Annotated in this window: 126 protein-coding genes, 3 tRNA genes and 1 pseudogene; 99 read left to right on the top strand and 31 right to left on the bottom strand. The window is 71.4% G+C overall.

The features are described 5' to 3' along the window. The first annotated feature begins 48 nt into the window (after nucleotides 1–48). From ABD345_RS02320 to ABD345_RS02310, 3 genes are all read left to right on the top strand, one after another. Nucleotides 49–1,329: a deoxyguanosinetriphosphate triphosphohydrolase gene (locus ABD345_RS02320; protein WP_344549968.1), complete on the top strand. Its 1,281-nt coding sequence runs from the start codon at nucleotides 49–51 to the stop codon at nucleotides 1,327–1,329. Nucleotides 1,330–1,410: 81 nt separating this feature from the next. Further along, the gene (dnaG, locus tag ABD345_RS02315) at nucleotides 1,411–3,318 is read left to right on the top strand and encodes a DNA primase (protein WP_344549967.1); all 1,908 of its coding nucleotides are present in this window, start codon (nucleotides 1,411–1,413) and stop codon (nucleotides 3,316–3,318) included. A gap of 145 nt (nucleotides 3,319–3,463) precedes the next feature. Continuing rightward, entirely contained in the window at nucleotides 3,464–4,630 is a 1,167-nt protein-coding gene (locus tag ABD345_RS02310; RefSeq protein WP_344549966.1) for an RNA polymerase sigma factor, read from the top strand. 46 nt (nucleotides 4,631–4,676) lie between these two features. Here ABD345_RS02310 and gad read toward each other — a convergent pair whose 3' ends face one another. From gad to ABD345_RS02295, 3 genes are all read right to left on the bottom strand, one after another. After that, on the bottom strand, nucleotides 4,677–6,083 hold the full coding sequence (gad, locus tag ABD345_RS02305) for a glutamate decarboxylase (protein ID WP_344549965.1): 1,407 nt from the start codon (nucleotides 6,081–6,083) through the stop codon (nucleotides 4,677–4,679). A 116-nt stretch (nucleotides 6,084–6,199) separates the two neighbouring features. After that, the gene (locus tag ABD345_RS02300; protein ID WP_344549964.1) at nucleotides 6,200–7,630 is read right to left on the bottom strand and encodes an FGGY family carbohydrate kinase; all 1,431 of its coding nucleotides are present in this window, start codon (nucleotides 7,628–7,630) and stop codon (nucleotides 6,200–6,202) included. A 121-nt stretch (nucleotides 7,631–7,751) separates the two neighbouring features. Beyond that, a complete protein-coding gene (locus ABD345_RS02295) occupies nucleotides 7,752–8,045 on the bottom strand; it encodes a hypothetical protein (RefSeq protein ID WP_425556748.1) in 294 nt (97 codons plus the stop codon). A gap of 309 nt (nucleotides 8,046–8,354) precedes the next feature. Here ABD345_RS02295 and ABD345_RS02290 point away from each other — a divergent pair. Next, nucleotides 8,355–8,427, top strand: a tRNA-Asn gene (locus ABD345_RS02290). Nucleotides 8,428–8,432: 5 nt separating this feature from the next. After that, a tRNA-Asn gene (locus tag ABD345_RS02285) sits at nucleotides 8,433–8,505 on the top strand. Between the two features lie 115 nt (nucleotides 8,506–8,620). On the opposite strand, the gene ABD345_RS02280 is transcribed toward ABD345_RS02285, so the two are convergent. Together ABD345_RS02280 and ABD345_RS02275 are read right to left on the bottom strand one after the other, a co-directional pair. Continuing rightward, nucleotides 8,621–9,400, bottom strand: coding sequence for a trypsin-like serine peptidase (locus ABD345_RS02280; RefSeq protein ID WP_344549962.1), 780 nt, complete (start codon nucleotides 9,398–9,400; stop codon nucleotides 8,621–8,623). A 161-nt stretch (nucleotides 9,401–9,561) separates the two neighbouring features. Beyond that, entirely contained in the window at nucleotides 9,562–10,344 is a 783-nt protein-coding gene (locus tag ABD345_RS02275; protein ID WP_344549961.1) for a trypsin-like serine peptidase, read from the bottom strand. A gap of 261 nt (nucleotides 10,345–10,605) precedes the next feature. On the opposite strand from ABD345_RS02275, the gene ABD345_RS02270 reads away from it, so the two are divergent. Next, nucleotides 10,606–10,679: transfer RNA gene (locus ABD345_RS02270), tRNA-Ile, on the top strand. A 287-nt stretch (nucleotides 10,680–10,966) separates the two neighbouring features. Further along, a complete protein-coding gene (locus ABD345_RS02265; protein ID WP_344549960.1) occupies nucleotides 10,967–11,332 on the top strand; it encodes a hypothetical protein in 366 nt (121 codons plus the stop codon). A gap of 62 nt (nucleotides 11,333–11,394) precedes the next feature. Here ABD345_RS02265 and ABD345_RS02260 read toward each other — a convergent pair whose 3' ends face one another. Beyond that, complete coding sequence (locus ABD345_RS02260) at nucleotides 11,395–13,071, bottom strand: tyrosine-type recombinase/integrase (RefSeq protein ID WP_344549959.1); 1,677 nt, start codon at nucleotides 13,069–13,071, stop codon at nucleotides 11,395–11,397. Between the two features lie 310 nt (nucleotides 13,072–13,381). On the opposite strand from ABD345_RS02260, the gene ABD345_RS02255 reads away from it, so the two are divergent. Both ABD345_RS02255 and ABD345_RS02250 read left to right on the top strand, forming a co-directional pair. Then, a complete protein-coding gene (locus ABD345_RS02255) occupies nucleotides 13,382–13,645 on the top strand; it encodes a DNA-binding protein (protein ID WP_344549958.1) in 264 nt (87 codons plus the stop codon). A 66-nt stretch (nucleotides 13,646–13,711) separates the two neighbouring features. After that, nucleotides 13,712–14,716: a recombinase zinc beta ribbon domain-containing protein gene (locus tag ABD345_RS02250; RefSeq protein ID WP_344549957.1), complete on the top strand. Its 1,005-nt coding sequence runs from the start codon at nucleotides 13,712–13,714 to the stop codon at nucleotides 14,714–14,716. 1 nt (nucleotide 14,717) lies between these two features. Here the strand turns inward: ABD345_RS02250 and ABD345_RS02245 are convergent, their stop codons facing one another. Beyond that, nucleotides 14,718–15,476 (bottom strand): hypothetical protein, encoded by a 759-nt coding sequence (locus ABD345_RS02245; RefSeq protein WP_344549956.1) that lies wholly within the window; start codon nucleotides 15,474–15,476, stop codon nucleotides 14,718–14,720. Between the two features lie 48 nt (nucleotides 15,477–15,524). Then, nucleotides 15,525–16,055 carry a hypothetical protein gene (locus tag ABD345_RS02240; RefSeq protein ID WP_344549955.1) on the bottom strand — a complete coding sequence of 177 codons (531 nt, stop codon included), beginning with the start codon at nucleotides 16,053–16,055 and terminating at the stop codon, nucleotides 15,525–15,527. A 622-nt stretch (nucleotides 16,056–16,677) separates the two neighbouring features. On the opposite strand from ABD345_RS02240, the gene ABD345_RS02235 reads away from it, so the two are divergent. The 5 genes from ABD345_RS02235 to ABD345_RS02215 all read left to right on the top strand — a co-directional run bounded on the left by ABD345_RS02235 (nucleotide 16,678) and on the right by ABD345_RS02215 (nucleotide 19,279). Next, nucleotides 16,678–17,937 carry a ParB/RepB/Spo0J family partition protein gene (locus tag ABD345_RS02235; RefSeq protein WP_344549954.1) on the top strand — a complete coding sequence of 420 codons (1,260 nt, stop codon included), beginning with the start codon at nucleotides 16,678–16,680 and terminating at the stop codon, nucleotides 17,935–17,937. 59 nt (nucleotides 17,938–17,996) lie between these two features. Next, a complete protein-coding gene (locus ABD345_RS02230) occupies nucleotides 17,997–18,182 on the top strand; it encodes a hypothetical protein (protein WP_344549953.1) in 186 nt (61 codons plus the stop codon). A gap of 259 nt (nucleotides 18,183–18,441) precedes the next feature. Next, complete coding sequence (locus tag ABD345_RS02225) at nucleotides 18,442–18,789, top strand: hypothetical protein (RefSeq protein WP_344549952.1); 348 nt, start codon at nucleotides 18,442–18,444, stop codon at nucleotides 18,787–18,789. Beyond that, nucleotides 18,786–19,046: a hypothetical protein gene (locus tag ABD345_RS02220; RefSeq protein ID WP_344549951.1), complete on the top strand. Its 261-nt coding sequence runs from the start codon at nucleotides 18,786–18,788 to the stop codon at nucleotides 19,044–19,046. Before ABD345_RS02225 ends, ABD345_RS02220 begins: the two co-directional genes overlap by 4 nt. Continuing rightward, complete coding sequence (locus ABD345_RS02215; RefSeq protein ID WP_344549950.1) at nucleotides 19,043–19,279, top strand: hypothetical protein; 237 nt, start codon at nucleotides 19,043–19,045, stop codon at nucleotides 19,277–19,279. Before ABD345_RS02220 ends, ABD345_RS02215 begins: the two co-directional genes overlap by 4 nt. Nucleotides 19,280–19,362: 83 nt before the next feature. On the opposite strand, the gene ABD345_RS02210 is transcribed toward ABD345_RS02215, so the two are convergent. After that, complete coding sequence (locus ABD345_RS02210; protein WP_344549949.1) at nucleotides 19,363–19,638, bottom strand: hypothetical protein; 276 nt, start codon at nucleotides 19,636–19,638, stop codon at nucleotides 19,363–19,365. Nucleotides 19,639–19,993: 355 nt separating this feature from the next. Beyond that, nucleotides 19,994–20,254, bottom strand: a complete 261-nt coding sequence (locus ABD345_RS02205; RefSeq protein WP_344549948.1) for a hypothetical protein — start codon at nucleotides 20,252–20,254, stop codon at nucleotides 19,994–19,996. Between the two features lie 431 nt (nucleotides 20,255–20,685). Between ABD345_RS02205 and ABD345_RS02200 the strand changes: the two genes are divergently transcribed. The 4 genes from ABD345_RS02200 to ABD345_RS02185 all read left to right on the top strand — a co-directional run bounded on the left by ABD345_RS02200 (nucleotide 20,686) and on the right by ABD345_RS02185 (nucleotide 24,106). Next, nucleotides 20,686–21,345 (top strand): ParB/RepB/Spo0J family partition protein, encoded by a 660-nt coding sequence (locus ABD345_RS02200; RefSeq protein ID WP_344549947.1) that lies wholly within the window; start codon nucleotides 20,686–20,688, stop codon nucleotides 21,343–21,345. Beyond that, complete coding sequence (locus ABD345_RS02195) at nucleotides 21,338–22,750, top strand: ParB N-terminal domain-containing protein (RefSeq protein ID WP_344549946.1); 1,413 nt, start codon at nucleotides 21,338–21,340, stop codon at nucleotides 22,748–22,750. Before ABD345_RS02200 ends, ABD345_RS02195 begins: the two co-directional genes overlap by 8 nt. 67 nt (nucleotides 22,751–22,817) lie before the next feature. Continuing rightward, nucleotides 22,818–23,480, top strand: a complete 663-nt coding sequence (locus ABD345_RS02190; protein ID WP_344549945.1) for a hypothetical protein — start codon at nucleotides 22,818–22,820, stop codon at nucleotides 23,478–23,480. After that, entirely contained in the window at nucleotides 23,477–24,106 is a 630-nt protein-coding gene (locus ABD345_RS02185) for a hypothetical protein (RefSeq protein ID WP_344549944.1), read from the top strand. Before ABD345_RS02190 ends, ABD345_RS02185 begins: the two co-directional genes overlap by 4 nt. Nucleotides 24,107–24,175: 69 nt before the next feature. On the opposite strand, the gene ABD345_RS02180 is transcribed toward ABD345_RS02185, so the two are convergent. Together ABD345_RS02180 and ABD345_RS02175 are read right to left on the bottom strand one after the other, a co-directional pair. Further along, nucleotides 24,176–24,781 carry a hypothetical protein gene (locus ABD345_RS02180; RefSeq protein ID WP_344549943.1) on the bottom strand — a complete coding sequence of 202 codons (606 nt, stop codon included), beginning with the start codon at nucleotides 24,779–24,781 and terminating at the stop codon, nucleotides 24,176–24,178. Nucleotides 24,782–24,874: 93 nt separating this feature from the next. After that, a complete protein-coding gene (locus ABD345_RS02175) occupies nucleotides 24,875–25,468 on the bottom strand; it encodes a hypothetical protein (protein ID WP_344549942.1) in 594 nt (197 codons plus the stop codon). A gap of 89 nt (nucleotides 25,469–25,557) precedes the next feature. On the opposite strand from ABD345_RS02175, the gene ABD345_RS02170 reads away from it, so the two are divergent. After that, the gene (locus tag ABD345_RS02170) at nucleotides 25,558–25,920 is read left to right on the top strand and encodes a hypothetical protein (protein WP_344549941.1); all 363 of its coding nucleotides are present in this window, start codon (nucleotides 25,558–25,560) and stop codon (nucleotides 25,918–25,920) included. A gap of 873 nt (nucleotides 25,921–26,793) precedes the next feature. Here the strand turns inward: ABD345_RS02170 and ABD345_RS02165 are convergent. From ABD345_RS02165 to ABD345_RS02150, 4 genes are all read right to left on the bottom strand, one after another. Further along, nucleotides 26,794–27,243, bottom strand: coding sequence for an RICIN domain-containing protein (locus ABD345_RS02165; RefSeq protein ID WP_344549940.1), 450 nt, complete (start codon nucleotides 27,241–27,243; stop codon nucleotides 26,794–26,796). Between the two features lie 297 nt (nucleotides 27,244–27,540). Continuing rightward, nucleotides 27,541–28,191 (bottom strand): hypothetical protein, encoded by a 651-nt coding sequence (locus ABD345_RS02160; RefSeq protein ID WP_344549939.1) that lies wholly within the window; start codon nucleotides 28,189–28,191, stop codon nucleotides 27,541–27,543. A gap of 259 nt (nucleotides 28,192–28,450) precedes the next feature. Next, nucleotides 28,451–28,828: a hypothetical protein gene (locus ABD345_RS02155; RefSeq protein ID WP_344549938.1), complete on the bottom strand. Its 378-nt coding sequence runs from the start codon at nucleotides 28,826–28,828 to the stop codon at nucleotides 28,451–28,453. An 83-nt stretch (nucleotides 28,829–28,911) separates the two neighbouring features. Next, nucleotides 28,912–29,814: a hypothetical protein gene (locus tag ABD345_RS02150; RefSeq protein ID WP_344549937.1), complete on the bottom strand. Its 903-nt coding sequence runs from the start codon at nucleotides 29,812–29,814 to the stop codon at nucleotides 28,912–28,914. Nucleotides 29,815–29,943: 129 nt separating this feature from the next. On the opposite strand from ABD345_RS02150, the gene ABD345_RS02145 reads away from it, so the two are divergent. After that, nucleotides 29,944–30,492: a hypothetical protein gene (locus ABD345_RS02145; protein WP_344549936.1), complete on the top strand. Its 549-nt coding sequence runs from the start codon at nucleotides 29,944–29,946 to the stop codon at nucleotides 30,490–30,492. Then, nucleotides 30,489–32,024, top strand: coding sequence for a terminase large subunit domain-containing protein (locus ABD345_RS02140; protein ID WP_344549935.1), 1,536 nt, complete (start codon nucleotides 30,489–30,491; stop codon nucleotides 32,022–32,024). The genes ABD345_RS02145 and ABD345_RS02140 overlap by 4 nt, the downstream gene beginning before the upstream one ends. A 3-nt stretch (nucleotides 32,025–32,027) precedes the next feature. Here ABD345_RS02140 and ABD345_RS02135 read toward each other — a convergent pair whose 3' ends face one another. The 3 genes from ABD345_RS02135 to ABD345_RS02125 form a co-directional block, all read right to left on the bottom strand. Next, nucleotides 32,028–32,702 carry a hypothetical protein gene (locus ABD345_RS02135; protein ID WP_344549934.1) on the bottom strand — a complete coding sequence of 225 codons (675 nt, stop codon included), beginning with the start codon at nucleotides 32,700–32,702 and terminating at the stop codon, nucleotides 32,028–32,030. A 144-nt stretch (nucleotides 32,703–32,846) separates the two neighbouring features. Further along, entirely contained in the window at nucleotides 32,847–33,497 is a 651-nt protein-coding gene (locus tag ABD345_RS02130) for a hypothetical protein (RefSeq protein ID WP_344549933.1), read from the bottom strand. A 255-nt stretch (nucleotides 33,498–33,752) separates the two neighbouring features. Next, nucleotides 33,753–35,006 (bottom strand): IS110 family RNA-guided transposase, encoded by a 1,254-nt coding sequence (locus tag ABD345_RS02125; RefSeq protein ID WP_344549932.1) that lies wholly within the window; start codon nucleotides 35,004–35,006, stop codon nucleotides 33,753–33,755. A 266-nt stretch (nucleotides 35,007–35,272) separates the two neighbouring features. Here ABD345_RS02125 and ABD345_RS02120 point away from each other — a divergent pair, with 266 nt between their 5' ends. Beyond that, nucleotides 35,273–35,611 (top strand): helix-turn-helix domain-containing protein, encoded by a 339-nt coding sequence (locus tag ABD345_RS02120; protein WP_344549931.1) that lies wholly within the window; start codon nucleotides 35,273–35,275, stop codon nucleotides 35,609–35,611. A 176-nt stretch (nucleotides 35,612–35,787) separates the two neighbouring features. After that, entirely contained in the window at nucleotides 35,788–36,036 is a 249-nt protein-coding gene (locus ABD345_RS02115) for a hypothetical protein (protein ID WP_344549930.1), read from the top strand. A 5-nt stretch (nucleotides 36,037–36,041) separates the two neighbouring features. Here the strand turns inward: ABD345_RS02115 and ABD345_RS02110 are convergent, their stop codons facing one another. Continuing rightward, nucleotides 36,042–36,863, bottom strand: a complete 822-nt coding sequence (locus ABD345_RS02110; RefSeq protein WP_344549929.1) for a hypothetical protein — start codon at nucleotides 36,861–36,863, stop codon at nucleotides 36,042–36,044. Nucleotides 36,864–36,984: 121 nt separating this feature from the next. On the opposite strand from ABD345_RS02110, the gene ABD345_RS02105 reads away from it, so the two are divergent. From ABD345_RS02105 to ABD345_RS02065, 9 genes are all read left to right on the top strand, one after another. Beyond that, nucleotides 36,985–38,787, top strand: coding sequence for a phage portal protein (locus ABD345_RS02105; protein WP_344549928.1), 1,803 nt, complete (start codon nucleotides 36,985–36,987; stop codon nucleotides 38,785–38,787). A 369-nt stretch (nucleotides 38,788–39,156) separates the two neighbouring features. Then, nucleotides 39,157–39,777 (top strand): hypothetical protein, encoded by a 621-nt coding sequence (locus ABD345_RS02100; protein ID WP_344549927.1) that lies wholly within the window; start codon nucleotides 39,157–39,159, stop codon nucleotides 39,775–39,777. Between the two features lie 119 nt (nucleotides 39,778–39,896). Further along, nucleotides 39,897–40,313: a head decoration protein gene (locus tag ABD345_RS02095; RefSeq protein WP_344549926.1), complete on the top strand. Its 417-nt coding sequence runs from the start codon at nucleotides 39,897–39,899 to the stop codon at nucleotides 40,311–40,313. 10 nt (nucleotides 40,314–40,323) lie between these two features. Next, on the top strand, nucleotides 40,324–41,373 hold the full coding sequence (locus tag ABD345_RS02090; protein WP_344549925.1) for a major capsid protein: 1,050 nt from the start codon (nucleotides 40,324–40,326) through the stop codon (nucleotides 41,371–41,373). After that, nucleotides 41,373–41,654, top strand: coding sequence for a hypothetical protein (locus ABD345_RS02085; protein ID WP_344549924.1), 282 nt, complete (start codon nucleotides 41,373–41,375; stop codon nucleotides 41,652–41,654). Before ABD345_RS02090 ends, ABD345_RS02085 begins: the two co-directional genes overlap by 1 nt. A 68-nt stretch (nucleotides 41,655–41,722) precedes the next feature. Then, a complete protein-coding gene (locus ABD345_RS02080) occupies nucleotides 41,723–42,058 on the top strand; it encodes a hypothetical protein (RefSeq protein ID WP_344549922.1) in 336 nt (111 codons plus the stop codon). Beyond that, nucleotides 42,055–42,840, top strand: a complete 786-nt coding sequence (locus tag ABD345_RS02075) for a hypothetical protein (protein ID WP_344549921.1) — start codon at nucleotides 42,055–42,057, stop codon at nucleotides 42,838–42,840. Before ABD345_RS02080 ends, ABD345_RS02075 begins: the two co-directional genes overlap by 4 nt. 1,039 nt (nucleotides 42,841–43,879) lie before the next feature. Next, nucleotides 43,880–44,179, top strand: a complete 300-nt coding sequence (locus ABD345_RS02070; RefSeq protein ID WP_344549920.1) for a hypothetical protein — start codon at nucleotides 43,880–43,882, stop codon at nucleotides 44,177–44,179. Nucleotides 44,180–44,410: 231 nt separating this feature from the next. Then, nucleotides 44,411–44,596 carry a hypothetical protein gene (locus ABD345_RS02065; RefSeq protein WP_344549919.1) on the top strand — a complete coding sequence of 62 codons (186 nt, stop codon included), beginning with the start codon at nucleotides 44,411–44,413 and terminating at the stop codon, nucleotides 44,594–44,596. Between the two features lie 94 nt (nucleotides 44,597–44,690). On the opposite strand, the gene ABD345_RS02060 is transcribed toward ABD345_RS02065, so the two are convergent. The 5 genes from ABD345_RS02060 to ABD345_RS02035 form a co-directional block, all read right to left on the bottom strand. Beyond that, nucleotides 44,691–45,383: a class I SAM-dependent methyltransferase gene (locus ABD345_RS02060; protein WP_344549918.1), complete on the bottom strand. Its 693-nt coding sequence runs from the start codon at nucleotides 45,381–45,383 to the stop codon at nucleotides 44,691–44,693. A 656-nt stretch (nucleotides 45,384–46,039) separates the two neighbouring features. After that, on the bottom strand, nucleotides 46,040–48,733 hold the full coding sequence (locus tag ABD345_RS02050; protein ID WP_344549917.1) for a glycosyl hydrolase family 8: 2,694 nt from the start codon (nucleotides 48,731–48,733) through the stop codon (nucleotides 46,040–46,042). Between the two features lie 736 nt (nucleotides 48,734–49,469). Next, on the bottom strand, nucleotides 49,470–50,201 hold the full coding sequence (locus tag ABD345_RS02045; protein WP_344549916.1) for a pentapeptide repeat-containing protein: 732 nt from the start codon (nucleotides 50,199–50,201) through the stop codon (nucleotides 49,470–49,472). 67 nt (nucleotides 50,202–50,268) lie between these two features. Next, nucleotides 50,269–50,988: a WbqC family protein gene (locus tag ABD345_RS02040; protein ID WP_344549915.1), complete on the bottom strand. Its 720-nt coding sequence runs from the start codon at nucleotides 50,986–50,988 to the stop codon at nucleotides 50,269–50,271. A gap of 28 nt (nucleotides 50,989–51,016) precedes the next feature. Further along, nucleotides 51,017–51,682: a YdcF family protein gene (locus ABD345_RS02035; protein ID WP_344549914.1), complete on the bottom strand. Its 666-nt coding sequence runs from the start codon at nucleotides 51,680–51,682 to the stop codon at nucleotides 51,017–51,019. Between the two features lie 404 nt (nucleotides 51,683–52,086). Here ABD345_RS02035 and ABD345_RS02030 point away from each other — a divergent pair, with 404 nt between their 5' ends. From ABD345_RS02030 to ABD345_RS01995, 8 genes are all read left to right on the top strand, one after another. Further along, a complete protein-coding gene (locus ABD345_RS02030; RefSeq protein WP_344549913.1) occupies nucleotides 52,087–52,329 on the top strand; it encodes a hypothetical protein in 243 nt (80 codons plus the stop codon). After that, a complete protein-coding gene (locus ABD345_RS02025; RefSeq protein ID WP_344549912.1) occupies nucleotides 52,301–52,822 on the top strand; it encodes a DUF6879 family protein in 522 nt (173 codons plus the stop codon). The genes ABD345_RS02030 and ABD345_RS02025 overlap by 29 nt, the downstream gene beginning before the upstream one ends. A gap of 36 nt (nucleotides 52,823–52,858) precedes the next feature. Then, on the top strand, nucleotides 52,859–53,710 hold the full coding sequence (locus ABD345_RS02020) for a helix-turn-helix domain-containing protein (RefSeq protein WP_344549911.1): 852 nt from the start codon (nucleotides 52,859–52,861) through the stop codon (nucleotides 53,708–53,710). Between the two features lie 85 nt (nucleotides 53,711–53,795). Continuing rightward, nucleotides 53,796–54,980 (top strand): cyclophane-forming radical SAM peptide maturase AmcB, encoded by a 1,185-nt coding sequence (amcB, locus tag ABD345_RS02015; protein ID WP_344549910.1) that lies wholly within the window; start codon nucleotides 53,796–53,798, stop codon nucleotides 54,978–54,980. Further along, a complete protein-coding gene (locus ABD345_RS02010; RefSeq protein WP_344549909.1) occupies nucleotides 54,977–55,204 on the top strand; it encodes a hypothetical protein in 228 nt (75 codons plus the stop codon). Before amcB ends, ABD345_RS02010 begins: the two co-directional genes overlap by 4 nt. An 86-nt stretch (nucleotides 55,205–55,290) precedes the next feature. Then, nucleotides 55,291–55,968, top strand: coding sequence for a pentapeptide repeat-containing protein (locus ABD345_RS02005; protein WP_344549908.1), 678 nt, complete (start codon nucleotides 55,291–55,293; stop codon nucleotides 55,966–55,968). A gap of 15 nt (nucleotides 55,969–55,983) precedes the next feature. Next, nucleotides 55,984–56,721 (top strand): hypothetical protein, encoded by a 738-nt coding sequence (locus ABD345_RS02000; protein ID WP_344549907.1) that lies wholly within the window; start codon nucleotides 55,984–55,986, stop codon nucleotides 56,719–56,721. A 208-nt stretch (nucleotides 56,722–56,929) separates the two neighbouring features. Then, nucleotides 56,930–57,166 (top strand): DUF397 domain-containing protein, encoded by a 237-nt coding sequence (locus tag ABD345_RS01995; protein WP_344549906.1) that lies wholly within the window; start codon nucleotides 56,930–56,932, stop codon nucleotides 57,164–57,166. A 101-nt stretch (nucleotides 57,167–57,267) separates the two neighbouring features. On the opposite strand, the gene ABD345_RS01990 is transcribed toward ABD345_RS01995, so the two are convergent. From ABD345_RS01990 to ABD345_RS01980, 3 genes are all read right to left on the bottom strand, one after another. Further along, nucleotides 57,268–57,486: a DUF397 domain-containing protein gene (locus ABD345_RS01990; protein WP_344549905.1), complete on the bottom strand. Its 219-nt coding sequence runs from the start codon at nucleotides 57,484–57,486 to the stop codon at nucleotides 57,268–57,270. 151 nt (nucleotides 57,487–57,637) lie between these two features. Further along, nucleotides 57,638–57,856 (bottom strand): DUF397 domain-containing protein, encoded by a 219-nt coding sequence (locus ABD345_RS01985; protein ID WP_344549904.1) that lies wholly within the window; start codon nucleotides 57,854–57,856, stop codon nucleotides 57,638–57,640. Beyond that, complete coding sequence (locus ABD345_RS01980; RefSeq protein ID WP_344549903.1) at nucleotides 57,853–58,710, bottom strand: helix-turn-helix domain-containing protein; 858 nt, start codon at nucleotides 58,708–58,710, stop codon at nucleotides 57,853–57,855. The genes ABD345_RS01985 and ABD345_RS01980 overlap by 4 nt, the downstream gene beginning before the upstream one ends. 362 nt (nucleotides 58,711–59,072) lie before the next feature. Between ABD345_RS01980 and ABD345_RS01975 the strand changes: the two genes are divergently transcribed. From ABD345_RS01975 to ABD345_RS01840, 28 genes are all read left to right on the top strand, one after another. Continuing rightward, a complete protein-coding gene (locus ABD345_RS01975) occupies nucleotides 59,073–59,687 on the top strand; it encodes an ATP-binding protein (protein WP_344549902.1) in 615 nt (204 codons plus the stop codon). 467 nt (nucleotides 59,688–60,154) lie between these two features. After that, complete coding sequence (locus ABD345_RS01970) at nucleotides 60,155–60,727, top strand: DUF5753 domain-containing protein (protein ID WP_344549901.1); 573 nt, start codon at nucleotides 60,155–60,157, stop codon at nucleotides 60,725–60,727. A gap of 85 nt (nucleotides 60,728–60,812) precedes the next feature. Then, nucleotides 60,813–61,364: a hypothetical protein gene (locus ABD345_RS01965; protein WP_344549900.1), complete on the top strand. Its 552-nt coding sequence runs from the start codon at nucleotides 60,813–60,815 to the stop codon at nucleotides 61,362–61,364. After that, the gene (locus ABD345_RS01960) at nucleotides 61,361–61,891 is read left to right on the top strand and encodes a dCTP deaminase (protein WP_344549899.1); all 531 of its coding nucleotides are present in this window, start codon (nucleotides 61,361–61,363) and stop codon (nucleotides 61,889–61,891) included. Before ABD345_RS01965 ends, ABD345_RS01960 begins: the two co-directional genes overlap by 4 nt. 22 nt (nucleotides 61,892–61,913) lie before the next feature. Then, nucleotides 61,914–62,450, top strand: a complete 537-nt coding sequence (locus ABD345_RS01955; RefSeq protein ID WP_344549898.1) for a dCTP deaminase — start codon at nucleotides 61,914–61,916, stop codon at nucleotides 62,448–62,450. Next, complete coding sequence (locus ABD345_RS01950) at nucleotides 62,447–62,944, top strand: cytidine/deoxycytidylate deaminase family protein (protein ID WP_344549897.1); 498 nt, start codon at nucleotides 62,447–62,449, stop codon at nucleotides 62,942–62,944. Before ABD345_RS01955 ends, ABD345_RS01950 begins: the two co-directional genes overlap by 4 nt. 78 nt (nucleotides 62,945–63,022) lie before the next feature. Then, nucleotides 63,023–63,922: a UTP--glucose-1-phosphate uridylyltransferase gene (locus ABD345_RS01945; RefSeq protein ID WP_344549896.1), complete on the top strand. Its 900-nt coding sequence runs from the start codon at nucleotides 63,023–63,025 to the stop codon at nucleotides 63,920–63,922. A gap of 184 nt (nucleotides 63,923–64,106) precedes the next feature. Continuing rightward, nucleotides 64,107–65,243: a radical SAM family protein gene (locus ABD345_RS01940; protein ID WP_344549895.1), complete on the top strand. Its 1,137-nt coding sequence runs from the start codon at nucleotides 64,107–64,109 to the stop codon at nucleotides 65,241–65,243. Further along, nucleotides 65,231–66,820, top strand: coding sequence for a glycosyltransferase family 4 protein (locus tag ABD345_RS01935; protein ID WP_344549894.1), 1,590 nt, complete (start codon nucleotides 65,231–65,233; stop codon nucleotides 66,818–66,820). The genes ABD345_RS01940 and ABD345_RS01935 overlap by 13 nt, the downstream gene beginning before the upstream one ends. A 64-nt stretch (nucleotides 66,821–66,884) precedes the next feature. Then, nucleotides 66,885–67,511 (top strand): HAD family hydrolase, encoded by a 627-nt coding sequence (locus ABD345_RS01930; protein ID WP_344549893.1) that lies wholly within the window; start codon nucleotides 66,885–66,887, stop codon nucleotides 67,509–67,511. 139 nt (nucleotides 67,512–67,650) lie between these two features. Continuing rightward, the gene (locus ABD345_RS01925; protein WP_344549892.1) at nucleotides 67,651–68,031 is read left to right on the top strand and encodes a hypothetical protein; all 381 of its coding nucleotides are present in this window, start codon (nucleotides 67,651–67,653) and stop codon (nucleotides 68,029–68,031) included. A gap of 88 nt (nucleotides 68,032–68,119) precedes the next feature. Beyond that, nucleotides 68,120–68,620 carry a hypothetical protein gene (locus tag ABD345_RS01920; RefSeq protein WP_344549891.1) on the top strand — a complete coding sequence of 167 codons (501 nt, stop codon included), beginning with the start codon at nucleotides 68,120–68,122 and terminating at the stop codon, nucleotides 68,618–68,620. Continuing rightward, nucleotides 68,617–69,027: a hypothetical protein gene (locus ABD345_RS01915; RefSeq protein ID WP_344549890.1), complete on the top strand. Its 411-nt coding sequence runs from the start codon at nucleotides 68,617–68,619 to the stop codon at nucleotides 69,025–69,027. Before ABD345_RS01920 ends, ABD345_RS01915 begins: the two co-directional genes overlap by 4 nt. Before the next feature lie 140 nt (nucleotides 69,028–69,167). After that, nucleotides 69,168–69,782, top strand: coding sequence for an HAD family hydrolase (locus tag ABD345_RS01910; protein WP_344549889.1), 615 nt, complete (start codon nucleotides 69,168–69,170; stop codon nucleotides 69,780–69,782). A 75-nt stretch (nucleotides 69,783–69,857) separates the two neighbouring features. Continuing rightward, nucleotides 69,858–72,905 carry a lantibiotic dehydratase gene (locus ABD345_RS01905; protein WP_344549888.1) on the top strand — a complete coding sequence of 1,016 codons (3,048 nt, stop codon included), beginning with the start codon at nucleotides 69,858–69,860 and terminating at the stop codon, nucleotides 72,903–72,905. After that, nucleotides 72,902–73,852, top strand: coding sequence for a MalT transcriptional regulator family protein (locus ABD345_RS01900; RefSeq protein WP_344549887.1), 951 nt, complete (start codon nucleotides 72,902–72,904; stop codon nucleotides 73,850–73,852). Before ABD345_RS01905 ends, ABD345_RS01900 begins: the two co-directional genes overlap by 4 nt. A gap of 46 nt (nucleotides 73,853–73,898) precedes the next feature. Next, nucleotides 73,899–74,711 carry a lantibiotic dehydratase C-terminal domain-containing protein gene (locus ABD345_RS01895; RefSeq protein WP_344549886.1) on the top strand — a complete coding sequence of 271 codons (813 nt, stop codon included), beginning with the start codon at nucleotides 73,899–73,901 and terminating at the stop codon, nucleotides 74,709–74,711. Next, nucleotides 74,708–75,853, top strand: coding sequence for a hypothetical protein (locus ABD345_RS01890; RefSeq protein WP_344549885.1), 1,146 nt, complete (start codon nucleotides 74,708–74,710; stop codon nucleotides 75,851–75,853). Before ABD345_RS01895 ends, ABD345_RS01890 begins: the two co-directional genes overlap by 4 nt. Before the next feature lie 105 nt (nucleotides 75,854–75,958). Then, nucleotides 75,959–76,891, top strand: a complete 933-nt coding sequence (locus ABD345_RS01885) for a hypothetical protein (protein WP_344549884.1) — start codon at nucleotides 75,959–75,961, stop codon at nucleotides 76,889–76,891. Between the two features lie 349 nt (nucleotides 76,892–77,240). Further along, nucleotides 77,241–79,196, top strand: coding sequence for an ATP-binding cassette domain-containing protein (locus ABD345_RS01880; protein WP_344549883.1), 1,956 nt, complete (start codon nucleotides 77,241–77,243; stop codon nucleotides 79,194–79,196). A gap of 88 nt (nucleotides 79,197–79,284) precedes the next feature. Continuing rightward, nucleotides 79,285–80,247 (top strand): aminoglycoside phosphotransferase/kinase family protein, encoded by a 963-nt coding sequence (locus ABD345_RS01875; RefSeq protein WP_344549882.1) that lies wholly within the window; start codon nucleotides 79,285–79,287, stop codon nucleotides 80,245–80,247. Nucleotides 80,248–80,454: 207 nt separating this feature from the next. Next, nucleotides 80,455–80,967: a hypothetical protein gene (locus tag ABD345_RS01870; RefSeq protein WP_344549881.1), complete on the top strand. Its 513-nt coding sequence runs from the start codon at nucleotides 80,455–80,457 to the stop codon at nucleotides 80,965–80,967. Between the two features lie 72 nt (nucleotides 80,968–81,039). Further along, on the top strand, nucleotides 81,040–81,483 hold the full coding sequence (locus tag ABD345_RS01865) for a DUF6093 family protein (protein ID WP_344549880.1): 444 nt from the start codon (nucleotides 81,040–81,042) through the stop codon (nucleotides 81,481–81,483). Further along, nucleotides 81,480–81,911 (top strand): DUF6093 family protein, encoded by a 432-nt coding sequence (locus ABD345_RS01860; RefSeq protein WP_344549879.1) that lies wholly within the window; start codon nucleotides 81,480–81,482, stop codon nucleotides 81,909–81,911. Before ABD345_RS01865 ends, ABD345_RS01860 begins: the two co-directional genes overlap by 4 nt. Nucleotides 81,912–82,141: 230 nt before the next feature. Further along, complete coding sequence (locus ABD345_RS01855) at nucleotides 82,142–82,813, top strand: WXG100-like domain-containing protein (protein WP_344549878.1); 672 nt, start codon at nucleotides 82,142–82,144, stop codon at nucleotides 82,811–82,813. Between the two features lies 1 nt (nucleotide 82,814). Beyond that, entirely contained in the window at nucleotides 82,815–83,609 is a 795-nt protein-coding gene (locus ABD345_RS01850) for a hypothetical protein (RefSeq protein ID WP_344549877.1), read from the top strand. Nucleotides 83,610–83,620: 11 nt separating this feature from the next. Then, entirely contained in the window at nucleotides 83,621–84,154 is a 534-nt protein-coding gene (locus tag ABD345_RS01845) for a hypothetical protein (protein ID WP_344549876.1), read from the top strand. 37 nt (nucleotides 84,155–84,191) lie between these two features. Beyond that, the gene (locus ABD345_RS01840) at nucleotides 84,192–84,731 is read left to right on the top strand and encodes an SUKH-4 family immunity protein (RefSeq protein ID WP_344549875.1); all 540 of its coding nucleotides are present in this window, start codon (nucleotides 84,192–84,194) and stop codon (nucleotides 84,729–84,731) included. A gap of 68 nt (nucleotides 84,732–84,799) precedes the next feature. Here ABD345_RS01840 and ABD345_RS01835 read toward each other — a convergent pair whose 3' ends face one another. The 3 genes from ABD345_RS01835 to ABD345_RS01825 form a co-directional block, all read right to left on the bottom strand. Beyond that, a complete protein-coding gene (locus tag ABD345_RS01835; protein WP_425556746.1) occupies nucleotides 84,800–86,083 on the bottom strand; it encodes an IS701 family transposase in 1,284 nt (427 codons plus the stop codon). Nucleotides 86,084–86,181: 98 nt separating this feature from the next. Next, on the bottom strand, nucleotides 86,182–86,511 hold the full coding sequence (locus tag ABD345_RS01830; RefSeq protein WP_344549874.1) for a hypothetical protein: 330 nt from the start codon (nucleotides 86,509–86,511) through the stop codon (nucleotides 86,182–86,184). A 467-nt stretch (nucleotides 86,512–86,978) separates the two neighbouring features. After that, on the bottom strand, nucleotides 86,979–87,479 hold the full coding sequence (locus tag ABD345_RS01825) for a GIY-YIG nuclease family protein (RefSeq protein WP_344549872.1): 501 nt from the start codon (nucleotides 87,477–87,479) through the stop codon (nucleotides 86,979–86,981). A 96-nt stretch (nucleotides 87,480–87,575) separates the two neighbouring features. On the opposite strand from ABD345_RS01825, the gene ABD345_RS01820 reads away from it, so the two are divergent. From ABD345_RS01820 to ABD345_RS01670, 31 genes and pseudogenes are all read left to right on the top strand, one after another. Then, nucleotides 87,576–87,986, top strand: a complete 411-nt coding sequence (locus ABD345_RS01820; protein WP_344549871.1) for a hypothetical protein — start codon at nucleotides 87,576–87,578, stop codon at nucleotides 87,984–87,986. 8 nt (nucleotides 87,987–87,994) lie between these two features. Continuing rightward, nucleotides 87,995–88,390: a hypothetical protein gene (locus ABD345_RS01815; protein WP_344549870.1), complete on the top strand. Its 396-nt coding sequence runs from the start codon at nucleotides 87,995–87,997 to the stop codon at nucleotides 88,388–88,390. Then, nucleotides 88,387–88,659 carry a hypothetical protein gene (locus ABD345_RS01810; protein ID WP_344549869.1) on the top strand — a complete coding sequence of 91 codons (273 nt, stop codon included), beginning with the start codon at nucleotides 88,387–88,389 and terminating at the stop codon, nucleotides 88,657–88,659. The genes ABD345_RS01815 and ABD345_RS01810 overlap by 4 nt, the downstream gene beginning before the upstream one ends. Next, a complete protein-coding gene (locus ABD345_RS01805) occupies nucleotides 88,660–89,097 on the top strand; it encodes a hypothetical protein (RefSeq protein ID WP_344549868.1) in 438 nt (145 codons plus the stop codon). It abuts the gene before it with no gap. A 177-nt stretch (nucleotides 89,098–89,274) separates the two neighbouring features. Further along, complete coding sequence (locus tag ABD345_RS01800; protein WP_344549866.1) at nucleotides 89,275–89,766, top strand: phage tail tube protein; 492 nt, start codon at nucleotides 89,275–89,277, stop codon at nucleotides 89,764–89,766. Nucleotides 89,767–89,777: 11 nt separating this feature from the next. Next, on the top strand, nucleotides 89,778–90,383 hold the full coding sequence (locus ABD345_RS01795) for a hypothetical protein (RefSeq protein WP_344549865.1): 606 nt from the start codon (nucleotides 89,778–89,780) through the stop codon (nucleotides 90,381–90,383). A 26-nt stretch (nucleotides 90,384–90,409) separates the two neighbouring features. Next, nucleotides 90,410–90,712, top strand: a complete 303-nt coding sequence (locus ABD345_RS01790) for a hypothetical protein (RefSeq protein WP_344549864.1) — start codon at nucleotides 90,410–90,412, stop codon at nucleotides 90,710–90,712. A 391-nt stretch (nucleotides 90,713–91,103) separates the two neighbouring features. Continuing rightward, nucleotides 91,104–92,480, top strand: a pseudogene (locus ABD345_RS40220) (phage tail tape measure protein); the annotation flags it as partial. A gap of 2,411 nt (nucleotides 92,481–94,891) precedes the next feature. Next, nucleotides 94,892–95,794 carry a phage tail family protein gene (locus tag ABD345_RS01780; RefSeq protein ID WP_344549861.1) on the top strand — a complete coding sequence of 301 codons (903 nt, stop codon included), beginning with the start codon at nucleotides 94,892–94,894 and terminating at the stop codon, nucleotides 95,792–95,794. Between the two features lie 105 nt (nucleotides 95,795–95,899). Beyond that, nucleotides 95,900–96,829: a hypothetical protein gene (locus ABD345_RS01775; RefSeq protein WP_344549860.1), complete on the top strand. Its 930-nt coding sequence runs from the start codon at nucleotides 95,900–95,902 to the stop codon at nucleotides 96,827–96,829. Next, nucleotides 96,829–97,920 carry a hypothetical protein gene (locus tag ABD345_RS01770; RefSeq protein ID WP_344549859.1) on the top strand — a complete coding sequence of 364 codons (1,092 nt, stop codon included), beginning with the start codon at nucleotides 96,829–96,831 and terminating at the stop codon, nucleotides 97,918–97,920. The genes ABD345_RS01775 and ABD345_RS01770 overlap by 1 nt, the downstream gene beginning before the upstream one ends. A gap of 2 nt (nucleotides 97,921–97,922) precedes the next feature. Next, a complete protein-coding gene (locus tag ABD345_RS01765) occupies nucleotides 97,923–99,926 on the top strand; it encodes a hypothetical protein (protein ID WP_344549858.1) in 2,004 nt (667 codons plus the stop codon). Between the two features lie 72 nt (nucleotides 99,927–99,998). Beyond that, nucleotides 99,999–100,358 (top strand): hypothetical protein, encoded by a 360-nt coding sequence (locus tag ABD345_RS01760; RefSeq protein ID WP_344549857.1) that lies wholly within the window; start codon nucleotides 99,999–100,001, stop codon nucleotides 100,356–100,358. Between the two features lie 55 nt (nucleotides 100,359–100,413). Continuing rightward, a complete protein-coding gene (locus tag ABD345_RS01755) occupies nucleotides 100,414–101,211 on the top strand; it encodes a peptidoglycan recognition protein family protein (RefSeq protein ID WP_344549856.1) in 798 nt (265 codons plus the stop codon). 61 nt (nucleotides 101,212–101,272) lie between these two features. Beyond that, the gene (locus tag ABD345_RS01750) at nucleotides 101,273–101,584 is read left to right on the top strand and encodes a hypothetical protein (RefSeq protein ID WP_344549855.1); all 312 of its coding nucleotides are present in this window, start codon (nucleotides 101,273–101,275) and stop codon (nucleotides 101,582–101,584) included. A gap of 190 nt (nucleotides 101,585–101,774) precedes the next feature. Next, the gene (locus ABD345_RS01745) at nucleotides 101,775–102,362 is read left to right on the top strand and encodes a hypothetical protein (RefSeq protein ID WP_344549853.1); all 588 of its coding nucleotides are present in this window, start codon (nucleotides 101,775–101,777) and stop codon (nucleotides 102,360–102,362) included. Nucleotides 102,363–102,580: 218 nt separating this feature from the next. After that, on the top strand, nucleotides 102,581–102,943 hold the full coding sequence (locus tag ABD345_RS01740) for a hypothetical protein (RefSeq protein WP_344549852.1): 363 nt from the start codon (nucleotides 102,581–102,583) through the stop codon (nucleotides 102,941–102,943). 31 nt (nucleotides 102,944–102,974) lie between these two features. After that, nucleotides 102,975–104,063, top strand: coding sequence for an AAA family ATPase (locus tag ABD345_RS01735; RefSeq protein ID WP_344549851.1), 1,089 nt, complete (start codon nucleotides 102,975–102,977; stop codon nucleotides 104,061–104,063). A gap of 143 nt (nucleotides 104,064–104,206) precedes the next feature. Beyond that, nucleotides 104,207–105,346 (top strand): PD-(D/E)XK nuclease family protein, encoded by a 1,140-nt coding sequence (locus ABD345_RS01730; RefSeq protein ID WP_344549850.1) that lies wholly within the window; start codon nucleotides 104,207–104,209, stop codon nucleotides 105,344–105,346. Nucleotides 105,347–105,389: 43 nt separating this feature from the next. Then, nucleotides 105,390–106,331, top strand: a complete 942-nt coding sequence (locus ABD345_RS01725) for a helix-turn-helix domain-containing protein (RefSeq protein WP_344549849.1) — start codon at nucleotides 105,390–105,392, stop codon at nucleotides 106,329–106,331. 60 nt (nucleotides 106,332–106,391) lie between these two features. After that, complete coding sequence (locus tag ABD345_RS01720; protein ID WP_344549848.1) at nucleotides 106,392–106,784, top strand: hypothetical protein; 393 nt, start codon at nucleotides 106,392–106,394, stop codon at nucleotides 106,782–106,784. An 89-nt stretch (nucleotides 106,785–106,873) separates the two neighbouring features. Beyond that, a complete protein-coding gene (locus ABD345_RS01715; RefSeq protein ID WP_344549847.1) occupies nucleotides 106,874–107,272 on the top strand; it encodes a hypothetical protein in 399 nt (132 codons plus the stop codon). A 45-nt stretch (nucleotides 107,273–107,317) separates the two neighbouring features. Then, complete coding sequence (locus tag ABD345_RS01710) at nucleotides 107,318–108,157, top strand: hypothetical protein (RefSeq protein ID WP_344549846.1); 840 nt, start codon at nucleotides 107,318–107,320, stop codon at nucleotides 108,155–108,157. Then, complete coding sequence (locus ABD345_RS01705) at nucleotides 108,150–108,389, top strand: hypothetical protein (RefSeq protein WP_344549845.1); 240 nt, start codon at nucleotides 108,150–108,152, stop codon at nucleotides 108,387–108,389. Before ABD345_RS01710 ends, ABD345_RS01705 begins: the two co-directional genes overlap by 8 nt. Beyond that, nucleotides 108,386–108,511: a hypothetical protein gene (locus tag ABD345_RS01700; RefSeq protein WP_344549844.1), complete on the top strand. Its 126-nt coding sequence runs from the start codon at nucleotides 108,386–108,388 to the stop codon at nucleotides 108,509–108,511. The genes ABD345_RS01705 and ABD345_RS01700 overlap by 4 nt, the downstream gene beginning before the upstream one ends. Nucleotides 108,512–108,570: 59 nt before the next feature. Further along, entirely contained in the window at nucleotides 108,571–108,966 is a 396-nt protein-coding gene (locus ABD345_RS01695) for a hypothetical protein (RefSeq protein ID WP_344549843.1), read from the top strand. Nucleotides 108,967–109,018: 52 nt separating this feature from the next. After that, nucleotides 109,019–109,495, top strand: a complete 477-nt coding sequence (locus tag ABD345_RS01690; protein WP_344549842.1) for a hypothetical protein — start codon at nucleotides 109,019–109,021, stop codon at nucleotides 109,493–109,495. A 125-nt stretch (nucleotides 109,496–109,620) separates the two neighbouring features. Next, nucleotides 109,621–109,968, top strand: coding sequence for a hypothetical protein (locus ABD345_RS01685; RefSeq protein ID WP_344549841.1), 348 nt, complete (start codon nucleotides 109,621–109,623; stop codon nucleotides 109,966–109,968). 73 nt (nucleotides 109,969–110,041) lie between these two features. Continuing rightward, nucleotides 110,042–110,455, top strand: coding sequence for a hypothetical protein (locus ABD345_RS01680; protein ID WP_344549840.1), 414 nt, complete (start codon nucleotides 110,042–110,044; stop codon nucleotides 110,453–110,455). A gap of 55 nt (nucleotides 110,456–110,510) precedes the next feature. After that, entirely contained in the window at nucleotides 110,511–110,693 is a 183-nt protein-coding gene (locus ABD345_RS01675) for a hypothetical protein (protein WP_344549839.1), read from the top strand. Further along, the coding region (locus ABD345_RS01670) for a DNA cytosine methyltransferase (protein WP_344549838.1) at nucleotides 110,693–111,339 on the top strand (647 nt) is incomplete at its 3' end. The genes ABD345_RS01675 and ABD345_RS01670, both read left to right, overlap by 1 nt.

The raw sequence follows: 111,339 nt of genomic DNA, 5'->3' as shown, positions 1-111,339 counted from the left end.
CGCGGCGCAGGACCGAATGTCCGTCATCCGGCGTACCGTGGCTGGCATATGGAGAACACGGCACCGTACGATCCGCAGTCCGAAGCACGCTGGGTGCCCGAGCCCGACAAGCGGCCCGGCCGCACCGCCTTCCAGCGCGACCGCGCCCGGGTGCTGCACTCCGCGGCGCTGCGCCGCCTGGCGGGGACGACCCAGGTGGTGGCGCCGATGCGCAGCGACTTCCCGCGCACCCGGCTGACGCACTCGCTGGAGTGCGCCCAGGTCGGCCGCGAGCTGGGCGCGGCGCTCGGCTGCGATCCGGACCTGGTGGAGACCGCCTGCCTGGCGCACGACATCGGCCACCCGCCGTTCGGCCACACCGGCGAGGAGGCGCTGGACCAGGCCGCCGAGGGGTGCGGCGGCTTCGAGGGCAACGCCCAGTCGCTGCGCATCCTGACCAGGCTGGAGCCCAAGCGCTTCGCTCCGCCGGGCGAGCCCGTGGCCCGGCTCGCCCCGTGGCCCGGCCGCAGCGTCGGCCTGAACCTGACCCGCGCCGCGCTGGACGCCGCGACCAAGTACCCGTGGGCGCGCGGCCGGCACCCCGGCGACCCGGGCTCCGCGAAGTACGGCGTGTACGGGGACGACCTGCCGGTGTTCCGCTGGATGCGCACCGGCGCGCCGGACGGCCGCAAGTGCTTCGAGGCCACCGTGATGGACTGGTCGGACGACGTCGCGTACTCCACCCACGACGTGGAGGACGGCCTGCAGGCCGGCCACATCGACCCGGCGGCGCTGCGTTCCGCCGAGGAGCGGGCCGAGCTGTTCAAGATCGCCGAGCGGTTCGCCGAGGCCGAGCCGGCCGAGTTCGACGAGGCGCTGGACCGGCTGCGGGCCGAGGACTGGTGGCCGTCCGGCTACGACGGCACCGCCCGCGCCCGGGCCGGCCTGAAGGACCTCACCAGCCAGCTGATCGGCCGCTTCTGCCTGGCCGCCGAGCAGGCCACCCGGGCCCGCTACGGCCCCGGCCCGCTCACCCGGTACGCCGCCGAACTGGTCGTCCCGCGCGGCGTCCGGCTGGAGTGCGCGGTGCTCAAGGCGGTCGCCGTCCGGTACGTGATGCAGCGCGACGAGCAGGCCCAACTGCGCTCCCGCCAGCGGGTGGTGATCGCCGAGCTGGCCGAAGCGCTGCTGAGCGAGGCCCCGCACCGGCTGGACCCGGTGTTCGCCGCCCAGTACGCGGAGGCGGAGGACGACCGGGCCGCGCTGCGCACCGTGATCGACCAGATCGCCACCCTCACCGACGCCTCCGCGCTCGCCCTGCACGCCAAGCTGGTCGGACAGCGCGGCTAGGCCCCGGCGCCAGCGGGCCCGGGCTCCCGCCCCGGCGCCGGCGGGCCCGGAGTGTCACCCCCGCTCCCGTAGACTTTCCCGGTGGCCGGTCGGATCAGGGACGAGGATGTGCAGGCGGTGCGTGCCGCCCTGCCGATCGACGCCGTGGTCGGCGACTACGTGCAGCTGGCGGCGGGCGGCGGCGCGCAGCTGAAGGGCGTCTGCCCGTTCCACGACGAGAAGTCCGCCTCCTTCTACGTGCACCCGGGCAAGGGCGTCTTCCACTGCTTCGGCTGCGGTGAGTCCGGCGACACGATCACCTTCCTGATGAAGATCGAGCACTGCTCGTTCGCGGAGGCGGTCGAGCGGATGGCCGCCCAGGCGGGCATCACCCTGCGCTACGAGGAGGGCGGCTACAGCCCGCGCCACCAGCAGGGCGAGCGGACCAGGCTGGTCGAGGCGCACAAGGTGGCCGCGGCCTGGTTCCAGGAGCAGCTGGCCACGCCGGAGGCGGAGATCGGTCGCCGCTTCCTGGCCGAGCGGGGCTTCGACGAGGCCGCCGCCAAGCACTTCGGGGTGGGCTACGCCCCGGTCGGCTGGGAGCACCTGGTGCGCTTCCTGCGCGGCCGCGGCTTCACCGACAAGGAGATCTCGGTCGGCGGCCTGGCCTCGCAGGGCCAGCGCGGCGGCCTGATCGACCGCTTCCGGGGCCGGCTGGTCTGGCCGATCCGGGACAGTGCGGGCGACGTGGTGGGCTTCGGCGCGCGCCGGCTGCGCGAGGACGACAACGGCCCGAAGTACCTGAACACCCCCGAGACGCCGATCTACAAGAAGTCGAACGTCCTGTACGGCATCGACCTGGCCCGCAAGGAGATCGCCAAGTCCGGCCGGGCGGTGGTGGTCGAGGGCTACACCGACGTGATGGCCTGCCACCTGGCGGGCGTCACCACGGCGGTGGCCACCTGCGGCACCGCCTTCGGCGAGGACCACATCAAGATCATCCGCCGGCTGCTGATGGACACCTCCACCTACCGCGGCGAGACGGTCTTCACCTTCGACGGCGACGCCGCGGGCCAGAAGGCCGCCCTGCGCGCCTTCGAGGACGACCAGAAGTTCGCCGCCCGCACCTCCATCGCCATCACCCCGGGCGGCATGGACCCGTGCGAACTGCGCCTGGCCCAGGGCGACGAGGCGGTCCGCACCCTGGTGGACAACCCCGTCCCGCTGTTCGAGTTCGCGCTCCGCTCGGCCGTCGCCCGGCACCGGGTGGACACCGCGGAGGGCCGCGCGGCCGCGCTGGAGGAGGCCGCCGGGATCATCGTCAAGATCAAGGACCGCTCGATCCAGCACGAGTACGCCGTCCAGCTGGCCGGCATGGTCGGCATCCTGGACGAGCGCTTCGTGGTCAACCGGATCGCCCAACTGGCCCGCTGGCAGCGCGAGAACCAGCAGAACGGCCCGCAGCGCACGCTGCGCCGCCCCGACGCCGCCCAGCCGCCGGCTCAACCCGCGCGGCCGGTCTTCCGGCTCAACCCGCGCGACCCGGCCCAGTTCGTGGAGCGCGAACTGCTCAAGCTCGCCCTCCAGCACCCCGACCTGGTCAGCCCGGCCTTCGACCAGTACGGCGAGGACGAGTTCCCCACCCCGCCGTACCGGGCGGTCCGCCGCGCCATCGGCCAGGTCGGCGGCACCGCGTACGGCGCGGCGCTGCCCGACTTCACCGCCGCCGTCCGCGAGGCCAGCCCGGACGACCAGGTCCGCGGCCTGGTCACCGAGCTGACCGTCGAGCCGATCCGCTCCCGCCGCAAGGCCGACGAGGTGTACGCGGGGGAGTTCCTGGTCAAGCTGCGCCTGCAGGCCGTGGACCGCCGGATCGACGAGGTCCGCGCCCACCTGCGCCGGCTCGGCGACCGGGCCACCGCCGAGGAGCAGCACCCGGTGCAGAGCGAGCTGTGGGCCCTGCAGCAGTACGGCCAGCAGCTCCGTTCCCGCGGCGCCGCCGCGCTCTGACCCGCCGTCAGGGCCGGTCGCCCGCACGTCCGCCGGGTGACGTCCGGCCACCTCGCGGCCGCTGGCAGGTGCCCGGGCCCGCCGGGATGGGTATCCCTCGGGTGTGGCGCGGCAACCCCCCAGGCCGCGCGCGGCCCCTGGAGGGATGCCCGTGGAGCTTTCCGTCGCCCGCCCGCCCCAGACCGCCCCCGTCCGGGGCGCCGCGATCCCGACCCAGCCCGGCCCGTCCGACGCCGGGCGCACTCCGCCCCCCGGCCCGGCCGCCGCCCCGCCCCCCGGAGCCGGCGCCGGGCGACCCACCGCGGAGGACCAGCCCGCCGCTGAACAGCCCGCCGCTGAACAGCCCGCCCCCGAGGAGTTCGTCGACGAGCCGCCGGAACCCGCCCTGGACGAGGGCACCGGCCCGGCCGCCGACCTGCTGCGCCAGTACCTGCGCGAGATCGGCCGGATCCGGCTGCTGACCGCGGTCGAGGAGGTGGAGCTGGCCCGGGCCATCGAGGCCGGGCTGTTCGCGGAGGAGGCGCTGGACCGCGTCCCGGACGCCGACCGGCGCCTGCTCGGCGACCTGGACCGGCTGGTCGTGCTCGGCCGGATCGCCAAGCGCCGCCTGATCGAGGCCAACCTGCGGCTGGTCGTCTCGGTCGCCAAGCGCTACGTCGGGCGCGGCCTGACCCTGCTCGACCTGGTCCAGGAGGGCAACCTGGGCCTGATCCGGGCGGTGGAGAAGTTCGACTACGCGCGCGGCTACAAGTTCTCCACCTACGCGACCTGGTGGATACGCCAGGCGATGAGCCGCGCCCTCGCCGACCAGGCCCGCACCATCCGGGTGCCGGTGCACGTGGTGGAGCTGATCAACCGGGTGCTGCGGGTGCAGCGTTCGATGCTGCAGGAGCGCGGCGTCGAGCCGACGCCCGCCGAGGTCGGCGCGGCGCTGCAGCTGTCGCCGGAGCGGGTCCGGGAGATCCTCAAGCTGGCCCAGGAGCCGGTCTCGCTGCACACCCCGGTCGGCGAGGAGGACGACGTGGCCCTCGGCGACCTGATCGAGGACGCCGACGCCGCCTCGCCGGCCGAGAGCGCCTCCTTCCTGCTGCTGCGCGAGCACCTGGAGGCGGTGCTGGCCACCCTGGGCGAGCGCGAGCGGCAGGTGGTCCAGCTCCGCTACGGCCTCGACGACGGCCGGCCGCGGACCCTGGAGGAGATCGGCCACCTGTTCGGGGTGACCAGGGAGCGGATCCGGCAGATCGAGGCGAAGACGCTCGGCAAGCTCCGCGACCACGCCTTCGCCGACCAGCTCCGCGGCTACCTGGACTGAGCCGCGGAGCCCCGCCCGGAGCCCCCGCCGGAGCCCGGGCCGGTCCTCAGTGGTGGAACCCGCTGCGCTGGGGCATCCCCAGCTCGCTGAGCGGCGCGGGCTGGCGCTGCAGCTCGGGCAGCAGCCGCCGCAGGTCGGCCAGCAGCAGGTCCGCGAGGTCCCGGGTGAATCCGTTGCGGCACACCACCCGCAGCACCGCCAGGTCGGCCCGGTTCTCCGGGAAGGTGTAGGCGGGCACCTGCCAGCCGCGTTCGCGCAGCCGCCGGGAGACGTCGAACACGTCGAACGGGCAGTCGTCGACGGTGGTGAACGCGAACACCGGCAGCTGGTCGCCCCTGGTGATCAGCCGGAACGGGCCGAGCTTCTCGACCTCCGCCGCCAGGTACCCGGCGACGTCCCGGCAGGCCTGCTGGATCGCGTGGAAACCGGCGAACCCGAGCCGCAGGAACGCGTAGTACTGGGCGACGACCTCCGACCCCGGCCGGGAGAAGTTGAGCGCGAAGGTCGGCATCTCGCCGCCCAGGTAGTTGACCCGGAACACCAGTTCCTCGGGCAGCGCCGCGCCGTCCCGCCACAGTGCCCAGCCGACGCCGGGGTACACCAGGCCGTACTTGTGGCCGCTGGTGTTGATCGAGGCCACCCGGGGCAGCCGGAAGTCCCACTGCAGGTCCGGGTCGAGGAACGGCGCGACCATGCCGCCGGACGCCCCGTCCACGTGCACCGGCACGTCCAGCCCGGTGCGCTGCTGGAACTCGTCCAGGGCGGCGCAGATCTCGGCGATCGGCTCGTACGAGCCGTCGAAGGTGGAGCCGAGGATGCCGACCACGCCGATGGTGTTCTCGTCGCAGTGCGCCACGGCCTGCTCGGCGCTCAGGTGGAAGCGCTCGCCCTCCATCGGGACCAGCCGGGCCTCGACCTCCCAGAAGTTGCAGAACTTCTCCCAGCAGACCTGCACGTTGACGCCCATCACCAGGTTCGGCCGTGCCCCGGCCGCGTACCGGTCGGCGTTGCGGGCCATCCAGCGCCGCTTGAGCGCCATCCCGGCGAGCATGCACGCCTCGCTGGAGCCGGTGGTCGAGCAGCCCACCGCCGCGGCCGGGTCGGGCGCGTGCCACAGGTCGGCGAGGATCGCCACGCAGCGCCGCTCCAGTTCGGCGGTCTGCGGGTACTCGTCCTTGTCGATCATGTTCTTGTCGCGGCACTCGGACATCAGCCGGTCCGCGTACTCGTCCATCTGGGTGGTGACGAAGGTCGCCAGGTTGAGCTTGGCGTTGCCGTCCAGCATCAGCTCGTCGTGGATCAGCTGGTAGGCGACGGACGGCGGGATCGGCACCGCGGGCAGCTGGTGCAGCGGCGGGGCCTGCTGCATCGCCCCCAGCGGATCGGTCAGTACGTGCAGCGGACTGAACGGCAGCCGCTTCTCCTCGTCCTTCTTCCCCTGGTGCAACGCCATGGCGGATCGTCCCTCCACTCGTGGAACCTCCACGGTGGCACCGGGCCGGGGCGCCCGCACGTCATCGGGCCGCGTCCGCGGGCCGGGCCGCGGACGCGCGGCGGACGCGCGGCGGGTCAGGCGGTCTCCGGGTGGCACTGCTCGCGCATCGCCGCGAACTGCTGGCGCACCGCGCTGCCGACCGCCAGGTCGTGCTCCTGCTCGGGGGCGAGCACGGTCAGGTCGGGCAGCTCCCAGTGCGGGGGCTCCGGCGTCCCGGCGAGGGCCCAGGCGGCCTGCCGGGCCGCGCCGCGCGCCGCGTGGTCGCCCGGCGGGGGCACCACCACGGGCAGTCCGAACAGCTGCGGCGCGATCTCCCGCACCGCGGGCAGCCGCCCGGCCGTCCCCAGCAGGAAGACCCGGTTCACCGCGACCCCGTGCCCGCGCAGCACCTCCAGCGCCTCCGCCAGGTTGCACAGCATGCCCTCGACGGCGGCCCGCGCCACGTGCTGCGGCGCCATCGACTCGGCCCGCAGCCCGGTCAGGGTGCCCGCGGCGTGCGGCAGCTTCGGCGTCCGCTCGCCGTCCAGGTACGGCAGGAAGACCATCCCGTACGCGCCGGGCGAGGACTGCAGGGCCAGCTCGGACAGGCCCGCCAGGTCGGTGCCGAGCATCGCGGCGGTGGAGCGCAGCACCTGCGCCGCGTTCAGGGTGGCCACCATCGGCAGGTGCCGGCCGGTGGCGTCGGCGAACGAGGAGACCAGGCCGGACGGGTCGACCACGGCCCGGTCGTGCACCGCGAAGATCGTCCCGTTGCCGCCCAGCGACACCACCGCGTCGCCCAGGCCCAGTCCGAGACCCAGCGAGGCCGCCATGTTCTCCCCGGTGCCGGCCGAGATCAGCAGCCCCTCGGGGGTGTGCCCGGCAGGCTCGGCCGGGCCCAGCACGTGCGGGACGGTCAGCTCGTGGCCAAGCGCCAGCTTGATCAGGTCCTGCCGGTACTCGCCGGTGACCGGCGACCAGTAGCCGGTGCCGGAGGCGTCGCCGCGGTCGGTGGTGCGCCGCTTCGGACCGCCCAGCAGTTGGGAGACCAGCCAGTCGTGCGGCAGCAGCACCTCGGCGATCCGCTGCGCCGAGGCCGGTTCGAACTCGGCCAGCCAGCGCAGCTTGGCGACGGTGTAGGTAGGGCCGGGCACCGCGCCGATCGCCTCCACCCAGGGCTGCGGCCCGCCCAGCGCGTCCAGCAGCGCGGCCGCCGAACCCGCCGAGCGGGGGTCGTTCCACAGCAGGGCGGGCCGCACCAGCACGCCGCCGGCGTCCAGCCCGATCAGCCCGTGCTGCTGCGCGGAGACGCCGATCGCCCGGACGCCCTCCAGCAGGCCCCCGGCGGCGGCGTCGCCCAGCGAGTGCAGCCAGGTCTGCGGGTCGACCTCGGTGGTCCGGGCGTCCTCGCCCTCGGGCAGCGGGTGCGGGGCCCGGCCCTGTCGCAGGACGGCGCCGGTGTCGGCGTCGCACGCGACGATCCGGGTGCGAGTGGTGGAGCTGTCGATGCCCGCGACGATGGCCATGCCGAGATCATGCCGCAGACGGTGGCCGGGGCGGGCCCGACTGCCGCAAGTGTTGCCCAGTCGGTACCGGAACCACCCCGTCCGAAGAGCGTCCGCCCCGGCCCGGCGGGGGTGCGCCCGCTCAGGGGCGGACGGTGCCCCAGCCGTCGTCCTCGCCGTGCTGCTTGGCGAAGTACGGGACGCGCTCGGTCAGCGCGTGGGGCAGCTTCTCGCCGACCTTGTCGGCGACCGCCCCGGCGGCCTTCCCGGCGACCGCGCCGGCCTGCTGCTTGGCCTTGCCGGCCGCGTCCTGCACCCGCGGGTTCTCCCGCACCTGCCGGGCCGCGCCGGCCAGCTGCTCGTAGCGCTCGCGCCCGGCCCGGGTACCGAGGACGTACCCGATCCCGAGGCCCACGATCAACGACACCTTCCACATGCCTGGTTACCACCCTTCGTCGCCGCGCGATTGTGTGCCGCGTCTACCCGTCCGGCCGGGTCGCGAACCACCCGACCGGTGGCGGGTCCGGGCCAGCCGGCCGCCGTGCACCAGCATCCCCGCCAGCCGCCCGGGGCGCGCGCGGGGCGCGCCGGACCGGCCTGCCGCGGGACGGGGCCGAGGTGGGGGAGCGGGTCCGGGCAAAGCGATTGGCGGAACACCCCCCTGAGTGCGCTAATGTATGACCCGCAGCGAGCACCGCAGGGCTGGAGCGATCCGGCGGGCGGGGTGCTGGCGGCGGAAGTACGATCCTCCATAGCTCAATTGGCAGAGCAGCCGACTGTTAATCGGCAGGTTATTGGTTCGAGTCCAATTGGAGGAGCGCGGTCCCCCATAGCTCAATTGGCAGAGCAGCCGACTGTTAATCGGCAGGTTATTGGTTCGAGTCCAATTGGGGGAGCTTCACCGGAAGTCGCGGTGATCGGTACAGAGCGAGGGCCCCCGGTGCTGCCGGGGGCCCTCGTGTTTTCCGGTCCCGTTCCCCGGACCCGCCCCCGGCACCCCGGCGACCGCCCTCAGCCGGCGGCCCGCCGGTACAGTCCGTCGACCTGCGCGCCGAAGACCACGCTGTACGAGGTGTCGGCGGTGTCGCCGCCCTCCTGGTAGCCCCCTATCACCCCGGTCACCCGGCCGTCGTCGGTGACCCACGGGCTGCCGCTGGTGCCGTTGGTGAACCCGGCGCAGTCGAAGCGCTGTTGGGCGCTGCCGTGCGCGGTGCCGGGGGCCCGGCAGGTGATCGGGGCGTCGTCCTCGTTGGGGTAGCCGGTGACGGTGACCTCCTGCCCGGGGGCGAGACCGGCGGCGAACGCGTCGGCGCCCACCGCGTCCTCGACCTGCCGGCCGTCGAGCGGGCCGACGGTGAGGAAGGCGACGTCCTCGTCCTCGTCCTGCCCGGCCTCCCAGCCCGGGGCGACGGTGACCCCGGTGACCTGCCACGTCCCGTGCGGGGTCCGGCCGTCCCGGTAGCCGGGGACGAACACCAGGCCGTCCAGCGGGACGCCGCCGGGCGCCGCGCAGTGCGCGGCGGTGATCAGCAGGTTCCGGCCCGGGCTGTGCACCACGCCCGCGGTGCAGACCCGGGCGCCGTCCGGGCCGTCGAGGAACAGCGCGCCGATCCGGTCGGCCGCCGGGCCGGCCGGGGCGGGGACGGCGGACCGCTCCGGGGCGACGGCGGACCGCACCGCGGAGCCGCAGCCGGTGGCGGCCAGCAGCAGCGCCAGCGCACCGGCCGCGAACGGGACCGCTCCGGACGGTCCCGCTCCGGACGGCCGCGGGCTGGGGGAGGTGCGCGGCACCGGCGCTCGCTTCCGTTCGGCGGCCCGCCCGGGGCGCCGGGCGGCGGTCGCAGCAAGATCTACCAGGGTCCGCGCCGGCCGGGCAACCGCCCTCCCCGGGCCGTCCCCGGGCGTCCGCGGGGCGGTCCGGGGCCGGGCCCGGCCGGGGAGCCGACGGGACGTCACGAGCCGCCGGACGCCTGCTCGTACAGCTCCCGGAGCCGGGAGCCGAAGCAACCGCTGTACGAGGTGTCGGTGGTGTGGCCGGGGCAGTGGATCCGCAGTTGGGTGGGGCTCTGCTCGCCGGTGGCGTCGCCGCAGGTGATCGGCCGGTCGGTGCTGCTCGGGTGGCCGGTGACCTCCACCTCCAGGGCGCACCCCTGGTCGGTGCCGAGCAGGTTGCCGCCCAGCACCTCCCGCACCTGCCGCCCGTCCCGCGGCCGCACGGTCGCGAAGGCCACGCCCGCGTCCGGGGCGCCGCTGCGGCGCCGGGCCGGGTCGACGGTCACCGCGTCGAGCGGCCGGACGTCCGACGGGGTGTCACCGCCGCGGTGGCCGGGGGCGAACGCCAGGTCGGTGCGGGTCCGGCCGGTCCGCGGCTCGACCAGGCAGTGCACGGCGGTGATCAGCGGGTTCCGGCCCGGGCCGTCCACCACGCTGGCGGTGCAGAAGTGGTCGCCGTCGGCGCCGTGCGCGAACACCGCGCCGACCCGGCTGTTCAACGGGCTCGGCGCGGCGGTCCGGGTGGTGCCCCGGTGCTTGTCGAGCCTCGCGCGCAGCCGCTCCCGGCTCCAGCCCCGCGCGGCCGCGGCGGGGCCGCCGGAGGACAGCGTGGCCGGGACCGGCGAGGGCGGCGAGACCGGGCCGCCGGACGGGCCCGGCCCGCCGTCCCCGGAGGAGCCGCAGTCGGCCGCCGCCAGCGCCGGCAGGGCGGCCGACACCGCCGCACCCACGGACCGCTCCATCCCGGCCACCCGCTCCCGCTCGTGCCGACCCGAGGGTCCAGCCTCCCCCGCCGACGGGCGGCCCGCCACCGCCGTTGGGCCGCACCGGGAAGGGGCCGGAAGGGGGCGCGGCGGTGGCTCGGACGGGTGCCGGACCGTGCGTACCCGGATGCGCCCCCGGCGCGCACCACGGGTGATCGACCGGCTATGCTGCCGGGGACGGCCCGAGTGGCCGTCTGCTGCTGCCAGGACCGCGTCGTCGGCCCCGGCGGGTCGAGTCGGGGGGCGGTAGCTCAGCCGGTTAGAGCAGGGGACTCATAATCCCTTGGTCGTGGGTTCGAGTCCCACCCGCCCTACCTCGGCCGCTGACCATCTGTCAGCTGAGTAGGCCCCCTGACCAGCGAGAATCCTCGGCCCCCGCGCAGATCATAGGGGAAGACCGGGCCCAGGGCGCAGCCCCTGCCACCGAATTCCCCCTCCTGGGGGAACAGTGGGGGAACGATTGCCGGAGCGGCCTCTCCCATGGCCCGCTACCGAGCGGTGCTCGGTCGGCGACGGCTGATCCGGATGAACCCGCGTCAGGAACCCGGCGCGACCGGCATGCTTGAGCAGCAGAGCACCCGCGAGCGGACGGAGAGAAGCCATGCGACGTGGCGACGAGGAGTACGAAGCCGCGCTGAGCGCGATGGAGCAGATCCTCCTCGACTGGGTGGCCCAGCCCTTCCGCCCGCTGTACTACTCGCACCTCAGCGAGCTGCTGGCCAAGCAGCGCCACAATGTCCCTGCCCACGACGGGCCGATGCCCTACCTGCTGGAAGACTGCACCCGCCTCCACAGCGACGGGGCCAAGCCGATGCTCTCCGCGGTGGTCGTGTTGAAGGGCCGTGACCGGCCGTCCAGCGGCTTCTTCACGCTGGCCCGGCAGCAGCCCTTCCTCCGCGAGGGCGACGACGAGAAGCTGTGGATCGCGGAGCTAGAGCACCTGGAACGCGAGTACGTGCGGCGCTGACGGCAGCAACGGCAGCGGGGCGACGGCTACTCGGCCGTCGCCCCGCTGTGTATCCGCCCGGGTCAGACCCCGACGAGAACCTGCTCCGTTCGCTTCGCCCGGACCCGCCGGAGAGTGGCGAGCCGTCCGCCTCCCGCCGGACGGAGTTCCGGGGCCGCCGGGTTGAACGCCGGCACCTGATCGGGCGCAGGTGCGGGCACTGCCGGAACCGGCGGTGCGGCAGGAGTGGCCGGGACAGAGACGGCAGCGGGGTCCGGAGCGGCGGGTACCTGGCCGGCGCGGGGGACGACCGCCAAGGCGGCCTCGGCACGCGCCTTCTGCGCCTCGGGGAGGATGTTGGTGTAGGTGTCCATCGTGATCTGAATGGCGGAGTGGCCGAGCTGGTCGGAGATCTCCTTCATGTCCGAGCCGCCGAGGTGGGCGATGCACGCCGCGCCGTGGCGGAGCCCGTGAAGGGTGATCGGCGGCAGCCCGGAAGCCGCGACGAGGTCCTTGAAGCGGTGAGTCAGGTAGTCGGGGTGGTACCCGGTGCCGTCCTCGTGGGTGAAGACCCTCCCGGTGTCGTGCCATGCCTTGCCCGCGGTGGCGCGCTGTTGCACCTGGAGGACGCGGCGGCTCTCGAACAGGCGCCCCGACTCGGAGTCGATGCTGAGGATCCGCTCCGAGTCCGCCTTGGGGGTGGCATCGCACAACTCGCCGTTGACCGAGACGACCTGGGAGTTGATGGTCACCGTCAGGCTGTCGAGGTCGACTTCCGACCACGACAGGCCGCACGCTTCACCGCGGCGCGGGCCGCGCAGAGCCATGAAGTGCCACAGGTCGAAGAGGTTGTCGTCGGCGACGAAGTCGAGGAACGCGCCGGTGAGTTCGGGCGTCCACACCATCACCCGGCCGGGGATCTTGCCGGTCTCGCGCCACCGGGCGACACGGGCTGGAGTCCACAGCATTGGCTTGGGCGGGCTCGACTTGGGGAGCTTGACCAAGTCGGCCCAGTTCCGCCGGAACTCTTCCGCGCGGACGCCATCGGCTATGGCCGAGGACAGGGTGGCCAGGATGCGCTTCTGGGTTTCAAGGCCGGTGACGCGGCGCTTCCGCTTGCGTTCGGAGGCCAGAAGCTCCCGAGCCTCGTGCCAGGAGGCGCGCAGCACCTGACGGTTGGACGGGATGCCTTCCCGCCACGCCTTTCGCTTTCGCTCGCATTCGACGGTGAGGTGCGCAACGTACTCGTGGTGCGCCAGAATCGTGGTGTTCCGGTCCTTGATCGCTGCGAACACCTGGAGAAGGTGTGACTTGCGGATCGCCCGCCGTTCGACGCGGCCGATCGCCGGGGCGATGTGGTATCGAATGTGTTCCAGGTACTTGGAGATCGTAGTGCGGGCGACGTCCTCTTTCTCGCCGGCCCACCGCAACAGATAGTCACCGAACGTCTCCTCCACGGTGACGTCCAGTCCGGCGTCGTGGTCGTCCCAGACGCTCTTGGCCTCCTCCTTGGCCTTGGCCTGGGTGGGGAAGCCGCCCTTGCGGAGCCGGATCGGTTCCTCGCCGTTCTCCTGCACGAGACGGAGGGAGTAGTACCAGGTCCCGTGGCCGTTCTTGGAGAGTTCAGTGCAGGCCGTGTCGAGCCTGCCGACCTGGGGGTTCCCATCTTTGTCCAAGATGGGCTGTCCGGCTTGTTCGCCTCGCCGCCGGATGAGCGGGCCCACGCAGCCGCATCGCTTGTAGGTGTGCACCGTGGACACTTGTCCGCGCCTTGCCCCCATGCGTTCCAGCCTTGCCCCTTCGTGACGCTTCCTTGCTGCCGTGGGCTGCCACGGACAGTCACTCGAATCTGTGTTCTATTCTGCCTTATTTTTCACTTCTTGTACACGTAACACCATTGCGTCGCATGGCTTTTGGCGATGTTCGCCTAGGACGCGATGCGGTTTCGGGGTTGTGAATCCTTCACTGTTTCGCGTTATCGTTAACTGCCCGTCGTCACCTTCCTCGGCCTTGCCGTCGCAGGTACGCTGGGCACCACGGTTGGCGCGGGGGAGAACGCGACTGACTGGGATGAAGATCGACAACAAGGCCAATGGCGGCGCTCGGACGGAACGCGGCATGACGCTGCAGGAAGTCCTGGGCTTGCCGGTGACCATCAACGTGGTGACCGCAGCCCGTGCGCTCGGGACTGGGCCGAACACGGCGTACGAGGCGATCCGGAATGGGAACTTCCCGCTGGACGTGATCACCGTGGGCGGCTCGCGTCGCGTGCTCACGGCGTCGCTCTGGAAGCTCTTGGGCGTCGAAGGGCATGTCTCATCAGGCGATGTGTGATGCCCTCGACGTGATGGAGACTCTTCCAAGAGTCTCCATCACGTCGAGGGCTTGATGGAGGATACGGTGGCACCGAGAATCTTCGGGTTCAGCGACGTGGCGAAGAGCGGCCTGCTGGGCGAGGAAGCGGACGCCTTGCTGGAAGCGGCACTGCTGCGGATCAACGGCGGCCCCTTCTCCGCCTCAGCGGCGTACCTGCACGGCAGGGGCCTGGTCGGCTCCCTGGGTGCCGAGTTCACCGGGCAGACCGTCGCCCGGCTGTTCCGCAATCCGGCGATCGCCGGACTCAAGCGTGAGCCCGATGGAAGCCTGGTCGACGCCGGCCACCCCCGCATCCTCACTCCGGAGCAGTTCGCCCAGTTGGAAGAACGGGACGCCGAGGACGCGAAGAAGAAGAGCAGCGATTCCGGCGGAGAGGCCACCGACGCCTACGAGTACGTGTACGGGTCGAGCGACCTCGTCGTGTGCGGGCTGTGCGGCGCCTACTTCCACGGCCTGCGAACGAACTCCGGCCATCCGGGCTACTGCTGTTCCGCGGCGCCAAGGGCCGACCGGCCCGGCACGTGCGGACGAGTCCGGATCTCGGCCCAGCTCCTCGAAGACCACCTCGGCGAACAGCTCGTCGCGCGACTCAGCCTGCCCGCCACCCAGCGGGACCTGGAGGACGCCCGGGAGGACGCCCGGACCCTGGCCGCCGAACTCCGCAAGGAACTGGACGACCTCAACGCAGGAGTCGACTCGCTCGCCGGCATGGTGCTGCGCCACGAGATCACCGCCAGCTCCGCCAAGTCGGCCAAGACGGATGCGAAACGGCAGCAGAAGGAACTCGCCCGCCGCATCCGGGTCCTGGAGCGCGCGGCCGCCACTCCGGTCACAGGCAGCGTGCCCGAGCTGGTCGCCTGGTGGAACTCCGCTTCCGTGGAGGCGAAGGCGGGGTTGGCACAGCTGATGCTCTACCGCGTCGACGTGTTCCCCGGAGGCCAGGGGGTGCGCACCCTCAAGCCCGGCAGGGTGAAGCTCTGGTGGCGCAACCAGCCGCCCCCGCCCCCCGCGGGCGAGCCGCAGGAATAGATCAGCTGCGCCTGCGGGCGAGCGGCACGGAGCACGCCGTGATCCCCGAGAACAAGAACACGGCGAAGGCCGCGATGAAGACAGAGCCGACGCTGCTCTGAACGCCAGCGGCCCACGCCCGCCCGGCCGTCTGGGTGAGAACGACGAACAGGCTTTCCGTCACGCCCCATAGGGCGCAGCATGCTGCCCCGGCGGCGATCAGACCCTGGCCGGCGGCGATGGAGCGGTAGCCCGCCTGTCCGTTGTCGACGGCGAGCAGCGCGCAGTCCCGGGCGACGGCTGTACCGGCCAGCGCCCAGTAGCTGGCGACAGCGAAACGGAAGGCGCCTACGCCGTCGTCCATGGCGTAGGCGTCGGTGAAGCCCTGCCCGCTGTCGTTGGCGAAGGAGAACAACACGACGGCGCCTACCGCCACCGCCGCGGCGATCCCGAGACGGACCCGGAGAGCCGAGCGGTAGGCGCCGGGCCGGTACGTCCACGGGATCAGTAGCAGTTGTACGCCGCTGAGTGAGACCAGGGCCGCCAGGTGCGCCAGGAGCACCGGCAGGTTCTCCACGCCGAGCACGGTTTCGAGGCGGTTGTAGACGCCGGGCACCGACAGGACTAGGGCGACCAAGCCGCCGACGGCGGTGATGGCGCGCGACCAGCGGTGCAACTGGCAGCGGCACCCACGCCAGCGCATTGCCCACCAGAAGGCGACGAGGGCCGCCACGAAGGTGACGGCCAGTGCTGGGCGGAGCTGGGCGGTGGTGATGTCCACGGCGGGTTCGATCTCGATTCGTGCAGGTCGCCACAGGCTATGAGGGTTCTATCTGAACGGGCCGTTGATCTCTCGTCGGCTCGCTTCTGCGGATGCGGCGCGTGAGAGCCGTCGACCGGGGCGGGGCTTCGAGTCCGCAACCGCAGGGGGGGTGTCAGCGTCGGGGAGGTTGAGACCGCGTGCGGCGCGCAGGGCGTGCGCGGCTTGGAGGAGTCCTTCGGCTCCTGCCTGGCCAAGGGGGGCGATCAGGCGCAGGGCCTCACGGACTTGTTCGTAGTCGTCGTAAACCTCCAGCGATACCAGATCGTCCGACCCTGGCAGTAGAAATGCGGGCGGGCAGTCGAATGCATCGGCCAGCCCGAGGATCGTACGCGAGGGGGGGTTCGTCTTGGACCCGGAGAGGGTGGCATGAATCACCGTGTGGTCGAGCGTGGGCTTGCCGTGCTCGTCTGCGGTCCGGGAAGCGAGGTCTCTGGTGGTGGGGGGTTTCTCGCCTTCCCTGGTGAGGCGTGCACGCAGGTAAGCGAGCTTCGCCGCCAAGCTCCACGGCCGGTGGGCGGCGGTAGCTGGAGTGCTCATCCTAGGCTCCTGGTGTTCACTTCCACAGGGTTTTCTGTTGGCGATCGGCAACAGGTACGATATCCGCTTCGCGGATCGCTGGGCAGGGCTTTACGCATTGACACCCAGGTTGATACGCATGCAAGCTATGGTCAGCCGCTGACAGCCGTCTGAGCAGCTCGGTGGTGGGGATCGGCGCTGAACGGCGGCGCCGGCCGGGTTCGCGCGACCCGGGCCCGTCTCTCGCGCGCACGGTACAGGGGGGCTTTTCCGGTGGCGATCGACAGCGCAAGCGTGTTGCGCGTGCTCGCAGAACTTCACCACTCCGGCGTGGAATCGGAGCCCGGGGCCGGAAGTCCTCTGGCCGGTGGGGGAGCCCTGGTCGCCCTTCTCCTTATCGACAGCCAGCAAACGGGCGAGATCTCTCGGCGCTGCGATCCTTCCCCAGGTGGCGAATCCTAATCACGGTGCGCCGCTGAATTCACACACCGTCAGTTTTGACCGACGGCCGACAATTCGCTTGGCATTCCGTCTACGCCTCTTGGCTTTTTGTCTCCAGATGTTGCATCCCCGCCCTGTTTGAGTATAAAATAAAGACACAAGGAGGGGGAAGCACCCTCCACACCGAGATGGGAGCAACACCATGACCGCCAAGACCACCGTCAAGGCCCCCGCCAAGACCGCCGCCAAGGCCCCCGCCAAGACCACCGTCAAGGCCCCCGCCAAGACCGCCGCCAAGACCGCCGCCAAGACCGCCGCCAAGGCCCCCGCCAAGACCACCACCAAGATCCTGCGGCTGAACCAGATCCTCCCGAACCCCAAGCAGCCCCGCGAGTACTTCGACGAGGAGAAGATGAACGAGCTGATCGCCTCCGTGGAGGAGTTCGGCGTCATCACCCCCGTCGAGGCCCGGCCCATCGGTTCGGGCAAGTACAAGCTGATCCTCGGCGAGCGCCGCTACCGGGCCGCCACCGCGGCCGGCCTCACCACGATCAAGGCCCAGATCATCGACATCGACTCCGAGATCAAGGCGTTCCGGCGCGCCGTCGCCGAGAACGTCAACCGCGCCGACATGACCCCGATCGAGGAGGGCGCGGCCTTCCACCGCATCATCACCGAGGACCGCAACGACGACGGCACCAAGCTCACCATCAAGGACGTGGCCGCCATGTTCGGCAAGACCGCGACCTTCGTGAAGATGCGCATCCAGCTCCTCGACCTGATCCCCGAGGTGCAGCACCACCTCACCAAGGGCCACATCGGCCTGGCCGCCGCCCACCGCATCTCCCAGCTCAAGGTGGAGAACCAGCAGGCCGTCCTCAAGAAGTGGATCCAGGGCAAGAACAGCAAGGAGGCCATGAGCGAGAACGACCTCCTGCACTTCGCCCACCAGGTCCGCGAGCAGGAGCTCCAGCCCTCGATGTTCGAGGTCGAGGAGCTGACCGAGGAGCAGCGCGAGGAGCGCACCGTCGCCCGGAGGGCGACCCGCAACCTGCTGGACCGCATCGAGCAGATCCGCGGCGAGCTGGAGCAGATCGCCAAGATGACCCCGGAGGAGCTGGACGACCTGCTGGGCGGCCAGCTCGGGGCCCGCATCGGCCAGCTCGACCGCGTCAGCAAGGCCGTCCAGGATGCCCGGTTCGCCATGCGCCAGGCCAAGGTCCGCGCCGATGCCCGCGAGATCATCGTCTCCACCGCCGGCGCCGCGCCCAACCTCGCCGAGGAGGACTCCGGCGCCGACCAGGCCGAGGCCCCCACCGGCGAGCCCGAGGGCACCGCCGACCTGAACGCCGCGTTCGACAGCATTATGGTCGAGATCATCGCCGAGCAGGCCCAGGCCGCCGAGGGCGAGGCCGTGCACACTGAGATCGTCGACGAGGCCCCGGAGCTCGTCGTCGCCTGACCTGCCGACAGCTCGCGGCCCCCGCAGGGGGGCCAGCGCCAACCCCCTGAGGAGATCCCGTGTCCGACCGGCCCGACTGGCTCCAGATGGAACCCTCCGCCTGGTACTCCGCCGGCAAGCAGGACGCCCTGTTCGACGAGTCCGGCCACGACCTGGACGCCGACGAATACGGGACCACCCCGTTCGACGGCTGCACCGTCGAAGAGCTGAGGGCGGCGACCGACGGGCCCTCCGCAAACCCCTAACTTGTATGGGGACAGATTGATGATACGGTCAGCATGTCGCCGAGGGGGTGAGCCCGCCCCATCCGGACCCACCCCCACGGCGACGTGCACCGTGACACCCCTCTCACGATCCCGGCAGGCGGCACTCCCCCGCGCCCCACCTGCCGGAACCGGGCAGCTCCCATGAGCACGCCGCGAGAGGGCCAGCCAGCCAGCTCGTCACGACAGGCCCGCCCCTCCGTTCCGCGTCGGGCGGGCCTGCGCGCACCCAAGGACCAACATGAGCACCTACACCGCCGTCGGCGCGGCCGACCCCGAGGCGTACGACCGCCTGATGCGAGAGAGGTACGGCCCCCTGGCCGCCCTCGAAGGGGAGAGAGCCAGCCCACCGCCGCTCTCGCCCGCCGCACCCGGGCACCGCAGGTACAGCCAGCGGTGGCCCGACCCCAAGGCCGCCCAGCACCGCGAACTGCTCGACCTCGCACTCCGCATCCGCCACCAGAAGCTGAAGGCCCCCGTGACCACCGAACCCGACCGCACCCCGCCCGTCCCCGGCGCCATCTGGTGCAAGTCCTGCGACTCCTGGTGCGACCCCACCTCCGGCCTGTGCAGGTGCAACAACCGATGAGCGAACACCAGGTCACCAGGAACCAGGTCTACGAGGCGTGCCACCCCGGCGACGGGCAGCGCCGGATCCGGATCATCTCCGTCCACGGCGACCGAGCCGAGATCGAGACCATCGGCCGCCGCTCGGCCCTCCGCCGCTTCATCCTCCTCAACACCCTCCACGCCTCCGCGACCACGAGCACCGGCCGCCCCCGGCGTACCGGGTATCGTCTCGTCGGCCTCCTCCCCGAACCTCCGGAACGGAGCCCGACAGCGTGACCGACACCCAGCCCCAGGCCGAACAGCATCGGCCCACGGCCAGCACCATCACCGACCCCGAACTCGACGCTCTCTTCCGGCGAGCCGAGACTGCCGAAGCCCGACTTGCCGCCGCCGCCCGGCTCCTCGCCTCCGGCAACAGCAGCCCCTACGACCGCGCGCAGATCGCCCGCCGCCTCTGCGCCGGCGAGATCACGCCCCAGGAAGCCCGGGACGAAGACCGCGGCGAGTAGACCGCCCCCCCCGAACCCGCCCGGCCGGACCTCTTCTCGTCCGGCCGGGCGCACCAGTTCCGTGCGACAGCCCGCAGCGAGTCCTACCCGCGGCGGCCACCACCCGCCCGGTCGGAGAGTCCAGCGACGATGTCCCCTTGCCGCAGGTCATCAGGGCCGCCACCGGCAGCTTCGTCGCCTGCGCCACGCAGGGCGCGCCAGGCCCGGCGGGCTGACTGGACTTCCCCGGCGAGCACGGCCGCCTTCCGGCACACCAACGCCAAGAAGTCGAACAGCGCGCCCACCACCAACACGGCGCCGCCGATCGCGGCGACGGCCACCACCGCCCAACCGGCCGGGGCAAGATCGGCCTGTACCACTGGAGTCCCCTCCCAGGTAGGGGAGAGGGGCCGACAGCGCGCGAAGCGGGTCCGGCCGACCCCCTCCCGCGTCGCGGAACGAAGCTGGCCTGACCCGCCGGCGCGGCTCAGAAGTGCGGCCGGGCTCCAACTGGGCACCGGCGGCGCGGTCTTGCTCGTACTCGGCCCCGTCGAGCGGGGTAAGGGCATAAGTTCTCCGCCCCGCGCGTCCGGCGCGGGCGAGAATCACCCAACGAGCACGGCCCCCACGCTGATGGGAGAGGGCCACCCCGGCACTGTGGCGTTCCGGCGCGCCACCGAGTATCAAGCCGACTGCGTTACCCCGTCAAAGCGCCTGGTGAACAGGCGCGTTGGGTCAACGCTCGGAGGGTGTTTCGGCTGCTGCCGTCCCGCCGGTCCCCACGGAGACCGTCGTCTCCAGCCCAGCCGAGGACTCCCGAGGAGTGCGCCAGCCAGCGGCAATTCTCCGCGCCGACTCGATAGCTTTCCTCGCCGAGGGTTCCAAGGCGGAGAACTCCTCCAGCAGCTCGCGGAGTTCGCGGAGAATGGTCTTGGCGATCTTGCTGATGCTGTAAACGATGATCAGTGCGGCCGCGGCCCAGCCGAGCGGTTCCACCGGCGTGACTTCCTTCCCGGGGAAGGGGCCGTCCAGCGCGGGCAGGCTCGGCCCCACCCCCGTGCGAGTGCTGGAGGTTCGGGCCGAGACGCCTACCGACGTGCGATCTCGGGTCGTTCGCGGCGGGCACACCTTCGAAGGTGCCCCGCCCGGATCGTGCACCGGACTTGTTCGCTCTCCCAAGGGAAGATACTTCTCCCATGAGGTCCCTGGCGGCGGTTCCGCGTCGGCGGACAACCGGTAGGGCGCGAGCGGCCTTTGTACCTGGGTGTTCCCCCAGAGCGCCGTATCGCCCCCGAGTGTGCGCCACCGTACGCAGCGGCGTCAACACGCCTGGTGAGAGGGCTGTATGTGTCCTGCGCACTCTCGGCAGCACCGTCTAGGCTGTTCGACGTAGGGCGCGGGGAATCGGCCTACGAAGGACCAGCTCCGTGCGTGAACCGATCGACCGGATCGTTGACTCCCTGCTCCCCCTCGCCGTCCCGATCGGCGACCTGACCCGCTACCACCGCAACCCGCGGCGCGGCGACGTCGCAGCCGTCGCAGAATCCCTGCTCTGGCACGGCCAGTTCAAGCCCATCGTCGTCAACCGCGGCACCCGCACCGGCCGCCCGAACGAGATCCTGGCCGGCAACCACACCTGGGATGCCGCCGTCGAACGCGGCTGGGACCAGATCGCCGTGACCTGGGTCGACGTCGACGACGAGGACGCCGCGAAGATCGTCATCGTCGACAACCGCACCTCGGACCTGGCCGGGTACGACACCGAGCTGCTGGCCGACATCCTCTCCGGCCTCGCCACGCTCGACGGCACCGGCTACGACCAGGACGCGGTCGACGAACTCCTCGACGGCATCGAACTGCCCTCCCAGCTCGCCGCCGAGACCACCGACCGGGAAGGCGAGAAGACCGCCGACGAGCACCTCGCGTGGGGGCACATCGCCTGGGGTACCACCCGCGTGCAGATCACCCGGGAGGAAGTCGAGCGGCTCGACAGCGTCCACGCCGCGTTCTACGAGGCCCGCGGCACCGACACGGGCTTCGCGCACTACCTCCTAGACCAGCACGAGCGGGAGTCGGCCGGTGCCTAAGTTCATCGAGTCGTACCCGATCGCCGACCTCAAGCCCGCGCCCTACAACCCGCGGCGCCTGTCCGAGGAGGCGTTCGAACGGCTCCAGCAGTCGCTGACGCTCTACGGGTGCATCAAGCCGGTCATCGTCAACGGCAACAGCATCCTCGTTGCGGGCCACCAGCGCACCAAGTCGCTGAAGGCGATCGGCCAGACCCACGCGCCCGCGATCCTCCTCGACGGCCACGTCTCCACCCAGGACGAAGTCCAGTTCAACCTGCTCCACAACTCGGTCGAGACGGACGGCTCCAAGGTGCGGGTTCCGCCGTCCGAGCCGGACGCGCACGGCTGGGAGTGGATCAAGCCGGAGGACGTCACCGCGGTCTCCCGCTCCAACGCGGCGATCCAGGCCGAGATCCGACGCCTCGTCACCCGCTACGGCACCTGGGGCTCCATCGTCGCCGACTCCGCCGGCAGGGTCATCCTCAACAACGACTACGCCGTGGTCGTCTCCGACCTGAAGCTGCCGCTGCTGTGCTACCGCATGTCCGTGCAGGAAGCCGACGAGCTGGCCGTGTGGCTCGACGGCGACTACGGCGTCTACGACTACACTCAGCTCGGCATCCGCGCCTACAACCAACACTGGTGCCAGATGCACAGGTTGGGCGGCGACGAGGGCGACTCCAACAAGTCCACGACGTACGAGCAGCACGTCCTGCCGGCGCTGCGCCGCGGTCAGCGGGTCGTCGACTTCGGCGCCGGTGAACTCGCCTACATCAAGCGCGTCAAGGCCCAGGGCTGGGACGCCCACTGGTACGAGCCGCACGTCAAGGCGAAGGGCAAGGAGAACGCCCTCGACGTCGCCGCGACCGTCAGCCACATTCGCGACCTCCAGCGGGACGTGCGCGCGAACGGCCTGTACGACGTCGTCGTGCTCGACTCCGTCATCAACTCGGTCACCTCCCTGGAGTTCGAGAACGCGGTGGTGACGGCCTGCAACTCGCTGCTGGCCGCCGACGGAACGTTCTTCACCGGGACCAGGTCCCTCGGTTCGGTCGAGCGCCGTATGAGCGGCAAGAAGGCCCGCAACAACGGCCGCTACCGCCGGGCGATCGAGTTCCTGGACGAGAACGGCTTCACCGCGACGTTCCGCAAGGGCGTGTGGACCATGCAGCGATTCCACTCCCCGGAGACACTGCGGGAGCTGATGGGCCGGTACTTCGAGAAGGTCGAGATCCGCGGCAACCCGAGCGGGGGCAACATCTACGCGGTGTGCCAGAAGCCCCGGGCGTTGCCGGTGGAGCAGCGCCGGGCCGCGCTGGAGCTGGAGTTCAACATGGAGTACCCGGGCAACTACCGGCACAACCGGCACAAGCCGCTGGTGGAGGCCCTGATGGCGGCCTGCGCGGAGCGGGACGGCAGTTAGGGCGAACAGCAAAAGGAGTATAAAATATAGACAAATGGTTCAATAACTACCAGATGGGACAGAGGAGTTGGCCCCAAGCATCACCATCCGGCTCGGCGAACGCCGCTACCGGCACCTGTGGCTCAAGTACGTCTCGGGCGCGGACTTGAGTCGACACTGCGCCGTCGCCCTGCACGGCCGCTACAGTCGAGCCGTCGACGAGAACATCACCAACGTCACCGTCGAACTCAACGAGTTCCCCCACGCCATCGCCTGGTACCTCTGCGGCGTCACCACCCCCTACCGCTGGAAGGACAACCCCCACCTCGCCCTGGAAGCCGCCCCCGGCCACACCCAGGACCTCCAGGTCCAGGACCTCACCGTCCACCTCGACGGCGTCCGACCCATCCCCATCACCGACGAGCACATACCCGGCGACGACCCCCGCGCAGCCAACCCCGCGTTCAGGACCTGCCGCAACTGGTGGTTCGCCCACTACCTCGTGCACGTCCGCAGCGTGCCCGACGTCCACGGCGACCGGCCCCGCGTCACCACGACCAGGCCCGGCACCGGGCAGGGCGAACTCATCCCCGCCCCACAGCGACGGCCCCGCCCGGCCGCCCCGCCGCCGGCCCCGACCGGCGAGCCGCGGCAGGCCGTGCACCAGCCGCCCATCGACGCCATCGAACGGCAGGTCGCCACCGACGCGACCACCCCGCAGGCCAGCCGAACCGGGAGGATCCGCCCGTGAACGCGACCACACCCGAAGGCCGCGGCGCACAGTCCGGCGACCTCCCGTCGAACAGCCGTCCAGAGACGGCGCTGCTACCCGTCATCCGGCCGCTCACCATCCAGGAGGCCGGTAAGTTCCTGCGCGCCACCACCGGGGTGTTCGCCAGGTACGCCGCAGTCGAACGGCTGGCCCTGCTCGCCGGACTCCGGCCCAGCGAGATCGCGGACCTCGCCCACCGGGGGCATGTAGAGCGCCGCGGTCTTCGCTGGCACGTCACCGTGGTCGGCGGGAAGTGCCCTCGGACCATCGCGGTGGCGCATCTGGTCGGCGACGCCCTCCAGGACTTGGCCGACGGACGGCTCCACCAGCACGGCCCGCTCTACGCGCCCCTTCCCCAGTACGCCACCCTGGGTCGGGTGGTCGATCACCTTGGCGCGGCCCTCGAAGACTCTGGTCTCGGAGACGCCTCGGTGCACGCCATCCGGGGCTTCCTCGTGAAGCAACTCCCCAAGGCCGTCGACCCCGGCCGCGCGTACGCCTACCTCGGTGAGGCCGGCACCAGCGCCAGCGAGCTCCCCGCGGGCTGGGACATCGAGGTCGCCGAACTGATCGATCAGTACTTCAGCCTGCTGGCCAACAGCTGAGCCCTCCGTTGCCCGGCGGCACCACGAACCGCCGGGCAACGGAGTGAGAACCTGGTGCCGCGGCCCCAGCTATGGGTAGCCGTCCAGATCCTCCAAAGCGGAGAGGACCTTCTGGGTCTCTGTCACGAACCATCCGCTCTTCTCACCGATCTTCTCCAGGACCTGCCGGTACTTCTCCTTGTCGTCATCGGTGAGAACTCCTTGCTGAACGCAACTGCTGAGGAGCGCAGTTGCCGCAGCGACCTGGGCCCGGACCGCCGTTGCAGCCTTGTCCACTTCGGCCGGCCCCTCGATGCGGACCGCCGCCAACACAGCACTCAGGTTGCTGAGCGCAGAGCCCAAGGTGGTTGACATCTCGACCTTCACAGACGGCGAAGCCGCTGCGGCGGCGTGGGCGAAGACGTAGCTGTCCCCGATCGCCCGGCGCGCGACTTCGAGGGCCTGGGCGAACTCCAGGTAGATGGTCTGCCGCCGGTTGCGCAGCCACCGAAGGTGCTCGACGCGGACTTCCAGCAAGCGCGCTTCCTTCTCCGTCTTGGCCTGCTCGGTCGCCTGCTGTCGCAGGGTGGCCTGCTTCTTATCTTCGATCTTGAAGGTGCCCCAGGCGGTCAGCACGCCTCCCGTGATCGCGCTTCCGGCTGAGATCAGGGCGGTCCATACGGCTTGATCCACCATGGCTAAAAGTCTCCGTCAGCCGGGCCCATCGGCAACTCGGGTGACCCTCCTCGGGGGCAGGGGTTTCTGCCGGGGAGATGCCGGGCCGTCTGGTCAGTCCGCATCCATGAGCTCGGCGAGCGCCTTCTCCGCCTCTTCCAGGAACTCCGTCTCCTTCTCCTTCACCTGGCTGGTGAGGTGGACGTGCTCCCGTGCGTGGGTGCTGGCTGGCCGATCGTCGGTGAGGCGGTTGCGTACCCACTGGCCTACGAAGGAGACGTGCTCGTGGAAGGCGAGCGCGGCGTCTGCCAGCGGGCGGGGGCCTTCCAGTCGGACGGTCGCGAGTTTGGTGTTCCCGTCTTTGAGCGCCGCGGTGATGGCGTTCCGCGTGACCTCCGCGCGGTCGCGGTCCGGGATGCCCTGGGCGTGGAGGATCATGCCTTCGCTGCTGAGCTGGCTGATCTCCCCGAGGGAGAGCAGGAAAGCGGCGTAGGCAGCCTGCCGACGGTCGCGCCGCCACCGCAGGTGTTCGACGCGGCGCTCGCTGCTCCGCGTGAGGTCGGCCGATGCTTGCTGCCTCTCGGCTTGGCGTTCCGCCGCCTCGGTCTTGCGGCGTTCGGTTCGGGCGGCGAGGAAGCCGGTCAGGGCGCTGCCGGCGAGCGTACCGGCCACGCCCACCCCCGCGACCCAGATGGTGGGATCAGGCATGCGCAGCAGTTTGCACGAGTGATCACGGGCGTCAAGGCCCGGCGGGGCGCTCTGCCTGGACGTCTCGGCCGGACGTACGATTCGGACCCGTGAGCACCAGCAAGACCACGAAGTACTTCCCGTTCCCCGCCGCTCTGGTTGAGGCGCAGCGCGAGCTGGAAGCGGCCGTAGCTCGGCGGGCCGAGTTCCTGGCGGCCGTGCCGCGGTGGGTCGAGCCGCAGTCGGACATCAAGACGAAGGACGGCAGCGTGATGCCGGGCGGCCCGGGGTGGAGTGAGGAGCAGCGCGAGGAGGGGCGCCGACTCCTGGAGGCGGAGCAGGCCGCTGCCCACGCAGTGTGGGGGCACCCGTTCTGGGCGGAACTGCAAGGCGCTGACCGCGTCGCCGCCCGTACCCAGCTCAAGCACCTGCCCGCCGACTGGCCGCCGGCGGACGAGGGCTCCGGGGAGTAGCCGGGCCGGGAGACCCGGCCTCCGGGGTGCACGCGACAGGGGAGGACGTGACACCCCGGAGCCGGGGATGGCCGGTTGCTGCTCCACCGGCCGTACCGCCCTGGGGGAGTGTGGGTCACCCCAGGGCGGAGATCATCAGCGAACCGTCATCGGCCCGCACCCGGCGATGCCGCCCCAGTGCGTATCCGACGCCACCGCTATTCGGCGCCAGCACGCCGATCGGATTGGCGTCGAACCGCTGGCCGGGGCGTTGCGGCTGTGGTTCATCGCCTTCCCTCCTGGTGGTGCTGGTGGGCCGTGTGCAGACCGTAGACCTCCCTGCTGACGGTGTCACCCAGTTTGATCAGAAATGACATGAACAGACCGCGGGGTGGCAGGTCGTCTGTTCGTGACCGCCGAACCGAACGCGGGTCGGCCATCCGGGGGAGGAAGTGCTCAACCCCCCGAGTTATCCACAGGCGGTGGACAACTTCCCCCGCTCCGTCTGCCGATCCGTCACAGTCCTGCCCAACGGTCGCCGCCGGCGGCCCTAAGGGAGACGGACGGCCATGAACGGCACAGCAGGAGCACGCCTAGCGCGACGGACCGGCCGCACCCGGGTCCGGCGAACAGCGCCCCCTCGGCGACCGTCGGCCGGCGTGCGGAGCGGGCGGCTGGAGACGGCCGCCCGCCTCGCCGCCCGGCTCCTCGGGGAACTGCTCGGCGGGATGCTGGGCTCGTGAACGCGATCGGACGGTACTGTCTGACCGATCGTCGGCCAGCAGCGGTGGGTGGGAAGGTCAAGTAGACACAGCGGAGGGCAGTGTCCACCAACCCTGATGAGAATCTCTGAAAACGGCTAAGCCCTTGGAAAGGCTCAGCGCCGTAGCCCTATCAGAAAGTCCACTGCTGGAAGGATCCACCGTCGCAGGTGACCAGGCGCACGCCTTGGGAGACGCTGCCGTCTAGGCACTTCCCGGACTGCACATGCTTGATCGCGTATGCAACCTTCGGGTTCCACTGCTGGAAGGACCCGCTGTCGCAGGTGACCAGGCGCACGCCTTGGGAGACGCTGCCGTCTAGGCACTTCCCGGACTGCACATGCTTGATCGCTCCGGCGCCGGAGAAATCGACGACCCACTCCTGGTAGAGGCTGCCGTCGCAGGTGACCAGACGGACGCCTTGGGAGACGCTGCCGTCCAGACACTTCCCCGACTGCACATGCACGATCGAGCCTTCGTAAGTGGTTGCCGCAGCTGGGGTGGCCTGAGAAATTCCCAGCAACGCTACCGCCGCCAACAGTGCGGCGGCCTGACGCAAAATCCGTATCCGTGCCTGATCCATCTCGAACTCCTCCGACGGGCCGCCTACGTGGCGGCACCCTGTGATCACCGGAGAACGAACCTAATGACTAGTTCCTGGAGCAGACAGAGCGTATGGAATTGGCAGGAGGGTTCGTCAACGCAACGTTGGAAGAGAATGCGCCCCCCTACCGCCCCCAGCGGCCTGTCTGGCCCTTACCTTGCTGACCAGGCCCTCCACGCGGCCGCTCTGCTGGGCTCAGCGGTCATGTTCGTCCGGCTGTAGCCCAGGGCCGAGGCCGGTGAGGGCCGGAGCGGAGAACGGGTCGGCCCGCACCGGTCAGTCGTACTCCAGGAAGCGGCGCGTCGCGGCGGTCCGGTCCGCGTCCAGCGCCGCCTTGATCTGCGGGTGCTGGGCGTCGAAGCGGTCCAGCACCGCTATCGCCACCCTGTGGGCGGCCTCGTTCGCGGGCATCTGCACCCGGTAGTACTGCCCAGGGGCGGTGCCGTCGTCGTCCTCGTCGGCCCGTTGCCGCTGGGCGGCGTCGGCGTCGAGGATCCCGGCCGCGGCCGCCACCAGGCGGGCCCGCTCGGCGGCCAGCGCCTTGCCCTCGGGGGTGCGCAGCACCGCGGTCTTCGCCGACTCCTTGGCCGCCAGGTCCTGCTGGTCCTGGCGCCACTTGGCGAGGATGCGTCCCTGCTCCGACTCGCCGAAGGCAGCCAGCGCCGTGTTGCCCAGCGCGGTCACGGCCTCGACCTCGCTCGGGGTCAACCAGACCGGCACCGTCCCGGCGATCAGGTGCGTGCACCCGGGCGGCACCCGGTCCGCCGGCACACCCCGCTCGGCCGCCTCCTCCAGCCAGCCGTGCACCACCGTGCCACCGGTGCTATCCGTCACGGTGTAGGTGACCGCGCCGAACGCGGTGATGAACGGGATGACGGACACGGCCCGGCCGCCCGGCAGGGTCTTGGTGAAGGCGGTGGTGTCCACGGGCACTCCAGGGTTGCTGGTCGGGCGAGGGCATCAACGAGCAGGCCCTCGTGAAGGGCCGTACCGATCTCGCGATCCTCACCCCGGCAGCCGTGCCGGGCACCAGGCCCACCGTGGCCGTGAGCGTGCCGGTCCCGCCCAGCGGGCGGGAGCGCGGCGTGCTGGTCGCCGCACACGGGATCGTACCCGCCCCGCCGGTGCTGCCGGGGGTGGAAACGGGCTGGGCCCCCGCCGAGGTGGCGGGGGCCCAGCAAGGTGTTCAGCGGCGGGCCGGAGGCCGGCGCCGCTCCCCTCGGGGCTGCCGCTGCCGGGCCCGCCGACGGCGGCTCAGCCGGGGGCGGCTGCGACGCCGGCGACGCATCGGCAGCTGGGGCCGGGAGTCCGCCGGGGCAGGCCCGTCGGGGCCGTCGGATTCCACCGGGGTGGGGCCGTCGGGGGTGTCGGGCTCCACCGGGGTGGGGCCGTCCGAGCTGCCGGTGCCCGGCGGGATCTCGTTGTTCCGGCGGCGCTTCACGACGGTGACGATGATCCGGGCGACCACCGGCCCGATGACGGCCAGGCCCGCGATCACGTACCCGGCAGGGGTGTCGGGGACGGTGAGCTCCGCCGGTCCGACCTTGATGGTGATGCCACTCATGGTGAGCGGTCAGCCTCTCTAGCTGATCTTGTATAGACGGGGCTAAGAGAGAATCAAGGGGTCAGCTGGGGCGGACGGAACCGTCAAGCCGCCAGGCTGAATCGGTGCCCGAGGGGACTCCACGCGGCTCTCTCCCAGGCCGCGCGGCCGGGGGCACCAGCCCCGGAAGCAACGACTGAGGGCGGGCGCGGGACCAGGGGCACGCTGAGGCGGGTAAGGCCGCAAGCCGTCGCCAGCTGGTCGATCTCGCTGCTGCTCCCGAAGCCGCCTGGACTCGCCGCGATGTTGCCGGGGGGAAGTCGACGCGCTGACTCGGCGCGGCGGCTGCGCAGCAGCAGGTACGCCGATTCCAGTTGACGCTGCCAGAGGGCGGTCTTGCTGTCGAAGAGGGAGACGCCGGCGCTTCGACTGCGCAGCAGCAGGTAGCCCGATTCCACCTGGCGCTGCCAACGCTGGTGGTCAGCGCGGGGGGCGGCGTTGCTGGGAGGCTTGCTATTCAGCGGAGACAGGTCGACATGCTGGCGGTTTTGGTCGTCACGACGGCGTAGTGCGTTGCCGCTGATGAAAGCCCGCAAGCCCCTGCCAACCAACTGCTCCCGGGAGCGCGTTGATGTCGGCTTCGACAAGGCCATGGCGAGCACGCCGGTCAGGTCACAGCCGACTTCGAGTGTGCTGCTGGCGAGAACGATTGAGGCACTGAGGCCGTCCTGCAGGTTGGCGCCCTTCTCCGCCTGTCGGGATGCTTCTGCGAGGAAATGCTCTGTGAACCGTGTTACTTCGGCTTGGCTGCCCCGTGCCGCCACGATCGACTTGGCCTGAATGACGACCAGGTCCATGCCGCTGACGGCCACGAAGTCAGGTTCGCAGTCGGAGTTGCTGGTGCTGGCTCCCTGGCCGGGGAGCAGCAGCTTCCCTCGGCCACGCGGGCCGTGAGGCAGCGACAGCACTGTGCGCTGCACCACGTCGCGGAGGGAGTCGAAGTCCATGGGGCCGACGCTACCGAGCGGCCTTTCGTAGCGGGGTGATCTTCGGGAACCGCCTGAAATGTGAGGCCCGCCCGTGGTAGGGGATCATGGGTGGTGGCGCGGGGGCGCACTCCTGGAGGACCAGCGCCCATGCCCCGCCCCACCCGGGCTCAGCGCGCCGCCATCGCTCAGCGGCGGGCGGACGCCGTCGAACTGCGCCTGGCCGGCGCCGACCCGCTGACCGTCGGCCGCAAGCTCGCCGCCGATCCTGCCCTGAACTCCGACCGGATCGCCTACCCGCTGGGGTACGGGCACGAGCTGTACGCCAAGGGCCGCCCCGCACCGGACGAGGAGACCCTGATCCGGTCCGTGAACCGGGACATCACCGAGGCCCTGGAGCAGCGGATCGCCTCGTCGCAGGCCGACGTGGAGGCGCTGCGGGCCCTGGAGGACGCCCGGTTGGACCGGCTGTTCCTCGTCGCGTACCGGCGGGCGGTGCGCGACGGCGAGCTGCCCGCGATCGACCGGGCGCTGCGGATCATGGAGCGCCGGGCCCGGCTGCGCGGCCTGGACCGGCCGCTGCGCACGGAGATCAGCGGGCAGGACGGAGGCCCGATCGAGGTCACCGACGCGACCGCCGACGAGCTGGCGGCGCTGATCGCGCTGACCGACCCGGATGCCGAGCGGGGCGGGCAGTGAGCAGCGTCGACGCCCTGGTCGAGCAGTACCGGGTGCTGCCGGCGGAGCGGCGCCGGGAGATCGCCGCCCGGGCGTCGCCGGCGCTGCGCACCCGGCTGGCCGCGGTGGAGCGGGAGTTGGCGATGCGGCACTCTCCCGGGTCGCTGGCCGCGGTCCTCACCGACGGCAAGGAGATGCAGGCCCCGCACCTGGACCTGATCGACCAGGCGTTCCAGCGGATCGCCGCGGGAGAGTCGATCCGGCTGCTGCTGACGATGCCGCCCCGGCACGGCAAGTCGCGGCGCGCGGCCCGGTGGGCGCCGCTGTGGTATCTGGCGCAGCGGCCGGACCACCGGATCATGATCGCCTCGTACTCCTCCGACCTGGCTGACGATCACGGCCGGTGGATTCGGGACGCGATCACTGAGTGGGGCGACCAGCTCGGGCTGAACCTGCACCCCGGGTCGAAGGCGGCGAACCGGTTCGACATCCTCTCGAAGGAGGGCGGGCTGTTCGCGGCCGGTGTCGGCGGCGGCCTGACCGGCAAGGGTGCGAACCTGGCCGTCGTGGACGACCCGATCAAGGACGACGCCGACGCCCAGTCGCCCACGATGCGGCGCCGGTTGTGGGAGTGGTGGCAGGCCGTCCTCCTCACCCGCGTCGAGCCGGGCGGGTCCGTGATCGTCATCCAGACTCGCTGGCATGAAGATGATCTTGCCGGGCGGATCCTCGTCGGCGAGACCGCCTCCGACTGGACGATTATCGACCTGCCCGCGATCGCGGACAGCGAGGACGACGCGCTCGGCCGGAAGATCGGCGAACCGCTGTGGCCCGCCCGCTACGGGCGCAAGGCCCTGGCGGCGATCCGGCGCGCCGTCGGCGAGCGGGTGTGGTGGAGCCTGTTCCAGCAGAAGCCCCGCCCCGTCGAGGGCGGCGTGTGGCAGCGGGCCTGGATCGACAAGCACCGGCTCACCCCGGTCGAGTTCGCCGCCATCGAGCTGGCCCGGGTCGTCGTCGCCGTCGACCCGTCCGGCGGCGACTCCACCGTCAACGACGAGACCGGCATCGTCGGCCTCGGCGCCGACTACGACGACCACCTGTACGTCCTGGCCGACAAGTCCGGCACCCTCGGCGCGAACGACTGGGGCTTGACCGCGTGCCGACTGGCCTTGTCGTTGCGGGCGGACGCCATCGTGGTGGAGGCCAACTACGGCGGCAACATGGCCAAGTCCGTCGTCTCCCAGGCGTGGGACCAGCTCGCCCGCGACGGCCAGACCCGCGGCGAGCTGATGCCGATGATCGTCGAGGTCAACGCCAAGGTCGGCAAGAGGCTCAGGGCCGAGCCGGTGGCACAGCTCTACGACCAGGGCCGCGTCCACCACGTCGGCCACTTCGCGGAGCTGGAGGGGCAGATGGTCACCTGGGTGGCCGGCATGAACAGCCCCGACCGGATGGACGCCGCGGTCCACGGCCTCACCGAACTGGCGGGCGGCGGCCAGGCCGACGCCCTCGGGCAGGGCATGGACGACGGCCGCCTGCGGGGCCGCCGGTAGGCGTTACGGGACGCGCCACTTCGGGGGAAGGTCGGGTAGCTGTCCGGCCTTCCCCCGAAGTGACCGCCAGCCCATCCACGCGCGGAACTGGCTGTCGCTGCTGGGGTCTTCGGCCCACTTGCGTAGCTGGTCGATCTGCTTGGGCAAGATCTTGGCCCTCCATCGCAGCCAGTTCGCGTCGGGGAGCGTGCCGTTGGCCCACATCGTGTCGATCGTGGCGTTCACGGACGCCTCGAACTCCGTCAACTCCTTCCCGTCCAGGAGCCAGCCGTTGGCGGGGCCCTGGAGCGGGACGGCCGGTTCGCCGGACCACAGCAGTTCCCCAGTGTCGACGCGGTGCGCGCTGCTCCAGTGCGTGGACGGGATCGGCAGGGGGGTCACCAGCGCGGCGTCGGCGTCGAAGCCCACCGTGTCCAAGTTGCTTCCCCGACCGGGCACTTCCTCCCGGTAGAGCTGCCACGGGTGGACGGCCCGTACCGGGAGGACGGCGATCCGCACCTCTGCACACTCGGCGGCGACACCGGTAGCGGCCTGCCCGTTCGGGGTGTCGGTCAGCCAGATCACCGGCCGGTGGTCAAGATCGCTTACTGCCTGCTCGCTCCTGGGTTCCAGCAGTTCGTTGTCCCGGATGTTCTCCCAGTTGCTGACGCTGGTGAAGTGGTAGAGGGCCTGTGGCATGAGGCCAGTGTGCATCGGGAGGAGCGGGCTGTGGCGGGCGGGGCGCACAAGAGGATCCGGGCAGCACGCCGCCGTGATGGTCGAGTTCCCCAGGGCCGAAGTTGTCCCGGCCGGACGAAGCGCGCCGTGTCCGGCCGGGAGGGCCTACCGGCCGGCTGCGGTGAAGTCGCGGATCACCTCGGTGGCGGGCTCCCACACCCGCGGCTCCGCGTGGAGGGCGTTGGGCCAGTGCCCGGTGGGGTTGGTGGCCAGGCGCTGGAGGCGGTGGCTTCCTGCGACGGCGAAGGCGAGCGCGGCGGCGGTGCGCAGGTCGACGCGGGAGCCGCGGGCCCGGCCGGCGTCGTGGACGACCCGGGACATGGCGGGCCGTCCGCTGCGGGCGATCTCCCGGATCGTGGCGCGGGCGGTGACGGCGTGGGTGGGGCCGCGCTTGGTCAGGGAGCCGATGATCGTGCCGATGCTGGGGCCGCCCGCGAGGTGGGCTTCGCCGCCGGGAGCGGTGGGCATCAGCGCGGCGTACACGGCGAGGGTGGTGGCCAGCATGTTGTCCTGGGCGACGAGTTGCAGCGGGTGGGTGTCGCCGGTGCTCGGCGGCAGTGGCATCTCGGCGTCGGCCGCGACCTCGTAGAGGACGTGCGGCGAGGTGGCGATCCTCAGCCAGGCCCCCTGGCGGCGGTCGCTCGGCGGGGACGACCAGCCGCGCGCCCGCTCCAGCCACGCGCCGCGTGCCGGTGGGCGTTCGGCGAGGTGCTCGCAGAGGGTGTTCAGGTACGTCTCGTCGAGGAGGCCGCGCATCAAGGTCCTTCCCTGGGTTCGTAGTTGAAGTGGTCGGGTGGCGGCCGGGCGGCGCCGTACCCTCCTCGGGGCTCGGGACCCGGTTGGTGGAGTGGGGCGTTTCGCTCCGGCCGCCCGCCCACCGCGGGCGAAGGGCTGCTTCGGGTGGGCGGAGAGGCGGCCGGACGCGGCACCGCTCCCGCGTCGGGACTCGAAGTCCGGGGTGACTCATCAGGTGTTGCTCCGGCCCGGCCGCCCGTCCGCCGACCCGCGGGGTCAGCCGGGCGCAGGTTCGGGGGCCCGCGGCCAGGCCGCGGGGTCGAACTCCTGGCCGTGGCGCAGGCAGTGGTGCAGCGAGGACAGCAGCCGGGCCAGCAGGTTGCGCAGCGCCGCGGTGTGCCGATCGCCCGCCGCGCGCCGCCGGTCGTAGTGGGCCCGGCACTCCGGGGAGCGGGTCAGGGAGGAGAACGCCCAGTGGTGCCCGTACGCGGCCAGGCGCTTGTTCGCGGCGATCCGGCGGTGCATCACCTTGCGGGAGCTGCCGCTCGCCCAGGTGAAGGGCCGGGCGCCGGCGTAGGCGGCCAGGCCCTTCGCGGTGGCGAACCTGTCCGGGTCGTCGCCGAGTTCGGCCAGCAGCCGGGACCCGGTGAGCAGCCCGATGCCGGGGAACGACAGGTAGATCAGGTGCTGCGGATGCTGGGTGAACAACTCGGCTGCGGCATCGGCGAATTCGTCCGCCGTGGCGCACGCTTCGGACAGGAGCCGCACAGTGGCTCGGACCTCGCGGCCGAGCGCGTCTTCGACCATCGGCGCGTTGCGGATGGTCCCGGCCCGGAACAGGGCGTGCAGCCGCTCCGCCTCGGCGTCCAGGAGCCGGATCCGGCCTGCCCGTTCGAGGGCGTCGCGGATCTGGCGGCGCGTGAGCCGGGCGGCGCTGCCGCTGGTCGGCGCGAGCGCGATGACCTCCCGGGCCTCGGGCCGGAACAGGCGGCCGTCCAGGTGGGCCCAGGCCGTGACCGCGGCGGGGTGAACGGCTCGCAGCTGGGCGCGGAGTTGCAGGTAGTGGTGCTGCCTGGTGCGGACGGCGCGCAGCTGTGCGCGGGTCAGCGCGCCGAGGGCGTCGACGGGTTCGCTGTTGTGGGGCAGCGGCCGGTGGAGGTGGCCGTCGGCGCGCAGGATGTTGGCCAGCAGCGCGGCGTCGCCCGCGTCGGACTTCTTGCGGTTGCCCGGGTTGATGCGGCCCCGGTAGCGGGCCACGGTCGCCGGGTGGACGGGCACCACGGTCTGCCCGTGCTGGCGCAGCGCGGTGACGAGCAGGCCGCGGCTGGCCTCGATGGCGACGGGCACGGACTTGCGGGAGAAGCCGTGGCTGGCGCGCAGCGCGGAGATCACGGCCAGGGCTTCGCGGACGCCGGCGGGGGTGGCTTCGAAGCGGTGGGTGGCGACGACTTGGCCGTTCCGGTCGACCACGGCCAGGTCGTTCAGGTTCTCGGACCAGTCGATCCCGGCGTACAGCGCCCACGTCTTCATGCCGCTGCCCCTCCCGATGGTCCTCGTCGAGGCGGCCGGGGCCGCCGACCTCCCCCGCTCTGCCCGCTGGCCACGACACAGCTCGGGCAGTTGAAGATCGGCGACACCGGCCGCTCGGATGGATCACGTGTGATCCATCCGAGGTGGACCATATGTGATCCACCAGTGCCGGGGCAAGCGGCATCAGGCGCCGGGACGTTGGGCTGGACGCTCTTGACCGGGCAGGATGGGGCGGTCAGTGCCATCGGATGCACAGGAGGACGCCGGTGCCGTCGCGTGAGATCAAGCCCGCCGCCTCGTACGCGCTGTCCGGGACCTGGCCGGACGTCGAGTTCGCCCCGGACGCGCCGGTGGAAGCGGTGGTGGCGCGGGCCGTGGCGAAGCGGCTGCGTGACGCGCTGGCCGAGAAGGGCTGGTCCGCCCGCGAACTCGCTCGGCGCGCCGACGTCGGCCACGCCACGGTGAACCGGCTGGTGGCCGGCGAGAAGTCCGCCGACATGGTGACCATCACGCGCCTGGAGGTGGCGCTGTCCCTCGACCTGTACCCGGCCGGACTGTGGGCGCAGCTGGCCGAACAGCCCTCGGGGAGCAGCGCCGCAGAGTGAGACGGCCGCGTAGTTCCGTCGCGGATTGTTCGTGTCCCCTGCTACGTTCTCCGTCCATGATCAAGGGTGGGGAGCGGCTCGGTGCCGCGGTAGCAGGACTTGTACTTCTCGGGGGCCTGGCGGCCTGCACGTCCAACAGCGGCGGGCAGCACCAACCGGCTGGTGCCGCCAGCTCGGTGCCGTCTGCCGCTGCGTCGCCGTCCGCCGGAACCCCCGAGTGGGCCGCCAAGTTCATCGGGAACACGGCTCAGCACCGGGAAGCCTCGAAGGTCGTCGGCCGGTACGCCCAGCTCCACATCGTCCAGACGGGCGGCCGCCAGGGCGACACCGCGCTGTGTGACGCGGAGTGGGCGAAGCTCACCCCCGCCCAGAAGCTGCTGGTGGACCCCGAAGGCTTCGACGAAGGCTGCCGAGTGCCCGCCTAGCAGGACTACTTGTCGTCGAGACGGCCGAGCAGCCCGGCGGTGAGCGCCAGCGCGGTCACCGCGTCTGCCCTGTTCCAGGTGAAGTGCTCGGTGGTGTCGGGGTCGTCGTGGTGGGCACCGCCGAACAGGTCGTAGGCGGCCTGGAGCAGGACGGTCCACCGTTCGTCCTGGTCGCGGTCCTTCGCCTTCTTGGCGCTCGCCGCGGAGTACGCCTTCTGGTGGTCGGTGGGGCGTACGGCGTCCATGGCGAGGCGGGCCTTGGAGACTGCGGCCTCGAAGTCGCCCGCGCGGACCGCGTTCTGGGCTTCCCGCAGCCGCCGGGCGGCAGTGGCCCGATTCTCGTCGGCGGTGATCGGGACGAGGACGGTGACGAAGGCCCCGTGCCCGGCTTCGGTGACAACCTGCGACCACTCGTTGTGCGGCACGGTGAACGCGACCTGGGTGGTCCTTGCGGGCCAGCTGCCGTCGCCGTTCAGGGCGGTGACGGTGAGGTGCAGGCGCAGCTGGAGGTCGTTCCCTTGTCGGGCCTTCTCCAGGCCGGCGAGCTGGGTGTCGGTGAGCGTGGTGGCGAGGTTCATGGTGATGTTGGGGCTGGTGGCTTTGACCGGCCAGTCCAGGAGCAGATGGCCGAGCCAGCCAGACTGCCCGAGACCGTCGGCCCACAACTCGCCAGCTACGGAGTGGGCGACCTCGGGAGGGAACGTTCCTGTGGCCGCGCACTCCAGTTGGATGGTCAGGCGGTGCGCGCCGAATCCGGTCAGCATGCTGATCGCGTGCCGCTGCTCCTTGAGGTAGAGCGAGTATCCGCCGAAGTTGAGCTCTGCCATGTCCGCCCCTTCCAGTCCGGTGTGCTGATCGTGGCACCAGGTGAGCGGCAGCGGAAGCGAGTTGATCACCCCGTAGTCTGATCTTCGGCGTGGGGCCTGGTTGCCTGGGAGGGCAACGGCCATGGGCCTGCGTGAGTTGGTCATCGACGCCTGGAGCTGGCTGAACTACAAGCCGGTCATGTCCAGCCCGCCGAGGCGGGGGAGCGGACCGTTCGCTGAACTCGCCTCGGGCTGGGTGCCGCCCGAGGACTGGCGCCGCCTTCAGGCGTACAAGATCCTCGCCGCCTACGACCAGAACCAGGCCGGCGGGCTCGCTGCTGCGGCCGGGGACGAGGCTGGACTCGACCGGCGTGAACTCGGCGACGCCGCCAAGCTGAACACCTCCGCGCTCGGCTACCTGCTCGGGGCGTCGCAGAGCATCGTGGTGCCCGGCGCCGAGGCGACCGGACAGGACCCGGAGCCGGAGGCCGCGCTCGCACGGGACGTTCAGGACTGCCTTCGGGACTGGGCCCGCCGGGAGCTGCTGCCGATGCGGATGCAGCAGGCCGAGCGGTCCGCGGTGCGCTACGGCGACGCCGTCTACACCCTGGCCTGGGATGCGGACGCGGGCAGGCCGATGCTGCGCACCATGGACCCGGGCTGGTACTTCCCGGAGCTGACGGAGGACGAGGTCGACACCACGGGGTTCCCGTCGAAGGTGCACTTCGCGTGGGAACTGCCCGCCGACCCGGCCACCGGGCAGCGGGCCCGGGTGCGGCGGATCACCTACGAGCTTGGCCCGATCGGCGGGACCACGCTGTCCGTCGTCCACCCGGACGGCACCGGGCACCGGGAGTGGGAGCAGGGCCCGGACGGGGAGATGGTGCTGCGTCTGGGCGACCGGATCGAGGCGGGCACCGGCCGGGTGACCCGGGTCTACCCGTGGACCCCGGACCGCCCTTCGGCCGTCACCTGCTACCTGACCGACGCGGAGTGGCTGCTCGAAGACCTCAAGGCCGGGGAAGGCGTCTACAACCTGCCCGCCCACCGGGCCCGCTACCGGGTCCGCAAGGACGGGGAAGTCCTTCAGGGCCTCGACCTGGCCCTGGACTTCCTGCCGATCGTGCACCTCACCAACTCCATCCCCGACACCGGCGAGCAGTGGGGGCAGCCGGTGATCTCCCGGGTGATGCAGGTCCTCGACGAGCTCGCCGCGACCGACACCGACTCCTCCGCCTCGTCCGGGACGACCGGCACGCCGATCATCGCCCTGTCCGGGATACGGCTGCCCAAGGACCGGGCCACCGGCACCGCCGTGCCGCTGCGGGTGCAGGCCGGCACGGTGTGGTCGCTGAACGAGGGCGGGTCGATGTCCACCCTCGACACGTCCCCGCAGCTGCGCGAGCTGAGGGAGCGCACCGACCACCTCCTCGACCGGCTCGCCGCCAACAGCCGCCTCACCGCGTCCGGGCTCGGCACCGTCCAGCCGTCCGAGGTGCCTTCCGGGTACGCGCTCGCGCTCGCCCTCGGCCCGCTGGACGCCCTGGTCGGGGAGATGCGGCTCGCCCGCGCCCACAAGTACCGGCTGCTGCTCAAGTTCGTCGGCCGTCTCTTCCAGGCCGGGCAGGTCGGCTGGCCGGTTGGGGAGCTGCCGCAGGCCGAGGTGGTGTGGGGCCCGCACGTGCCTACCAACAAGGCCGAGGCCCTCGACCAGGCCGCGAAGGGCTACGAGGCCGGCCTGTTCTCCCTGGAGACGTGCGTGCGGATGCTCGCCGACGCGGGGTACCCGATCACCGACATCGCCGAGGAGGTCCGCCGCATCCAGTCCCGGGCCTTCGCCGCTGCCGGTCAGCTCGCGGACGCCACCGGCGACACCGCCGTGGTCAGGGCCTTCCTCAACCTGCCCCCTGGAGGCCCTGAGATCCCCTCTGCGCCCCTCGGATAGGCCGATAGGCACATGATCACCCCAGGTGTCTTGAAGGCCCGCCAGGGGGCTCTCCTGGCCCCCTGCGGCGAAGCCGTGGGGGGTTGGGGGGATAGGTAGGAGAGAGGGAGGAACAAAGGAAAGAAAGGGGTTTCCCCGGGGAAACGTGCTGGGTTTCCCCGGGGAAACCCATGCGTTTCCCCGGGGAAACCCACAGGTCCGGGGCTATGGGTTTCCCCGGGGAAACCCATAGCGGGGCTGTCGGGCCGGTGGACCCGGGAGGCCGACTGGAAGGTCATCGCGGTGCCCGGCGTGATTACCCAGATCACCATGTCGGCGGAGTAGTTACACTGATCACTGGCGCGGGGGCGCTGCTTGCGGAGGAATCCGATGACTGCCCCCCTGCCCCAGGCGACCCCGCCCGCCGGCGACCCCAACCCGGTGCAGCCCCCGGCTGCCGATCCCGGCAGCGCCCTCATCACCCAGGACACCCTGGCGCGCCTCCTCGCCCGAGAGAAGTCCCAGGGCGAGCGGACCGCGATCAAGAAGCTCGTCGGCGACCTCGGCTTCGCCGACGCCGCGGGCCTCCAGAAGTGGGTGGAGGAGCAGCGCACCGCCCAGCAGGCCACCCTCAGCGAGGTCGAGCGCCGCGAGCAGGCCGCCGCCCAGCGCGAGCAGGAAGCCGTTCGGCGCGAGCAGGAGGCCCTGGACCGGCTCCACCAGGCCGTCCGGCACGCCGCGCTGAGCCGCCTCGGTGCGACCGGCCAGGCCCTCGACGACGCGATCCGCCTCCTGGACGTCCCGAACGACGCCGACCAGCAGGCCGTCACCGAGGCCGCCGCCGCGCTCGCGCAGCGCCGACCCGAACTGTTCGCCCCGGCCGCGCCGGTGACGCCGCCGCCCGCACCGAGCGGTTCGCCCGCCGGCGGCCTGCCGCCCCGCGGGCAGAGCCCCGCCGCGGGCTCCGCCGGTCTGGACATGGCCCGCCGCCGCGGCTACGTCACCACCTGACCCACCCGATCTGACCCGGCAGCGAACCGGGAGCAGGGGACCACGCCCCGCCCAGCCCGTGGACGGCACCACCACCCGGTGAGTGCAGGATCCGTCATCTCCCGCCCCCGGAGCGCACGTTGACCGTCCAGCCGATCACCACCACGGTGACGCTGAACGCGGGCCGACCCTGGCTCGCCTCCCTGCACGGCACCGACCAGACCGAGACCGTCACCCTCGACGCCTCCAAGCTCGTCGCCGGCACCCACTACACCGCGGGCGACGCCGCCCAGCCCTACAGCCGCGTCCTGTCCGGCATCCCGCTCGGCAAGGTCACCGCGTCCGGCCTGTACGGGCCGTTCGACCCGGCCGCCGTCGACGGCCGCCAGGTCCTGGCCGGGTTCACCTTCGAAGAGGCCCTGTTCGCCCCCGGCCAGCCGAAGATCGCCGCCGCGCTCCTGTGGCACGGCGTCGTCCGGGCCGCCAAGGTCCCCGGCGGGATCGACCCCACCAAGGTCACCCCGTCGGTCACCGGCGCCCAGATCCGGTTCGTGTGAGGGCCGCTGAATGAGCCTCCAGGACCTGATCAAGGACGTCAGCGCCAACGACCTGACCACCTTCGCCCGGTCGATCCCGACCCCGAAGGACTTCCTCCTCACCTCCCTCGTCTTCCCGACCCTCGTCACCCGCGACGTGAAGTGGCGCCTCAAGCAGAACGGACGCCGCGTCAACACCGCCTCCTACCGGGCCTACGACAGCTCCGTGCCGCTGGCCGACCGCACCGCGTGGGAGACCACCCGCGAGGGCCTGCTCCCGCCGCTGGGGCAGAAGCTCGTCGTCGGCGAACAGCAGCAGATCCTGCTGGAGCAGTCCCACGGCGCCGACCAGGACCGCCTGATCGAGCTGCTGTACGACGACGTCGAACGGCACGTCGAGGCGATCCGCTCCCGCCTCGAACTCGCCGCCGGCGACGTGCTGGTGGACGGCAAGTTCTCCCTCACCAACGAGAACGGCCTGACCATCGAGGTCGACTTCGGCGTCCCGGCCGGGAACATGCCGGTGGCCGCGAAGGCTTGGTCGGACCCCACCTCGGACCCGATCGCCGACGAACTCGGCTGGATGCAGTACCTCGACGACCTCGGCGCACCCGAACCCGAACTCGTCGTCACCTCCAAGAAGGCGTTCACCGCCCTCACCCGCAACAACGCCTACCGGGCCGCCTACTACCGCTCCGTCAACCCGTCCACCACCCCCACCCGCACCCTCAACGAGGCCGAGGTCAACGCGGTGCGCGCCGACTACGGCCTGCCGCCCGTCGTCCTGTACAAGGCGCAGGTCAACGTCGACGGCGCGGCCACCCGCGTCCTGCCGGACGACCGCTGGATCATGCTCCCGCCGGACCGCGCGAAGTGGGGCCAGACCCAGTACGGCGTCACCGCCGAGGCCCTGGTCCTCTCCCGCGGCACCAACCCGGAGATCCTGCGCGAGGACGCCCCCGGCATCATCATCACCCGCGACGTCCAGAGCGACCCCGTCCAGATCTGGACCAAGGGCGGCGCCGTGTCGATGCCGGTCCTCCACACCCCGGACTGCCACATCGTCGCGAAGGTGCTGTGATGCCGCGCCGACTCGCCTTCGCCGTCCATCTCGACCACCCCGACACCGGCGACCACCTCATCCTCCTTCCCGGCGACGTGCCGCCCCGGGAACTGGCCGAGCTGATCACCCACCCCGGCGCCTGGCACCCCGCCGACGACGAGGACGACCCCGACCCCGAGCCCGACGACCCCGGCACCGGCGACCCGAAGCCGGACAGCCCACCGGCCAGCACCGACGGAGACACCCCGCCGGCCAAGCCCGCCGCCCGCACCCGCAAGGCCCGCCCCGACACCGACTAGCCGCCCAGGACCGGCACCCCGACCACCCCGGGGTGCCGGTCCGCCGCATCACCGACAGGACCCCGCCCGTGGACCCCGCCGCCCTCGCCTGGCTGCACGCCCAACTCGGCACCACCACCAACACCGACGACCTCACCAACCGCTACCAGCGCCTCGGCACCGCCCGCGCCGTCGCCCTCGAAGTCCTCACCGAACGCCGCGCAGCCCTCCTCGCCGACCCGCTGCGCCTGGTCGTGGACGGCGTCGTCACCATGGACCGCACCGCCAACCTCACCGGCCTGGAACGCCAACTCGCCGCACTCCACGACACCCAGGGCCCCGACGAGACCGCCGACGGGGAAGCCGACGACACCGCGACCGTCCTCGACACCGCGGTCCTCGTACCGTCCTCCCGCACCCGATGACGCTGACCCACCCCGACACCCGGCCCAGCGAACAGGCCACCGACGACCTGGACAGCGCCTGGACCCGGCTCCCCGCCGCACAGGCCGCCGTCCTGGCCGCGCTCGCCCGCCGACGCCGAGCCGCCGTGGCCACCGCGCTCGCCGCCTTCGCCTCCGAGGTCAAGGCGTTCCACCAGGCCACCGACCGCGCCGTCCGGGACTTCGCGCTGCGCACCGTGCCCGAACGCTACGAAGCCGCCGCCCGCGCCGCCGCGGCCAGCATCAACCGGCCCTTCACCTGGACCCCAGCCCACCGGGCCACCCTGAACGCCCTCACCGCCGACACCTACACCGACCTGACGCTGAGGATCCAGGAAGCCGTACGTGCCGCCGCGGCGTTCCACCGTGCCGCCCGGGCCGCCGCCCGCCGCCGCCTCACCCCCACCAGCGCCGCCGAACTCGCCGCCGCGCACCCCCTCGACCGGATCGTCTACCGCAACGGAGCGCGGATGCCCGTCCGGGCCTGGGCCGAAGCCGCGACCCTCGCCCGGACCACCGTCGCCTACAACACGGGCACCCTCGCCGTCGCCCGCGAACACGGCATCCAGCACGTCGAGGTCCACGACGGCTCCGACTGCGGATGGACCAGCCACCCCGACCCCGACAAGGCCGCCCGGACCTTGCGCACCGTCGAGGACGCCGCCCAGTGGCCCATCGCCCACCCCCGCTGCACCCGAACCTTCGGGCTGCGCCCGGACGGGAAGTCACCGATCGGTAGAGTGCCGCCGCTGGTGGCAGGCTGACACCGGCCAGTGAGAGGGTGCACTCTATGGCTGATCTGTCGTCCGTGGAGCGAGGTCTACTGTCGTACCTCCAGGCAGCAGCCGAGGTTTACACCAGGGGCGGTCTCGTCGACCAAGCCGGCCGCCGAGGCTGGCGCCATCCAACGCTATACCACCTGTTGTTGGCCGAGGGACGGTTCTTCACTCCACGTCAGCTTCCGAACGAAGTGCGGCCGATGCGATTGGGCGAGTGCTACCGAAACGCCGCCATCACCGCGCTGCGTTCCAAGGGAGCATTGCTGTACGCCGAAGGTTTTGCTGTAGTCGTCGGCCACCCCCTGGAACATGCGTGGTGTGTCGATGCGGTGACGGGTGACGTTGTAGACCCGACCTGGCATGGCACCACGAGGATGACGGCGTGCCTAGGGATCACAGTGGCTGATCCCGAGTTGTGGCCACACGACGGGACCGGCATCCTGGCCGACGACCGACGACTCGTTCCACTGCTTCGCGACGGCGTAGCAGGCTTCCAGCCCCCACTCATCGGCCGCCGCACTCCGGGCCTACTGCCTCAGCATCCGTCTACCACGGCATCCTCGACATCTCTCAGGCAGTGAATCAACACCCTGCGCACCGTCGACGACGCCACTCAGTGGCCCATTGCCCACCCCCGCTGCACCAGGGCGTTCGGCTTGCGCCCGGACGAGGAGCGGGCGCACAGCGGGTGACCCGTCTCACTGAAGTTTGACGAGTCTCATCGAAGTTTGACCGGCGGCCGTCCGTCTCACCGCGCCGCCCCCTGCCGCAGCCGGGAGTGCGCGGTATCGCGGAGTTGACGGCCTGCCAGCTTTACCGTCCATCGTTACGTCAAGATGCGCGGAATTGACCGTCAATTCCCTTATGTAATATCAAATTTACTGCCAGGTCAGGCATTGCATGATCAAAGTTGCGTCTACCATCTTCTTTGAGGGGAGACTCGGGCCCCAAACCGCACTCCGTGCGGCCGCATCGGTGCCTGAGAGAGACCATGACCCCCGCACAGCCCAAGGAGACAAGTTCCATGAATCGCATAGCGCGGGCATCCGCAGCTTTCGCCCTCTCGGCGGCCGCAACCACCGGGATGCTCGCGGCCAGCGCGGGCACCGCTTCCGCGGTCACCTACGTCAACGACCTCGCCTGGAGCTACAACGGCGGCAACAGCGCCGACAACTGGAACGGGTGCGCCCAGGGCAAGGACGCGGGCAATGCCCGCCTCGACCACATCATCCCCCGGGATCCCCAGGAGTACTACTACTGCGCTCCGGGTGCCTTCGCGAACGGCGTCCAGTACGTGAACCTCTGGTACAGGCACCGCGCCTGACGGCTACCACGCCCGGTTTTGCGGGTGGCCAACGTACGGAAGTGCTACGGCCGCCCATGACGCGCAGAGTCCGAACAGGCGATGCGGCGTGCGTACTGAGCCGGGGCCAGCAGAGGGACTGCCTTCGCTGGCCCCCGGCCGCCCAGTCCTCGCCATCACATCCGTTACCTCGCTACAGCTGCTCCGCTGCGCTGGGCAACGGACTGTTCAACTGACGGTCAGCGCGGCGGAATGCTGGTCGATCAGCTCGCTGACTTGGACACTTTTCCCTGGGAGCCCGTCGGCTTTCGCGCCAGCCACGCGAATCTGCTGGCCGCCGGTACGGGCCTCGCAGAATCTGCCGACACCGTCCAGTCGATCCCGCCCGCACCTTCCGGTCTTTCTGACGACCACCAAACGGTGGTCAAACTTCGTTGAGACTCGTCAAAGTTCGTTGAGACGGGGCAGCGGGCCTTGGCCTCCATGACGATCGACCCCCAGCAGCCGTCGCCTGGACTTCGATGCCAGCGGCTCAGGAAGGCCGGTGGGCGCGGAGGATGAGGGTGTCGGCCGATCGCGGGCCCGACGCGGCGGGCGGGAGGCGGTCGATGCTGATCTGGGTGAAGCCCGCTTCGTTCAGTAGTTTCGTCCAGACGGTCTCCTGGAGCACCCAGCGGGGCATCGTCGTGGCGTCGCCGTCCGGGGTGCGGGCCGGGATCTCGGCGTGCTGGACGTCGACCTCGGCAGCCGCCCCGCCGAGGTAGTGCCCCAGGGTGGAAGCCACCAGCAGTCCGCCCGGCCGAAGGGCACGGGCAGCGGCAGGGAGCAGTCGGCGGGGTTCGCTGAAGTCCAGGCTCCCGAACACCGAGTAGAGGACGTCGTACGAGCCGGGGTGCCCGTCCAGGTGCTCGGCCGTGTCGGCGTGCACCGTGCGCAGCCGCGGTGAGAGGTGGCCGTACAGGTCGCGCGCCAGCGCGTGCTGGGTGCTGGAGGAGTCGATGGCGTCGACCCGGGCCGGGGCGTGCCGGGTGACGAGGTGGGCGGCGTGGCGGGCGGCTCCGGCGCCGAGGTCGGCGACGACGAGGCCGGTGACGTCGCCCAGGATCTCGGCCCCGGGCCCTGTGTCCTGGGCCCAGACCCAGGAGAATGCCAGGGGAACGGCGCGGTCGCTGCTGGCGCGGGCGCGGCCGTAGTGGTGCCAGAGGTCCAGGGGGGTGGTCGTCACCCACGCCATCTTCGCGCCCGCCGCGTACCGTCGGAGGACTTTGGGAGAACTTCACCCTCCCGCCCTCCGTGACCGGTCAGTGGGAGTCGTTTCCGGGGTGGCAGGGGCTGCAGTTGGCGACGTCCGCCCACAGCGGCAGGTCCACCTTCCAGCCCTCGGCCGGCATCAGCCGGGTTCGTCTACCGGAGTGGCGCCAGGATGTCCGTCCGGCGTGGGCCGAAGCCGCGACCCTCGCCCGGGCGGACGCCGACGAGGACCTCGACTGGATGGGGTCGGTGGACTCCGCTATCGTCCGCGCGCACCAGGACGCGGCCGGGGCCCGCAAGGAGGGACCCCGGCCGGCGAGCCGGGCGGCCACGCCATCGGACGCTCCCGCGGCAGGCTGACCACGAAGACACCTTGCCGCGGACGGTCGGCGTTCCCGCCTTCACTGCGGTGATGGCCTGCCTGCTCGCCCCCGACCACGCGGACGGCTGTGTACTCGGACCGAAGGTGTCTTCCTTGAATAGGAGATACGCCGGTCACCGTACAGGGCCTCAGGCCCCTGATCGGACCGGCCCGCATCTTACGGTCGGGCTTGTGGTGGGGCGGGGGCAGCAAACACGGCGCGGTTGCGAATTGAGTCGCTGCTTCCGCGGTGGGCGGTGCGTGTGGTGTCAGTTCTTGAAGACGAGGGAGTTGATGGCGGCGGGGCCGGTGGCGGTGATGTAGATCGTCTGCACGCCGGTGGGCTTGGGGTAGCAGGTGTTGGACTTGGTGTGCCAGGTGCCGTTGCTGTCGGGGTAGACCGTGCAGGCGGGGGAGGCGGTGGGGCTGCCGACGCGGACCTGGAGGTTGACGCCGGGGGTGGTGGTGGAGACGCGGAAGGAGACGCTGGCCGCGCCGGTGGTGCCGAAGTCGATGTTGGCGAGTGCCAGGCTGCTGCCGGTGCCGGTGAGCTGGACGACGGTTCCGCCGTCGTCGGAGCGGGTGGTGACCCCGGTGGCGGTCGCGGCCTCGGCTTCGATGCTCTGGTAGGCGCTGCGGTTGGTGGCGGTGGAGGTGGTGGCGGTGGCCTGGTTGGTGTAGCCGGAGGCGCCGGTGTCGTTGACCGCGCGGACGCGGTAGGCGTAGGTGGTGCCAGCGGTCAGGGCGGTGTCGGTGTAGGTGGTGGTGTTCGCGGCGGCGGTGGCGATGCGGGTCCAGGTTCCGCCGGTGCCGGTGGTGCGCTCGATCTCGAAGCCGCTCTCGTTGGTGGAGTTGTCGCTCCAGGCGAGGGCGATCGAGGTTGCCGCGGAGGCGGTGGCCGTCAGGTTGCCTGGCGTGGCCGGGGCGGTGGAGGAGCCGGCGGGCGTGGTGGTGGCGGTGGCGCTGTTGGAGGCGGCGCTGATGTTGCCGGCGGCGTCGCGGGCCTTGACGGTGAAGGTGTAGGTGCTCTGCGGGGAGAGGCCGGTGATGGTGCAACTGGTCGCGGTGACCTGGGTGCAGCCGGGTGCGCCGTTGGTGGCGGTGCCGGTGTAGGCGGTGTAGGAGGCCACGGCGGTGTCGTCGCTGGAGGCCGTCCAGGAGAGGGTGGCGGTGGTGGCGGTGGTGGCGGTGACGGTCAGCGCGCCAGGGGCGGTGGGGGCGGTGGTGTCCGCGGTGCCGCCGGTGCCGGGGCCGTAGATACGGAAGTTGCCGCTGGTGTGGAGAAGGGCCATGAAGTTCAGCAGGCCGTCGTAGTAGCGGTACTGGCCGGTGGGGGGCTGGAGGTTCCACAGCGCCTGGACGAAGGGCCATGCCTGCTGCTTGCTGGCGGCGAGGGAGGCTGCGGCGTTGGAGGCGATGAGTCCCGGGGAGCGGTCGCTGGACAGGGAGGTGCCGCTCAGGGAGTACTGGTTGACGTAGGCGTTGGCGCCCTGGGCGGTGAAGAAGCCCTGGAGGCGGTCGGTGAGGGTCTTCTGGGCCGGGTCGGCGGCCCACCAGGCGTAGTCGACGGACCAGTTGACGGCGGTGCGCCAGGCGTCGAAGCGGAAGTCGCCGTGGTTGCCGGTGTTGTTCGGGGCGCCGGTGAACTCGGCGTAGTCGGGGTTCAGGCCGGTGGTGGCGTTGGTGGCCTTGGTGAAGAAGGCGCGGCCGGCGGTGGCAGCGTCGTGCCAGAACTGGCGGTCGGCCGCCTGGTTGCCCTGGTAGCCGTCGGCCCAGCGGGACCACAGCTCGTAGAAGGCGGGCAGGACGTAGGAGGGGTCGGAGAACTGGGCGGCGTTGCCGTAGGGGACGAAGACCGGCAGTTTGGCCTTGGTGTCGAACATGTTGGTGACGCTGTCGACGACGCCGCCGTTTATGTCCTGCTTGTGGAGCATCGTGTTGAGGATGCCGTTGGCCTCGGCGGTGTAGTTGAAGATGCCGGTGCCGTTGCCCCAGCGGTTGCCCGCGAAGAACAGGGCTGTGGCGAAGTACTCCTCGCCGTCGGTGGCGGGGTTGTCGTCCATGCAGGAGCCGCTCTCGGACGCCTGCCAGCAGAAGTAGCCGCTGCGGGAGGTCTTCTGGTGCTGCATGTTGCTCTTGGCCCAGTTCCACAGGGCGTCGAACTCGGCCTTCTTGTTCATCTGGACGGCGATCATCATGCCGTAGCTCATGCCTTCGGAGCGCACGTCGCCGTTGCCGGTGTCCTTGATGTACGCCAGCGCGCCGTTGCCGTTGGTGCCGGCCGGGTAGTAGAGGCGTTTGGTGTCGTCGGTGCCGGTGAAGAAGGCGTTCCAGTAGGTGGTGAGCTTGGCGGTGACGGCCGCGTCGGTGATGGTCGGGTCCATCTCCTTGAACAGGTTGCGGTAGGTGCCGCTGGCGTAGGCGCCCGTGTCCGGCGGGACGGGGGCGGGGGGCGCGGCCGGGGTGGGGCCCTGGTAGGCCAGTTCGAAGTAGTCGACGTAGGTGTCGTTCTGCCCGTTGTCGGTCTCCAGCTTGAGGCGGATCTCCTGGGAGCCGGCGGAGGCGATGTCGAAGACCGCGCTCTGGCGGGTGTAGGAGGTGCCGGTGAAGGTGAGGGCCGCGACCTTGGCCGAGCCGACGTACACGCTGATGCCTGCTGTGTTGTTCTGGCTGGAGGCGCCGGCGACGGTGATGCTGTAGCGCCCGGCCTGCGGGAACGCGTACGAGGTGGAGGTGCTGTCGTTGTTGCAGTAGTAGACGGCCCGGGTGCTGTCCGTGGAGGTGCAGCCGCCGCTCTTGGCCATGGACTCGGCCTGCACGGTGGCCTGGAGGGTGTCGGCGACGGCGGCTTGGGGCGCCGCGCCGTACAGGGCGAGGCATGCACCGGCGGTGGCCGTGGCCAGCGCGGTGCGCCACAGCGGTCTGGTCTCCGTCGTACCGGCAGAAGGGAGGGCTCTGTTCATGGTGGTTCCCATCAGGACAGGTGGGGGGCCGCGGGGTGCGGTACTGCCTTCGCTGCAAAGGCCCGGCTGCCAGCCGGACTGTCGCTGAACCCTGCCGCGGCGTAGGGGGTGCCCGCGGCTGTGACCGCGCGGGGCTGCTTGCCGGCCCGCCGGTGGGGGCGGTCCCGAGGGCAGGCGGCAGGCCCGATGGCGTCTCCCGGGCGGTGGAGGGTGGGATCGCCGGGGTGGCGCCCGCACGTCGGAGTGCTGCAATCGACGTTGGGTGAGGGTTTGGCTGAGGAGAGTATGCGGCGACCGCAGCGACCCGTCAATGAAAACTTCCGGACATCAGACTGAAACTTTTGCCCTGGCGTGAAGGACTGTCGCTGGCCGACGGGTCCGGCAGGAAGGGTGGCGCCCTGCCGACGCAGGCCCTCTCTGGCCTTTGCGCTCCTGCAGCCTGAAGACCTGACATGGCTTTGAACAGCAGGAATAGTCCAATCGCCGACTCTCGCAATGATGGGGCACTTCTGTCGACCGGGACGCGACCGGCCCGACCTCCGTGTGGGCCTCGGCATCATGTGCCCATTGACTGGGCAAGAACTCCGATCTAGTGTCCAAGTTCATTCGATATAAAGAGCGAAACTTTCGGAACTTCTCTTTCTGGCTTCACGGAGTTCGGCCGTGAAGCCACCGCGGTGAGCCACGCTGCAGAAACACCGGATGAAGGCGCTGACTGCGGTACCCCTTGTGAGCTTCACCGACCGAGCGGCCTACCCGCTTCGCCCGCTCGGGCCGGGCGGCCCGGGATCGGGTCGTCCAGGTCGTCACCGAAGACCGCTTCGAGCTCGGCGACCAGGGCGCGGGCGAGTTCGGCCTCCTGCCCCCGGTCGATGATGACCTTCGCGAGGTTGCTGGCGCCGCGGATCTCGGAGAGGTCGTTGCCCCGGAGGTCGAACTCCCGGTAGGAGCCGTGCTCGAACTCGGTGCGGCGGAGCACGGTTTCGTCGAGGACGACCCGGGTGAGGTCGCAGCCGGTGAACGTGGCATCGGTCAGCGTGCACTTGGAGAAGACGACCGGGCCCGCGGCCCGGACCTTGGCGAAGGTGGCGAAGTCGAGCTTGCAGCCCTGGAAGAGGACGTTGTCGAGCACCAGGCCCGACAGGGCCGCGCCGAGGAGCTTGCAGTCGCGGAAGACCGTGCGGGAGAGCTTGCTGTCACTCCACTGCACGGCCCCCAAGTCGCAGCCCATGAACTCCACGGACTCCACCCGCACCTCCTCCATGCGCACGTGCTCGGCGCCCAACCCGGAGACGCGCCCGCTGCTCAGGGTGGCATCGGCCAGTTCCAGGGCCCGCAGGTCGGCGTCGGCGTAGCGGAACTCCTGGAGGAGGCCGCGCGGGTTGTCGAGGGAGGTGACGTTGGAGAGGTAGCCGTCGTCGAACCCGGGGAGGGCGAGGGTGACGCGGCGGAAGGTGCGTTCACTCATGGTGCTGCTCTCTCTCGTACCGGGGTGCCGGGCCGCGCGGCGGCGGGCCCGGCACGACGTGCTGCTGTTACTTGCTGCGCTTGTCCCAGTTGTCCCACGTCGACCGGTTGTCGAACTTCGCGACGGCCCGCGGCCCGTGCACCATCAGCCCGTGCACCGCGCTGAGCACCCGCGCGCCCGCCCAGACCCCGTCCTCCGGCACGACGAACTGCCGCAACCCGAGCCCGGCGTCCACGAACCGCTCCGACTCGATGTACCGGCTGCCGCCGGTGCCGCACAGGTAGGTGCTCGCGCCGACCGCCCGGCACAGGTCCACCAGCCGCTGGGTCCGCCCGGCCCCGGCCGGCAAGTCGCTGCTGCGCACCACCCGGCCTCTCCAGCCGAGCAGGTCGCGGAGCAGCAGGGTGGATGCCTGGGTGATCTCGGCGGTCCGGTCGGTGGCGCCGATCAGGTCGAGCAGCGGGCAGAGCCGGTCGGCGAACTCGGGCCAGAACGGGGAGGTGCGGTACTGCTCGCGGAGGATCCCTTCGACCCGCCGGCGGGTGCGTGCCGGGTCGACCAGGCGGGCGTCCCGGATCAGGGTGGCCCGGTCGTGTGGGAGTCGGGTGGGCAGGGACGGCCACCGGGTGGTGCCGCCGCCGTGGAGAGTGCCGAGGCGGGCGCGGTCCTGGTAGTCGCGACGGGTGTGCTGGACGTCGTCCAGCACCACACACACGTCCGCCGACGCGATCTTCGCCAACGTGGCCAGCCGCGGCAGGAAGTTCGGCTGGTGGATCGCGCACACCACCGCCCCGGTCCCGCCGGTGGGCGATCGGTCATAGGAGTCGGCTGGTGAAGCCGGCGTCGATGAGCCGCTGGTAGGCATCGTGCACCCTTCCCGGTACGTCCTGGGCGACGGCAAAGCCCAGTCGGGGGTACTCGATGGCCCGTTGGAAGTCGCCCACCAGGCTGTCGATCACCAGGCTCTCGTCGCCGATCGTCTTCACGTAGTCGTGCAGGTCCATCGGGGCGGAGGCGCACACCGCCTCCACCTCCGGCCACACCTTGCGGCACGTCGCGTACGCCCGCCGCTCCATGTACGGCATCGACACCAGCAGCACCGACGACACCGCCACCCCGGCGCCGTCCAGCACCGCCCGGCTGAACTCGATGTTCTGGCCGGTGTTGCGGGCCTTCGGCTCGATCAGCACCGCGTCCTCGGGCACGCCGAGGCCGATGGCGTGCTCGGCGAAATGCACGGCCTCGCCGCGCGGGAAGTGGTCCGGCCGGGACGGGTTCGGGCCGCCGGTGAACACGATCCGCTTCACCAGGCCGCGCAGGTACAGCCCGGCGGTCTCCGCCGCCACCCCGAGGTCGTGGGAGCCCAGCCCGATCGCCACGTCGCACGGCCGCAGCTCGTGGCCCATCTGCTGGTAGTCCCACAGCAGCGCGGTGTCCGCCCACTGCTGGTCGGTAATCTCGCGCTTCGTCGCGCCTGTCACGTATCTCTCCTGATTACCTGAACATGGCCACAGCGCCCCCCAGTTCGAGTTCCTTGCGGATGCCGTCGATGCTGCGGAGCTGGTGGCTCATACCGTACGTGGCCGCCGTGGCGGCGGCTGATGTCCGCGCAGCCCAGGCCACTGACACCGTCACCCTGGCCACCCCGCAGGCACTCGGCCACGCGGGTCGGCGGCAGACGGTGACGGAACAGGAACTCCTGCGCGTCCGGGGCGTGGTGACGCCCCGGGGAAGGCCGGGATGTCCTTCGTCCTCGCCGCAGTGCGGGGCAACCCGGGCGGATGGCAGCAGAGTTGGCCCGAATCGCTCTGCTGTACGCGATCGGTCGCGGGCAGCATGGGATGCCATCGCAAGATCTCGCAACCGACGATCACAGGGGGAGCAGATGCGGCTAACGTTCATGGGGAAGGACCCGAACAGCCCGGACGGCGACTCGCCGACGATCTGGGTGGACGAGGAGACGAAGGACCTGGTGATCCAGGGGTGGAAGGCCGACGCGGAGACGGAGGCCGAGTGCCGGGCGACCGGCCGCATCCCCGACCACGAGGCCGTCGTCCGCGTGCCGGCGCGGCTCGCGCAGGCGATCAGGGAGGCACTGGATGTCGCCGAGCGCGACGACGAGGATTGACGAACTGCTGCGCAGCGCCACCCACTCGGCGCTCCACCTGGAGATGCGCGACGGCTACATGCAGGACGACCCCGCGCTGCACGCCTGGCGGGACGGGCACCGCCTCGACCCCACCGACCGGAAGTCGTGGTGGCGGCCCTGGCTGGACGTCATCGCCGAGACCGTCGGCCGCGGCGTGGAGATCCGCCGGGCCCGGATCGTCTCCGAGCCGGTCAGCGAGTACATCCGCTACGAGTACGACGTGACCTTCCCCAACGTGGCGGCCGGGGAGCAGGTGCGGTGGCTGCCGCGGCGCAACGCCAGCACCATCCCCCTGCCAGGCAACGACTTCTGGCTGTTCGACGGCCAACTGGTGCGCTGGGGGCACTTCTCCGGCGACGGAGACTCCCTCGGCGGCGAACTCACCGAGGACCCGACGGCCGTCCGGCTGTGCGCCGACGCCTTCGAACAGGTGTGGGAGCGGGCTGTCCCGCACGACAAGTACACGATCTGACCAGCAGGAGCACGAGCACACCGGACCGACAGCCCCATGCCGCCCTACACCCCGTCCTCCAGCGTCGTCGCCGCCCGCAGAGCCCTGGCCGAGCGGCTGCGCGATCTTCGCCGGGACGCCGGGATCACCGGCGACGAGCTGTCGGCCCGGTGCGGCTGGAACCCGGCCAAGACCTCCCGCCTGCAGTCCGGGAAGGCCGCGCCGTCGGACGCGGACATCCGGGCCTGGTGCCGGGCATGCGAGGCCGAGGAGCAGGTCCCGGAGCTGATCGCCGCCTCCCGCGCGGTGGAGTCGATGTACGTCGAGTGGCGCCGCCTGGAGGCCGGCGGGCTGCGCCAGGCCCAGGACTCCGTCCTCGACCTCTACCGCCGCACCCGCCGCTTCCGCGTCTACGCCTCCCGGACGATCCCCGGCATGGTCCAGACCCGCGCCTACACTGAGGCCGTGCTGCGCGCCGTCCAACGCTCCCGCGGCACCGCGGACGACGTGGACGCCGCGGTGGAGGCTCGGATGGCCCGCCAGCGGATGGTCTTCTCCAGCGGCGCGACGTTCGCACTGCTGGTCGAGGAGTCGGTGCTGCGCGGCGCGGTGTGCGACGGGGAGGCGATGGACGGGCAGCTCGGCCACCTCATCACGGTGAGCACCCTGCCGCAGGTCAGCCTCGGCGTGATCCCCCTGGCGACCGGCCGCACCCGCTCCCCGGCGGAGGACTTCTACCTGTTCGACGACGCCCAGACCTCCGTCGAACTGGTCAGCGGACACCTGCGGCTGACGCAGCGCCACGAGCTGGAGATGTACGCGGGCGTCTTCACCGAGCTGTCCCGCATGGCCCGCTTCGGCGCCGAGGCCCGGGCGCTGATCGCCTCCGCCATCGACCGCCACCGGTAGGCGCGCAAGAACTCGCAAGATCGTGGTCCCCGGGAAGCGGTACCTCCTAGCGTCGAGGCAACGCCACTTCACGGAGAGGCACCAGATGCGACCAGCACCGACGACCTCGGCAGCCCGCCCGCCGACGCCCGACCCCAAGGCCCGCTACCTGAGCTGGATCACCGACCGGCCCCGGCAGGTCGTCCTCCAGCCCACAACCTTCTGCAACCTCGACTGCTCCTACTGCTACCTGCCGGGGCGCGGGGTGAAGACCACGATGCCCCTCCAGGTCGCCGAGGCCGTCGCCCGCTCGGTTGCCGAGCTGACCGCCGCGGGCGGCCCGCCGGTGCGGATCATCTGGCACGCGGGCGAACCCCTCGCCCTCGGCCGAACCCGCTTCGCTCAACTCCTCGCGCCGTTCGAGCCGCTGCGCGCCGAAGGCCGCGTCCAGCACGCCGTCCAGACCAACGCCACCCTGATCAACCGCCGCTGGTGCGACCTGCTCGCCGCCCACGGCGTCCGTGTCGGCGTCAGCATCGACGGGCCGCGCGCCCTCAACGCCCGCCGCGTCGACCGCACCGGGCGGCCCGCGTTCGACCGGATCCTGCGCGGCATCAACGCGCTGCGCGAGCACGGCCTGCCGTTCTCGGTGATCTCCGTAGTCAGCCGCGAGAGCCTGCACGCCCCCGAGGCGCTGCTCGACTACCTCGCCGCCCTGGGCTGCCGCTCCATCGGCCTGAACATCGAGGAGCACGAAGGCGTCAACACCAGCCGGGCCGTCCCCGACCTCACGGACAGCATCGACTTCTGGGCCCGGGTCCTCGCCTGGAGCCACAACCGTCCCGACACGCCGCCCGTCCGCGAACTCGACCGACTCGGCGCCTACCTGCGCATGGTCCGCGACGGCACCCGCCCGCAGTGGGAGGACGCCCGCCACGACCCGATACCCACCGTCGCCGCGAGCGGCGACGTCGTCCTGCTGAGCCCCGAACTCGCCGACACCCCCGCGCCCGACTACGACGACTTCCGCGCCGGCAACGTCCTCCAGCAGCCGCTCGCCGCGATCCTCGCCGACGCCCACCGACTGCGCTACGTGGAGGAGTTCCTCACCGGCCTGGACAACTGCCGGACCGGCTGCGAGTTCTACGACTTCTGCCGCGGCTCCCAGGCCGGCAACCGCTACTTCGAACACGGCACCTTCACCGCCACCGAGACCGCGTACTGCCGCGCCACCGAACAAGCCCTCGTGACCGCCGCCGCCAACACCACCCGGAAGGACACCGCCGCGTGAACACCCTCGCCACCCTCACCACCGCCGACTCCCCGGAACTCGACCACCTCCTCCAGCGCGCCGCCCCCACCACGACCGCCGCCGGCTGGGACAACCAGCCGACCTGGACGAACAACCCCGGCACGCCCTGGAACAACCAGCCCTCCTGGGACAACACCCCCGTCAACCCGTGGAACGACTGGCACAACGGCCCGGCCTGGAGCGACTTCCCGAACAACCGCTAGCCGCCCGCACCCCTGCCAGGATCAGCACCACCCGGCCGGGCCCGCACCGCCGCGGGCCGGCCCCCGACCCAACCCGGAGCACCACCGTGAAGACCCGCACCTACGGCACCACCCGCGTCACCCTGCCCGGCCTCGACGCGACCGACCAGCACCTGCAACCGGTCGGCCACCTCGGCGGCGACAGCGTCCGCGACTTCCTCTACGCCGACGTCGACCTGCGCGACCTCGACCTCATCGACACCGCCCTGCTGGCGGGCCGGATCCGCAACCTCTCTGCCCAGCGCACCACCCTCGAAGGAGTCCGCCTGTCCTCGGTGGAGATCACCGCCACCACCATCTCCTCCCTGGCCTGGTCCGGCAGCCGCGCCACCCAGACCCACTGGGCCGCCAGCCGCCTCATGGGCGCCACCATCACCGGTGTCGCCCTCACCGACGTCCTCTTCGAAGGCTGCCGCCTCGACTACGCCACCTTCGAGACCGTCCGCGCGAGCGGCACCGTCGTCTTCGACCGCTGCGTCCTCACCGAGGCGACCTTCACCGGCTGCGACCTGACCGGCGCCGTCTTCCGCGACTGCACGCTCGACCAGACCGTCTTCGGCCGCGGCAAGTACCGCGACACCGACCTGCGCGGCAACGACCTGAGCACCATCAGCGGCACCGCCAACCTCACTGGAGTCCTGCTCGACCCCGCCCAGCCCGACCAGCTCATCCGCGCGCTGCTCACCGAACTCGACGCCACGGTCCTACCGCTCGACCAGACCTGAGAAGGAGGCCCTGTCGTGCCCATCGCCGTCCCGCCCTCCGGCCTGGCTGCGCTGACCGCCCGCGCCGAGCAGGGGACGCTCCGGACCGAGGACCGCGACCCGGCCTACGAGCCCGGCGCCGTGGTGCCCACCGGCCGGTGGGCGCCCCTCACCCCGGCCGCCGTCCGCCACCTGGCCGCCGCACCCGGCACCCCCGCGAACCTCCTCACCCAACTTGTCTCCCTGCCGCCCGCCTTCGACCTGGACCAGTCCCTCGCCACCCCCACCGGCGCCACCCTGCTGCCCGCCGTCGCCGACGGCCCGGTCCACTTCCTCGGAACCGTCACCAGCCCGCCCGGCCAAGCCACCACCACGCTCAACCACCTCGTTGGCCGTCAACTCGGCGTCCACCTCGACAACTTCGACCGCCTCCCGTACCCGCGACGACACCTCTCCCGCCGCCGCCTGTGCGTCAACCTCGGCCCCGGCCCCCGCTACCTGCTCCTCGGTCACCACGACGCCCAGCACATCACCCGGGCCGTCCACCCCGACGACCACACCACCCGCTGCCCCCACACCGACGACCTCCGCCAGTACGTCGCCGCCGGCGGCGACCCGACCTGCATCCGGCTGCGCCTGGAACCCGGCGACGCCTACCTCGCGCCCACCGAACTCCTCCCGCACGACGGCTCCACCGCCGACCTCGACCAGCCCTCCACCGCAGCGTTCTGGCTCGGCACGTTCCTGGCCGATGCCTTCCCTGCCCTCGGCTGATACCCCGGACGACCGCTCGCCCGCCGTACGACCGGAACCCAGCCCGCTCGTGCCCGCCCCTCCTGGAAGACCCCCGTGACGCACACCCGCGCCCCCGCCGACCGCTTCAACCAGCCGGAGAACCCCTTCCCGTTGCGAAACGGGATACTGGCGGATGCCCGCACCGAAGCGGGCCCGCCCGTGACCGCCCTCGCACCGGAGGCCAGCAGTGCCCGACGAACCGACCCAGCCCCGGCCGCCGAAGCCACACGACCTCGACCTCACCGGGGCGCAGTGGCTGGCCGCCGCGGACGCGCCCGAAGGCCCCCAGATCGCGTTCGTCGGCGAGTACATCGTGATGCGCCACGGCGGGGACCTGGACGCCCCGCCCCTGATCTTCACCCAGGACGAGTGGCAGGCGTTTCAAGACGGCGCGGCCAACGGGGAGTTCAACAACCTGCCCTGACCGGCCAACCGGACACGGACAGCCGCCAGGGGAGCACCGCCGGGAAGCCTGCGGGCAGGGACGCCCAGCAGATGCTGGGAGGACGTGGGGGAGCCGCCCGGTCAGGCGATCGGCACGAGCTGACCGGCAGCGACGGCGGCCAGGAACGCGCCAGCAGCGTCCGGCTGGTGAACATGCGCGGGACCGTCGGGGTCCTTGCTGTCCCTCACGACCACCGTGCCGGCGTGGCCCGCCAACTCCATGCAGTTATCGTTCGGGTTGCTGGCGGACGCCTTCCGCCACGTCACGGGCAGGGCGGAAGCGGTCGGGTAGAAGGCCATCGCGGGCTCCTCGGCTGCGTCTTGGGCAGCTCGACCGCTGCTCCTCGGCCGGGCCACCGTAGCGCCGCCGCCCCGAGCCCGGTAGACGGCCGCCAGCATGCCGACGGCCCGGCACCCGCCAGGGCGCCGGGCCGCACAGGGGTTGTCTGGCTCAGACGACCGGCACGAGTGTGCCCCCGGCAACCGCAGCGAGAAAGGCATCGAACTGCCCCTTCGTGTGGGCGTGAGCGGGGCCGTTCGGGTCCTTGCTGTCCCGGACGACGATCACCTCAGCATGACCAGCGCACTCGACGCAGTTCTCGTTCGGGTTGCTGCCCTTTGCCTTCATCCACGCGACCGGAAGGGTGGAAGCATCGGAGTAGTAGGTCACTTGAGCTGTTCTCTCTTCTCGCGGATGAGCTTGAGGGAATCGTCGAGACCGAGGGCTGTCGCCATGATCTCGTCGAAGGCCGTGCGGAAGGTTTCAACCTCCGCGGCCTTCTCGACCCACCTACTGCTGATCATGTCGCTCAGCAGGACCAGGTCGAGGTCTCGGTGCGGAAACTCCAGAAGCGTGAACGGGCCGCTCATTCCCGGATGGGGAGGAGCCATGGCCGGCATGATCTGGATGGTGATGTTGGGCAGGGCGCTCCATTGGATCAGCCTGTCCAACTGGTCCTCCATCACGCCGTCGCTGACCTTCATGCTCAACGCCGACTCGTGGATGACCGCCCAGAGCTTCAAAGGGTTCGTGGCACGAGTCAGGACCGCCTGCCGGTTGATCCGGACTTCGACTCGTTCCTCGACGCTCGGAGTCTGGTGGACGCCGGACGCGATGATGGCGTGTGCATACCGCCGTGTCTGGAGCAACCCCGGAATGTAGGACTGCTCGTAGGACCTGTTCCCGACGGCGGTCTCTTCGAGCCGGATCAGGTCCTGGTGAAGCGGGTTGAGATCGCCGTATCCAGCGACCCAGCCAGGTCGGCCGTTGTCCCGAAGTCCTTCGAGTAGCACTTCGGCCAGTGCCGGATCGCACTCGTAGTGGTCGAGGAGGGCCTTCACCACGTCCGGCTTGAGCTGCACTTGGGCGTTCTCATATCGAGAGAGCTTGACGAGGTTCATCCCCGCGATAGCGGCCACTACGTCGCTGGCTGACTCTCCGCGCTCCTTGCGGAGCCGCTGCAACTCGACTGCGGCTCGCCTGTACCGCACCTGCGGTGCTGCGGCGCGCTGTGCTGCGGCCATTCGTCCCCTCCGGATCTGTCCGTGGACCAGTGTGCACGCCCCGACCGGTGGTTCGCCACCACGTAGTGGCTCACTGAGGCGGTGCATTGCCAACAGAGCTGAAAATTTTCATATTTGAGCGACGTGGCTTGCGCTGACGATGCGTTAGACCTCATGCTGTTCGTCACGGATAGCAGTCCAACGGTGACACATGTCGCTCCGAGGGGCCATGCTCTCCGGTTCCTCGCCAGCACTTCGCATGAAGCCGCTCCCCGCCGAGTCGCCGCGTTCGCGCGGCCGGCGGGCGGCGTGCTCTCGACGGTCTCTGGGCCGTCCCGGATTCACCCCCAGCCGCACCACCAGACCGGCCCGGAGGATCTGCCATGCCTGCACTCGTCACCCACTTCACCGTCCCCGCCGTGCACGCCTCGGTCGGCGGGGTCCGCGACCAGCTTGTCCGCGGGCTGTCGGACTTGCTGAACCCCGATCAGCTGTACGCCGTCCGGCTCGCGGCCTCGGAGCTCGCCACCAACGCTCTGGAGCACGGAGTGGGCGGTGAGGACGGCAGCCAGGACCTGCGGGTCGAAGCCGCCGCGGACCGCGCCGCCGGCATGCTGCGGGTCACCATCACGGGCCCTTGCCGGACCCGCTCCGTACCGCAGCGCGCCGCGAGGGGCCTGTGGGCGGAGTCCGGGCGCGGCCTGTCGATCGTCGGGGCGTTCGCCGACAACGTCGGCTCGGAGCTGCGGCCCGGCGACGACGGGACGCTCCAGCGGGCGGTCTGGTTCGAACTCGTCGTGCAGTTCCCCGAGCAGCCCGGCGCCGAGGCCAGCTCCATCGTCGACCTGGTCGGTCGGCGCAGCGAGATGCCCCAACGGGCTGGAGCAGGGCGTTCGTCGGTCCGCAGAGCGGCGGGCCGCTTGGCCCGCCTTCCCCGCCGGGTGGTCTCGCTGCGGTGGCCCGAGCCGCGGGCCGCGCCCGGCCGAAGCGCCGCCTGATCCGATTCCGGCCCTGGACTTCGGGGCCATCCGATCTTCACGACTGCTGGTGCAGCACCCTCTTGGCCGTGTGGGGGACGGGAGGGTGTGCGCCAGCCAACTCCGACCCGCCTACCCCTTCGGCAGGTCGGAGCGCCGCCCGGAACAGTCGGGCGGGTCGCCCCGGGGTCCGTCGACCGAACGGGACCCCGGGGCGGCCAGCGGCACTTGACCGACAGGAGGCCGGCGAGACGGGCAGCGCGGACCAGCTACCGCCGAAGCGGGCGCTCTGCGAGACCCAGCGGCAACCCGCGCGGATCGGGCACCGGATCGCCTCGGCATGACCGCCCGACAACGCGCGGCAGGGGAGGAGCCCCTGCTGCGGCCAAGTCCGCCGGTCCTGCGCCACGGCGGACACCCAGCCAAGCGGCCGTCACCGACGGCTTCCCAGTCATGCCCTACAGGGCATCGTTGAACAGGAGAACACGATGGAACTCGCCGCTGGCACCGTGGAGTTGGTGCCTCTCCAGAGCGGTTTTCTGGAGCTGCTGCGCTCCGCGAACCACATCCAGGCGTTCGAGAACACGATCGTGCAGGGGGCGCTCCAGACGGAGGCGTACGCCCGCGCCGTCTTCGAGGGCGTCAGGGGGCTGTACCCCGTCTCGGCCGACGACATCGACGCCGCGATCAAGGCGCGGCTGGCCCGCCGTGAACTCATCGACGGCGAGCGCCAGTTCGAGATCATCCTCACGGAGCACGCCCTGACCGCGCCCTTCGCGGACGAGGATGTGATGCGCGGGCAGCTGGCCCACCTGCTGGAGTGCCTGGACCTGCCGGGCATGACCATCGGCGTCATCCCCCAGGGCACCGTGCTGAGCCAGCCCTGGGCCTTCATGCTCACCAACGCGGTCCGGGTCGACCTCGACCAGTACGGCGGCCCCCTCACCGTCACCGACCCGGCGGAGGTCGCCCGGTTCCGGGGGCTGTTCGCCGAGCTGCGCGGCCTCGCGGTCTTCGGGGACGCCGCCCGCACGCTGATCGCCAGCCGGATGCCCGCCTGATCCGAGCCCCGTACCGGCTGTCCAGGGCCGGGCGCGCCCCGCTCGGCCGCTCGGCCGACCAGGTATCCATCCAGAGGAGGTAGTGATGATCATCGCCAGCCACGGCCGCCCCGGCGCGGGCAAGTCCACGTTCACCGGGATGCTCCGCGACGAACTCGCCGGGCGCGGCCGCCCGGTCGCCCTCGTCAAGCTCGGCGTGCCCCTCTACGAGCTCCAGGCCGCGGTCTACCGCGCCGCGGGGATGCCCGTGCCGGAGTCCGGCCGGCAGGACGGGGCACTGCTGAACGCGCTCGGTGAGCACCTGCGCCGCATCAACCCGGGCTCCCTCACCAGCCGCTTCGAGCGGACCGTCAGCGACCTGTTCCGGGACCGGCCCGACTCGGTAGTTCTCTGCGACGACATGAGGCCCGCCGACACGGCTGCGCTGCGGGGGCTCGGCGCGGTGTTCGTCCGGGTCTGGGCGCCCGAGGGCCTGCGCCTGTCCCGGAAGTCCGGGCGCGGGGACCTCTCGAAGGGCGCCGACGACCACCCGACCGAAGGCGACATCGCCGAGTACGACCACCAGGTGGAGAACACCGGCTCGCTGACCGCCCTGCGCGAGCGCGCCCGGGGGCTGGCGGCGGAGGTGCTGCGGTGATCCTCACTGGCCCGGAGATCACCCGGCAGCGCGAAGCGGGCAGGATCACCATCGAGCCGTTCGACGAGATCCAGGTCAACCCGAACTCGTACAACTACCACCTCGGGCCGACGCTGCGGGTGCACCGCGGCCAGGTGCTGGACACCCGCCCCGGCGACCAGGTGCTGGAGGAGTTCGCCATCCCGGAGGAAGGGGCCCTGCTGCTGCCGGGGCGGATCTACCTGGGCACCACCGTGGAGGAGATCGGCAGCGCGCACTACGTGCCGTCGCTGATCGGCCGCTCCAGCCTCGGCCGCCTCGGCATCTTCCTTCAGTTCAGCGCCGACATGGGCAACCTCGGCGCCGTGCACCGCTGGACGCTGGAGATCGAGGTCGTCCAGCCCGCCGTCGTCCACGCCGGCGACCGGATGGGCCAGATCACCTTCACCGCCGCCTGCGGCGAAGTACGGCTCTACGACGGGCACTTCGGGCGGATCGGCGAGGCCACCGCACCGAATCGGCCCGAACTGCTGGCCGCCGCCCGCTGATTCACGATCGGAGACACCCCCCATGATCCTTACCGGCCCGGAGATCGTCCGGGAACGCGAGGCCGGCAGGCTCACCATCGAGCCGTTCGACGCGGCCCAGGTCAACCCGAACTCCTACAACCTCACCCTCGGGCCGACGCTCGTCGTCTACACCGGCACGGTGCTCGACACCCGGCGCCCGAACGACTTCGAGACACTGGAGATCCCGGAGCAGGGCATCGTCCTGGAGCCGGACCGGATCTACCTCGGCGCGTCCGTCGAAGTGATCGGCTCCGACCACTACGTGCCGCTCATGCACTCCCGCTCCGGCTCCGCCCGCCTCGGCATCTACAGCCACGTCACCGCTGACCTGATCGACCAGGGCTCGCACGGGCAGCTCACCCACCAACTGCGCGTCGTGCAGCGGGTGAAGGTGTACGCGGGCGTCTCCCTCGCCCAGGTCGACTTCCGCCGCGTCCAGGGCGACCCGATGCTCTACCGCGGTAAGTACCAGGGCAGCCGGGGCCCGCAGCCCTCGCAGATCCACCTGGACACTGCTGCGCTCCGGACCGCCGCGTGAACGGCCACACCCTGGCGGCAGGGGTGGTCTTCAACCCGAACCCCGCCGGCACCTGCCCGGACGAGACGGCCGCGCGCCTGGTGGCCACCGCGTACGAGACGATCCGCAGCCGGTACGTCGAGGGGCGCCGCCAGATCGCCGCCGCGGTACTGGCGGCGGACGGCCGGGTGTTCGCCGGCGTGCACCTGGAGGCGATGGTCGGCTGCTACTCGCTGTGCGCTGAGCGCGCCGCGCTCGCGCAGGCCGCGATCTACACCGACCAGCCGCTGGTGGCGATGGCGGCGGTGCGCTACCCGAAGCCGTCCGAGGGCGGCCCGGCCCGGATCGTCGCCCCGTGCGGCGGCTGCCGCGAACTGCTCTCCGACCACGCCCCCGGCCTCCGGGTCGTCGTCCCGCGCGAAGGCCGCGGCCTGCTGGTGCCGCTGGCCGAGCTGCTGCCGGACAAGTACGTCGGCACGAAGTGGGCCACCACCCCCGCCAACTACCATCAGTGACCAATTAGTTGCCATCGGTACGTCTCGTTCGCCGTGCCGTAGGGCGCGACCACCAAGATGCACAGGAAGAGACCCCCTATGCGCACCACCATCCGCCGGGCCGTGATCCCCGCCGCGGGCCTCGGCTCCCGGCTGCTCCCGCTCACCAAGGCCACCCCGAAGGAGATGCTCCCGGTCGGCGACCGGCCGGTCATCGAGCACACCGTCCGCGAGCTGATCGACTCCGGCATCACCGACATCACCATCGTCGTCTCCGGCGACAAGTCGGCGATCCAGGAGCACTTCCGGCCCAACCCGGCGCTCGTCGCCCAACTGCGCGCCGACGGCAAGCCCGGCTACGCCGACGCGGTCGAGGAGGTCGGCGAGCTGTCCCGCCGCGGCCACATCACCTACCTGTACCAGCACGGCCCGTACGGCAACGGCACCCCCGTGCTCAACGCGGCGCGCAACTTCGGCGACGAGCCCTTCCTGGTCCTCTGGCCGGACGACGTATTCGTGGCCGAGGTGCCCCGGGCCCGGCAGCTGATCGCCGCGTACGAGAAGACCGCCGCCCCGGTGCTGGCCCTGATGCCGATGGACCCGCAGGACTCCCAGCGGTACGGCGTCCCGGTGGTCAAGGAGGACCTCGGCGACGGCGCGCTGCGGATCACCGGCCTGGTCGAGAAGCCCAAGCCCGCCGACGCACCCTCCCACTTCGCCGCGATCGGCGGCTACGTCCTGACCCCCGGCGTCGTGGACGAGCTGCGCGAGCAGTACCAACGCTTCCAGCAGAACCCGGACGGCGAGCTGTACCTGACCGACGCGCTCAACGCCTACGCCGCCGACCGCGCCGTGTACGGGCAGGTCATCGAAGGCCGCTGGTACGACACCGGCAACCCGCAGGCGTACCTGATCGCCCAGTTCGCCCACGCCCTGACCCACCCCGAGTACGGGCCCGCCCTCGTGCGCCTGGCCCAGGAACTCCCCGCCACCGCCTGATCCACCGCCCGCCCCGGTGCGGGCGGAAGACCTGCGCCCCGCCCGCACCGGCGCCTCCGCTCCGCCCGGCCGGCGCATCCCGGCCGGGCCGGGATGCGCCCGCACTGACGACCTCACCAACAAGGGGGAGACCCGCATGGCCGACACATCTGCGCCCTTAATCGAACGAATATTCGAGCCTGTGGTGGACACCCACGACACGTGGGGCGTCCTCAACCCGATGCAGGGCTGCGTCGCGCAGTGCGGCTACTGCTACTTGAAGGACCTGGGGCTGACCGGCACCCGTCCCGTGGAACTCGCCACCCCCACCGAGGCGGTGCGGCTGCTGCTCGCCCACCCGCACTACCGCCGCGACAAGCCGTACGCGCTGTACACCTGCACCGACGCGCTCGCCACGCCCACCAACCGTGAACACCTGACCGGCCTGCTGCGCGCCCTGGTTGCCGAACAGGTTCGCAACCCGGTGTGCATCATCACCAAGTTCCACGTTCCCGACGACGTGATCGGCGAGATCTACGCCGCCCGGGCGGCCGGGCTGCCCGTGGTGGTGTACCTCTCCTACTCGGGCCTGGGCCGCGACGTCGAGAAGGGCGTCCACCACGGGCGGCTGCGCGACAACTTCCCCCGCCTGCACGCCGCCCGGATCCCCGTCGTCCACTACTGGCGGCCCGCCCTGCCGCAGAACTCCGACCCCGAGTCGATGGCGTGGATGCTCGACTGGGCAGCCCGCTGGGCGGAGTGCTCGGTCACCGTCGGCCTCAAGGTCAAGCCCGGCGCCCGTCAGCAGGCCGTCGACCTGTGGCCCGCCCTCGCCGACCCCGGCCTGGACCTGCACAGCGCCGAGGCGATCTGGCCCGCCCCCGCACGCGACTTCTTCGCCGACATCCCCGAGCGGTACGCGCACCACCCGATCTACGAGACCAACTCCTGCGCCCTGGCGTACGTCCTGGGCCGCGCCGACCGCGCCAATGTCCACGGCACGCCGACGTGCACCGACGCCAACCGCTGCCCCGTCGGGCAGCGCGGACGCTGCATGGTCGAGTTGGCCGTCCGCGCGCCGCTGACCGAGGGCGAGCTGCGCGCCGAACTGGTGCGTTCCGGCCTCGGCCACCTCCCCTACACCTGGGACGCCTCCAGCCGCGCCCTCACCCTGGACGGCCCGGTGGAGATGCGCGACCAGCACCACCTGGCCCAGGCCCTCACTGTCACCGTCCGCGCACCGCGCGCCGACGCCGAGGCGATGTGGTCCGGCAAGGCCGCCGGCGGCCGACTCCTCGTCATACCCACCACCACCGGCCGGGAGCCGTTGTGCGAAAGCTGACCGTCGACACCGCGTGCATCTTCTACCCGCGCGGCGGCTCCGCGCAGGTTGTCCGCTACCTCAACCGGGAACTCGCCCAGCGCGGGCACCGCACCCGCGTCCTGGTCGGCTCCCTCGGCGACGTGGGCGACACCGGGCACGCTCTGACCTTCTACCGCGGGCTGACCGTCCGCCCGCACGCCTACGACCAGGCCCACGCCCGTTGGAAGGCCGGGAGCAACCCGCAGGAGGGGGTGCTGCGGCCCTTCCACCCCTCCTACGAGGACCGCTCCCAGCCCGGCACCGGCTGCCCCGACCCCATGTTCGGGGCCGTCCCCGACCTGGCCGCCGAGCACCTGGAAGCCGCGTGGAGAGGCCACCTGCGCCGCCACCGCACCCTCGGGCCGGTCGACGTCGTCCACCTCCACCACCTCTCCCACCTCCAGCACGCCGCCCACGCCACCTACCCGGACGCGCCGACCGTCACCACCCTGCACGGCACCGAACTGAAGCTGATCGCCGGCATGTGGGAGTGCCTCGACCTCGCCAAGGCCGTCAGCGCCACCCCCGAACACCTGGCCGCCGAACTCTCCCCGGAGCGGCCCGACCGGGCCGACGCCGCCGACGCCCTCGCGGTGCAGCACCACCTCACCGACCAGCAGCGGGCGCTGCTGCACACCACCGACTGGCGGCAGTGGACGCACTCCCTGAACTGGATCCTGCGCCTGCAACACGCCGCCGCCCTCACCAGCCGCATCGTCGCCGTCTCCGAGCACGACCGCGACCTCGCCCCCACCCTGCTGCCCTCCCTCGCCGACCGCGAGATCACCGTCATCGCCAACGGCGTCGACACCCAGCACTTCCGGCCCGAACAGCGCAGCGACGACCAGCGCCTGGCCAACCTGCGGCACTGGCTCGTCAACGACCCCCGCGGCTGGGCCCCCGGCGGCGAACCCGGCACCCTGCGCTACACCGAAGCCGACCTGCGCCGCTTCACCGACCCGGCCACCGGCCGCCTGCGGCCGATCGTGCTGTGGTCCGGCCGCTTCCTCGACTTCAAGCGCCTGCCCGTCATGCTGGAAGGCTTCGCCAAGGCCCGTACCCGACTCGACTCCGGCCCCGTCCTGCTGATGTGGGGCGGCTACCCCGGCGAGTGCGAAGGCGACCACCCGGTGGACCTCGCCCACCGGCTCGGTATCGCCGACGCCGTGTTCTTCACCGGCTGGCGCGGCCACGACGACCTGCCCGAAGGGCTGCGCACCGCCGACCTGATGGCCGCCCCCGCCGTGAACGAGCCCTTCGGCATGGTCTACATCGAGGCGATGGCCTGCGGAACCCCGCCGATCGCCACCGCCACCGGCGGCCCCGCCCGCACCATCACCCCCGACGGCGAGCACGCCACCGGCTGGCTCGTCGCCCCCGACAGCGTCGACGCCCTGGCCGACACCCTCGTCCAAGCCCTCACCGACGAACGCGAACGCGCCCGCCGCGCCGTCAACGCCGCCCTGCACGCCCGCCGCGTCTACGGCTGGGAGCACGTCGCCGACCGCTACACCACCGTCTACCGGGCCGCGATGGAGAACCCCGCAGCCGCCTGAGCAGCACCGCCACGCCTCACTGGCCCCGCCCACCAACCGACCCACCGGAAACGGACATACCCGCATGCACCCCGCCCTGCTGCTGTTCGACCTGAACGGTCTCTTCCGCCGCTTCGACAACGCGGGCGCCCGCCTGGGGGAGGAAGCTGCCACCCTCCCGGCCGGCACCATCGCCCGCCACGCCTACCAGCACCCCTCCTACGAGGCAGCGAAGGTCGGCCTGATGACCGACCAGCAGTGGGCCGACGGCGTCCACCGCCGCCTCGCCGACGAGTTCGGCACCCACGCCGCCACCACCGCCTTCGAACCGTGGCGCGCCGACCGCGGCCGCCGCGACGAGACGATGGTCGCCCTCCTCGGGCGGCTGCGCGCCGACGGCGTCCGCTGCGCCGTGCTGAGCAACTTCACCGACGCACTCCACACCGACCTCGACCTGCACGGCATCGAGTTCGACGCCGCCTTCGCCTCCGCCGACTTGCGCGTCACCAAGCCCAGCCCGCTCGCCTTCCTCACGGTCGCCGAGCGCCTCGGCCTGCCCCCGGAGCAGATCCACTTCTTCGACGACCAGGAGAGCTTCGTCGCCGGAGCGCGCGCCGCCGGCCTGGCCGCGGACCGGTTCACCGGCCCCGCCGCCCTCCTCCAGCGGCTCGCCGAACTCGGCATCCAGGTGAGCGACCGTGCCGCAGCCTGAACACGCAGTGCCGAGACCCGCGGTGCCCGCCCCCGCCTCCCGGCGGACTGCGGGCCTGAACGCCATGCGCTGGCTCGCACAGCGATCCCGTACGCCCGAAACGGTCCTGCGGTGCTGGCAGCGCGGGGACGCCGCGCCGGTGCCCGTCGGAGTCGGCATCGTCGCCATCCGGGTACCGGAAGCCCTCGGCCGGATCGCGCTCCGTGCACTCGACGAGCAGCGGCCCAAGGTCGCGGTCGGCCCGGTGATCCTCAACCACCTCGTCAACGCGGTCGAGTTCATCGTGCCTGCCTCCCCGGCGCTGTGGCCCGGGTCGGACATCGTCCGCCTGGACGGGCGCCTCAACTCCACACGGACCGTCCGGGTGCCGCCGCTCGGCTGTCGGGGCAGCGGCCGGGAGTGGCTGCGCACCCCGCAGGCCGCCGCAGGCAAGCGACCGGTCCTGACTGACCCCCATCACCTCGCCCGCGCGTTGGCCACCGCCCGCGGCAGGTTCCCGCTGGGCAGCCCGATTCGCTGAGATCCCGTGCCTCCGCCACCAGTCCACAGCGCCCGGACTGCCCGACCGCTTCCCGTCCCGAACCCCGCTCGAAGGATCTCAACCACCCATGAACGCCACCACCGGGCCGGTGCTCGGCGACCAGGCGGCTGCCACCGTCGCCAGCACCGGGATACCGGTTCTGCTGCTCGCCGACCACCCCGGCCCCGCCGTGATCACCACCTCCACCGGCGGCGACCCGCAGTGCTACACCACCACGACCGCCACCTACGAGGACGGCCTGCGCGCCGAGGTGCACGCCCCCGGCGGACCGGACCCCGAGGAACTGGTGCGGCAGGCGCTGCCCGGTGGCAAGCGCGCTGTCGACACGTGGCTGGCCACGCCCGGCCGCGTAACCACCGGCCACGAGGTCCGCCACGACGGGCTGGTGGCCCGCGCGGGCGTGTGGCAGGGCTGGACGCTGCTCACCGTCACCGCCGACACCAAGGGGGAGGGGCGGCTGCCCGCGCTGCGGCTGGTTGGAGCGGACTCGCTGCCCACCGGCCGGGTCGGGCGGCCGGTGGAGTCCGCCGCCGGGCCGACCGGGAACGCCGGGCGGGTGACGTTGTGATCGCGTTGCCCGACAGCCCGCCCGGCGCCCTGGCGACGATCCTCCCTGGCATCGCCGCGTTCGCCCGAGGCGAGCGCCCTGAGCTGCCCGTCGAGGACGACGGCAACGAGTGGACAGACGGCCTGTGCTGGCTGGCCTGCGGCGAGTGGAGGCGGGTGATGTGGGTCGGCCGGGTCACCGTCGCCGGGGCGGACGCGCCCATGGTCGCCTGCGAGGCGTGTATCCGCAGGCTCAGCGGCTTCGTCTGGGCCTACCTCCACCGCGTCGACAGGGGGGAGGAGAGCGCACGGCCCGGCGACGTACCGGCCCTGGAAGCCGCGCAGGGCGACCAGAGCGGCCGGGGCCGCCACCGCCGGCCGCTGCTCGGTCTCGGACGGCGCCGTACCGCGCACCCGGACGGGCGGTGACCTGCGTGGCGTTCCACCCCGGGGGCTCGTTCTTTCTCGCCGCCCCGCACCGCCGGGCCCGGCCCGCCCGCGCCCCGCAGCCGTCGGGCCACCGGGCCCTGAGCCTCCCTGCGGGCAGCGACCCTCAGCCGGAACCGGCTGTGCTGCTGGTTGACTTGGCCGTCCTGGTGCGTCCCGGGACGGGAGCGGTGCAGGGTGACCGGGCGGCGGGCCTGGCGCCGGGCACGGTCGAGCGGCACGCCTACCGGCACTCCTCCTACGAGGCGATGCTGCTCGGCCTGACCCCCGAGCACCGGTGGGCGGCCGGTGTGCGCCAGCGCCTGGCGGCCCAGGTCGGTGCGGTCCCTGCCGCGGTGGCGGTGCGGGCGTGGCGCGAGGACCGGGGCAGCCGTCGGGAGCGGATGGTCGAGCTGCTGCACCGGGCCCGGGAAGCGGGGGTGCGCTGCGCGGTGCTCGCCAACGGAGCCGCTTCCGTTCGCCGCGACCTGGCCTTCCACGGTATCGGCGTCGAAGTCGCCTACTGCTCGGCCGAGTTGGGCGTCACCGTGCCCAGCTCGCTGGCGTTCCGGGCCGTCGCCGAGCACATGGGGCTGCCGCCCGGCCGGGTGCACTACGCCGCCGCCGGGCCGGTCGCGGTGGCCGGTGCCCGCGAGGCCGGCATGAAGGCGGCCCTGACCTCCGGCCCGGCACAACTAGCCGTCTTCCTGGCTGAGTTGGGCGTCCAGGCCCAAGCGCGGACGAGCACCGCGGCCTGACCGGGCCGTCCTTCGGCGGCGATCTGCCGCCGCCTCTCCTTCATGTCCTTCCTGCTGATTTTCGAGGTGACCTCCGTGTACAGGCTTGCTGGTCCGGTCCTGGTGCGTGCTGCCGCGCGGCCGAACAGCCGTATCCCGGCGTGGTGGCCGGACCTGGCCGACTCCGGGCCGCGTGCCGCCGAGGTGTGGCGGCGCTGGCTCGCCGAGGTGATGGAGAGCGACGGGGACTTGGCGGTGCCGGACGCCGGGGGCGAACCGGAGCTGCTGCGCCGGGCACGGTCGGTGGCGGCCGGCGCGGAGATCGGGGCCGCCCAGCTTCGGCGGCTGGTCTCGGCGGTGATGGCGCACGTCCTGGTGGGCACCCGCGCGACGCCGACCGGCCTGTCCGGCGGGGTGAGCGTGGCGCGAACGGGCGACGTGCCGGTGGCACCGGTGTGGGGGGAGGGCCGGGTGGTGGCGCGGGTGGACGCGCGCTGGCTCGTGGCGGTGCTGGAGCGGTTGGAGCCGGCGACGGGCGAGAGCCTGCCGGTGACGGGCAACCGGGCGCGCTGGCGCCGCGGGGGCAAGGTGTTCCTGGCCGATCACGAGACCGGGACAGAGGTCGCGGTGGACGCCACCGACGCGGTGCTCACCGCGCTGAGGGCCGCCGACGGCGGGCCGGTGGCGCTGGGCGACGTGATGGGCCGCGTGGTGCTGGACCACCCGCACTTCAGTGTGCCCTCCGCCCGGAAGCTGGTGCGCGACCTGCTGCACGCGGGCCTGGTGATCAGCGCGCTGCGCCCGCCGACGACCGCGCTGGACCCGCTCGGCCACCTCCTGGCCGCCGCAGCGAAGACGGGCGCGGATCTGGAGACGGCCGCGCGCCCGCTGCTCGCCGAGGTCCGCCACGTCCGCCAGGAGCTGATGACCCACAACCGGCTGGCCGGTGCGGAGGAACGCCGGACGGTGCGCGCGGGCCTGGCCTGCTGGGCTGCCGAGCGGTCGGAGCGGTTCGGCGGCGCGCCCCCGGTGGCGGTCGACCTTCGCCTGGACGCCGGGCCGATGGTGCTGCCCGACGGCCTGGCCCCGATGCTCACCGACGCGGCCGAGGCGCTGGTGCGGCTGTCCCCGCACCCGGGCGGGCACCCGGTGTGGACGGCGTATCGGACGCGGTTCCTGCGCGCCTACGGGGCGGGCGCGGTGGTGCCGCTGCCCGAGCTGGTCAGCCCCAACAGCGGGATCGGCCTGCCGGGCGGGTACCGGGGCTCGCTGCTGCCGGTCCCGGCCGCCGCCTTCGGCGCCCGGGACGAACTGCTGCTGTCCCTGGCGCAGCAGGCCGCGGTGGAGGGCCTGGAGGAGGTCGAGGTGGACGGGGCGCTGCTTCGTCGGCTCGGCCCCGGTCCGGTGGGTGCGGTGCCCGCGCACGTGGAGTTGACGGTGCGGCTGCTGGCGGACGGCCGCGGCGCGGACGGCGGGCCCGGCCGCTACGGGGTGGCGGTCGAAGCGCAGCCGCGCCCCGGCGGGACGACCGCGACCCGGTTCCTGCCGCTGCTGGACGACGGGGACCGGAAGGAGCTCACCGCGGCGCTGCGCGGTGCCCCGGCGGCCCGCCACGGTGCGCGGGCGGTGCAGGTGTCGGCTCCGACGCTGACCGGCCGCGCCGCCAACCTGACCCGGACTCCGGCGCTGCTGCCCGTCCTGCCCTTGGGGGAGTGCCCGGAGTCCTCGGCGGGAGCGGTGCGGCTGGAGGACATCGGGGTGTGCGCGGACGAGCGGCGGATGTGGCTGGTGAACCTGGCGAACGGCAGCCCGCTGGAGGCCCGGCTGCTCAGCCCGCTGTGGCCGCGCTCCGCGACCGGGCCGCTGGCCCGGTTCCTCACAGAGATCGGCACCGCGTTCACCTCGTGGCCCGCCGCGTTCCACTGGGGAGCCGCCTCGAACCTGCCGTTCCTGCCCCGGCTGGTGCGGGGCCCGGTGGTGCTCTCCCCGGCCCGGTGGACCCTGCCCGCCACCGCCCTGCCCGCCACCGAACTGCCGTGGGAGCAGTGGCGCACGGCCACGGTGGCGTGGCTGGACCGCTACCGCGTCCCCGACCGCGTCTACCTGGTGCAGCACGGCCGGCGCCTGCCGCTGGACCGGACGGTGCCCGAGCACCTGGTGCTGCTGCACGAGCACCTGGAGCGCGAACCGGCGGCGGTGCTGGTGGAGGCCCCCGCGGCCGACGCCGACGGGTGGTGCGGGCGCGCGGTGGAGCTGACCGTGCAACTGCACTCCACCCGCCCGCCGCTGCCCACCGCCCCGCGCCCGGCGCGCACGACGGGCTTCCTGGACTGGCAGCTGCCCGGCGCGTCCGGAGTGCTCTCCGCCCGCCTGCACGGCAACCCGCAGCGCGCCGACGAAATCCTCTCCCAGGTCGGCGAGTTGACAAAGAAGTGGGTGAACCCGCCGTCCTGGTGGTTCAAGCGCGGCGGCGAGGGGACGAACCTGCGGCTGGTCCTGCTGCTGCCGGAGGCGGGCGCCTGGCCGCTGGCGGCCGAGCGGGTCGGGCAGTGGGCCCAGGACCTGCGCGAGAGAGGCTTGCTCACCCACACCGGCTACGACACCCACCAGCCCCAGGCCGGCCGGTTCGGCCGGGGCGCTGCGCTGCGCGCCGCCGAACAGGTCTTCGCCGCCGACACCCGAGCCGTGCTCGCCCAACTCGCCTACCAGCGCGGCGACAGCGCCGAACCGCTCGCGGTCACGGCGGTGAGCATGCTCCGCCTGGCCATCGGCCTGCTCGGCCCGGACGCCGGGAGCGCCTGGCTGCGGGAGCGGCGACGACACTCCTACTCCCGCGTGAGCCTCTCGCCGCGCCTCACGCGCACCGCCGCCGAACTCGCCGGCCCGGACGACGTGCTGGCCGACACCACGGAAGGCCGGGCCCTCGCACAGGCATGGCAGCAGCGGGACGACGCCCTCGCCGAGTACCGCGACGCCCTGCTGCGCGCCCCGGACGGCCTGGAACCTCACAACGTACTGCCCGCGCTACTCAACGCCCACGTCAACCGTGCCGGGCTCCTCAACCAGGCGGCCGACGTCAGCCGGGCACTAGCCGGACACTGCGCCCACCAGACCGCTGCCGCGACGGACGGCGGTGCCCGATGACGATCGGCGCTCTCCTGGCCTGGCTGGACTCCGAACCGCCCCGCCCCATCGGACCCGACCCGTCCCCGGTGCCGTCCGCAGCCACCACCCCCTACCAGGGCGAGCGGCTGTTCGACCGGCTGCTGGCGGCGCACCGCGGCGTGCTGATCGACCCGGACGTCATCCGGCGCTGCCCGGCAGGTGACACCACCCTCCCGCTGGTGGTCTTCGTGCGGGCGGTGCGCCGCTCCAAGCTGCCGTGCGTGCTGCTGAACCCCGATGGAGCCGACGGAATCGGTCCCGCTCACGCAGGGCTGCCCGAGGGCTGGCACGTGCTGGACGCGGACCTGCGCGACGGCCACGCCGCGGTCCGGGCCGCTGCCGAGGCGGGCGGCCTTCCCGTCGACGGGCTGCTGGCCGTGACCGTCCCGGAGACCACGCCCCGTCTGGCCGGCAGCACGGCCGTGTTCGCCTCGCAGGGCGGGTGGATGATCGGCCCGCCCGTGCGCCGCAACCCGCTGACCGCGACCGAGACCCACATGATCGCCGCCATCGCCGAGGGCCGGCAGCAGGACTCGATCGTCTCGCAGATGGCCCCCGAGAACAGGTGGTTCCCCAACACCTTCAGCCGGTCCGTCCACCCCCGGGGCTACACCGACATCTTCCACATGCTGGGCCGCAGCGTGGTCGACGGGTTCCTCGACCCGGCCCCGATCGTCCGGGCGGCCCCGTGGGACCTGGACCGGATGGAAGCCGACTTCCCCGCCCTGTTCGCCCGGTGCATCGCCACCTCCACCGCGGCCGTCGCCGCCGAACGCCGGGTCACCCGCGGCACCGTCCACAAGCGGCTGTCGCACGGCTACGCCGCACTCGGCGCCCGCGGCCACAGAAACGCCCTCGTCCTGGCCCTTGGCCTGGGCATCGTGCCCGACTCCGCAGTACCGCCCGCCACCACCCCTACCGGCTGACCCGCCACCACCGACCACCCCACCCCCGGCCAAGGAGAACACCACCATGCCCACCGGCACCACCGCCCCCGCCACACGGCAGTACCTGCTGCGCCTGGCCACCGCCACCCCCGAGGTGCACGTCGTGCGGCACCTGGGCCCGGCCCTCGCCCGGCTGGAGGACAGCTACGCGATCGGAGGCTGGTACTTCCGGCGCGGAGCGGACACCTGGACGCTGGTGTGCGAGGCTGCGGCCCGGCCCGGCTTCGCCGCCGAGGACCCGGAGCGCGAGGTGCTGGACCTGTGCCTCGCCGTCGGGATGATCACCTCCTGGAAGCTCACCGCCCACCAGCCCCTCACGTACTCCGCCGGAGGCGTCGCGGGCCTGCCCGCCGCCAGCCGCTGGCACCACCAGGACAGCCGCCAGGTCCTGGCCTACCTGCGCGCCGTCCACGACGGCCAGCCCGACCGGCGCGACGAGCTGTTCGTCCTGCACAGCGCGGCCGCGATGGCCGGGGCCGCCCTGGACCGGCAAGGCGTCGCCGACACCTGGAGCCGGATCGCCGACGCCACCGCCGGCGGCCTGTGGCCCGCGGTCACCGACGAGAGCGTGCGCGCCGCCCACACCCTGCTGGAGGACAGCGCCCCGGAGGCCGGGCCCGGCCGCCCGCCCGCCTGGAGCGAGGTCCACACCGCCTACGGCCGCGCCGTCGCGGACCTCCACGACCAAGGACAGCTGTGGGGCGGCCGGCACACGGTCCTCGCCGCCCAACTCCTCGGCCACGCCGACCGCCTCGGCGTCACCGACCCCGCGCGAATGGCCGCCGCCGCGGCCACCGCCGCCCTCGGCCTCGCCGCCCGGACGGAGGCAACCCGGTGACCCGCCCTGCGCCGACCGGCCCCCTCGCCGACGCCCTCGCCCGCTTTCCGCTCGTCCCGCGCCCGGACCCCGGCGCGCCGCCGCTGGAGCAGCGGGTGGCCGAACTGGCCGAACTCGCCGCCCAGGCCACCGCGACGGGAGACACGGGCCTGGCGACCGCTGTCTACCACCGCGCGGCCGTCCTCGCCCACGACCGGGGCCACCCCGGCGCGGCGTACGGGCTGTGCGACTTTCACGCGCACCTGTACCTCGCGCACCGGCCGCTGTCGGTCGAGCACGCCCGCCAGGCCCTGGAACTCCAGCTCACCGCCGTCGAGCTGCTCATACGGGAAGGCCGGGGGCAGGCCGCTCTCGACGTGCTCGCCGAGGTGGCGCGGGCGATCGGCGAAGACGCGGACGCGGACCTGGCCGCGAAGTGCCTGCCGTTGGCGGGACTGGTCACCGGTACCCCGGCCCGCGGCGACGTGTACGAGTGGTGGGACGGCGCGCACCTGGCCCACGGCGCCCGCGCCCTGGTCAGCGAAGGCCGCTGGACCGAAGCCCACCTCCACATCAAAGGCGCTCCGGAGGTTGCCCGCCAGCCCGGCCTGTTCGAGGCCAGGCAGATCGGAGCCGTCGCCATGGCCCTCGCCGGGCAGCCCAACTTGGCCGCCCTGCTGATCGACACCGCCCCGCCCGGCGACCTCTGGGAACAGGTCGTCGCCGCCGAGCTCACCGTCGCCTGCGCCCAACTCACCGGCGGAGCGACGACCGAGCAGATCACCGCGATGCTCGACGCCCACGGCGCCTACCGACCCGCCCGGCTCCCGCTGTTCGACGTGCAGCTGATCCTCACGGCAGCCGACCTGTGCACCGTCGCCGCCCAGCCGGACGCGGCCCGCAGGCTCCACGAGATCGCCACCGGCTGGACCCTTGAGGCCAGCGAGGGCTACAGCGCCCAAGCCCTGCTGCGCCACGCCCTCACCGGTGACCTCCCGGACGCCCAGCAGCGGGAGCTGACCGCGATCACCGAGCACGCCGGGCTGCGGACCGCCCTGGTGCCGCCCGACCTCGATGAACAGATCACCGCCGCACTCGCCCAGGCCGCCAAGGTCATCACCACCGCCGTCACCGCCGCCCGACCGGCCCTCCCGCGGCCGTGAGCCCGTCGTCCGCCCAGCCGCCGGCACGGGCACCCCCACCGCCACGGCTCCGGCGAAACTCCCCGGCGCGCCTTCCAGCAGGACCCGACACCGAGAGGCATCCGCATGAGCACCACACCACTCCCCGACGTCATCGAACACGCCAACGGGAACATCCAGCACGGCCAGAAGGTCCAGCAGTTCCTGGAGCTGATCGAGCAGCGCACCCAGGCCAGCGGCATCCGACCGCACCTGCTGACGCTCCAGGAACTCCAGGAGGGCCAGGCCCAACTGGTCGCCGACCGGCTCGGCTTGGCGTTCGTGGAGGAGTCCAACGTCCGTCCCGGGTCGCGCAACGCCCTCTTCTACGACACCACGGTCTTCCGACCCGACCCGGAATGGGTCCCGTACGTAGAGGGCATTCGGCACCGCCCCGCCACGGCGCGGCTGTACATGGCCGACCCGGCCACCAGCAACCTCAGCCGCCGCAAGATCTCCGTCGCCTCCATCCACGGCAACTTCGGCAACCCCGAGGCCCGCAGCGACCAACTCCGCTGGCTGCTCTCCAACATGGTCAAGGACAAGCGGCTCGCCCTCATCAGCGGTGACTGGAACGCCTGGCCTGCGGGCCGCGCCCCGCTCACCATGGACAACGTCGCCGACCGCGCCTACGCCCTCGACCGGTCCGTCCTCGGCCCCGACGGCGTCTTCCGCCCCGACGACCAGGCCGACCGGATGCTCACCTACCGCGGCATGGTGTGGGTGGGCGGGCACGCGGCGGCCGTCCTCGGGCAGGTCGGCGCGGACCGGCCCAGCACCGGGCACGGGCCCGACAAGGAGCGCCAGCGCATCCCGGCGGAGGACTTGCCGCCCGCGGGCCTCGGCCCGATCGACCGGACCTACGTCACCGAGGAGCTGCTGCCCGCGCTCCTCAGCGCGGAGATCCTGGCGACACCCGAGGTGCAGGCGATCTCCGATCACCTCCCGGAGGTCACCTGCTGGGACCGCAGCGTGCTGTGGGACGTGATGGACGCCCAGGTCAAGACCGTCCGCCACTGACCGCACCGGCCGGGCCGACGTGGAGTCCAGCGTCGGCCCGGCCCTCTGCCGCTGTCCCGCCACCACACAGGAGTTGCTTGATCGAGATCCACCAACTCGCCGACACCGACACGGATTTACCCGGATCGGGTGAGCCCGCCTCGGACACGCCGAACACGCCGACGGCCCCCTGTCAGGATCAGGGACTCAACCAGCGAACCCCTTGCCCCGCAGCCTGCCGACCGGCACCGCTGTTACCCGGGCACGCCCATCATCGGGCCTGCCGACCGCGCCCCGCCGCGCCCGACAAGCCCGGCACTCCGGCCTGCCCGCACGCACCTGCCGCCCAGCCACCAACCCAGGGAGCAACGTGACCGAGACCCGCCAAACACCCGTCCAGGAGACCGGCCCCCGGCCCGACGGCCGCGCCGAACAGCCCGAGCACGACGAGGAGTTGCGCTACCAGTTCCCCGGCGACAAGCGCGCGAGCGTCGGCACGTCCATCTCCAGCCGCGCCATGGTCCGCCGCCTGCCGGAGCTGATCCGCCGCTCCCTCGCCCTCGCCTGGCACGCCGACCACCGCTCCACCCTGCTCCTGCTCCTCGCCCAGGCCGCCTCCGGCGTCTTCGGCGCGCTCGCCCTCTACGCCACCACCGGCACCCTCACCGCCCTGCTGGGCCCCGGCCCCGTCACCACCCACCTCCGTTCCGCCGCACCGTCGCTGACCCTGCTGACCGTCTCCGCCGCGCTGCGCGCCGCCCTGGGCATCGCGGTGACGACGCTGTCCGGCCGAGTCGGACCGCGGGTCAACCGCGACGCGGACATGGCACTGATCGAGGCCGGATGCCGGGCCGAACTCGCCGCCTACGACCAGCCCTCGTACAACGAGAGCTGGGAGGCCGCCGACCGCGGCGCGGCCACCACGCCCGACCTGCTGACCTCCGCCCAGGACGTCATCGCCTCCACCGTCTCCCTCGTCGCCGCCGCCGGAGTGCTCGCCACCTTGCACCCCCTGCTGCTGCCCTTCCTCCTGCTGGGCTCGGTCCCCGCCGGACTCGCCGCCGTCCGCACCGCCCGCATCCACTACCTCGCCACCATCACCACCAACGACGAACGCGCCGCCCTGCGCATCTACCGCTGGCACCTGATCGACAAGCAGCGCGCCGACCAGGTCCGCTCCGACCAAGTCCTCGACTTCATGCTGGCCAAGTACCGCAAAGCCGAAGCCCGGATCGTCACCGTCACCGACAAAGCCGGACGCGAGGCCGCCCGCGTCTCGCTGCTCGCCGCCCTCGCCACCGGCGCCGGAGCCGCCCTGATGTGGGGCGCGCTGCTGTTCCTGGTCTCTACCGGCCGCATCGGCCTCGCCGCCGCCGGCTCCGCGACCTTCGCGCTGCGCACCGCCGCCAGCAGCGTGCAGGGCATGGTCGGCAACGGCACCCGCCTCTACCGGATGGGCCTGTACCTCGACGACTACTTCGCCTTCCTCGACTCCGCCGGCGGCCACCGCATCGCCCGCGGCGAGATCGTCCCCGGCCCGCCGAAGACGATCGAGGTCACTTCCCTCAGCTACGCCTACCCGGGCGAGCAGCAGGAGCCCGCGCTGCGCGGCATCGACCTGACCCTCCGGCAGGACGAGGTCGTCGCGCTGATCGGCCAGAACGGCTCCGGGAAGTCGACGCTGCTGAAGCTCCTCTCCGGCCTCTACCTGCCCCAGGGCGACGGGCGGATCACCTGGGACGGCATTCCGATCGCCGACCTGGACGCGGACGGCCTGTTCCGGCAAGTCGCCCGCGTGCCGCAGGAGTTCGCCCGCTGGCCGCTGCCCGCTCACGAGAACATCCACCTCGGCCGCCACGACGGCGACCCCGTCCAGGCCGCCAGGGACGCGGCGGCGCTCACCGGCTTCGACGAGGTCGTGGACCGCCTGCGCTCCGGCTGGCGGACCCTGCTCGCCCAGGGCTGGCAGGGCGGCGCCGAACTCTCCGGCGGCGGTTGGCAGCGCGCCGCCGTCGCCCGCGCCTTCTACCGCACCGCCCGCCAGCCCGGCCTGCTCATCCTCGACGAGCCGACCTCCGACCTCGACCCCCGCGCCGAACACCGCATCCTGCACGCCCTGCGCGCCCTCGCCCCCGGCCGGATCACCCTGCTGGTCACCCACAACCTCGCCAACGCCAAACTCGCCGATCGGGTCGTCGTCATGGACCAGGGCCGGATCGTGCAGACCGGCACCTGGGACGAACTCGCCCACCGCGACGGCCTGTTCCGCGAACTCCTCGACCTCCAACGCGACCGCACCGTCCCCGCCCCCCGCCCCGCCCCGTAGCCACCGCCACCCCGGGTGGGCGTCCCCCGCGCACTCGCAGGGGACGCCCGCCCCGGCCGAACCAGCACACCACCGTCGAAGGACCAATGTGCCCATCACCCGCCCCGCCCCGGCGAAGCCCGCCCGCGCCGCTACCGATCCTGTTGCCGTTGCCCGCATTGCACTCGCTGACGCCGCTGTCCTCCAAGGTTTCGACCCGGACGGTGCCGAACTCCTCCAGGCGGGCCTGAACTGGACGTTCCGCCTACGCGAAGGTGCGATCGCTAAGGTCCACGGCCCCCACGTCGAGTACATCGACGCGCTGCGCCAGGTCCGGACGGCGAGGGCGCTGCTGGCCGTTGGCATACCGACCGCCGGACCGGTCGGCCGGATCAGCCACCCGATCGCCGCCCGTCGGCTACTCGTCACCTTCACCGAAGACCTCGGCACCCAGCGCCCCAGCCCCGGCCAACTCGGAGACTTGGTGGCCCGCCTGCACCGCATCGAACCCCTCACCCACATCGGACTACCCGCCAGGGATCTGGTCGCCGAAGCCGCGAGCCGGCTCGACTTGCTGCCACCGACCGCCATCACCGACCGCGACCGCGCCCACCTACACCGCTTCCTCGCCGAGGCCGCCGCCGCGTACGACCGAATCGAGTGGCCCCGGGCCGTCACCACCCACGGCGATATCGGCTTCCGCAACGCCGCCCTCACCCCGCGCGGTCCGGCACTGATCGACCTGGAGACCATGACCGTCTCCCACCCCGGCTTCGACCAGGCCGCCCTGGCCTGGGACTGCGACGTGTTCGGCGCCGACCCGGCCCTGTACGCCGAGTTCGCCGACGCCTACGGCTACGACATCACCACCACCGGCGCCCCCCAGTACCAGGCGCTGACCCCGGTCTTCGGCATCACCGCCTACCTCGCCTACGCCGAGTGGTCCCGCACCCGGCCCGAGGCCAGCCACCGCCTCGACACCCTCCTCGCGCGCCGCCCGTTCCCGTGGGACTGGACCATTGGGGTGACCCGCACCGAACGACACCCCACCTTGACCAACACCAGGAACTGACGGAGGAACATGCCACGGAACATGTCACCGGCAGCCGTTCAGGAAGCTGCGCCGACAAGGCGGTTACTGTCCCCATAGGAAACTGTCCCAAATCGCAGCTCGGGCCGTCAGCCAGCAGTCCAGGCAGCCCTGTTGCAGGACTGCTAGCTGACGGCGGGTCCCGCTACTATCCGGGAGGCGTTGCAGGGCGGTGGACGGAGGCAGGGCATGAGCAGCACGGACGACGAAGCGGTCAAGCGAAAGTTGGGGATCCCGACCTGGCGGAACCTCTCCAAGGACAAGGTGCTCAAGTTCGCGGCTGCGATGCCCGAGATGGCCACCGAGGCGCGGATCAAGCTCATCGAGCAGTTCCCCACCTTCAAGGACCTGGGCAAAGCCAACATCAAGGCGGTCAAGGAAGCCCACGAGTCCACCGTCGCGGCCAACGAGAACAGCCAGAACCACTTCTTCCAGGCTGCGCAGGACCAGCGGGACGCCCTGCGGACCGACCTTGGCCGGGACGACCTCACCTGGGATCAGCGTGAAGCCCTCCACGACCGCCTCGACCAGAACGTGCGACAAGTGGGCGACAAGGACAGCGAGAACAAGCAGTTCCTCGGGACGGCAATGAAAGCAGTGGTGGTTGCCGGTGCGATCGTCGGCTCGCTGGGTGTGGCCTTCGTCGGCGGCAAGGTCATCGGTATGAGCGAGGGCGGTTCCGAGGGATCCCAACAGGACTAGGTGGAACCCTGGTGGGCGGAGGGCAACTCGTCGTCCGTGGGCGGTGTCCGTCGCGGTTCCTACGCTCGGATCATGACCACCCCACCCCCCGCCACCAGCACCGGCACGCCCGAAGCCGGGATCATCGCGACCGTCGAGCGGATGCTCCTCACCGAGACCGTCCGGATCGCCGCGCCCGGCCCGCAGGTCCTCGACCCGGACACCGGCCAGTACGTTCCCGGCCCTGCCGTGATCGTCTACGAAGGCCCCGGCCAGCACCGCGCGGCCGGCGGCCCCGGGATCGTGCTTCGCCTGGAAGGCCAGCCCTACAAGGACGACGGCGACGGCCGCTACCTGCTGTTCACCCCGCTCGGCGCGCCGATCGCGGTCGAAGGCAACGACGTCACCGTCCTCGCCAGCCCCGACCCGGGCGCCATCGGCCGGACCTTCCACGTCCTCGACCCCGGCCAGTCCGGCGGCATGTCCGTCGTCCGCAGCACCTGGATGCGGATCGCCACCGTCGGGGGGACGCCGTGAGCATCCCGACCGGACCGGTGGACCTCGACACGGTCCGCCACACCCTGGAGACCACCGTCATGGTCGACCAGGTCGAGATCCGCAGGCCGACCGGCACCGCGCCGCTGGACGCCGACACCGGGCTGGTGGGGCCCGTGCCGACCGTCCCGGTGTGGTCCGGCAACGGCGCGGTGCTCTCCGCGCACGGCCTCGCCGCGGTCGAACACCTCGTCGGCGGCCGGTGGCTCGATGACACCGCGTCCTGGTACGGCCTCGTCACCCCTCTCGCTGCGCCGCTCCCGCAACGCGGAGACCTGGTGACCGTCACCGCCGCGGCTTCCCCGACTACTGGCACGATCGGCCGGACCTGGCAGGCCCTTGACCCGGGCGAAGCCAGCACTGTCGCGGTCGCCCGCGTTACGCGCCTTGACGAGGTGATTTTGACGTAGCGAAGTTCGGGGCTCTGCCCGATCGAGACAGGGTTCCGTGGCGGTCACGGTGATGGTCGAGACTGCTTCGTATCCAGCCGCCGCCCAGTTGGTGGGTGATAGCGTGCTGCAGCGTGCCGCCACGGAACCGGTTGGCGTGCGCACAGTGAGTGACCTGGCGCGGCGCCGCACTTCGAGGACTGCCAACCCAGGCAGGAGTTCAGGCCGCTGGTGCAAGGGGGATGATCCGGATGGGTGTGGTGCTGCCCGACGAACTGGCCTGGGTGCTCGACCTGATTGGAGTCAACTGGCCCAACGTCGACGAGGACGAGTTCCGTGACATGGCGGACTCGCTCAGAACGTTCGCCGACCAGATCGACGATGGCAACGCCGATTCCCTGCGCGCGGTCCAACGCATGATCTCCGAGAACGTGGGACCGGCAACCGATGCTTTTGCAGCCCACTGGGACAAGATCTCCGGCAAGCATCTCCACAACTTGGCTGAAGCCGGGCGGCTTCTAGCCACGGGCCTTGACGGCGGTGCCATGGTCATCGCCGGCGCCAAGGTGGCAGCAATTGCCCAACTGGTCATCATGGCAACCGAGGTGATTGCCGCTCAGGCAGCCGCGCCGTTCACTTTCGGCCTGTCCGAGGCGGGTGCTCTGGGTGCGACACAGGCGACCCGCCTGATCGTCAAGAGGCTCCTGAAGGAAGCGGAGCAGCAGATCGTCTCTCAGCTGATGGACGTGGCGACAGCACCAATTGTCGACGCCCTGGCCAACATGGCCGGCGACCTCGCCATCCAGGCAGCCGGCAACGCACTCGGCACGCAGAAGGGCTACGACCTGCGGTCAGTCGCCAATGCGGGCCTCGATGGAGCGAAGAACACGCAGCTGGGATCTACGTTGAGCGGGGGTAGGTAGCGTGGCGGACGTAATCCGGCACAACCCGGAAGAGACGGCCGCTCTCGCCGACAGGATCGGCGCACACGCCGACCACCTAGAGAACACGGCGGGCGTGCACACCCGGAACACTCGTCGACGGCTGGCCGCCACGCGAGGCCGGGACCCGCTGGCCAACGCGGTCGTCCACAGCTCTGAGCAAATCCTCAACGTCATCAAGCAGGCGGAACGACAGCTACGCCAGCATTTGCGCGACGTTCAGGGCGGTCTCCATGAAATGAATCGGAGACACGAGGAGAACGATAAAGCTCTTCACGAGATGGTGAAGCGGATCCACACCCGATCCGAAGCCCAAGACCTGGCCAGGAAAGGCTGGACCGATCGCGCTAAGGGGCCGGACAACAGCCTCAAGCCTAAAACCGTCGCCGTGACGTGGAAGCCCGGCATGCCAAAGGCTCAGTTCGCCCGTAAAGCGCAGCAGCTCCACGAGATGGGCCGCCGCGGTGAGCTGTTCAAGGCCACCAACCCGGTCTCGCGCGACAAGAAGATCACCGAAGACTACAAGGGTGCGCTGATGCGGATCATCAGCAATAATCACAAGGACGATCCCGATCTAGCCGAGGCGGCCCGAAAAGTGGCCCGGTCGATGCACCCCGACCATATTTCGGAACTCCAAACCGGTGGCCGCGACCACTGGGAGGGAATCAGAATGCTGGACGGGTATACTAATGAAGAGATCGGGAAAAGGCAGATATGGCCAGAAATTAAAAATCTGCCTGATGGGACGCCCCTCAAGGTCAGGGTGAAATGGAAGTAACTACAGCCAACGTGTCGGAAGTTTTCGCCGCGCTCCGAAACGCACTGGACGAGCACCGCGACGAATATGAACTGTGGATGCCGGAAATCCCGCAAGGGGCGGCACCACAGGACATCCCGGACGGCCTACCTCCGGTACTCGCGCGCCTCCTGGCAGCCAGCGACGGGCCGAACCTCGGCACCTCCACGCGGCTGTTCAGCGCAGAAGAAATCGCCTCCCAGCAGGTCCCCGACCACCTCGTCGGCGCGAAGCTCAACGACGGCAGCGAGCTGACCGACGCCTCCCACTTCATCTTCTTCGGCGAAGCAGCAGAGAATCCGCTCTTGCTGAACGAGAGGGACGGCACCGTGTGGCGCGTCCCGGACGACGGGGTCGTTTGGTACACCGGATGCCGCCTCGAACAGATCGCTAATAGCTTCAACGAGTTCGTCGCCGAGTGGGTCCTCGACGCAGATCGCTTCCTGGACCTGGCAGGCCTCACCCCATCCGAGGCGATGGACAGCGATTGGTACCGTCTGCTCAAGCTGAGCGGCCTCGAATCCTGACGACCCGCACTCCCCGCCGACCTAGGAGCACCACACCGTGGCAACGCACTCCGAACTGACTGCACTCTTCGGGGACGAAGGCGTCATCACCGTTCCGCGCAGCAAGACCGCCGCCAACGGCGTACCCGACGCCGCCGCCCAGACGCTTGCAGACGTCGGGCTTCCGGCTGAACTCCAGGTCATCTTCAGCCTGGCAGCGCCCGGGCAGCCCGAAGCGTTCACCCTCGTCCCCGTCGACACCGGCGACAGCATCACCAAGGTCCTCTGCCTCGGCGGCCCGACCGGCAGCAACGACATGCGTTTCTGCCTCGACCTGGAAGACGGCTACGTCATCCTCCTCACCCTCGGGGACCAGCCCGGCGCCGAGATCGTCAACACCACACTGGACGACTTCGTCGAGTTCCTGTACCGGTTCGGCCTCCGTCTGAAGCACATCAGCGCCAGCAGCGACCAACAGGCAGACGAGTACACCGAGCAACTCCGCAAGTACCTCGAAGCGCGAGACCCGCAGGCATTCGCAGAAGAAGACACCTGGTGGAGCATGGTCTTCGACCGCCTTCTCGGCAAGGAGTTCTGAATAGCCCTCAGCCTGCTGGACCAGCTCTTGGCCGCTCCGCTCCTAGTACTCCAGTGCGACTTCGTGATCTATCCGGTCGAGGGGCCGGCGAGTCGTAGCCGGTAATGGCTGCGACGCGCGGTGGCCTGGTGGCGTCTGCGCCAGTTCGACCAGTGCAGCAGCCTGTACAGGGAGGTGCTCGATGGGATCAACAAAGCGCCGAACAGGTGGCGGATCTCCGGGACGCTCAGGTCGATCGGGTCCGTGCTGCGGGCGGGGCGGTTGAGTTCTGCGACCCTGGCTGGCGTCGCGTCGGCGGCGAGCGCGGCGAGAAAGGCCAGTGCGAGCATGACCAGGGTGACGTGCCGATGCCAGGAGGTCCAGTGACGGACCTGGTAGTGATCCAGTCCGACCTGGCCTTTCGCGGCCTGGAAGCACTCCTCGATGCACCACCTGATCCCGGCCACCCGGACCAGCTCCGACAGTGGCACTCGCCCCGGGGACCAGCACAGGTAGAAGGCGAGTTCGCCACTGCTCGGGTTGCGACGGATCAGCAGGTGCCGATGGCCACCCGCACCGATCTCGATCCAGGCCCAGTCGTAGTAGCGCGGCCCCTTCGCCCCGGCTCCGGCGCTCTGCCGGTGCCAGGCCGAGGCCGGCAGGCGGTCGGCCACGGCATCCGCGCGGGCGGCGGTCCGCCCCCGGTTGATCCGTACCCGTGTGCTGCAGGCGACGGCCAAGACGTAGCCGACCTCACGGGACTCCAACATGGTGCGCAGGCCGGGGTCTTGGCCGTATGCCTCGTCACCGGTCACCCAGGAGGCGCCGATCCCGGCGTCCAGTGCTGCTGTGATCATCTGCCCGGCCAGCGTCGGCTTGGTCGCGAACTCGGCTTGCTCGGGCACCCCGGCACGGGCTCGACGCTCGGCGTCCTGGCACCACGAGGCGTCGGGAAGGTAGAGCCGACGGTCGATCAACGCCCTTCCCTTGCTTGAGGCGTAGGCGAGGAAGACGCCGACCTGGGTGTTCTCGATCCGGCCTGCGGTGCCGGTGTACTGGCGCTGCACGCCGGCCGAGGCGGTGCCCTTCTTCAGGAATCCCGTCTCGTCGACGATCAACACGCTGTCGTCGGCGCCAAGGTGTTCGAGGACGTAGGAGCGGATGTCGTCGCGGACCGCGTCGGCGTCCCAGCGGGCGCTTCGCAGCAGTCGCTGCATCGGCCCGGGTCGGGCGTAGCCGGCCTGCTCTGCCATACGCCAGCAGTTCTTCCGCTCGACGCCGGACAGGAGGGCGAGCACGAGCGCGCGGGCGGTCGCCCGCGGTTCCACACGTTTGAACCGGCCCGCGATCCGGGCCATAGCCCGGTCGAACATCGCCAGCCACCGAGCAGCATCCACGCTGTGACCGGCGGCCCCCACACAGTCCTCATGAGTCCACACAACCCATGATCATCTCGTGGTGGCCGCACGCGTCAGGCGTCGTAGTACTCACCGTCGTCGCCCTGAACCCGCGCGTCCAACACCTTTGCCAGCCGGCACATCTTCGCGACCAGCGCATCGCTCGGGTTCTTGGCCGCAATCCGCCCACCCCTCCACCACAAGGGCTCGCTGCGCGACTCCTCTTCCTTCCGTGGCACGGTTTCGGCGACCCACTCCGCCGACCCTTGCCAGCCTTCAGGCATCGGGACCATCACAAGGTCAGGATCGGCCGCGACCGCCGCTTCCCATTCCGCGGTGCTGATGTCTCCGCCCTCTTCATCCCACCAGTTCTCACGCCGCGTGATGTGCAGGTCGTAGCCCATAGCCAGCCAGAGTAGACCGCAGGACCGACATGATCGCGAAGTCAGACTGGAGTACTAGATGGGGTGGTGCAGATATCTCCCACCCCATTGGCATGCTCGTTCCCGCCTCAGACATTAGGCTGGTCGGCCCCACCCTGATCGTCGAGATGAGGGTGAGCGCAGAGCGGTGTTGTCCATGTATAGCCTTGCCGCGGTCGAGCACCTCGTTGGCGGTCGGTGGCTGGACGACACCGCGTCCTGGTACGGCCTGGTCACCCCGTTCGCGGCGCCGCTCCCGGAACACGGAGACCTGATGACCGTCACCGCCGCCTCCCGACGCCCGGCACCGTCGGTCGGACCTGGCAGGCCCTTGACCTCGCCGAGGCCAGCACGGTGGAGGTCGCCCTAATCACCCGCCTCGACGAGGTCGTGCTCCAGTAAGACAGCGCGACAGGCTTCCGGCGGCTTGGGGGTGCCGCCGGAAGCCGTTACTCGAGGTCTGCCGTAGACCCGATCAGCTCGCTTGCAGAGGGTGGGGTGGCCACGATGGCGGCGGTTCTGACCTGTTGGAACGATGCACCCGGGTACTCCTCTCGGCGGTGCCCCGGCTCCAGCCGGAGCAGCCTCAAGAGCGCGCGAAGGGAGTTCTCCCGGGTGCGGCCGTCCGGTAGAGGGTCGGAGATCCAGGCGTCCACCAGGCCATGCCCGTTGACGTGGTACTCGTTCAGGTGGTCGGTGATGCGCCTGCGTACCTCGGTGGTCTGGCCGATCTTGATGCGGCTGTGTGACCCGGCCACGGACAGGACGTAGAGGCGGTGTCCGTCGTAGGGGGACGCGGCGTTCGACCAGGCCCGTTCGAGCACGGCGTCCTCTACCTCCTTCGCCAGCGGGGGGAAGACATGGGCGGGGAGCAGACCCGCGCGAAGCATCTGCTCGTACTCGTCGCGGCGCGCCAGCGCCGCGCCCGGCAGGTCGGAGGTCACCGTCATCTGGGAATCCTCCCGCTGACACGGTTCTCCTGTCCGGCACTTCTAGGATCAGACCCGCACCGCGGGGTGTCCGTCGCAGCTCCTAGGCTCAAGATCATGACCCCTACCCCCACGCCTTCCGAGGTTCAGCACGTCCGGATCCGGGCGTCCGGTCCGACCGCCCGCCTGGAGCTCGACGGCCACGACGTCTCCGACCAGGTTGCCTCCTACCGGCTGGTGCACACTGCCGGGCAGGTCCCGGAACTCCTCCTCGTGCTCCGCCCGAACGCCAACCCCGACTGGGAGGGCACCGCCCGGGTCGTGGTCGGCGAAGCCCCCGATCCGGGCCCGGCCGCCGCCCAGTTCCTCGCCGCTCTCGATCCGGCGGAGACCGAACGGGCCGTCCTCAACCGGCACGACCTCCTCGACGGCGGCCCGCACGAGTTCACTCGGGCTCTGCTCGCCCAGCTCGCCGAGTGGGCGCTCGGCAAGCGCCAGCCGGGCGAGCCCGAGCCGGTGGCCGGCTGATGGCCCGGGTGAGCAGCAACGCCGGTGTGGTCGCCGCCCAGTTGGAAGCACGAGCCGTCGCCGTGCCGGGTGCTGCGACCGCGGTCGTGCGGCACCACGCGATGATCCTGGAGACCGCGATCCGGGCGGCGGCGTCCGGCAGGCCCGGCCCGGAAGTGCAGAGCGGCGACTACCGGCGTTCCTGGGGTACCGAGGTCCGCACCGTCCCGGGCGGGGTGGAGGCGATCGTCGGCACGAACCGGCCGCAGGCGGCCCGCCTGGAGTATGGGTTCGTCGGCGCTGACAGCCTCGGCCGGGTCTACAACCAGCCGCCCTTCCCTCACGTCGGTCCGTCCGTCGACCGCGTCGGGCCGCTGTTCGCGGCGGCCATGGCGCAGCTCGTCGAGCGGGTGGTGGCCGAGTGAGCCAGTTGACGGACGACATTCACCAGGCCGTCGCCGGGGTGTTGCGGGCCCACGGTGCCGGTCTGCTGTCCCGGGCGCTGCTGGTCCTGGAGGTCGTCGACGAGGAGACGGGGGAACTGGGCCTGTACGTCGAGGCCAGCCCCACGGACATGCCCGCGTGGGACCGCGCGGGGCTGCTGCACTACGCGGGCCTCGACCTGGCCGGGCAGATCACCGCGTGCCGTGTCGGCGACGAGCCGCCCGGCCCGGACGAGCAGGAGGAAGGGTAGATGGCCGTTCAGGGGCGGGTCGTGTCGCTCGCCGTGCAGGCCGCGCTGGTCGCCAGCACCGGTCGCAGCTGCGGCTACGGGGCGGTGCCGCTGGCCGCCGACAAGCCGACCGGGAACACGATCCCGTACAGCATCCTGATGCCGCTGGGTGGCGTCAGCTCCGGGCCGCCGTTCGGCGACCAGGCCGGTGACGCTCGACTCGTCTACCAGGTCACGTCGGTGGGCAGCACCGCCGAGCAGGCCGAGTGGATGGCGGACAAGGTCCGGGCCGCGCTGCTGGGCACCACGCCCTCCGGGGCGTTCGCCACACCGGTCACTGCGGCCGGGCACACGGTGACCGGCCGGGAGATCGACCGGGAGGACGGACCTACTGTGGTCAACGGCGTATACAGTTACATCACGCGGATCGCGCTGCACGTCACGACACCTGGCAGCTGATCAGCTCGCCGCCGGCAGGCGGCATCTCACCGTGGAGACCCCCGCACGGACGCCCGACCACCGGTACGGGCCGACTCCCTCCGCCATCCCGCCGACGCGGGTGGTGCGACGTAGGGGACGGGTCTCCGGCGGCACACGACCGCCCGGGTGACGGTGTCCCCGGAAATGCGAGTCAGCGTGGCTTCCACGCAGCAGCGGTTCATGCGCCGCGGCGTCACCAAGATCCTCTACCTGGAGACGATCGCCGCCGCCACCAACATTCCGGTCCGGACGGAGATCACCGCCGGCACCGACCTGTCCAAGCAGGTCGCCGACATCGAGGGCTGGAGCCTCGAAAATTCGCCGATCGAGACCCCTGACCTGGGCAACCGGTTCGCCACCTCCATCCCGGGCGAGGACAAGGCCGCGAACTCCAGCCTCACCTTCTACGAGGACCTGGTCAGCGACGCCATCGAGAAGCTGCTGTCCAAGGACACGACCGGCTACATCGTGATCCTCCGCAAGGGCGACGTCCCGGCCTCGCCGTCGATGGACATCTTCCCGGTCCGGGTCGGCTCCCGCGCCCCGTCCTACTCGACCGGCACCGAGCCCGCCAAGTTCAAGGTGTCGTTCAGCATCTCGGACTTGCCGACCCTGGACGCCGCGGTCCCGGCCGCCGCCGCGGGCTGAGGGGACGGGCGATGACGAACACCCAGATGCCGCCGGCGGCCGCCGTGGAGCGGGACCCGCACTGGAAGGCGAAGATGGCGCGGCTGCGGGCCCGGCGCCTCGCCGAGAAGATCGTGTCGTTCTGCGACGACGACGCGGCGAAGGCCGCCGTCGGCGAGGCAACCATCGGCCTGGCCACCGCGCGGGCCGCCGCGAAGAAGGCCGCCGACGACGAGGGCGTGCCCGAGGAGGATCGCGCGCAGTGGGTGGAGCAGCACCCGCTGGTCGTCATCGCCCAGTCCGTCGCCGCGACCGCGCAGCAGCGCCTCGCCGACGCCACCGTGACCCTGACCTTCCGGGCGCTGCCCCGGCCGGTGTGGAGGCAACTCCTTGAGGAGCACGCTCCGACCGAGGAGCAGGCCGACAAGGGCATGGAGTACGACGTCGAGACGTTCCCCGCGGCGCTGGTGTCCGCCTGCCACATCGAACGCGACCCGGACGGGACCGAGGTGCCGGGGATGAGCGTCGAGGACGCGCAGGAACTGCTGGACAACTGGTCGGAGATCGACGCGAAGGCCCTGTTCACCGCGGCGCTGATGCCGAACCAGACCCTCCGCGGGGACCTGGGAAAAGGCTGATCACCGATGAGGGATTCCGCGCGGAGATGGAACTCGCGGACCGGTACGGGATCCCGCACAGCCAGCTGATGGGAGCTGGCGGCGGCCGGTGGACAGCACTGGACCGGGCCAAGGCGCTCGCCTACACGGCGTTCGTCCGGCAGGTCTGCGACGGCTGCGGCACCAGGCCACAGGAGTGGGACGAGCAGGCAGGCGGAGACCGGTTCGCCTACATCGCGGCAACGCACCGCTGCCCAGGGTGCGAACTGATCGCCGCAGAGCAGGAACAGGTCCCGGACGGGGCCGACGGGCGCGGGGTGAGGATCGGGCTGACGCCCAGAACGGAGTAGCCGGGTGGCCGGCGCCTACACCCTGTACGTCTCGCTGCAGGCGCAGCTCGCCGGTCTGACCGGCGGGCTGCGCGGCGGCGGCCAGCAACTACGCGCCTTCGACGGGCAGCTGAGCGGCACACAGGCCGCTCTCGGCCGAGTCGAAGCCGCTGCCGAACGCCTCGGGCGCGCCCAGATCGCGGCCGCCGCCGAAGCGGTACGAGCCCAGAGCACCGTCCGGGACGCCGTCGACCGGACGGCCACCGCGCAGAGCACCGCCGCCGTGGCGGCCGAGCGGTCCGGCCGGGCCCAGGCCCTCGCTGCCCGGGCGGCCGCGAAGGCGCAGGCCGAGCAGACCGCCGCCGTCGAGGCCACCGCCCGCGCCGCCCGCGCGCAGGAGGTCGCGCAGACGATGGCCGCCCGCGCGCAGGCCACCGCCGGTGCCGGGGCCGTCGCGGCACAGAACACCGCCGCTGCTGCTGCGGCGGCTGCGACCCGCGCCGCCGAAGCCCAGACCGCGCAGGCCGCCCGCGCCGCCGATGCGCAGGAACGTTCCGCCCGCGCGTCCGCGCTGGCGCAGCGGATGACCGCCCAGACCGCCGCCGCCGAAGGCGCGGCGACGGTCGCCCGCGTCGAGCGCGCCGCCGTCGAGGAGAGTGCCGCGCGCCGAACTGCCGCTTCGCTGGCGGAAGTCGGCCGCGCAGAGACAGAGCTTGCCGCGGCGAGCGCCACCGCTGGTGCCGCCCGGGTCGAACGCCTCACCAAGGGCGGCCTGCTGCTGGCCGCGATCCTCGCCGCCGGATCCGGCGCGTCGATCGAGCTGGAGCGGCACATGGCCAACGTCTTGACGATCAGCCAGCAGATCAACGACACCAACATCAGCGCGTTCACCGACCAGATCGTCCAGCTCAGCACGACCCTCCCGCAGACCGCGTCGCAGCTCGCCGAGGGCCTGTACCAGGTCGTGAGCACCGGGTTCGACGGGGCCCAGGCGATGGGCATCCTCAAGGTCGCCGCGACCGGCGCGTCCGCCGGCCTGACGAGCACCGAGACCGCCGCGTACGCGCTCCTCGGCGTGCTGAAGGCGTACGGCCTGCCCGCCTCCAAGGCGGCGGACGTGATGGACGTGATGTTCCAGACCGTCAACCTCGGCGTCATCAGCTTCGAGGAACTGGCGCAGCAGCTGGGTGACGTGGTGCCGATGGCTGCCGCCGCGGGGGTCGAGTTCGACGACTTGAGCTCGGCGCTCGCCGCGATCACCCTGTCCGGCATCCCGGCGGCCGAGTCCGCGACCGCGCTGAACATGCTGATGACCCGCATGATGAAGCCGACCCGCGAACTGCGAGACGCCATTCACGACTTGGGCTACGAGTCCACCGCGTCCGCGATCCGGCAGGACGGCCTGTACGTCGTCGTCAACAAGCTGACCCAGGCTACCCATGGCAACGCCGAAGCCATGACCAACATGTTCAAGGACATCAGGGCGGTCCGTGCGGTGCTGGCTTTGGCGGCGGCGGACGGCGCGAACTACGCCTCCACGTACTCCGCGATTTCTAACGAGGTCATTCGTGCCGGCGCGACCCAGCGCGCCTACGCGATCCAGACGCAGACCGTCACCGGCCAGTGGTCGCTGTTCCGCAACGAGTCCGTCGCGTTGGGCATGGACCTGTCCCGGGCGCTGCTGCCCGCCCTCCAGGCCATCGGCAACGCTCTGCACGTCTTCGTCGGCGCGATCAACGACCTGCCCGGCCCGGTCAAGACCGTCGCGGAGATCCTGATCGGCCTGTCCGCCGCGGCGCTGCTCTCCCGCGCCGCGTTCCTCAAGATTGCCCCGGCGGTCACCGCGTTCCGCACCGCCCTGGACGAGGCCCGCGCCGGCGGCGCGGTCCTCCCGGCGGTGCTGCGCGGCGCCGGGTTGGCCGTCGGCGGCCTGACCGCCCTGTTGACCGTCGGCATCGGCGTGTACGCCGCCTACACGGCCAGTAAGCAGAAGGCCAAGGACGCCACCCAGGAGCTGGTGGAAGCCCTCAAGGCCGAGCGTAGCGAAGGCGAACAGGGCAGCGGCGTCCGAAAGTTGGCCGAGCAGCTGACCAGCGGCGACGCCGCGGCGAAGATCAAGCGCGCCGGGCTGGACATGACCGAGGCCATCGACGCGGTCGCCACCGGCGGCGGCAAGCTCGAAGCCCTGGAACGCCGCCTGCAAGACTCCGAGGCGAAACTCGCCGGTGAAATCCAGGCCCACAAGGCGGGCGGCAACGCCATGGGCACCTACGACGACGCCCGGAAGGTCCTCGTCGAGAAGCGCAAGCAGTGGGAAGAGGCCGTCCAGAAGGAAGCCGAACTCGCCGAGACGATGAACATCGTCAACTCCAAGATCCACACCGCGATCCAGGGCAACGCGGCGGCGTGGAACCTGGAGATGTTGCTGCCGACCGACAAGAACGGCACGCCGAAGGCGACCGACGAGATGAAGGCCCTCGGCAAGGCCATCGGCGACATCGTCGAGCCCACCGAGGCGTGGAAGACGGCGCAGGAGCGCGCCGGGGCGGCCGCCACCGAGGTCGGCCGGAAGGTCGACCTGACGAAGGCCAGCGTCGGCGACTACACCCAGGCGCTCGCCGATCAGGTGAAGGCCACCGCCGGGTTCCAGACGGACCTGGACGAGTTGGCGCGGCGCGGCTACGGGCCGCTCGCCGAGCACTTCCGCGGTCTCGGTGACGCCTCCGCCGGGCTCGCCCACACCCTGGTGGAGAACCTGAAGGCCGGGAAGAAGGGTGCAGCCGACCAGCTCCAGGGCCTCGTGGAGGTGACGAAGGGCAAGCTGGACGACTACCTCGCAGAGCTGCGCCGCCAGCTCCAGGCGCAGCGCGACTTCCAGAACAACCTGTCCGAACTGGCCCTCGCCGGCTACCAGGACCTCACCGGCCACTTCGCCGAGCTGGGCGTGTCGGCCGCGCCGATGCTCGACGAGTTGGTCAAGCAGCTCAAGGACGGCCACACCCAGGTCGCCGATGAGCTCCAGTCCATCGTCGAGGAGGACGCGGCCCGATCGCAGGCGACGTTCCAGTCCGGGCTGGAGCAGCTCCCGGTGATCGCCGCGAAGTACGGGCAGGACACCGCCAGGGCCTGGGCAACCGCCGCGCAGACCAACGACGTTGCCGCGTTCGGCCGGATCCTCCAGCAGATGGCCGTCACCGACATGACGGCCGCCGTTCGCAAGGGCACCGAAGCGTCCAAGGCCGAGATGGCCACCGGCCTCGACCTGGTCACCAAGGTCGCCCAGGAACGAGGCGCCGACGCCGCGCAGGCGTTCGCCGACGCGCTCCTGGCCGGAGACGTCGACCGGGCGATGACCTCACTGCGCGCGATCTGGGGCGCCCAACCGCCCATCAGCGCACCCGACCTGACCCAGGTCGTGGCGGCGTTCAAGAACGCCGGCATCCAGTCGAACGCCGAGTGGACCGGCATGCTCACCCTGATCGCCCAGGTCTCCAAGGAGCGCGGCTCGGAAGCCGCGCAGGCCCTCACCTCGGCGCTGCTGTCCGGCGACATGGCCAAGGTCCAGGCCGCCCTGGACAGCATCGGCGCATCCGTGCGGGCGATCCCCGGGCAGAAGACCATCAGCGTGTCGGTGAACGCCCCCAAGTCCGTCGACATCCCCGTGCACTTCTCCTACGACGGCCTCAACTCCGATGGATCCAAGCACATTGCAGGAATGGGCAGTTGGAAGGACGGCGGCGTAGTCAGCTTCTTCGCCGACGGTGCTCTCCGCCCAGCCGGAGGAGAGCAGCACATCGCACAGATCGCCCCCGCCGGATCGTGGCGGGTGTGGGCGGAGCCCGAAACCCAGGGCGAGGCGTACATTCCGCTGGCCCCCGCCAAGCGCACCCGTTCCCGGCAGATCCTTGACCAGGTCGCCGCGCAGTTCGGCGGGCACGTCGTCTACGGGGCGCTGCCCGGCCAGCCGGTGCGCACCTACGCCGACGGCGCCCTCACCCGCGGTACACCGCCCGCCCGCCCAGCACCGGTGAAGCTCGTCCCCGCCCGCCCGGCCGCCGGGGTCGTGGTGGTCCGCGACAGCGCCCGGCCGCTGATCGGTTCCATGCCGATCACCGTCACCGGCTCCGCCGTCACCGGCGAACAGGTCGCCGACGCCGTGATGCGCCGCCTTCGTCACCTCCAGCGCGGAGGGCGGGCCTGATGACCACCACTCTCTCCGACTGGCAGCTCGACGTGGCCGGCGTGCTCATCGGCCACGGCACCGACGTCCTCATTGGCGACATCGAAGGCATCGGCACGCCCGACAAGCACACCGGTGACCGGGCGATCCCGGGGGAGGACGGCTCCTACCCGGGCCGCGACACCCTCGCACCGCGTGCGATCCGGATCACCGCGGGCATCCGCACGCCCGGCAACCCGGCCGCCGGGTTCGACCGGCTCGCGCAACTGGAGGAAGCCGCCGACACGCAGGTGCGCCTCACCCCCGGCGCGACGGACGTGCTGCGGGTCCAGCGCCCAGGGCAGCCGACCCGCCGCCAGTACGGGCGGCTGATCAGCGTCCGCGCGATCACCCTCGCCGATGCCGCGCACGGCTGGATCCCGGTCGAGATCACCTTCGCCGGGTTCGACCCGGCCTGGTACGCGGACACCACCTCGGGCCTGACCCTGTCCCTGGACACCTCCGCCCAGCGCGGCGGAGGCTTCACCGCGCCGCTGCGCGCCCCGATCACCACCGGCACCCCCGGCACGGCGGCCCGGCCCGGCTGGGTCGCCAACTCGGGCAACAGGTCGGCGTGGCCGTCGCTGCGGATCACCGGGCCCGTCGTCAACCCGCGGGTGTGGGTCGACGGCCAGCCCGACGCGCTGTTGGAGTTCACCGTCGCGCTCGGCGCCGGGGAGACCCTCGACGTCGAGACCCGGCCCGGTCTGCGCAACATCGTCCGCAACGGCCAGGGCACCTACGCCGGGGCCCTGGCCAGGACGAGCCGCCTGGACCTGTTCCGGCTCCCGCCGGGCCGCTCCGAGATTCGCTGGTCCGCGCAGGACGCCACCGGAACTTCCCGCCTCGCCGTCACCTGGCGCGACGCGCACTCCGCTCTCTGATCCCGGGCCGCACCGATGCCAGCAGGGCGGCCCGGGCCCCACCCGTCCGCCCTCTGGTCCGGTGCCTGCTCGGTCCCCTCCAGCCCCCCACACGAGGAACGCACCATGACGCTCATCCAGCCGCCGCTGATGGTCACCGGCGGTACCCACCCTGCCCGCAGCATGCGCATGATGATCCGGGACCTGTCCCACGGCTCCCAGGGCATCACCGAAGGCGACGATCTTCGGGTCTCCCCGACGACCACCCCTGGCCCGGGGGTCCGCGTCGGCACCGGTTCGGCCGTCGTCGCTGGCGCGACCTGGGGGCAGGGTTCCTACACGCAGTACAACAACGGTGACCAGGTCGTGCCGATCGCCCCGACGGGCGGCACCGGCCGCACCGACTTGCTCTGCCTGCGCGTCGAGGACCCGGAGTTCGAGGGCAGCCGTGACCCGGGCCGCGACGACATCGGGTACTTCCACGTCATCCCGGGAGTCTCCGCCACCACGACCGCGCCGCCGGCGGGCATGAGCGCGATCCCGCTCGCCCGGATCACCCAGCCGCCGAACTGCGCCACCATCACCGCGAGCATGATCACTGACCTGCGGAAGGTCGCCAACCCCCGCCGCGAGCGGAAGCTGTCCACCATCATCGGCTTCCCGTACACCGTGCTGCCCGCGCAGTGGGGGGTGTGGCAGGACAACTGGCCGCCGAACGCCACGGCCCAGATCGACATTCCGACGTGGGCGACCAAGGCCAACCTGATCGCCACCCTCACCGGAATCAGGGTCATGGGCGAGACGTTCTTCGGCCTGCGCCTGAAGTGGGGGGCCTGGATCAGCCGCGAGTTCCAGGTCGACACGGACACGATCACCTACGCCTCCAAGTACACGGCGATGGTCGCCGACAACCCCGACATCACTGCGGCGATGCGCGGCACCCGGCAGGAACTCCGGCTCCAGGGCGGCCGGTACAACAACGCGAACGGCAACGCCGACGTGGCCGACGGCACGGCACTCATCTTTGACGTCGAGTTCGTCGAGAGCGCCTACTGATGGCCGCGGTCTACCGGTACTTCACGACGGACGCCCTCACCGGCGAGGTCCTGGCCCACGACCTGCCGCTGTCCGGGGTCGCGTTCGGGCCGGAGCTCAACGGGCCGGGGCGGATGAGCGGTACCCTGGCCCCGCGGTTCGCGCACCTCGCGCCCACCCAGGCGGACGCCGGATCGGTACTGCTGTGGGCCGAGCGGAACCGGAAGCTGATGTGGGGCGGCCTGATCTGGTCCGCCGAGCCGCAGGACGACGAACTCCCGATCGAGGCGGCCGGGTTCGGCTCGTACCCGACGCGGCGCTACGCCCTGCACGACAACCTGGGCGGGCGCGGCCCGTACATCGGGGTCGACCCGTGCCAGGTGATCGCGGACACGTGGGCGTACCTCCAGGAGCAGCCGGACGGCGACCTCGGCGTGCGCGTCAAGGTGCTGTCTGGCGGCTGCCCGGCCCGCCTGGGCACCGCCGAGCAGCCCTACAGCGTCAAGTCGTGGGAGGGCACCGCGCTGTCGAGCGTGATCCGCGACGCCGTGACGGTCGACAACGGGCCGGAGTGGACGGAGACCGTCGCCTGGGAAGGGGAGCAGCCGACCCGGACCATCGCCCTGAACTGGCCGAGGCTCGGCACCCGCCGTACCGACCTGTGGTTCGCCACCGGCATCAACCTGGCTGAGAAGCCGAAGGTCGTCAGCAGCGCCGACGAGTACGCGCAGGTCGTCATCGCCCTCGGCGCCGGCACCGGCATGGTGAAGGTCCGCGCGGTGGACGCGGTGCGCAACGGGCGGCTGCGCCTGGAGCACGTCCTCGACCGGCCGTCCGTCACCCACATGCCCACCCTCGCCGCCCTCGCCCGCGCCGAGCGGATGCGCCGCCAGCAGCCCGCCCTGGTCGAGGAGATCACCGTCTACGACCACCCGGCCGCGCCGATCGGCTCCTGGCAGATCGGGGACGACGTGCGGCTGACGGTCCACGACCAGTGGGCCGACTACGACGGCTGGGCCCGCATCACCGGCTGGACCCTGCACCCCCCGGAGGGGGAGCAGCCCGAGACCGCCACCCTGCGCCTCGCCCGCGCCTACACCACCGGAGCCTGACCGTGCCCAACGCCCTGGACGACCTCGCCCGCCGCATCGCCGCCCTGGAGGCGGCCCTGCCGGAGCTGTCCCGCGCCTCCCCGCTTGCCTACTCCTCCGTGGACGACGGCGCGCTGACCGTCACCGCGGAGGGGCGGCTGCGCGCCATCATCGGCCAGCAGCCCGACGGCACCACCGCCGTCAACGTCGTCAACGGCCCCGTCCCGCCCGCCCCTTCGCCGCCGACCGCCGCCCCGGCGCTCGGCGGCGTTCGCACCGCCTGGGACGGGCGGTTCGCCGACGGCTCGCCGAGCCCGCTGGACCTGGCCCGCGTCGAGGTCCACGCCGCACCCGCCCCCGACTACGTTCCCAGCCCGGCGACCCTGGTCACCACCATCGACACCCCGCAGGGCGGCATCGTCACCGTGCCCACCAGCGTCCCGGTGTGGGTGGCACTGGTGGCGCGCAGCACCTCCGGGCAGGCGTCCGCGCCGTCCGGCACCGCCACCGCCGCACCGGCGCCGGTTGTCGCCGAGGAAGTCCTCGCCGGGATCGTCGGCGAACTGGCTCTCGCCGACGGCGCGGTGACCGCCGCCAAGGTGGCCGCGGGCGCGATCGACGCCGCCGCCCTCGCCGACGCGGCCGTGACCGCCACCAAGCTCGGCGAGGCAGCCGTCCAGGCCGCCGCCCTCGCCCCGGGCGCGGTCACCGGGCCCGCCATCGCCGCCGACTCGGTCACCGCCCGCGAGATCGCCGCCGGTGCCGTGACCGCGGCGGAACTCGCCGCCGGATCCGTCAGCACCGCCAAGCTCGCCGCCGGGGCGGTCACCGCCGGTGAACTCGCCGCCGGGGCGGTCACCACGCCCAAGCTTGCCGCCGGCGCGGTCACCGCCGACCAGGTCGCTGCCGGGGCGATCGCAGCCGGGAAGATTGCCGCCGACGCGGTGACCGGCCGGGAGATCAAGGCCCTGAGCATCACCGGGGACAGGCTCGCCGCCAACACCATCACCGCCGACCAGATCGCCGCCGGGGCGGTTACCGCCGCGGCGCTGTCCGCCGACGCCATCACCGGCAAGACGATCAAGGGCGGGACCATCACCGGCACTGCGATCAACGGCGTGACCATCACCGGAGCGACCCTGAGCACCGCGGCGTCCGGCAACAGGGTGGAGACCACGTCCGTCACCCAGTCCGGTGCCGCGGTGGGCATGCTCCGGCTGTACTCCGGCTCCCCGCAGGAGCAGCTCCCCGCGACGATCTCCAGCGTCTACGACCCGGACCAGAACTCCAGCCTGCTCACGCTGCAGTCCGCGATGCTCACCGATCCGCCCGCCAAGGGGTTCGCGACGCGGTCGATCGTCACGTGGCCGCAGGCCGACATCAAGCTGTACTCCACGCCGGGAGCGGCGGTGGTCGACATCGACGCAGGCGACACCAACGTCAACGGCCAGCTGACAGCCCGGTACGGAGTCGACGGCCTGTACCTGTTCGCGCGGGGAAGCGCCAACGGCCCGGTGCGCCCGGACCTGCCCTACTACAGCCTCCACGCGGGCGACTACCAGGAGAAGCACGTCCGGATCGGCTACAACGAGATCATCGCCTGCAACGGGCAGGACTGGGCGGACCTCCTCCTGAACAAGCAGCTCGCCATCTCCCAGTCGGCGGTCACCGCGAACGTGCCCATCGTGGCGGCGGGTTGGCAGACGTGGCAGTCGCCCATCACCTTCAAGCAGGGGTGCTCCCAGCTCGCAGGGTGGCGTGCCGTCTCGGTGCGGCGCAGGCCCGACGGCATGGTGAGCCTGCGAGGAATCGTGTCCGTCCCCGGAGGCGTGACGGGGGGCACGATCGCCACGATCGACGACCCGAAGCTACGGCCGAGCGCGGGCGAGGTCTTCCCGGCGTCCGCCGGGTCCAACACGGACACCAACGTGTTTGTCTACCCGAACGGGAACATTGATGTGCAGAGCGCCAGCAGGAACCTCGCCGGCTGGCTCAGCTTCGGCGCCATCGAGTGGGGCACAGACTGATCCCAGACTCCCGGCATCAGCGGGTGCCGCTAGGATGAGCGGTGGCGCGGGGGCGCAGTCCAGGAGCAGTCCGTGAGCGTCCCGCCGACCGCCGAGCCCACTCTGTGGGAGCTCCAGCGATCCCTGACACAGCTCCGTGAGGACCAGCGCGACTCGATCGCCGGTCTCCGGGAGGACCTTCGTGGTGACCTCCAGGCGCTCGCGGTCAGGATGGAGCAGTCGGTGACCCGGGACGTCTATCACGCGGACCAGCGGTTGCTGGGGCAGCGCCTCGACATGGTCGAGCGTGACCTCGCATCCGAGCGTCGGGCCCGCGAAGACACCGAGGCCGCGGCGGCAGCCGCGCGCCGATGGCTGGTCGGCGCGTTCGTCGCACCGGTCGTCGTAGCGATCGTGCAGCTGTGGCTCCTGGCTCAGGGTAAGAGCACGTAGCCCGTTCGCGGGCCAGCAGTACCTAGGCAGGCGCGGGGGAGAAAAGTGCGCAGCCTTGCAGCTCATCACCCGGGACCAGTGGGGCGCCCACCCCCCGAAGTCCCCGTTCACCCAGATCTCCGGCACCCAGGGGGTCAAGATCCACTACGAGGGCACCAGTGTGCCCAGCAGCCTCGCCAACCCGGACCAGCATGGCCAGTGCGCCGCCCGGATGCGCGACCTCCAGGCGTCGCACCAGGCCAACGAGAAGGAGAAGTACATCGACCTCGCGTACAGCGCGGTCGTGTGTCCGCACGGCGCGGTCTTCGAGGGTCGCGGTCCGGGCCACTTGCAAGCAGCCAACGGGCCGGGACTCAACAGCCAGCACTACAGCGTGTGCGCGATGGTCGGCGACTCCGGCCTGACCGAGCCGACCGCCGCGCAGCTGGGCGGCCTGCGCGACGCGATCGAGTGGCTGCGTGCCACCGGCGGGGCGGGCGTCGAGATCAAGGGCCACCGAGACGGGTACGCCACCTCGTGCCCCGGCGAGCCGCTGTACCGGTGGGTGCAGTCCGGCGCGCCGCGCCCCGGCGGCAGCTCGCCCGCCCCGGCGCCGGTGACGCCGCCCCCGGCCGCGAGCGGGGCCCCGGCCTGGCCCGGCCGCTACCTGCGCAACGGCAGCTCCGGGTCGGACGTGCGGACCTGGCAGCAGCGGATGGCCCAGCGCGGCTGGGCGATCAGCGCCGACGGCGCGTTCGGGCCGCAGACCGAGAGGGTCGTCCGCGCCTTCCAGGCCGAGAAGCACCTCCAGCCGGTGGACGGCGTGATCGGCCCGGTGACGTGGGCCGCGGCCTGGACCGCGCCCATCACCTGACCGGCTGGCGAGCTGGCCGGCACCACTTCCCCCGGCGCGGGGCAGCGCGGGCCGTTTGCGGATGAGCAACAACCTCGGGCGGCCCGCACCCGACGCCAACACCCCTACTTCCGTGAGGAGTTCTGTGAACCTGTACGTGTCGCTGCTGCGCACCGGTGTGCCCGCCCTGGTCGGTTGGCTCGTCGCCGTCGCCGCACGCTACGGCCTGAACATCGACCCCGGCGCCCTGGACGGCGTGCTGGCGCCGACGGTCGGCTTCGGGTACTACGCCGTGTTCAGGCTGGCGGAGCACCTGGTCTCCCCCCGGTGGGGCTGGCTGCTCGGCTACGCGAAGCCGCCCGCCTACCCGGAGAAGGGCTCTTCGCGCGGCTGAACTTCCGCCCCTCCCGGCACCGTTGACGCCGGGAGGGTGAAGTCCGAATGAACAAGTTGGGCCCCCGTTCCGCATGGAATGGGGGCCCGACCTCTTGGATTATCACCGTACCACCGCCCCGCGCCGGGCCCCGAAGTCGCTGCCGCGTCTACACTTAATACTCATTTGTGGGCGACGGCAGGGAGTGGACATGAGCGGCAGCAGCAAGAAGCCCGTGATCGTGGGCGGGCACGAGCTCGCCGCGATCTACGACGGAGCGCCGCGCAACGTCTCGCAGTGGATCCAGCGCGGGTCCCTCACGTACGACGAAGCGAAGGTCCTCAGCGGGAAGCCGTACTGGACCCTGCAGTTCGCGGTGAAGCTCGGCGAGAGCTTCACCAGGCCGAAGGCGCCGAACATGTCGATCGTCGAGGAGTTGATCGAGCAGCAGAGCCCCGGCCGGACCCTGGTGTCGGCGCTGACCGTGCACCGCAGCGACCTGCCGGCGATCGTCGGCAAGCAGGAGATCGTCGCCATGGTCGGCCAGGAGCCGACCAGCTGGCTGCCGAGCCTGGACCACGCCATCGACGCGGGAACGTTCGCCGAGCCGGACTGGCGGATGGGCGGCGGGTCGCCGCTGTGGCTGCTCGACAATGCCCTCGTCGGCATCGAGAAGATGCGGGCCGTCGCGCGGACGAACCCGGTAGCCGCAGACGAGGCGGTCATTGAGGCGCTGCGCGCCGGCACGTACGACGGGCCCGGGTCCAGGGTCCTGTCGAAGGGGCCGAAGAAGAGTTGACCCACCATAGCGAATGAGTATAAAATAGAGACATGAGGTCGGGCGGGAAGCGCCCGGCCCGTGATCCCTGGAGTGCTCGATGCCCATTCGCCCGCCGCCCTCCGGTTCGGAGTCGACTGCCGCCTCGGCGGTCCGCCTCGCCGGAGGGTCTCTCTTTGGACTCGACTTGTATGGGGAATCTTCGTAGTATCCCCATCACGTCGAGGGGAGGGGGAGCCGTGCCCACCGCCACCCAGGACCACCTGCCTGGTCTGGAAGCCGTCCGCCTGCTGGTCCTTCCGGACCCGAGCACGCCGAGGCCGCCCACGATCCAGGAGAGGTTCGAGCAGTTCCACGACCTGAACCCGTGGGTGCTCACCGACCTGGAGCGGCTGGCCGCCGACTGCGTCGAAGCGCGCTTCTCGAAGATCAGCATCGGCATGCTCTTCGAACTGGTCCGCTACAGCTACGGCCGCGCCACCCTCGGCGGAGACGACTTCCGGCTGAACAACGACTTCCGCAGCCGCTACGCCCGGCTGCTCATCGAACGCCACCCCGAGTGGGCCCTGCGCATCGAAGTGCGGGCCCTGCGCTCGGACTGACGCACCACCATGACCTCTTGGAGAAGTACCCGTGCCACCGAAGCTCAAGTCCCGCCGACCCACAGGTATCGTCCCCTGGCCGTTCATCCTCGCCGAGGGCGAGGAGGGTGCGGGGAAGACCTACGACGCGATCGAGTTCAGCAGGTCCGAGCGCATCGGCCAGATGTACGTCATGGACCTTTCGGAGGGCTCCGCCGACGAGTACGCCGGCATCCCTGGAGCCGACTTCGAGGTGATCGAGCACGACGGCTCCTATGCCTCGATCGCCGAGCAGGTCGAAGCGGTGTGGTGGGAGGCCCACCGGGCCGCCACCGCAGGAGAGAAGCCCGTGGTCCTCGTCATCGACTCCGGATCCGCGTTGTGGCGGATGCTGTCGAACTGGGCGTACGAGCGGGCCAGGCGAGGGGACCGGAACCGGGCCAAGCTCGCCGAGAACCCGGACGCGAACATCGACGTCGGCCGGCACCTGTGGAACGACAGCGTCGAGCGGTGGGGCCGGATCATCCACATGCTCCAGACCATGCCCGGCATCGCCATCATGCTCTGCCGTGGTAAGGAGATCAGCGCCACGGACGGCAACGGCCAGCCGCTCGTCATCAACAGGAAGGCGGTGAAGGAGTGGAGGGTCAGCGCGCAGAAGGACACCGGCTTCGACAGCACCGTATGGATCCGAGTGCGCCGTGACAGGCCCGCCGAGCTGATCAAGGCCCGCACCCTGCGCTTCCGCGTCGAGAGCGGCAAGCCGCTACCGTTGCCGAACTTCTCCTACGAGAAGCTGATCTTCGACATGCTCGGCTGCTCGAACGAGTCTCAGCCCCGCAACATGCCGGAGCTGGTTGGTGACCGCACCGGCCCGTGGATGAAGCGCATCGCCGAGGCCGCCGACCGCGATGCCTGCGTGGCCCTCTGGAAGGAACTCGACAGGGGGCCGGAGACCGGGCTCTCCGAGCCGGAGTGGAGGACGGTGCGGCTGGCCGTCCAGGAGCGGGTGCGGGAGCTGGCCGCGCCGCCGACCACGATCGACGACGAGCCCGGCAGCGACGCCGCCCGACTGCGGGCCGCCGCCGAGGCCGAGCAGGCTGCCGCCGACGCCGAAGTCCTCGCCGAGACCGCCGCCTGACCGCAGCCGGGTGGGGCCGCCCGCCAGCGGCCCCACCCGGCCCTGTCCGCCGGCGCGCCGAACACCGCGTCGGCGGCTGCGCCTGCCCAGGCACCTGCCCGGCAGCAGCCCTGTGACGACTGACCTCTTGGAGCAGTATCCCCATGTCCATTCCCGTTCTTGAACGGCCCGAGTCGCCATCCATCTGGGTCGCGGCCGACGCCGTCGACCAAGCCCGACCACGGTCCCGGCAGCGCCAACTCGGCGCATCCGACCTGGTCTGCGAACGCCGCGCCGCCTACATTCACCACGGCTGGGAGCCCACCGACCACGTCGTCAGCCCGGCCGCGATGCTGGGCACCTATATTCACGAGGGCCTGACGACCGCCGCCCGCCGCGAGTTCGGCTGGCTCGTCGAGAAGCGCGTCGCCGACCAGGTCATCCGCGGCAGCATCGACGTCGTCCAACTCGACCGGGTGACGGCCCGCCAGCTCCCGCGCCGCCTGCGTCCCCGGGTGCCCGCCGACGTGACCACCGTCGAGGACATCAAGACCCGCACCACGTACCGGTGGGACGAGGCGATCCGGTACGGCGCCACCCCCGGCGAGATCCGGCAGGTCATGACGTACACCCGGCTGCTGCGGACCGTCGGGTTCGCCGACACCGACGGGCAGCGGGTCCTGGCCCGGCTCGGCCCGATCCCGGTGGAGCGGATCCGGCTGCGGTTCATCAACCGGGACTCCGGCGAGGAGTTCGTCCAGGAGATCCCCTACGACCCGGTCGCCGCCGAGGAGACGGTGTGGTGGCTGGAGAGGATCACCGAGACAGAGCATCCCGAGCAGGCTCGCCGCACCTTCTACGGCCCCGGCATCGACCCGCAGTGCGACTTCTGCCCGTTCGCCACGGCCTGCTGGGGCGCACCGGCCGAAGGGCGTCCGGTGCAGGCCAACATCGTCCACGACGACGAGGACGTGGCCCGGCACCTCGCCGACTACGTCGCGGCGCACGAGGAATGGTCGAAAGCCGACCGGGCGAAGAAGTTCGTCCGCAAGGCCGTCGACGCTGCGGACGAGGGGCGGTACGGGCGCAACGCCCTGAGCTGGCAGGGCTCGGAGAAGACCGAGAAGAAGCCCGACGTGCGCGCCATGATCGAAATCTTCGAGGAGCTGGACGCCCCCATCCCCACCGTCCCGGACACGGACCGCATGGTCCGCGCCCTGATCACCGCCGGCATCGCTGTGCCGCTGCGGCAGGTGACGAAGAAGGGCACGCGCCGGATCGCGGTGAAGGCGGTGCGCGAGTGAGCGCCGCCCGCAGCCGTTCCCAACGGGGGAGGGGGAGCCGTCCGTGTCGATCCACCTGATGCTGATCGCCGGGTACCTCCCGAGGGACGTGATCGACAACCCGACGGAGAAGCTGGTGCTGATGAAGATCGCCGACTCCGCCGACGACGAGAACCGGCTGTCCCGCCCTGGGATGCACCGGCTCGCGGCGTGGGCCGGAGTGGGGGAGAACCGCGTGGTCACCCTGATCACCAAGCTGGTGAAGAAGGGGCTCGTGGAGCGGGTGGAGGTCGGCAGGCCCGGCCGTACGGCCGTGTACAGGGTGTTCCCGCTGGGCGTGCCGCAGCTTCCGCAGACCGAGGAGCTGAAGGAGCGCCAGGCGGTGGCCGCTGCCGCGCCGCGAAACTCGCGGCTGGCCCGTCCGAACGCCGTCCGGTCCAAGCCGGCACCCCCGGCCAGGACGTACCAGGACGTCGAGAAGCGCGAGCGGAAGGCGGCTGAGGAGAGCGGGTTGCCCCGGGGAAACCCACCGGAGGGCGAGGGGCGGGTTTCCCCGGGGAAACCCAGTGCGTTTCCCCGGGGAAACGCGGGACCTTTCCCCGGGGAAACCCCTTCCTTCCTTCCTCCTACCTCTATCCCGCCTACCCCCCCACCCCCCACGGCTGACGCCGCGGGGGAGCCGGTGGAGTCGGAGCAGGCGGAAGCCGGGCCGTGTCCGCGCCACAGCCGTCCCGCGAAGAACTGCCGGGCGTGCGGGACCAGCGCCAGGGCGCAGCGGCAGGCGGCAGAGGCCGCCAGGAAGAAGCAGGATCAGCAGGCGGAACAGGCCCGGTTCGAGGCGCTGAAGCAGGAGGGGGCGAGGCGGCGCGCCCAGGCCGATGCCAACCGCGAGGATGTCCAGAACGCGCAGCAGGAGGCGCGGGCTGCAGCCCGCGAAGGACGCGAACGCCACGGAAGTAACAAATATATAACCAGGTGCCGGGAGTTTGCGCCCCCACATGAATGAGTATAAAATAAAGATATGGAGAGGGGGAAGGGCCCCCGAGGGAGACGGAAGGAACGACGCATGCTGCTGCCCGCGATCACCGCCACGAAGGACGGCCAGGGGCGCGCCACCTACACCGTGAACTACACCGGCATCCTCGATCCCCTCGTCCGGGTGCTCGCCGCCGAGCGGGCCCAGAACGAAGAGATCGACAACGACCTCGACCACATCGCCGACCTGGCCGCCCGCGTCGAGCACGCCGCCGACGAGGACGCCGCCGACGACCCGGCGGGCGAACTGTCCTGGCGCGTCGACCAACTCCTCGACCTCCTCGGCGAAGGGGCCTACGTCCTCCCCGTCAAGCCCAACGCCTTCGACCTCCAGCAGGCCCGCAAGGACGCCTTCGAGCTGCGCCGCATGGCCGACAAGCTCTCCACCTGGGCCGACATGCACGCCGCCGGACTGGCGGCCTGACCCCCTCCCGGCCGGGGGCCCTGCGCCCCCCGCCGCCCCCAACTTGTATGGGAACTCATGAAAAGCTCCCCCTCACGTCAGGACTGGCCTTGTCGATCGACCCCATCCTCCCCGCCCGCTACACCCCGATCCTCGACCTCGCCCGCCGCCGCGACACCCCGTTCTACATCACCACCCACGACGACCACGGCTACCTGCACCTCCACCTGCCCGACGGCACCCGCCTCACGATCACCGACGACGGGGTCGGCGGGGCCACCGCCCGCAAGCCCGGCGGCGCCACCGGCTGGCAGATCACCCACATCACCCCCGGCGGCCCGGCGGTCGCCGTCTACAACTCCACCCTCCTCGGCCGCTACCACCACCTCGGCACCGACCCCCGGCACCTCCTCCAGGCCCTCAACCGCTACCTCCCGCCGCCCCCCGCCGCCCCGGCGCCGCGCCGCCAAAGGACCGGCCTCCTGCGCCGCCTCCTGCGCCTCACCTGACCCACTGCCCTTCCGACCAGCACCAACGACCTCTTGGAGAACCCCATGCGACTCGCCCCCCTGCCCCAGCACGGCCGCGTCAACGACCCCGCCTGGCAGGCGATGCACGCCACCTACGAGCCCCTGATCACCCCGCTGCGCCGCCGCCAGCTGACCGTCGACATCGACTCCTGCGGCCCCGCCACCGTCCTCTACGCCCGGCTGCCCGACGGCACCTTCCTGCGAATCGGCACCAACACCCCCAACGGCGGACTGCCCAGCCACATCGACAGCGTCGCTTCCTGGCTCGTCGTCCGCGAGGACGCCGACAACCCGACCGTCCGCCACGTCGTCTACGACTCCACCGCCGACGACCGCAACGTCTACGGCACCGCCGGCGGCCTGATAGCCCCGCTCCTGCTCGCCATCGATGCGCTCCTCGACGCTCGCCGCATGCCCGGCACGCCGAGCGACCACCGGGCCGTCATCACCCTCTCCACCATCCACGAGACCGGCCCCGCCGCCTTCGCCACCACGCTGCCGTTCACGAACGCCACCATCGCCGCCGACCGGCACACCGAACTCCTCGACGCCCTCACCAGCGGCGGCCTCACCGTCGTCCACGAGACCGGCTTCGGCCCCTGGCGCAAGCACGTCCTCGCCGCCGGGGACCGCGTCCAGGTCCTGGCCACCACGCTGGCCGAACTCGTCCCCGGCGGTCGGGGCGACCTCACGTGCTTCTGCGTGCTCGCCCACCCGCAGACCCCCGAGGACGACGCCCGACTGCTCGCCGAGGCCGAGCAAGCCCACCGCATCGGCGACGCCCACGGCGTGCTCCTCGCCATGCAGCGGCTCTACACCGCCGCGGGATGCCCGGCCCGCCCGAAGGGCTACGCCCGTGTCTGACCAGACCCCCTCCGAGCAGCCCGGCCCCGACGCCGCCGACCGGCCCGAGGCCGCCGGGCCCCCGGCGCCCCGGAACCTCTACGGCCTGTTCTTCGCCTCCCCGCCGCTCCCGCCCAACTTGTCGCCCGCCGGGCCCAGGGCGCGCGACACCGCCCGCCTCCTCGGTCACCTCGACCTGGACGAGACAACCCAGACCTGGACCTACGCCAAGCCGGAAGGCGACCAGCCGTGAGCACCGTCCAAGCCGCCGCCCTGCTGCTGGGCGCCACCGGGCTGGCCCTGGCCGTCTGGGCGCTCTGCATCCCCCACCGCGCCAGGCGACGGCCCAGCACCCGCACGAACCGCACCCGCTGAACCACCCGGCCGCCGGCACCCCGGCGGCCGCCCACCCCGTCCAACCCGAAGGAGTTCCGATGGGCCGGACCTTCCGCCTCGAACACCACCCCGTCGGCGCCTCGACGACCGTCGTCGTCGACGACTCCACCTACGACCGCGTCGTGCGCGCCATGGACCGGCACGGCATGATCCACGACCTCCCGTACCCGCAACACCCCGCCCCGGCCGACCCCGAGGAACGCCGCGCGTTCCTGGCCTCCACCGTCGCTGAGCCCGTCGGCATCCCCCGGCACAAGCTCACCGTCGACGGAGAGTGGCTGATCACCCCGCGCGAACTCACCGCCGCCCTCGGCGCGTACTACGCCCACCCGATCGAACAGCGCAACACCGCCGACCAGGCCGTCGACCAGTGGCGCCCCTGGATCGGCCTGCTGCTCTCCGGCGGCAACTACCTCGGCGTCCGCTGCCTCTGACCCCGGGCGAAGCACCCACCCCACCCCACCACCGACGACAAAGGAACCCCCGATGGGCACCCAGTTCTTCATCGAGACCGACCACGACTCCTACGAGGAGGAGTACTACAGCCAGAGCGCGGGCGGCATGACCCTCCTGCTGACCATGCTGCGCGAGTTCGGCATGCTGACCGACAGGAAAGAGCCCCACCGGCCCTACCTCGCCGAGTTCGACCTGACGCTCGACGACTTCGACGGCCCGATGCGCGACGGGAAGGTCAAGCCCGAGAAGGCCGGAGCCTTCGCCGCGGCGCAGCAGGCCGTGCAGGACCGCCTGGACGGTTACGACCCGGCCACTACCGGCATACCGCGCTACAAGGTGGCCTACAACGAGGGCTTCCTGATCGCGCCCGTCGAGATCGCCGCCGCGCTCGCCGCCTACGACTCCCACCCCGCCGAGCAGCGCCGCGAAGCCGAGCAGTCGAACTCCTGGGCGGCGTGGATCGCCTTCCTGCGTAAGGGCGCCAGCGCCGGCATCAGGGTCTTCTGACGCGAACCGTCTGTGGAAGCCCCGGATCGGCCTGCTGCCCTCCGGCGGCAACCACCACGACGTCCGCTGCCTGCGCCCACCCCGGGCCGAAGGCCCACCGTCCACCCCCGTTCCTGGAGCATCCGATGACTGCCGGCAACACCCCCGAAGAACTGGTACGCGAAACCGAACACGCCCTCACCGCCGCCCGCGCCGCAGCCGCGTTCACCGCCGCGAACCCCACTCTGTCCGCTACCTACTTTGTCGCCTGGGGCCCCAGCGACCGCGGCATCAGCACCGGCCCACTGCTGGAAATCCACCTCGAAAACGAAGTGGACGCCCTCCAGGACTACGCGAAGGGCATCGGCGCCACCGTCGACAGCTCCAACGGCACCTTCACGGTCACCACCACCTTCGGCCCCGTCACGGTCCTGCTGACGGCCTGGTACCCCCTCGATGACGAGCCCTCGTTCTTCGACGGTCACGGAATCTGAGCAGCCGCGAACCCCGTCCGCCCGAAGCGCCCGCACGCTTCCCGACCCCGAACCGTCAGCACTGGAGATCACCATGACCTTCCTGCTCGCCATCGACACCGGCGACGACCACGACCACGACCCGAGGAACCGGTACGAGACCAGCGCCCTCGCCCTCGGCCTGCTCCGCGACGCCATGCAGGGCTTCGGGATGCTCACCGGCGACCAGCTGCTGCTGCCGTCGTGCAGCCGCCCGGCGCTGTACTACCCCACGCCATCGGACCGGCCGGGCCACGCCGCGGGCGGCATCCCCATCGACAAGCTGACCCGGTCCGGCGGCCAGTTCATCACCGCCGACGAGATCGCCGCCGCGCTCGCCGCCTACGGCGCGGCCCCCGAGCCCGTACGGGCCATCGCCGAGGACGAGGCCAGCGGCCCCTACAGCTGGCCGTCCTGGATCGCCTTCCTCCGCCGCGGTGCCGACCACGCCGGCATCCGCCTCTCCTGACCTCAACTTGTATGGGGATAGATAGTTCTGTCCCCATTGACCTCTTGGATTTTCCGTGACCATCCGCGACACCGCGCCCGCAGGTCGCCGCACCCCCGTGCGCGTCCACCTGGCCGCCAACCACTGGCACCTCGCCATCCAACCCCGACCGACTCCCCGCCCTCGCATCGCCAGCACCGGCCCCGACCCGATCGGCCCCAGCCTCGACCTGCCCTCTTCCGGCAACGGGCGGCCGTGATGGCGACCTTCATCGACTTCCTTTGCGGCGCCGGCGGGTCCAGCACCGGCTTGGTCGAAGCCGGACTCGAACTCGTCCTCGGCGTCAACCACTGGAAGCTGGCACTGGAGACCCACGCTGCCAACCACCGCAACGCCGACCACCTGTGCATCGACGTCTCCGGCATGCCGATGCGCTACCTGCCCAAGGCCGACGTGCTCTGGGCGAGCGTGATCTGCACCGAGATCAGCCCCGCCGGCGGACGCCCCCGGGAGACGGCCCAACTCGACCTCCTCGACGGCGACGACGAGTTCAAGGTCTTGCCCGACGACGCCTTCGAACGGACTCGGGTGACCGCCTGGTGCGTCGTCCGCGCCGCCGAAGTCCACCGCTACCGCGCCATCGTGGTGGAGAACGTGCTGGAGTTCGTGACCGACTGGATCCTCTTCGACCAGTGGATCGCCGCGATGAAGGGGCTCGGCTACAACTACCAGATCACATCCGTCAGTTCGGCCCACGTCGGTGATGACGACAACCTGCGGGCCCCGCAGTGGCGCGACCGGGTGTACATCACTTATCTGGACAACTTTGAGTTCTGCGACGGCAGATTCCTTCGATCAGGTGTCACCCTGCCGGGGACGGTGTCACCGCTTTCGTGCCGTGCAGT

Source organism: Kitasatospora saccharophila (assembly GCF_039529925.1).
Taxonomy (GTDB): Bacteria; Actinomycetota; Actinomycetes; order Streptomycetales; family Streptomycetaceae; genus Kitasatospora; species Kitasatospora saccharophila.
Note: the sequence above shows the minus strand (reverse complement) of the source record. Positions and strands in the feature narration are given on the sequence as shown.

Bases quoted from the DNA above. Each gene is read 5' to 3' on its own strand.
- ABD345_RS02125 (WP_344549932.1), bottom strand. From the start codon at position 35,006: ATGAAGACGTGGGCGCTGTACGCCGGGATCGACTGGTCCGAGAACCTG.
- ABD345_RS02265 (WP_344549960.1), top strand. From the start codon at position 10,967: ATGCGACGTGGCGACGAGGAGTACGAAGCCGCGCTGAGCGCGATGGAG.
- ABD345_RS02085 (WP_344549924.1), top strand. From the start codon at position 41,373: ATGCCGCGCCGACTCGCCTTCGCCGTCCATCTCGACCACCCCGACACC.
- ABD345_RS02225 (WP_344549952.1), top strand. From the start codon at position 18,442: ATGAGCACCTACACCGCCGTCGGCGCGGCCGACCCCGAGGCGTACGAC.
- ABD345_RS02300 (WP_344549964.1), bottom strand. From the start codon at position 7,630: ATGGCCATCGTCGCGGGCATCGACAGCTCCACCACTCGCACCCGGATC.
- ABD345_RS02090 (WP_344549925.1), top strand. From the start codon at position 40,324: ATGAGCCTCCAGGACCTGATCAAGGACGTCAGCGCCAACGACCTGACC.
- ABD345_RS02310 (WP_344549966.1), top strand. From the start codon at position 3,464: ATGCCCGTGGAGCTTTCCGTCGCCCGCCCGCCCCAGACCGCCCCCGTC.
- ABD345_RS02175 (WP_344549942.1), bottom strand. From the start codon at position 25,468: ATGCCTGATCCCACCATCTGGGTCGCGGGGGTGGGCGTGGCCGGTACG.
- ABD345_RS01980 (WP_344549903.1), bottom strand. From the start codon at position 58,710: ATGGCCGCAGCACAGCGCGCCGCAGCACCGCAGGTGCGGTACAGGCGA.
- ABD345_RS01970 (WP_344549901.1), top strand. From the start codon at position 60,155: ATGGAACTCGCCGCTGGCACCGTGGAGTTGGTGCCTCTCCAGAGCGGT.
- ABD345_RS02255 (WP_344549958.1), top strand. From the start codon at position 13,382: ATGAAGATCGACAACAAGGCCAATGGCGGCGCTCGGACGGAACGCGGC.
- ABD345_RS01695 (WP_344549843.1), top strand. From the start codon at position 108,571: ATGGGCCGGACCTTCCGCCTCGAACACCACCCCGTCGGCGCCTCGACG.
- ABD345_RS01895 (WP_344549886.1), top strand. From the start codon at position 73,899: ATGCCCACCGGCACCACCGCCCCCGCCACACGGCAGTACCTGCTGCGC.
- ABD345_RS02020 (WP_344549911.1), top strand. From the start codon at position 52,859: ATGCCGCCCTACACCCCGTCCTCCAGCGTCGTCGCCGCCCGCAGAGCC.
- ABD345_RS01820 (WP_344549871.1), top strand. From the start codon at position 87,576: ATGACCCCTACCCCCACGCCTTCCGAGGTTCAGCACGTCCGGATCCGG.
- ABD345_RS01855 (WP_344549878.1), top strand. From the start codon at position 82,142: ATGGGTGTGGTGCTGCCCGACGAACTGGCCTGGGTGCTCGACCTGATT.
- ABD345_RS02130 (WP_344549933.1), bottom strand. From the start codon at position 33,497: ATGCGCGGCCTCCTCGACGAGACGTACCTGAACACCCTCTGCGAGCAC.
- ABD345_RS02070 (WP_344549920.1), top strand. From the start codon at position 43,880: ATGAATCGCATAGCGCGGGCATCCGCAGCTTTCGCCCTCTCGGCGGCC.
- ABD345_RS01920 (WP_344549891.1), top strand. From the start codon at position 68,120: ATGAACGCCACCACCGGGCCGGTGCTCGGCGACCAGGCGGCTGCCACC.
- ABD345_RS01990 (WP_344549905.1), bottom strand. From the start codon at position 57,486: ATGGCCTTCTACCCGACCGCTTCCGCCCTGCCCGTGACGTGGCGGAAG.
- ABD345_RS02065 (WP_344549919.1), top strand. From the start codon at position 44,411: ATGCTGGTCGATCAGCTCGCTGACTTGGACACTTTTCCCTGGGAGCCC.
- ABD345_RS01965 (WP_344549900.1), top strand. From the start codon at position 60,813: ATGATCATCGCCAGCCACGGCCGCCCCGGCGCGGGCAAGTCCACGTTC.
- ABD345_RS01790 (WP_344549864.1), top strand. From the start codon at position 90,410: ATGGAACTCGCGGACCGGTACGGGATCCCGCACAGCCAGCTGATGGGA.
- ABD345_RS01865 (WP_344549880.1), top strand. From the start codon at position 81,040: ATGACCACCCCACCCCCCGCCACCAGCACCGGCACGCCCGAAGCCGGG.
- ABD345_RS01805 (WP_344549868.1), top strand. From the start codon at position 88,660: ATGGCCGTTCAGGGGCGGGTCGTGTCGCTCGCCGTGCAGGCCGCGCTG.
- ABD345_RS02030 (WP_344549913.1), top strand. From the start codon at position 52,087: ATGCGGCTAACGTTCATGGGGAAGGACCCGAACAGCCCGGACGGCGAC.
- ABD345_RS02100 (WP_344549927.1), top strand. From the start codon at position 39,157: ATGACTGCCCCCCTGCCCCAGGCGACCCCGCCCGCCGGCGACCCCAAC.
- ABD345_RS02135 (WP_344549934.1), bottom strand. From the start codon at position 32,702: ATGCCACAGGCCCTCTACCACTTCACCAGCGTCAGCAACTGGGAGAAC.
- gad (WP_344549965.1), bottom strand. From the start codon at position 6,083: ATGGCGTTGCACCAGGGGAAGAAGGACGAGGAGAAGCGGCTGCCGTTC.
- ABD345_RS02155 (WP_344549938.1), bottom strand. From the start codon at position 28,828: ATGAGTGGCATCACCATCAAGGTCGGACCGGCGGAGCTCACCGTCCCC.
- ABD345_RS02180 (WP_344549943.1), bottom strand. From the start codon at position 24,781: ATGGTGGATCAAGCCGTATGGACCGCCCTGATCTCAGCCGGAAGCGCG.
- ABD345_RS02045 (WP_344549916.1), bottom strand. From the start codon at position 50,201: ATGAGTGAACGCACCTTCCGCCGCGTCACCCTCGCCCTCCCCGGGTTC.
- ABD345_RS02075 (WP_344549921.1), top strand. From the start codon at position 42,055: ATGACGCTGACCCACCCCGACACCCGGCCCAGCGAACAGGCCACCGAC.
- amcB (WP_344549910.1), top strand. From the start codon at position 53,796: ATGCGACCAGCACCGACGACCTCGGCAGCCCGCCCGCCGACGCCCGAC.
- ABD345_RS01955 (WP_344549898.1), top strand. From the start codon at position 61,914: ATGATCCTTACCGGCCCGGAGATCGTCCGGGAACGCGAGGCCGGCAGG.
- ABD345_RS02050 (WP_344549917.1), bottom strand. From the start codon at position 48,733: ATGAACAGAGCCCTCCCTTCTGCCGGTACGACGGAGACCAGACCGCTG.
- ABD345_RS02295 (WP_425556748.1), bottom strand. From the start codon at position 8,045: ATGTGGAAGGTGTCGTTGATCGTGGGCCTCGGGATCGGGTACGTCCTC.
- ABD345_RS01775 (WP_344549860.1), top strand. From the start codon at position 95,900: ATGACGCTCATCCAGCCGCCGCTGATGGTCACCGGCGGTACCCACCCT.
- ABD345_RS02240 (WP_344549955.1), bottom strand. From the start codon at position 16,055: ATGAGCACTCCAGCTACCGCCGCCCACCGGCCGTGGAGCTTGGCGGCG.
- ABD345_RS01680 (WP_344549840.1), top strand. From the start codon at position 110,042: ATGACCTTCCTGCTCGCCATCGACACCGGCGACGACCACGACCACGAC.
- ABD345_RS02165 (WP_344549940.1), bottom strand. From the start codon at position 27,243: ATGGATCAGGCACGGATACGGATTTTGCGTCAGGCCGCCGCACTGTTG.
- ABD345_RS01720 (WP_344549848.1), top strand. From the start codon at position 106,392: ATGCTGCTGCCCGCGATCACCGCCACGAAGGACGGCCAGGGGCGCGCC.
- ABD345_RS01770 (WP_344549859.1), top strand. From the start codon at position 96,829: ATGGCCGCGGTCTACCGGTACTTCACGACGGACGCCCTCACCGGCGAG.
- ABD345_RS01835 (WP_425556746.1), bottom strand. From the start codon at position 86,083: ATGTTCGACCGGGCTATGGCCCGGATCGCGGGCCGGTTCAAACGTGTG.
- ABD345_RS02105 (WP_344549928.1), top strand. From the start codon at position 36,985: ATGGGCCTGCGTGAGTTGGTCATCGACGCCTGGAGCTGGCTGAACTAC.
- ABD345_RS01750 (WP_344549855.1), top strand. From the start codon at position 101,273: ATGAGCAACAACCTCGGGCGGCCCGCACCCGACGCCAACACCCCTACT.
- ABD345_RS01900 (WP_344549887.1), top strand. From the start codon at position 72,902: ATGACGATCGGCGCTCTCCTGGCCTGGCTGGACTCCGAACCGCCCCGC.
- ABD345_RS01870 (WP_344549881.1), top strand. From the start codon at position 80,455: ATGAGCAGCACGGACGACGAAGCGGTCAAGCGAAAGTTGGGGATCCCG.
- ABD345_RS02110 (WP_344549929.1), bottom strand. From the start codon at position 36,863: ATGGCAGAGCTCAACTTCGGCGGATACTCGCTCTACCTCAAGGAGCAG.
- ABD345_RS01730 (WP_344549850.1), top strand. From the start codon at position 104,207: ATGTCCATTCCCGTTCTTGAACGGCCCGAGTCGCCATCCATCTGGGTC.
- ABD345_RS01745 (WP_344549853.1), top strand. From the start codon at position 101,775: ATGAGCGGCAGCAGCAAGAAGCCCGTGATCGTGGGCGGGCACGAGCTC.
- ABD345_RS01885 (WP_344549884.1), top strand. From the start codon at position 75,959: ATGAGCACCACACCACTCCCCGACGTCATCGAACACGCCAACGGGAAC.
- ABD345_RS01795 (WP_344549865.1), top strand. From the start codon at position 89,778: ATGACGAACACCCAGATGCCGCCGGCGGCCGCCGTGGAGCGGGACCCG.
- ABD345_RS01945 (WP_344549896.1), top strand. From the start codon at position 63,023: ATGCGCACCACCATCCGCCGGGCCGTGATCCCCGCCGCGGGCCTCGGC.
- ABD345_RS01685 (WP_344549841.1), top strand. From the start codon at position 109,621: ATGACTGCCGGCAACACCCCCGAAGAACTGGTACGCGAAACCGAACAC.
- ABD345_RS01690 (WP_344549842.1), top strand. From the start codon at position 109,019: ATGGGCACCCAGTTCTTCATCGAGACCGACCACGACTCCTACGAGGAG.
- ABD345_RS01830 (WP_344549874.1), bottom strand. From the start codon at position 86,511: ATGGGCTACGACCTGCACATCACGCGGCGTGAGAACTGGTGGGATGAA.
- ABD345_RS01930 (WP_344549893.1), top strand. From the start codon at position 66,885: ATGCACCCCGCCCTGCTGCTGTTCGACCTGAACGGTCTCTTCCGCCGC.
- ABD345_RS02275 (WP_344549961.1), bottom strand. From the start codon at position 10,344: ATGGAGCGGTCCGTGGGTGCGGCGGTGTCGGCCGCCCTGCCGGCGCTG.
- ABD345_RS01780 (WP_344549861.1), top strand. From the start codon at position 94,892: ATGACCACCACTCTCTCCGACTGGCAGCTCGACGTGGCCGGCGTGCTC.
- ABD345_RS02320 (WP_344549968.1), top strand. From the start codon at position 49: ATGGAGAACACGGCACCGTACGATCCGCAGTCCGAAGCACGCTGGGTG.
- ABD345_RS01975 (WP_344549902.1), top strand. From the start codon at position 59,073: ATGCCTGCACTCGTCACCCACTTCACCGTCCCCGCCGTGCACGCCTCG.
- ABD345_RS01710 (WP_344549846.1), top strand. From the start codon at position 107,318: ATGCGACTCGCCCCCCTGCCCCAGCACGGCCGCGTCAACGACCCCGCC.
- ABD345_RS02220 (WP_344549951.1), top strand. From the start codon at position 18,786: ATGAGCGAACACCAGGTCACCAGGAACCAGGTCTACGAGGCGTGCCAC.
- ABD345_RS02025 (WP_344549912.1), top strand. From the start codon at position 52,301: ATGTCGCCGAGCGCGACGACGAGGATTGACGAACTGCTGCGCAGCGCC.
- ABD345_RS02145 (WP_344549936.1), top strand. From the start codon at position 29,944: ATGCCCCGCCCCACCCGGGCTCAGCGCGCCGCCATCGCTCAGCGGCGG.
- ABD345_RS02150 (WP_344549937.1), bottom strand. From the start codon at position 29,814: ATGGACTTCGACTCCCTCCGCGACGTGGTGCAGCGCACAGTGCTGTCG.
- ABD345_RS02235 (WP_344549954.1), top strand. From the start codon at position 16,678: ATGACCGCCAAGACCACCGTCAAGGCCCCCGCCAAGACCGCCGCCAAG.
- ABD345_RS01825 (WP_344549872.1), bottom strand. From the start codon at position 87,479: ATGACGGTGACCTCCGACCTGCCGGGCGCGGCGCTGGCGCGCCGCGAC.